Origin of the sequence: Streptomyces sp. SP18BB07 (assembly GCF_036322545.1) — a bacterium.
Lineage (GTDB): Bacteria > Actinomycetota > Actinomycetes > Streptomycetales > Streptomycetaceae > Streptomyces > Streptomyces deccanensis.
Window position 1 is genome coordinate 1 of the sequence record NZ_JAQYWT010000224.1, and the last position, 105,600, is coordinate 105,600.

Consider the following 105,600-nt stretch of genomic DNA (forward strand, 5'->3'; position numbering starts at 1 on the left):
ACGTCCGCATGCGGCCACCACCCGGTCCACCAACCCCGGCGGATACACCCAGGTCAGAAGACCAAGACCCGATAAGTCAGACGCACTCGCAGCCACACCAACCACCCCCGGGACCCACTGCCAACCAGCCTACGCCCACGGTAAAAGCAACGGCATTGCGACTAGGGGGTGTTTCGAAAGTCCGCCCGGCACCCGCCCCAGTGCCGATCACCGTCACTTCACGGTCACTCTTCTTTCACATCTCCCTTCCTAGGCTCCGGGTGCAGTGCTCGACCGGTGTGCTCGAACGGCCTTGGAGGCAACGACAGATGACCAGGTCCGACATCGCCACCACCGCGCCGGCCGCTCTCCGCATCGCCGTCCTCGGCGGCAACACCGCCGAGTTGCCCGGCGACGGACGGCCAGGCGTCGGGGCGTACCGACTGACCGCACGGGCGGGGGGCGCTTATCTGTTCGTGGGGCTGCGCGGAACCCGCGTCGCGCCCCCCACGCGCATCCCGGACCTCTCGCTCCAGCCGGGGGACATCTGCTTCTACGACGCACACCATCCGCCGTTACTGGACTTCCCCACGCACTGCCGCCTCAAGGTCTTCCTGGTCCCGGGCGAGGAACTGGGCCTGGAGGACGGCGGCGACGACCTACGGCGCGTCGTCGCGAACCCGGTCGCCAGGTCCTCCCGGCTGGGGACCCTGCTGTCGCCGTTCCTGTCCGAACTGGCCGACACCGCGGTCTCGGCGATCTCCGCGGAGCCCCCGGTCGGCGAGATGCTCGCCCGGAACGCCGTGAACCTGCTGGCCACGCTCGCCGCGGAGCAGTTGGGCCGGACCCGGACCGGTGCGCCGGGCGCCGACCCGACGGACACCCCGGTGGCCCGGTCGCCCCTGATGGCGCGTGTCCTGGAGTTCATCGACGAGCATCTGGCCGACGCGGACCTGTCGCCCGAGGTGATCGCGGGCGCCCACCACATCTCGGTGCGCTATCTGCACCGGCTCTTCCAGGACGAGGGGACGTCCGTGGGGCGCTGGGTCCAGCGCCGACGGCTGGAGGAGTGCCGACGCGACCTGGTGCTCGGTGTCCGCAACCGTCGGACCATCGCCTCGGTCGCCGGCCGCTGGGGCTTCCTCAGCGCGACCCACTTCAGCCGGGTGTTCCGGGCGGCGTACGGCATGTCACCGAGCGAGTGGCGGGACTCGGCGGGACAGGGCCCGGCGGCCGGCCCGTCCCTCAGCCCGCCGCGTGCTCGCCGATGACGGCCTGGGCGTAGACGATCCCGAGTCCGTAGGCGCCGCCGTGTTCCTTCACCACCTCGGTGGTGGGCCCGTACGTCTCCGTACGGGCCCAGTCGCGCTGGAACTCCAGGAGCACCTGCAGCCAGGTGACCGGTACGGCGCCCGCCTGGATCATCCGCTGCACGGCGTGCTCGTGGGCCTGCGGGCTGACCCCGCCGGACGCGTCGGTGACGACGTAGACCTCATAGCCCTGGGCGAGTGCGGACAGGGCGGGCAGGACGACGCACACCTCGGTCCACAGGCCGGCGATGACGAGTTTCGGACGACCGGTCGCCTTCACCGCCTCGACGAAGGCGACGTCCTCCCAGGCGTTCATCGTCGTGCGGTCGATGGTCTTCCGGTCGGGGAAGACGTCCGCGAGCTGCGGCAGGAGCGGGCCGGAGAAGGACTCGGCGGCCACCGTGCTGAGGACCACCGGCACGTCGAAGACTTTGGCGGCCTTGGCCAGCCCCACGGTCGCATCGATGATCGCGGTGCGGTCACCGCTGCCGGTGCCGAAGAACATCTGCGGCTGGTGGTCCACGAACAGGACCGCGCAGTTGTCGGGGGTGAGCAGATCGGGGCCGGGAGTGGCGGTGACGGCGTCGATGTCGAGGTCGCGGTGGAGGTCGGCCATGGGATTCCTTCCGAGGGGGGTGTCCGTCCGGCGAAACGGATCGCCGGCGATGCCGGAAAGCTAGGCGTGCCGGACGACTCCCCCTGGTCCGGCGGCGCACCGCGTTCGTCCCCACAGCGCACGGGTAACCCCCGCACCCCAAGTCGTGCGCTCCCGGACCGGCTTCGGTGCGCTGACGGGCAATACGGCGCCCGGCCGCAGGCCTAACGTGCTGGCCGTGGCGCCGCCCACGCGACCCACCGGACCGAACGCGACCGCCGCACCGCCGCGACCGGCCCGACCGGACTGACCCATCGGCCCGCCCGGACCGACCCATCGGGCCGAACGGGCGCGACCCACCGGACCGAGCGCGACCGGCTTAACCGGCATGACCGGCACGACCGGCGCAACCGGCGCGCCCCACCGATCCGTGGGCCGCTCGCACGAGGCTCGACCCGAGCGGCGGCGCCCGCACGACATCACAACCCATCGGGAGAACCACATGTCCGACACCTCCGAGCCGACCCGCCCGGTTCTGGAACCGGCGGCCGCCGCCTTCGCCGAGGCCACCGCCAACCCGCCCTTCCTCTTCGAACTGCCGCCCGCGGAAGGCCGTAAGGCGGTCGACGAGGTGCAGTCCGGCGAGATCGCGAAGCCGGAGATCGACGAGGAGTGGATCACCGTCTCCGGCGGTCCGACGGGCAGTGTCCGGGCGCGGATCGTCCGGCCCGCCGGGGCCGAGGGCGTCCTGCCCGTGATCCTCTACATCCACGGCGCGGGCTGGGTGTTCGGCAACGCCCACACCCATGACCGGCTGGTGCGCGAGCTGGCCGTCGGCGCGCGGGCCGCCGTGGTCTTCCCCGAGTACGACCTCTCCCCCGAGGCCCGCTACCCGGTCGCCATCGAGCAGAACTACGCGGTCGCGAAGTGGGTCGTCGAGCAGGGCGCGTCCAAGGACCTGGACGGTGCCCGGCTCGCGGTCGCCGGGGACTCGGTCGGCGGCAACATGACCGCCGCGCTGACCCTGATGGCCAAGCAGCGCGGTGACGTCCCGCTGGTCCAGCAGGTGCTGTTCTACCCGGTGACGGACGCGGGCTTCGACACCGGCTCCTACCACCAGTTCGCCACGGGCTACTTCCTGCGCCGCGACGGCATGCGGTGGTTCTGGGACCAGTACACGACCGACGAGGCCGAGCGCGCCCAGATCACCGCGTCCCCGCTGCGGGCGAGCGTCGACCAGCTCAAGGACCTGCCCCCGGCCCTGGTCATCACCGGTGAGGCCGACGTCCTGCGCGACGAGGGCGAGGCGTACGCGAACAAGCTGCGCGAGGCCGGCGTGGCGGTGACCGCCGTGCGCTTCCAGGGCGTCATCCACGACTTCGTCATGCTGAACGCCCTGCGCGAGACCCATGCCGCCGAGGCCGCGATCACCCTGGCCACGACCACCCTGCGCACGGCCCTGCACGGCAACTGACGCCGCACTGCCCCAGCCGCCGCACTCCCGCACTGCCGCACAACCACGGCCATTCGGCACCCAGCCGGTCGGCCCACAGAACGGAGAGAACCCGCCCATGTCCCCCACCACCCCCACCGTCCTCCTCGTGCACGGCGCCTTCGCCGACGCGTCCAGCTGGGCTGGCGTCGTCGAGGAGCTGCGCGGCCAGGGCATCCCCGTCCGCGCGCTGCCGAACCCTCTGCGCGGTCTGGCCTCCGACGCCGCGTACGTCGCGTCCGCGGCGGCCCAGGTCGACGGCCCCGTCGTCCTCGTCGGCCACTCCTACGGCGGCGCGATCATCACCGTGGCGGGCGCCGCCGACAACGTCGTCGGCCTGGTCTACGTCGCCGCGTACGTCCCCGAACAGGGCGAGAGCCTGGGCGAGTTGCAGGGCCGCTTCCCGCTGTCCGCGCTCGTGGCCAACCTCGACGAGTGGACGTACCCCGTCGAGGGAGCCGACCCCGCCGTGGAGGTCACCATCAAGCCGGACGCCTTCCCCGGCATCTTCGCCGCCGACGTCCCGGCCGAGGTCACCGAGATCCTCGCCGTGTCCCAACGTCCGCTGTCCGCCTCGGTGTTCGCGGAGGCGGCCGCCACCGCGGCCTGGCGGACCAAGCCCTCCTGGGCCGTGGTCGCCGACGCGGACCAGGCCATCAACCCCGACGTCCAGCGCTTCGGCGCCCAGCGCGCCGGCGCCACCGTGACCGAACTGGAGGGCGCCTCCCACGCGGTGGCGGTCTCCCGCCCCAAGGAGGTCGCGACCGTGATCCAGGAGGCGGTACGAGCCACCGCCTGACCCACAGCCGGACGAGGGCCCCGCGCCCTCCCCACCCGGCGGCACGTCAACTCCCCTTGTGCGAGGAGCCGTTGTGCTGATCTGCTAAACCCTCGGACAGCAGCACGGGCGAGCACAGGGGGATCCATGCCGCGTACCGCGGCCGTCGTCGGGGCGCGCAAGGCAGGCAAGCGAGCCCCGACGACGGCCACATACGCACCGCCGAGCGGGGCACCCGCGTCCGCCAGGACGGGGTCGACTCCGACCGCCCCGGCCCCGGAAGGGGCGCGCGGAACGGCGCGCCAAGCCCCCCCCGCACCCGCGGACAACAACGCACCCCTCACCGGCTTCCGCACCCGCGGACAACAACGCACCCCTCACCGGCTTTTCGCGCGCTCCGCGCGCACCTCGCGCACGGCCCCCACCACCACCCCCGCCCGCACCGCCCGCGACATCCGGATCAACGACGGCTGCCCGGTGTCCAGCCCCTGCCCCCCGGCCGCAGGCTCCGCGTACCCCCCGCCGAGCCCCACGAGCGCCTCCAGGGCGGCACTGTCCAGGCCCTCCTGACGCGCGCCCCCGGCCTGCCCCCGCCCCCGCGTGCCGGACACCACGGCGACGGCCACCATCGCCGCGTCCCCGATGGCCTCCGCCTCACCGGCACTGGAGCCGAGGGAGAGCGCCTGCCGGTAGGCACGCTCACGGACCGACTCGTCGAAGTGGACGGACACGTCCCGCAGCCCGTCCCGTATGGCCGTCGCCCGGTGCGTCAGCCGCAGCTCGACATCGCCGAGGGAACGCCAGGACAGCAGCACGTTCCGTCCGATGCGGCCGGTGCTCCGGGAGCCGACGAGCCGGAACAGCGGCCCGAGCCGCAGAAAGGCGACCAGACTGTCGATACGGGGCCCGAGCAGCGGCAGGACATAGCCGGCCGAGGTGAGGGCCGCGCCGACGGCGACCAGCATCGGGGCCAGCCGGGTGCTCAGCGGATCCCAGTGCTGCCCGGTCCAGCGGCCGGAGACGGCCACCATCTTCAGCACGCCGTACGCGCTGTTGCACAGCCACCCGACGGCGAGCACCGCCAGCGCCCGCCCCGTCCAGCCGCTGATCTGGAGGGTCCAGCGCGAGCACAGGACCGTGGTCGTGAGGGCCGCCGCCATGTAGGCGACCAGGTAGAGGACGATCATCTCGCGGATGAACGGCGTGGCCGCGTAGTAGGTGTCGAAGTCGCTGAGGCGCTCGACGGGCGCGTCACCGACGGCGAAGAGCACCGTCTGCGCCGCGATGATCACGGCGTACGCGAACAGCCATCGGCGGGAGACCCGACGCAGCCGCTCGGGGTCGTCGGCTCCGCGCCAGTGGACGATCAGCACGAGGGACGCGGCGGAGAAGGCGTTGACCGCCCCGTAGGTGAGGCACGCGGCGGCGTTGGGCACGCCGACGGCGCGGTTGACGAAGCCGACGGTGGGCGGGGCGCCGAGGGCGAAACAGAAACCGGCCAGGAAGATCACGGCGCAGAGCGCACGCTTCGACGGATCACGCGGGTCGCGCCACAGACCGGGCAGTTGGGCGGCGAAGCCGGTCCACAGGGCGGCGGCCGCCAGGAAGTAGACCAGTCCGTTCACGTCGGGCCCCCCGGCTCGGTCCGAGAGACCTCTCGCGTCAACACCCTTCACACAGTAGTCACGTAGTCAACCCCGACAACGGGTGGACGTGCGACGACAGGTGAAGGGATGTCGACGATCGACGGTCGACGCTCAGCCCTCGTCCGCGGTCAGCGTCAGCGAGATGCTGTTGATGCAGTACCGCTGGTCGGTCGGGGTGGGGTACCCCTCGCCCGCGAAGACGTGCCCGAGGTGCGAACCGCACCGGGCGCACCGCACCTCCGTGCGCACCATCCCGTGCGACCGGTCGTCGAGCAGTTCGACCGCGTCGCTGTCCTTCGGGTCGAAGAAGGACGGCCAGCCGCAGTGCGACTCGAACTTCGTGTCGGAGGTGAAGAGTTCGGCGCCGCAGGCACGGCAGGAGTAGACGCCCTTGGTCTTGGTGTCGGTGTACTCACCGACGAACGCGGGCTCCGTGCCGGCCTGCCGCAACACGGCGTACTCGGCCGGCGTCAGCTCCGCACGCCACTGCTCGTCCGGCTTCTCGACGTCGTACGACATGAGCCTCAGCCTCTCAACTCAACTCAACTCAACTGGAAAGACGGTCCAGGATCCGCGGGCCCAGGTCCGTCACATCACCCGCGCCCATGGTGAGAACGAGATCGCCGGGCCTCGCCATTCCCGCGATCACGGCGGGCACCTCGGCCTTGTCGTGCAGGGCGGTGACGTCCGCGCCGGCGGCCCGGGCCGCGTCGATGATCAGCTCGCTGGTGATCCCCGGGATCGGGTCCTCGCGGGCCGGGTAGATGTCGAGGACGACCGACGCGTCCGCCAGCGCCAGGGACTGTCCCATCTCGGTGCCCAGCTCCTGGGTGCGGGAGAACAGGTGCGGCTGGAAGACCACCAGGATCCGCGCGTCGCCCGCTGCGGCCCGCATGGCCTCCAGGTCGGCGGTCATCTCGGTCGGGTGGTGCGCGTAGGAGTCGATGACCTGCACCCCGGCGGCCTCGCCCTTGAGCTGCAGCCGCCGCTTCACGCCGGTGTACGCCGCCAGCGCGGGCGCCAGCTCCGCCGCCGGCACACCGAGCGCGACACCGGCCGCCAGCGCGGCGACGGCGTTGTGCGCGTAGTGCCGTCCGGGCACGGACACGGTGAACGTGATCTCCTGCCCGTCCAGGACCACCGTGACCTCGCTCTTCAGCCCCTGCGCCACGACCGACAGCACGCGGACGTCGGCGTCCTCGCGCTCGCCGTACGTCACCGTCCGCACCCCGGACAGCCGTGAGGTCAGCTCGCGCGCGCCCTCGTGGTCGGCGGAGATCACCAGCGTGCCACCGGGCACGATCTTCCCCGCGAACGTCTCGAAGGACTCGTAGATCTCGTCCATGGAGGCGTAGTTGGCGTGGTGGTCCAGTTCCACGTTGAGGACGATCGCCACCTCGGGCGCGTACTTGTGGAAGCTGCGGTCGCTCTCGTCCGCCTCGGCGACGAAGATGTCGCCGTCGCCGTGGGTGGCGTTCGAGCCGGGTACGTCGAGGTCGCCGCCGATGGCGTACGACGGCCGCAGCCCCAGCTCGCCCAGCGACACCGCCAGCATGGACGTCGTCGTGGTCTTGCCGTGCGTGCCGGCGACCGCGATCGGCCGCAGCCCGTCCATCAGCCGGGCGAGCGCGTCCGACCGGTGGACGACGGGGATCCCGAGCTCGGCGGCGCGGGCCAGCTCGGGGTTGTCGGCGCGGATGGCCGAGGAGACGACCACGGCCGTCGCGTCGTCCGCGAGGTGCTCGGCGGCGTGCCCGATGTGCACGGTCGCCCCGAGCGCCCGCAGGGCCTCGGCCGTCTCCGACTCCTTGGCGTCACTCCCGGCGACCTTCGCCCCGCGCTGCGCCAGGATCTTGGCGATCCCGGACATCCCGGCCCCACCGATCCCGATGAAGTGCGGCCGATCCATGGCGGAAGGCAGTCCGGGTGCCATGTCTGTTCTCCAGGTGACGTACGAAGCCGATGAACCCCCTCAGCCTATTGCCTGCTGTAGCGGCCCCATGCAACCGCCGCTCACAGCTCGCGTCCCTGGCTGGCGGCGCAGCCGCCGTCTAGGGGCGCGGGGAACTGCGCGACAAGCCACGACGCACCCGCAGCCGACGAAACACAGCAACCCCTACGGCGCCCCCGGCTTCCTACACCCGCGCGTGCGAGAACAACTTCAACACCGGCACCCCCACCTTGTGCCGAGCCCGCGAGGCCCAGTCCCGGTGGAAGAACTCCTCCACGTAGTGCGGATCGGTCAGCACCAGCACCTCATCGGCCGAAACCTCCTCCACCAGCGACTTCAGCGCATCCAGCGGATGATCCTCGATCAACCGCCCCTCCGCCGTGCTCCCGGCCCCACGCAACGCCTGCAGGGACACCTCCAGAGCCCGTTCCCCGGCGTCCATCGCCAGCTCCCCCTCCGGCGTCTCCCCCTCCCGCGCCGCCTCGTCCAGCTCACCGAGGGCGAGGTCGTCGATGGCCCGCAGCAACCGGTCGGCCTGATTTCCGCGCGGCTGGAGCAACACGTGGAAGGAGGCCCGCTCGTCGCCGTGCAGGGTCGTGACGAACTCGACGTCCGCTGACGTCAGAGCCTTCTCGATCATCAATACGCTCGTGAACGACACCACAGGCGCCCTTCTCCTAGGAGGGCCCTGCGGGCCCTCACTCCTCAGGGTTCTAGTGTGCCCGGCGAAAGCTAAACGGAACGGCAGATTCCGCCCGCTTTCACGTGCGACGGTAGCGACCGAACAGGAAGCCGGACTCCTCCAGCAGCGAGGCCAGCGCGAAGCGCTTGGGCACCGCCACCGAGGGCCCCCCGGCGATCCGCTGCGCGTCCCCCGCCGTGAGCATCGGCGACACGGTCAGGCAGAGCTCGTCGAGGACGTCGGCGGCGACCAGCTGGCCCAGGATGCGCGGGCCGCCCTCGGTGAGCAGCCGGGTCATCCCCAGGTCGGCGAGGGCCCGTACCGCACGGGCGGGGTCGACGCCCATACCGTCCCCGGCGACCACCACCCGGACCCCCGCCTTCTCGGCGGTGGCGACCCGGTCCGGGGCCGCGGCGGCCCCGGTGAGCAGCAGCGTGGGCGTCAGCGGCGAGGTGAACAACGGCAGCGAGAAGTCCAGGTCCAGGCTCGCGCTCACCACGGCGACGGCGGGCGCGGGGGTCTGTCCGGCCGCCCGGCGTGCCTCGGCGAACGCCTCCCGCGCGCGTGCCGGGCGGTACCCCTCCTGCCGTACCGTTTCCGCGCCGACGATCACCACGTCCGCGAGGCCCCGCAGCGTGCCGAAGATCCGCATGTCGGCGTCGCTGGAGATCGGCTGGGAGCGCCCGCCGTGCTGGGCCGCGCCGTCGAGGGTGGACACCATGTTGGCCCGCAGCCACGGCTCCCGCCCGCCCGGCGCCGGGTCGGGGTACGCGTACGCCGCCGCCAGTTCGTCGAGGCTCCACTCCCGTTCGACGAGATCGGACAGACCGGAGGCACCAGAGAGGCCGGACATACCGGAGAGATCGGACTTCCCGGCCGCCGCCGGGGAGTCACCGTCCCGCACGTCCGCCGTCGGGGCCCCCGCCGAGCCCTCACCCCCGTCCGCCGTCGCCACCTCGGCCGCACTCGCCCCACCGGTCGCTTCCGGTGTCCGGGCCGCTGTCTCTTCGGTCACAGGGAACAGGCGTCGCATGTCGTGCAGTGTGGCACGACCCTTAGACTCGGTAACCGTGTCGTCGTCCTCTGCCACCGTGTCCGGAATCGGTCCGATACCCGAAGCGGCCCCAGCGTCCCTGTGCGCCCTCGAGCCCCATGTCCCCGCGGACCGGCTCGTAGCCGAGATGGTGCCGCCGCCGCGCTTCGACTCGGTGCGCTTCGACACCTACCTCCCGGACCCGAACCAGCCCAGTCAGACCGAGGCCGTCCGCGTCCTGAGCGGTTTCGCGGCGGGCCTCGGCGGCGCGCACGCGACCGGCGCCGGCCGGCGTGGCTTCCTCGGCTTCGGCCGGGCGAAGGCACCCAAGATCCCGGCGGGCCCCCGCGGCGTCTACCTGGACGGCGGTTACGGCGTCGGCAAGACGCACCTCCTCGCCTCCCTCTGGCACGCCACCCCGGCCGAACCCTCCCTCAAGGCCTTCGGCACCTTCGTGGAGCTGACGAACCTGGTCGGCGCGCTCGGTTTCCAGAAGACGGTCCAAACCCTCTCCGGTCACCGCCTGTTGTGCATCGACGAGTTCGAGCTGGACGACCCGGGCGACACGGTCCTCGTGTCGACCCTGCTCGGCAAGCTCGTCGACGCGGGCGTGGCCCTGGCCGCCACCTCGAACACCCTGCCGGGCAAGCTCGGTGAGGGCCGGTTCGCGTCGGCCGACTTCCTGCGCGAGATCCAGGGCCTGTCGGCCCACTTCCGCTCCCTGCGGATCGACGGCGAGGACTACCGCCACCGCGGCCTGCCCGAGGCTCCGGCGCCGTACTCCGACGAGGCGGTCACCAAGGCGGCGTACGCCACCGAGGGGGCCTCGCTCGACGACTTCCCGCATCTGCTGGACCACCTCGCGCGCGTCCACCCCAGCCGGTACGGCGCCCTGACGGACGGCCTGAAGGCGGTGTGCCTGACGGACGTCCAGCCGGTGCCGGACCAGTCCACGGCGCTGCGGCTGGTGGTGCTCGCCGACCGGCTGTACGACCGCGAGGTGCCCGTGCTCGCCTCGGGGCTGCCCTTCGACCGGCTGTTCAGCGAGGAGATGCTGAACGGCGGCTACCGCAAGAAGTACTTCCGCGCCATCTCCCGCCTCACCGCTCTCGCGCGCGACGCGCAGCGACTGGTGTAACAGCACCCAACCCCCGCAGGTCAAGAGGCATTTCCAGCCAACCCGACCTCGCTTTTCAGGCTCTCTTCAGCTCGCAACGTTAAGTTAACCCTGCAAACAACTTTGCAGGGTTAACGTGTTTCTTGACCAGTGATTGACCATCGGTTGACCAAGTCGAGCAACTGTCGACGCGTGCGTGTCACCGGGAACTGCCAGTGGGGAGGCTCATATTGCGAGGTACGACGACCCGGACCGTTCTTTCGGCCCTAGCCGCCGTCCTGCTCACCCTGGCGTTCTTCACTCCCACGACACCCTTCGCAGCCGCGCACACGCTGGGTCACGTCAAGGCCAAAGCCGAGCCCGGAAACAGCCTCACCGCAAAGCCGGTGCGTGACACGGCAGTCACCCACCGCACGTGTGCGCCCACGCAGGACCCGACCGGTCCTCATCGCACACGCGACCGGCACCGCCTGGTCACCCACACCGTTCCCGGGACGCCCGCGCGTCCGCCGCTGGGGGAGAACCCGGCGGCCGCGAGCACGCCCGAACGGCCCTCGGCCCCGTACCACCGGGCGTCGAGACCTCTCACGGCCCACACCCCGGCCGTTCTCCAGGTCTTCCGCTGCTGAGCCGCGGAGCGCCTGTTCCCCCCACTCTGTCGTGCAAGCCCGACGCGCCACCGAGGCGCGCCAGGAGGAGTCACCACATCATGCAGCCCCTCATCGACAACGCCCGTACGTTCGGACAGCGCCCTGAGGAGTTCGCCAGGCTGGCCGAAGGCCAGTCCCCCGAGGTCCTGTTCATCACCTGCTCCGACTCGCGGGTCGTCCCGGCCCTGATCACGGGCGCCCGCCCCGGCGAGCTCTTCGAACTGCGCACCGCCGGCAACATCGTCCCGCCCTACGCCGCCGACCGCCCCACCGGTGAGACGGCCACCATCGAGTACGCCGTGGAGGTCCTCGGCGTCACCGACATCGTCGTCTGCGGACACTCGCACTGCGGCGCCGTGGGCGCCCTGGTGCGCGGCGACGACCTGGACGCCGTACCGGCCGTACGCGACTGGCTGACCAACGCCACGCCCCGCCCGGAAGGGGCGATCGAGGACCCGACGGTCGCCGACGGCGTGCAGAACCACGTCCTCAGCCAGCTGCTGCGCCTGCGCTCCTACCCGTGCGTGGAGAAGCGCCTCGCGGACGGACGGCTGCGGTTGCGCGGCTGGTACTACGAGGTCCACACGGGTGCCGTGCGGGAACACCGCGCTGAGACCGACAAGTTCGAGACCCTGTGACCGGCGGCCAGGTGTCCGACATGAACTCCAAGACCTCGCCCCCGTCCCCGTCCTCCCCCACCAAATTCCCCCATCTGCGACAGGACTTCGGCGCCTCGCTCGTCGTCTTCCTCGTCGCCCTCCCGCTGTGCGTCGGTGTCGCCGTCGCCTCCGGGGTACCGGCCGAACTCGGCCTGGTCACCGGCATCGTGGGCGGCCTCGTCGCCGGAATGATGCCCGGCAGCAGCCTCCAGGTCTCCGGCCCGGCGGCCGGTATGACCGTGCTGGTCTTCGAAGCGGTCCGCCAGTTCGGGCTGCCCGCCCTCGGCGTGATCGTGCTCGCCGCCGGTCTGCTCCAACTCGCCATGGGCGCGCTGAAGCTGGGCCGTTGGTTCCGCGCGATATCCGTCTCCGTGGTCGAGGGCATGCTCGCCGGCATCGGCCTGGTGATCATCGCCGGCCAGCTCTACGCGGCGGCAGGCCTGAAGGCCCCCGCCTCCGGCCTCGACAAGATCGCGGGCCTGCCCGGCGCCTTCGTCGACGCCGTGAGCAGCACCGCCGCACTCGCCTCGCTGGCGGTCGGCGCGGGCACCATCGCGGTGATGGTGCTGTGGAAGCGGCTGCCGAAGAAGGTCCAGCTGGTCCCCGGCGCGCTCGCCGCGGTCCTGCTGGCCACCCTCGCCGGCCTGGCGTTCAGCCTGCCGGTGGCGAACGTCGAGGTGAAGGGACTGCTGGACGTGATCCAGCCGCCCGGCCTGGACGCCTTCGGCCAGCTCGCCGACGTGGCACTGCTCGGCACGATCCTCGCGTTCACCCTCATCGCCTCCGCGGAGAGCCTGTTCAGCGCGGCGGCCGTGGACCGGATGCACGACGGTCCGCGCACCGAGTACGACAAGGAGCTGATGGCCCAGGGCGCCGGCAACACCGTGTGCGGGCTGCTGGGCGCGCTGCCGATGACGGCGGTGATCGTGCGCAGCTCCGCCAACCTCCAGGCCGGCGCGAAGACGAAGGCCTCCCGGGTGCTGCACGGCGTCTGGCTGCTGCTCTTCGTGGCCCTGCTGCCGGGCGCGCTCGCCCTGATCCCGCTGCCGGCCCTGGCCGGCATCCTCGTCCACGCGGGCTTCAAGCTGATCCCGTTCCGCGGGGTCGTCTCCCTGTGGCGCACGCACCGGGGCGAGGCGCTGATCCTGGTGGCCACGGCCGTGGCGATCGTCGCGGTCAACATGTTCGAGGGCGTCCTGATCGGTCTGGCCCTGTCCGTGGCCAAGACCGCGTGGGAGGCCTCGCACATCAAGCTGGAGGTCATCGACAAGGGCGCCGGACCGGTCCAGGCCTACCTCTCCGGCAACGCGACCTTCCTGCGCCTGCCGAAGATCCTGGACAGCCTGGAGGCCCTCCCCCAGGACCGCCCGGTGGAGCTCCACCTCACCGGCCTCCACCACCTGGACCACGCCTGCCGCACCGCCCTGGAGAACTGGGCAGCCCGCCACAGCACGACAGGCACGGAACCGGTCCGCATGACGGTCCCGGAACCGGAAAAGGCGACGTCAGGCACGTCCTGACCCAGCCACGGCCTGCGGTGCCCCGACCTCCACACCGGGGCACCGCAGGCTCGTGCTCGCCCTCTCTGCGGGCAATCGTGCCGCTGGGGCGGCACGGGTGGGCGCAGGCGGCACCCGGCAAGCGCCGGTGAGCGAAACCCAGCCCCCGGCCGACACTCGCCCCACCCCCCACCTCCGGCATATCGTGGTATACACACCCATCACGCACCGAGAGTGGACGGCTCAGGGGGTCGTCATGGTCGAGACGCTGCTCATCACCGCCGCGGCGATCGGCTCCGCCGCGGCCGTCTACGTCGCCGCCGCGGCCCGAGTCGTCAAACAGTACGAACGAGGCGTGGTCTTCCGCCTCGGCCGCCTGCGCGGCACCCCCAGAACGCCCGGCTTCACCATGGTCGTCCCCGGCATCGACCACATCCGCAAGGTCAACATGCAGATCGTGACGATGCCTGTCCCCGCCCAGGAGGGCATCACCCGCGACAACGTCACCGTCCGTGTCGACGCGGTCGTCTACTTCAAGGTCGTCGACGCGGCGAACGCGGTCGTGCAGGTCGAGGACTACCGCTTCGCCGTCTCCCAGATGGCCCAGACCTCCCTGCGCTCCATCATCGGCAAGAGCGACCTCGACGACCTCCTCTCCAACCGCGAGAAGCTCAACCAGGGCCTGGAGCTGATGATCGACAGCCCCGCCGTGGAGTGGGGCGTCACCATCGACCGCGTCGAGATCAAGGACGTCTCCCTGCCCGACACCATGAAGCGCTCCATGGCCCGCCAGGCCGAGGCCGACCGGGAACGCCGCGCCCGCATCATCAACGCGGACGCGGAGCTGCAGGCGTCGAGGAAGCTGGCCGAGGCGGCGAAGGAGATGGCCGACACCCCCTCCGCCCTCCAACTCCGCCTGCTGCAGACGGTGGTGGCGGTGGCCGCCGAGAAGAACTCCACCCTCGTCCTGCCCTTCCCGGTGGAACTCCTCCGCTTCCTGGAGCGATCCCAGGCGGGCCCCCCACCGGACGCCGTACCCGCGCCTCCTCGGACACCTCCCTCGCCTCCCCCCGCCCCACCCGTCCCGCCCCCTCCGACCGGGTGACACGGGCGACGACTCCTCCCCCGACCTCTACGCGCGTGGTTCACGCGGCCTTGACCGCGTGATACACACAGGCGGGTCACATCCTGTCCGCCAACAGGAAGGTTTTCCCGTGTCAGTGACCCGCCGTCAGGCCCTCGCCCGCTCGGGCGCGGGTGTCGCAGGTATCGCGTTCACCGGAGCCCTCTCCGAGCTCTTCGTGGGCACGGCCACCGCGCAGAGCCCCCTCGGCCACTCCGGCTACGGCCCCCTGATCCCCGACCCGAACGGCCTGCTCGACCTGCCGAAAGGTTTCCGCTATCGGGTCCTCTCCCGTGAGGGCGACCCCCTCCGCTCGGGCGAGGGCCTGGTCCCCAGCAACCACGACGGCATGTCCGCCTTCGCCGGCAGACACGGTCGCGTCCACCTCGTCCGCAACCACGAGAACCGCCACAACGGCCGTATCCCGGTCCCCACGATCGAGGGCCTCACCTACGACCCGATGGGCAAGGGCGGCTGTACGTCCCTGACGCTCGACGCCCGGGGCAAGGTCCTCTCGGAGCGCGTCGCGATCGCCGGCACGGCGGTCAACTGCGCGGGCGGCCCCACCCCTTGGGGCACCTGGCTGACCTGCGAGGAGAACGAGGACAAGGCCGGCACCAACGGCTACACCAAGGACCACGGCTTCATCTTCGAGGTCGACCCCGCCGACCCCCACCGCTCGGGAGCCGTGCCCCTGACCGCGATGGGCCGCTTCCAGCACGAGGCGATCGCGGTGGACCCGAAGCGGGGAGTCGTCTACGAGACGGAGGACGCCTTCGAGCGACCCTTCGGCCTCTTCTACCGCTTCCTCCCCGACAAGCCCAAGGGCGGCCTCGGTTCACTCCGCGCGGGCGGCCGCCTCCAGGCGATGCGCGTCCCCGGCGTTCCCGACCTCTCCCCCATCCAGGAGCCCGGAGCCCGCTTCGACGGCATCGAGTGGGTGGACGTCCCCGACCCCCTCGCCGCCCAAACCGCCATCCGCCACCAGGACTTCGGCCCCCGGGGCATCACCCACGCGCAGAAACTGGAAGGCTGCTACTGGGGCGGCCGCTGCGTCTACTTCGTCTCCTCCTTCGCCCGCAGCGCGGAAGGCTCGGCCGCCGACCACTACGGCCAGATCTGGCGCTACGACCCCGACCACCGCACCCTCACCCTGGTCATCGCCTTCGGCCCCGACACCGACCTCCAACTCCCCGGCGAATCCCCCGACAACATCTGCCTCGCCCCCTCCGGCGGCCTCATGGTCTGCGAGGACGGCAACGGCGCCCAACACGTCTACGGCGTCACCCGCCGCGGCGACGTCTACCCCATGGCCCGCAACGCCCAGGACATCGGCACGACCGACGACCCCGAATGGGGCGAGTTCGCGGGCGTCACCTTCTCCCCCGACGGCCACACGATGTACGTCAACTGCTACACCCCGGGCACGACCTTCGCGGTGACGGGCCCGTGGCGCCGGACATGACCAGCTGACCCCTGCGTTCGTGGGCGCGGCCGGACTGATGGGCCGAGGTCGCCGCGCCCACCCGCAGGACGACGACGTCCGGCACGGCGCGAGGGTCCCCAAAGGACAATAGGCAAGAACTTGTCGCAATGTCATGCTCGCGGCATGAAACGGACCGCCGCACTGGCATTCGCCGTACTCACCACCATCCCCCTCCTGTCCAGCTCTGCGCAGGCCATGCCCGCCCCGGTGGTGCCGAACCCCTGGGACAAGCGCGTCCATTGCACGGCAACAGACCCCGACGGTCGCAAGATAGTCACGCGTATGGGCAACGCGGCTTTCGGCTGGAAGCACTTCACCTACCGCCACAACATCCGCGTCTGTAAGATCCTCACGGCCGCCATCAAGGGCAAGGTCGACCACAACGACCACCACGGGCGACTGGAGTACGACGGCGTCGCCATCCGGACCGGCAGCCAGCCGCGACAGGTCCGCTTCAAGGTCATCGTCCAGTACTCGCGCTACACGAAGGACAAGAAGTATGACGCCGGCAAGGGTCAGAAGATCGGTGTCATCAACGCCTACTGTCGCAACCAGCCCAACAACAAGTGCCCCGCATGGATGAACCAGTGACGCACTCCGAGGACCGGGAGCAGCAGGCGGCCGTCAGCCGTCTGCTGCTGTACTACCTGAACAGGCCCCTCTCCGAAGGCTGCCGCCTGCTCGGCGTCCTGCCCGCCCCGAGGGCCGTACGGATCGCCGTCCGCGCCGGTGACCACGAGGAGGGCATCACCTTCCTCTACGAGATCCCCCACGACGTCGTCGCCCCCGCGTACATCCCCGGCATCCTGCGCACCACCCTGGCCGGAACCCAGCTCTACAGCAGCGACGACATCGGTGACGTCATGGGGATGACGCTGATCCGCCTCCACCCCGAGCAGATCACCCCCGCCCCCGAGTCCGAAGAGGACCGGGCCCTCGTCGTGCTGCGCGCCCTGTCGGACCCCGGCGACGACGAGGACCCCTTCCTGATCGGCTTCCTGATGCGGGGCGATGGCCTGCTGCGGCTGTATGTCCAACACCCCGACGGCACGCGGGTCATCGGCGCCGACATCCGTCCCGCCGACGCCGTCACCGCCCTCATCTCCTCACTCCCCTCCCTCGTGGAGGAGGACGAACGGCACCGGCCCAGCCCCGACGACCCGCACTGCGATCTCCTGGTGGACCTCACCGACTGGTAGCGGCGGCGCGCGGCGAGCATGTACGGCACCGCGCCGTACACGCGTGTTCGATGGACAGTACGCGTAACCGTTCGTGACGCTGGGTGAGTTGATCGTGGGGAGATCCGACTCATCTGGAGGTGGCCGAGCATGGGTGTCGTGGGTGTCGACTGGGAGCCGGACCCGTCCGACAGTCTGAAGACGTTCGGTGCGTTCGTGCAGGCGCTGCGCGAGCACCACGGCTACACGCGGGAGCAGTTCGCTCCGCTGGTGCGCTTCAGCGTGCACACGGTCGCCTCGATCGAGCTGGGCAGGCGGATGGCCGACGAGGTGTTCGTGGAGCGCGCGGACCGGGTACTGGGGGACACGGGCGCGCTGCGCAGGGCGGCGAAACACGTCTCCCGGCAACCGGGCCTGGCGTCGTGGTTCCGCCGATGGGCCCAGCTGGAACGCCACGCGGTGAGCCTGTGCACGTACGAGTGCCGGCTCGTGCCGGGCCTGTTGCAGCCGGAGTCGTACGTGCGGGCCCTGTGCGCCGAGGACGTCCCGCCGTTGCCCGACGACGAGTTGGAGGCCGTCGTCAGTGCTCGCATGCAGCGGCAGACACTGTTCCGCGACGAGCCCAGGACCACGTTCGACTTCGTCGTCGAGGAGGCCGTGCTCATGCGCCGCCTCGGCGGCACGGACGTCTGCGCCGATCTGCTCGACCACCTGCTGGCGGCAAGCACGTTGCGCAACGTCACGCTCCAGATCATGCCGGCGCGCACCGAGCACCACGCCTGTCTGGCCGGCCCCATCCGCCTCGTCGAAACCCCCGACGCACAGCGGTACGCGTACTCCGAGGGGCAGGAGAGCGGGCGCCTGATCACGGACAGGAAGGAGGTGGCCAAGCTCGCCCTGCGCTATGCCAGACTGCGTTCGCAGGCCCTCTCCCCGCAGGACTCCGTGGGTCTGTTGAAGAGAATGCGAGGAGAGCTATGAGGACCACCGCACCGCGCTGGACCAGGAGCAGCTACAGCAGCGCCCAGGGCGACGACTGCGTGGAAGTCGCCACCCTCCCCTCCGCCGTCCGCGTTCGTGATTCCAAGCGTCCCGCCGGCCCCGCGCTGACCCTCTCCCCCGCCGCTTGGGCCCCCTTCGTCGCCCAGGCGGGTGACTTCGGGGCGGACTCCCTGCCGTTCGGCAGTTAGACCGACTGTCCGCTGACCCGATCGCCGTACTTTCGTACGGTGATCAGTCCTGTACGCAGCATCACCGCGCTCTGCGCACTCGGCGCGCTCGGCGCCGCCCTCGCCGCCTGCGGCACCCCGCACGCCTCGACGCGCATCGTCAACGCCACCGCCAGCCCCTCGGCCGTGTCGGCGTCCCGGCCGCCCACGCTCGCGCCGGGACCGGCCGGGCTGACCCCGGTGTTCGAGCACGGACCGCGCAGCCGCACCGACAAGACCGTCGCCCTCACCTTCGACGCGGACATGACCGCGGATCAGGGGGAGCGGGCCGCCGCGGGCGAACGGTTCGACAATCCGGAGCTGATCGCCGCGCTGCGGCAGCTGAAGGTTCCGGCCACGCTGTTCATGACGGGGCGATGGGTCGAGGAGTACCCGATCCAGGCGCGGTCCATCGGACGGGACCCCCTGTTCGAGGTCGCGAACCACTCGTACAGCCATCACGCCTTCACCGAGAACTGCCACGGCCTGCCGACCATGGCCCCCGCGCGCATGCGGGCGGATCTGGAGCGGGCGTACCGCGTGTTCCGGGAGGCGGGCGTCCGGAACCCGATGCCGTACTTCCGGTTCCCCGGCGGCTGCTACGACAGCCGTGCGCTGCGCAGGCTCAGCGCGTCCGGGGTGACGGCGGTGCAGTGGGACGTGACGAGCGGCGACGCGTTCGCGACGGACGCGGACGACGTGGTGCGGGAGGTGCTGGACGGGGTGCGGCCGGGGTCCGTCGTGGTCATGCACTGCACACGGAGTGCCGCGCCGGTCACGGAGCGGGCCGTGCGGAAGATCGTGCCGGCGCTGCGGGAGCGCGGTTTCCGGTTCGTGAAGGTGTCGGAGCTGGTCGGCACGACGGCTGCGAAGGCCGTGGCGGCGCCCTGAGCAGGTCCGCGCGCGGCCGCTCTACGCTGGAGGTATGAGCGACGACGACTACTGCGGCGGCAGGGAGGGCACGACCGCGACACCTGATCCGGCTCAGGCCCTGTCGACGGAGACCGCCGGCGGTCCGCCCTTCGCCGAGTGCGTCCTGTGTCGGCAGCCCACCGAGTACCCGGAGTCCCACAAAGGGATCACCCTGTGCCCGGTGTGCGAGTGGCGGGAGGCCGAGCGGATCGCCTGTTCAGGCTGAGCGGCGCCTGGTCAGGGCGCAGGCGACGGCGGTCGCGGCCGCCGTGAGGAGCCCGGCCGCGAGCAGGGGCAGGACGGGGACCGGGATGGTCGCGTGCCGCGAGCCGTCGACGAGGGCCGTGACCGCCGCCCTCGCGGGGGAGCCCGCCACCACCAGGGCCAGCAGCGCGCCGAGCAGGAGCGCGGGGACGGCCCGGCCCGGCGACCGCAGCAGCGGCCAGTTGGTGAGCGCGCCGACGGCCGTGCCGAGCAGGGCGCAGACGAGGGCGGCCAGCAGACCCGCGCCGCCCGCCGGGAGCGCCTCGACACGTGTCTGGTGGTCGGTGCTCGTGGGGGCGCTGATGAACGTGACGAGGACCGTGGCCGCCGTCCCGAGGAGCGCGGCCGCCGCAAACGCGACCAGGACACAGGCCAGGTGCGCACGGCCGGGACCGGCCGCCGCGCCCGTACAACTGCAGGCAGCGGGCGGCTCGTTGGTGACACAGATCCGCATCAGCCACGCGGAGACGGGCAGCAGCGCGGCGGCCGTGTAGCCGAGCGAGTCGAGCACCGGCTGTCCGCTCTGCACTCCGACGGCGAGGAACGCCGCGTACAGAATGACGGGCGGCAGCCAGCGCTGGGAGCGGACGAGGAGAGCGGCCTGGTAGCGGAGGAGGGCGGTCATCGGGAGCTTTCCACTTCGAGTTCCGTCGTCGGTTCGTCATCCGGGTCTCCCGGGGCGGCGGCTGCCGGCACGTCGGCCTGTTCGGGCACCGGGGTCACGCGCACCACGTGCCAGGGCGGGCGGGCCCCCAGCAACGCCCTGAGCAGCGCGTCGGAGCGGGCCGCCGGGACCGTGAAGAGCTGGGAACCGGCCCCGGAATCCTCTACCGCCGACATCAAGTCACTTACAGCGGAAGGTACTTGGGCCCCCGGCACGCCCCGCCCCTCGATCACGACGGCGGCTCCCGCCGAGGCGTCCCCCTGCCCGGCGTGTCGGTTCCCCTCCCCCGACCGGAGGTCGAGCGCACCGCCGACCACCGCGTACGTCGCGTCGGGAGCCCCGTCGAGCCGGCGCGGGTCATGGTCGACGAAGACCACGGCGGCGCCCGCGGCGGTCCGCTCCCGCACGACCCGCTCCAACTCCTCGCGCGCGTCGGCGTCCAGGCCGGTCCACGCCTCGTCGAGGACGAGCAACTCCGGTTCGGCGAGCAGCGCCTGGGCCACGGCGACCTTCTGGGTGCTGCCCTTGGAGAGCTCCGCCATCGGCGTACGGGCGTACTCGGCGGCCCCGAAACGCTCCAGCCAGTCGGCGGCGGCGCGGGCGGCTGCCGGGCGGCGCAGGCCCTGCACGGCACCGAGGTGGGTGAGGTACTCGACGGCGGTGAACGGCAGCGCGGCGGGGAAGCGCTCGGGGACGTACGCCGTACGCGGGCGTCCCGTCACCCGGCCCTCCGTGGGCGCGTCGAGCCCGGCGAGGACGCGGAGCAGCGTCGACTTGCCGGTGCCGTTGGCGCCCTCCACCCGGATCAGCGTGCCGGTGGTGATCTCCAGGTCGACGTCGCGCAGCACCGGGTCGCCGCGGAGGCCGTACCGTCGGCCGACGCCCTCCAGTCTCAGCAGTAACTCACGCTCCATGCCCCCATCCTCGTACAGGCGAGCGAGCAGGGGGCCGGGAACGTCTCTCGCGCCTGGCAGACTGGGCGGGTGACCACCGGTGATCCCACTCAGGACAGCCCCTTCCGGGACGAGCGGACCTCCCGCGACGAGGCGCCGCAGTTTGTGCTGCCCCTGGTCGCGCACATCGAGAAGGCCTCACCCCCGGCGCGCACGGACGCGCTGGAGACGGCGGCGCGGGCGGTGCTGGTGATGCTGAGCGACGCGCGGTCGCTGGGCGACGGGGAGTGGGCCGAGGCCGTGCGGAGCTGGCAGGACGCCCGGATCCGGAAGGTGGTCCGGCGGGCGCGCGGCGCGGAGTGGCGGCGGGCGGAGGCGCTGCCGGGGATCACGGTGACGGGCAAGTCGGCCGAGGTGCGCGTCTTCCCGCCGGTCCCGCTCGACGGCTGGCCCAAGGACCTGGCCCGCCTCCAGGTCTCCGGCACGGACCTCGACGACCCGGAGCCGCCGGCCGACCCCGAGCCCGCGGCCCCCATCCTGTGGCTGAACCCCGAGGTGGAGATGTCGGCGGGCAAGGCGATGGCCCAGGCGGGCCACGGCGCCCAGCTCGCCTGGTGGGACCTGGACGACGAAGCCCGCACCGCCTGGCGCGACGCGGGCTTCCCCCTCGCCGTCCGCACCGCGCCCCCCGCCCGGTGGCAGACGCTCACCACCACCGCCCTCCCCGTCGTACGCGACGCCGGCTTCACCGAAGTCGCCCCGGGCTCCTGCACGGTGGTCGCGGACCATCGCGCGCTGCGTTCTTGAGCCATTCCGCATCGTGATCTTCGTAGCGGCACTGCTCTTGGCATTCCTGACGGGGTGCGGCGGCGACGGTTCGTCCGAGGAATCCGAAAGCGACGGTCAGCGGCCGACCATCAGCGAAACCGAAGATTTCCACCCCGGCCCGCCCGAGAGCGAGGACCCGGAGAATCCCGCGGAGAGCGAGGACCCGGCCGAGCCCGAAGAGACCCTCGCCGGACAGGTGCCCGACGAACTCATGGGCGCATGACCCTCCATGTTCCCGGCGGACCGATCACCTACGACAGTTGGTACATCGAGAAATCCGACATCGGCAACGAGTACGGATACGCATTCGAAATGCTCATGCTGGACGGCGTGAGTTACGTACGCCAGATCAGCTGACCCGTATTCCCGGACGAGAGGGGCGGCCATGGGCGATCGGTTGTACGCCGTGGATGAGGATGTCGTGCGCGAGGTGACCCGCATCGTGGTCTCCGAAGTCGCGCCCGAGGAAATGGTTCTGTTCGGAATGAACAGCCGGGCCTATTTCCGCGACCCCGCCAGAACACTGGAGGAGGCGGCCGGTGACGGCGGCGGGTCGAAGGAGAGCCTGATGGGGGCCGGCGGCACCGAGGTCGTCGTGATGCTGACCCCCTTCGCCCTCGCGAGGGTGCAAGGCGTGCTCTCCACGTTCGTCGGGGTCTTCGCCGCGAACCTCGCCGACGGCGGCGGCACCGCCGTTCGCCGGTGGCTCGACGGCCTGTGCGGGCGGTCCGACGGCGAGACCGAGGCCGCCGACCCGGACAGCGCGCTGACGCCCGACCAGGTGGAGTGGCTGCGCGAGGAGGCCTACCGCACGCTGCGGCGGGCCAAACTCGGGAGCCACAGGCCCGGTTGCTGGCCGACGCCCTCGCCGGCGCGGCCCGCGTCCGCCGGTGACGCGGAGACGCGGAGACGCGGAGACGCCTATGCCACCCTCCCCGCCCGCACCTGCCGACCCGTTCGCGCTGCCCAGCGGCGCCAAGTTCCGCTCTGCCCGGTCGAACATGTCCGTCTGCCCGGCCGCACTCAGCCGGTTCAAAGGTCGTTGAACAACACCGGCCCCCCACACGTACTTCCCGGTACTGGCCAAGCAACTGCTCCAACGACCAGTTGGCATCATCCGGGAGGATCACTTTGCCTCGTCTCAACGGCTCGGTCTACGCCAGCCTGGCTCTCGTCGTGACCGTCGGCGCGCTGTCGTTCCCGATGTGGTCCTACGAAGACCGTTCGGGCACCGCCCAGGCCAACATGGCCTCCAGTTCGGTGAACACTCAGTGGGGGCCGCTGACGGCCGCCGACCGGGACCTGATCATCCGTGTCCGGCTGGCGGGGCTGTGGGAACTGCCCGCCGCCGAGAAGGCCATGGCGCGGTCGAAGAGCCCCGAGGTCAGGGAGGCGGCGGACCACCTGATCGTGGGTCACAAGGACCTCGACGAGCGGGTGCGGGCCGTGGCCTCCCAGATGGGCGTCGAGCTGCCCAACGTACCGAACGAGCAGCAGCAGGGCTTCCTCGCGCAGATGGACAACGCGACCGACGAGCAGTTCGACCGGGTCTGGGCCAACCTGCTGCGCTCCGCGCACGGCAAGATCTTCCCGGCCATCGGTCAGGTGCGGAACATGACCGAGAACACCCTGGTGCGCCAGCTGGCCTCGGACACCAACCAGACCGTGCTCGACCACATCACGATGCTGGAGAAGACCGGCCAGGTCGACTTCGACGCCATCGCCAACGGCACGATCTGACGCCGCCCCGGCCCCGCCCCCGGGCGGCGGCCCGGTGTCGGACAGTCACAGCGGTACCCCCGCGGTCACCCTCCGCGCCCCAAGCAACAGTTCAGTCCCCAACGATCAGTTGGTTTCCTCCGGGAGGCTCATTTGCGACGCTCCAAGGGCTCTGTGCTCGTCGCCCTGGCGATCGCCGGCACACTCACCGCGGTCGCCTACCCCATCTTCTACTCGTACCCCAACCGCAACGCGACAGCCGCGGCCGCGCTCACCGGTGACACGGTGACCACACAGTGGGGGCCGCTCACCCCCGCCGACCGCGACCTGCTCGTCCGCGTGCGGCTGGCGGGTCTGTGGGAGCTGCCCGCCGGGCAGCAGGCACTGGAGCGCAGCGGCAGCCAGTCCGTCAGAGAGGCCGCCGACCACCTGATCGTGGGCCACACCGACCTCGACAAGCGGTCCCGGGTCATCGCCGCGAAGCTGGGCGTCGAGCTGCCGAACCAGCCGACGGCGGAACAGCAGGGCTGGCTGGACCAGATGACCGCCTCCAAGACCGAGGCCGAGTACAACAAGACGTGGGCGAACCTGCTGCGGGCCGCCCACGGCAAGATCTTCCCGGCGATCGCCACCGTGCGGAACTCCACCCGCAACACGCTGATCCGCCAGCTGGCCTCCGACGCCAACCAGACCGTGCTGGACCACATCACGATCCTGGAGAAGACCGGCGAGGTCGACTTCGCGACGATCGCCGACAACTCGGTCAGCGGTACGGCCAGCCCGACCGGCCCGCCGCCGCCCGTCCCGGGCCAGCTGCCGCCCGCCGCGCCCCCGGCGGTGCCGTCGACCAACCCGGACGTGCAGTCGAAGCCGTCGCCCTTCGACAACGGGCCGGTCCCGACCGGTCGTCCGGACCCGGAGGAGATCAACAAGGACCAGGGTCTGCCGCAGGTCCAGTAGAAAGCTCAAATGTTGCTCTGAAGGTCCCCTCCACGGGGTTCGGCCCCGGCTGTCGGGGCCATGACTCCCTCACGCCGGAACACAGGTCCGCCGTAAGGAGACACACAGGGTCCTGGTGAAGCCGTGGCCGACGTGACCGAGGAGGGGACGGGGACGATGGAGCAGATCGCACAGTTGGGGACGGGGATCGGCTGGCGGCCGGAGATCGCCGACGCCGTGGAGCGCATGGCCGGTACGGACGGCGGTGTCGACTGGGTCGAGGTCGTCGCCGAGAACGTCTGTCCCGGCCACATCGCGGAATCGTTGCTGCGCCTGCGCGAGCGGGGTGTCACGGTCGTGCCGCACGGCGTCTCCCTCGGTCTCGGTGGTGCCGACCGCCCCGACGAGCAGCGCCTGCGCTCCCTGGCGGAGCGCGCGGAGGCACTGGGCGCCCCCCTCGTCACCGAGCACATCGCCTTCGTCCGGGCGGGCGGCGCCCTCACGGCGTCGCCGCTGCTGGAGGCCGGCCATCTGCTGCCGGTGCCGCGCACCCGGGACGCCCTCGACGTGCTGTGCGAGAACGTCCGGATCGCCCAGGACGCCCTGCCGGTGCCGCTCGCGCTGGAGAACATCGCGGCGCTCATCAACTGGCCGGGCGAGGACATGACCGAGGGGCAGTTCCTGTACGACCTCGTCGACCGCACCGGCGTCCGGCTCCTCATCGACGTGGCGAACCTGCACACCAACCACGTCAACCGGGGCGAGGACCCCGCGAAGGCGCTCGACGAGCTGCCGGTCGAGGCCATCGCGTACGTCCATGTCGCGGGCGGCTTCGAGCGCGACGGGGTCTGGCACGACAGCCACGCCCACCCCGTCCCGCAGCAGGTCCTCGACGTCCTCGCCGACCTCGCCTCCCGGGTCGCCCCGCCGGGAGTGCTCCTGGAGCGCGACGACAACTTCCCCGAGCCGGGCGAGCTGGAGCGGGAGCTGGTGGCGATCCGGGGAGTGCTGGAGAAGGCCGAGGTGCGGGGCCCCGAGCGGAAGGCACCCGCGGGCGGGTCCGTGGCCGACGAGGAGGCCGAGCCCGTCGCCCGGCAGCGGCTCGGGCTCGCGCAGGCGGCGCTGCTGTCCGCGCTGGTCGCGGGGACCCCGGTGCCCGAGGGGTTCGACCGGGTGCGACTGGGCGTCCAGGCGCGGGCCCTCGCCGCCAAGCGCGCGGACGTGGTGGCGAAGGTGGCGCCGGAGCTCCCGGAGATCCTCGGATCGTCGTACCGGCCGACCTTCATCGCGTACGCGCAGGGTCACCCGATGACCGACGGCTACCGGCGGGACGCCCTCTCCTTCGCCGAGCACGTGATGCTCACGGGCCGCCCGGACGACACGGACGTCCTGCGCGAGGTGCGGCGCTGGTGGCTGGAGCGCTCGGGCCCCGCGCCGCTCTCCCAGCGGCCGGCGGCCCGGCTGGCCCGCGCGACCCGCAGGGTGCTGCTACGCCGGTGAGCCGGGGTGTTCACCCGGGGATGTGCTGCGATTAACAGACCCGTGCCCCCCGCAGGGGTCCACCGCCCCGTGCGCCCTGCTTTGGCGCGATTCGTCTACCCCCGCGCGTAGCCCATCCGACGCGCTTTGTCCCCTCCGCAACCGTTCCTCCTCATACGGCAGTTGGCGTAGACCGGGCAGTAACATGCCGGTGTGTAGGCCAATCAGCACCCGTTGCGCACTAGCGTGCGGTGCCGCAAGCAGGAGGCACCATGCGAACCACCAACGGCAGAGGGGGACTGTTCAGTGGCACAGGACTCATCGTCGCCGGACTGACTGCGACGCTCGTCGCGTTGCTCTTCCCGATCTGGTCCTACGCGGACCGCTCCGGCACCGGCGTGAGCGTACTCAACGCGTCCACCGTGACGACGCAGTACGGCCCGCTGTCCGCCCTGGACCGGGACTTCGTCACCAAGGTCAGGCTGGCGGGGCTGTGGGAACTGCCGGCCGGACAGCAGGCACAGACCAAGGGCACCACCCTGGCCGTACGCACCGCCGGGGAGCATCTCGTCGAGGGGCACACCTTCCTCGACGCGCGGGTCCGCGATGTCGCCGCGCGCCTCGCCCTGCCGCTGCCCAACCAGCCGAGCGACCAGCAGAAGGCGTGGCTGGACACGCTGACGGCGGCGCAGGGCGAGACCTACGACCGCGAGTTCGCCAACATCGCGCGCCTCGCGCACGGCAAGGTCTTCTCCGTCGTCGCCCAGGTCCGGGCCACCACCCGCAACTCGCTGGTCCGTGACCTCGCCGAGGACGCCAACACCACCGTCCTGGACCACATCAAGGTGCTGGAGGCCACCGGGCTCGTCGACTACGACGCGATCGCCCGCGACGCCGCCTCCGCGAGCGCCCCGCACCTCACCAACTCCCCCGCACCGCCGACCCCGTTGAACGACCCCGGGTCCCCCGTCCCGGTGACCCCCTCACCCGTCCCATCACGGCCGGACCCGTCACCGACCTACACCCTGCCGCCGGCCGCCAACGGCCCGGTGGACGACGGCTGAGCGGGCCGGACCCCGGCCGGCCCCTACGCCCGCGCCCGCCCGCGTCCGCCCGGCCCTCGCCCGCCCGCGCCCGCCGGGTCCTGGCAATTGCGGACCGCGACGGCGAACAAACGGAAGAGAGCGGCCACCTTCCCCGCGGAATACGGACATCGCACGGTGCGGCCCGGGGCCGGCGCATAGAAACGCGCCATGCTCTGGGTCCTCTTCCTCCTGCTGGCCTGGGCCGCCGCCGGCGTGTCCTGTGCCCGCCTCTGTCTCACCTCGCTGCGTGCGGCGGCGGCCGACTCCGACGTCCACGCCGACCACGCCCACCACTGCCACCGGCTCACGCTGTACGAGGCCGCGTTCCTGTCCGGCGGCCCGGCACGCGTCGCCGACCTCACCCTGGTCTCCATGGCCGGCCACCGCAGACTCCTGCTCGCGCACACCGGCTGGGTGACGGTGGTGGACCCGGACGGACGGGACGACATCGAGCGCTCCGTGATCGGCGCGATAGGCCCCGGCGGACAGTCCCGGATAGCGCCCGTACGACGGACCGCCGCGACCGCCGACTCCGTACGCCGCCTCTCCGACCGGCTCGTCGCGGCGGGGCTGGCCGTGCCCGACGCCGCGCGCACGGGCATGGCCGACGCGGTCACCCAGGTACGGGGCGCCGCGCTGGGCGTCTGCGGGCTCGGGGCGCTGGCGTTGATGCTGCCCTCGCAGGGGTTCGACGAGCACCGGGTGCTGGTCGCGCTGTGGTTCGCGTTGCCGCTGGTGCTGACGCTCAGCTGTCTGGTCATCGCACGGGTCGAGCGGCAGCCGGGTACGCGCTGGGCGACGCCGGAGGGGATGCGGGTGCTGCGGACCGTCGCGGGCCGGGGCGGCGGCGACCTGGCGGACCTCGTCTCCGTGGCCGTCTGGGGCGTCGGGGCGGTGGGGTCTCCGGAGCTGCGGGCGGCGTTCGAGCAGCGATAGCGACGGCGACACTCCCCGACAGTCCTTTACATTCGCCCTATTTAACGCCAAACATCCCTTTGTCGCTGTCGTGCTTCGGAGGGATTCGCCATGCGGGCTGCCGTTCTCTATGGGACCGTCGGGGCGGTGGTGCTGAGTGGCCTCGGTGCCGCGCCCGCCGAGGGGGACATGAGCCGGACGGCGGCGGAGTCGGTCGCCGTCGCGGCCGAGCGGGCCGCCGACGAGGGCATCCGGTTCGGGAAGTGCCCGGTGGCGGAGGGGCTGCCGGACGGGGTGCGGTGCGGAACGGTCAAGGTGCCGCTCGACTACGCACGGCCCTACGGCCTGCAGATCTCACTGACCGTCAGCCGCGTCGAGGCCAAGGGCAAGGACGCCAAGGGGAGGAAGGTCGCCCGGCAGGGCGCGCTCGTGTTCAACCCGGGCGGTCCCGGCGCCTCCGGGATGTACTTCCCGCTCGTCGGCTACCTCCCGGACTGGAAGCGCATCGGCGCCGCCTACGACCTCGTCGGCTACGCCCCGCGCGGGGTCGGCCGCTCGGCGCCGCTGTCCTGCCAGGACCCGAAGCGACTGCACCGGGGGCCCGCCCCGGCGCCGACGCACCCCTCGGAGTCGTACAAGAAGGAACGCGTCGCGCGCGCCAAGGCCTACGCGCGGGACTGCGCGCGGCGGGGCGGGAGCGCGCTGCGGCACTACCACTCCCTCAACAACGCCCGTGACCTGGACGTTCTGCGGGCCGCGCTCGGCGAACCACGGCTGACGTTCATGGGGGCGTCGTACGGGACGTACATCGGGGCGCTGTACGCCGCCCTGTTCCCCTCGCACGTACGCCGGATGGTCTTCGACTCGGTCGTGAACCCGGCGCCCGAGCAGATCTGGTACCGCAACAACCTCGACCAGTCCGCCGCGTTCGAGGGGCGCTGGGCGGACTTCCGGGCCTGGGCCGCCCGGCACCACCGGGTCTACGGGCTGGGCGACACCCCGGACAAGGTGCTGCGGAGCTACGAGCGGGCGGCGGCGCGGCTGGCCGCCCGACCCGCCGGCGGCACGGTGGGCCCGGGCCAGTTGCAGGGCGCGTTCCTCCAGGCCGCCTACTACGACGACCACTGGCCGCAGCGCGCCCTGGCGCTCTCCGCGTATCTGAAGGGCGACCCGAAGCCGCTGGTCCGGATCGCCGGCCCGTCCCCGGAGGCCGCCGTCGAGCAGGAGAACGCCAAAGCCGTCTACACGGCCGTCGAGTGCAACGACGCGCCCTGGCCGACGCGGTGGAAGGACTGGGACCGCGACAACACCCGGCTCGCGCGGACCGCGCCCTTCGAGACGTGGGACAACGTGTGGACGAACCTGCCCTGCGCCTACTGGAGCGGCCCACGGCAACGGCCGCTCGATGTGCGGACCGGGCCCGGTGAGCTGCCGCCGACGCTGATCCTGGCGGCCGAGCGGGACGCGGCGGCGCCCTACGACGGGGCGATCGAGCTGCACCGGCGGCTCTGGGGGGCGGTCCTGGTGACCGAGCGGGACGCGGGGAACCACGGGGTGGCGGGTGGGACGAACAGGTGCGTCAACGGGTACCTGGAGGCGTACCTGTTGGAGGGGCGGGTGCCGGAGCGGCGGGCCGCGTGCGCGCCGCGTCCGGAGCCGAGGCCCAGCACTGCGCGATCAGGTCCTGCCGGGTCCCGCAGTCAGGCGGCTGCGGCCCGTCTCGGTTGATCGCGCAGTTCCCCGCGCCCCTTCGGGGGCGCTTACGCCAGGCCTGCCACCAGCTCGGCCACCGACTTGCGGCGGCCCGTGTAGAACGGGACCTCCTCGCGGACGTGCATGCGGGCCTCCGAGGCACGCAGGTGCCGCATGAGGTCGACGATGCGGTACAGCTCGTCGGCCTCGAAGGCGAGGATCCACTCGTAGTCGCCGAGCGAGAAGGAGGCGACCGTGTTGGCCCGGACGTCCGGGTAGCCGCGGGCCATCTTGCCGTGGTCGGCGAGCATCCGGCGGCGGTCCTCGTCGGGCAGCAGGTACCAGTCGTAGGAGCGCACGAAGGGGTAGACGCTGACGTAGTCACGGGGCGTCTCGTCGGCGAGGAACGCCGGGATGTGCGAGCGGTTGAACTCGGCGGGGCGGTGCAGCGCCATGTTCGACCACACCGGGGTGAGCGCGCGGCCCAGCCGGGTGCGGCGGAAGAGGTTGTACGCCTCCTGGAGCTGGTCGCTGGTCTCGGCGTGCCACCAGATCATGACGTCGGCGTCGGCGCGCAGGCCCGACACGTCGTACGTACCGCGGATGGTCACGTCCTTGGCGGCGAGCTGGTCGAACAGCTCCTGGACCTCGTCGGCGTAACCGGCGCGGTCCTCCGGCAGTACGTCCTTCAGCCGGAAGACGGACCACAGCGTGTAACGGATGACCTCGTTGAGGTCCTTGGCCAGCTTGCCCTTGTTCGGGATCCGGCCGGACTCGGTGGTGGGGGCGTCGTCGCTCATGGCTCTCATTCTCCCGCTCCGCCGTGCAGGCTCTGCACCGGGTGGGCGGTGAGATGCCGCACCGCGCGCAGGTCACCGTGGATCTGGTCGACCGCGGCGGCGGCGCTCGCGACGCATGCCGGGATGCCGACGCCGTCGTAGGCCGCGCCGCAGACCGCGAGGCCCGGCAACTTGCCGAGGTGCTCGCGGAGGCGGGCCACGCGCGCGTGGTGGCCGACCGGGTACTGCGGCAGGCCGTCGTCCCAGCGGGTGACGCGGGTTTCCAGGGGGGCGGCGGACAGACCGACGGCCTCGCGCAGGTCGGTTCTCGACACCTCCACCAGGTGGGCGTCGTCGTGCTCCAGGATCGCCGTCTCGCCGTACCGGCCGACCGACGTGCGCAGGACCAGCAGGTCCGGGTTCTCGTCGGCGATCCAGCCCCACTTCTGGGAGGCGAAGGTGGACGCCTTGATGGTGCGGCCGTCGACCGGCGGCACCAGGAAGCCGCTGCCGTCGGGGAGGGTGACGTCGGCGCGGCGGTAGGCGAGGGTGACCAGGGCCATCGAGGCGTACTCGACGGCCGCCAGCTCGGTGGCGGCCTCGGGCGCCTCGGCCCGCAGCAGGCCGGCGGCGACCGGGGCGGGGACGGCCACGACGACGGCGTCGGCGTGCAGGACCCGGGTGTCGCCGTCCTCGGCGCTCCCCGCGTCGGCCGCGCCGCCGGTGACGACGCGCCAGCCGCCCGCCGCCTGACGGCGCAGTTCCGTGACGGGGGTGCGGGTGAGGATCTCGGCGCCGCGTGCCCGCACCGACTCGGCGACGGCGAGCGGCAGTCGCCCCACACCGCCCTCGATGCCCATAAAGACCGGCCCGGTCTGTCCGGCGGCGGCCGCCCGCTCCTGGATGCCCCGGACGGCCTCGGTGAGGGAGGTGTGGGTCCGCGCGACCTCGAAGAGCTGCGGGACGGCCGAGCGCATCGAGATGCGGTACGCGTCGCCGGCGTAGACCCCGCCGAGCAGCGGCTCCACCAGGCGGTCGACGACCTCGCGGCCGAGGCGGGCGGCCACGTACTCCCCCACCGCCACGTCGTCGCCGATCGCGGTGCGCGGCAGGTCGGCGTCGCGCTCGATACGGGCCAGCCCTTCGTCGGACAGGACCCCGGCGAGGGCGGACGCGGTGCCGGGGACACCCATGACGTGGCCCTTGGGCATGGGGCGCAGGGCGCCCCGGGTCCAGAGGGAGGCGGTGGCGGTGGCGGGCGGCTGGAGCCGGTCGGCGAGGCCGACCTGCCGGGCGAGGTCGACCGCCTCGGGCCGGCGGGCCAGGATCGACTCGGCGCCGAGGTCGACGCGGACACCCGCGATCTCGCCCGGCAACAGCTTGCCGCCGACCCGCTCCGAGGCCTCCAGGACGGTCACTCTCGCGCCCCGGTCCAGCAGCCCGTGCGCTGCGGCGAGTCCCGCGATACCGGCCCCGATGACGACGACATGCCCGGCGTCGCGCCCGACGTCCGTAGGTGATCCGCTCATGGTTCCAGCCTCTCAGACGTCACTCACAGTCATGGCGCCGGTCCCGCCCGCCGTGGCCCCGCCGCCGTGGCCCCGCCGAGTCCCGACCGTGACCGCTTCGCGACCGCCCCCGCCCAACGTTCCGGCCCGCTCCGGCGTCAAAGGACCGTCAACAAGGCAGACAGGCAGTTCTCGACCCTCGGGGGGACACCGCAATGGCCGAAACACGTGTACGACGTTCCCGGCGGCGCGCAGGGGCCCTGGCCGCCCTGTTCCTCGCCGCCGCCCTGGCCGTCACGGGCTGCGGCGCCGGCGACGCGTCAACCGACTCGGCCAAGAGCGCCGCGGACGGGGACCGAGCCGGCGACAGCAAGGCCCAGCAGGAGGGCGCCCTCGCCGACGAGAGCGGCAACAGCGGCTACACCGGCAAGGGCAAGGGCTCCGACGCGCCGCCGAGCATCAGCCCGAGCCACATCATCCGCACGGCCACCCTGACCGTGCGGGTCAAGGATGTGCCGAAGGCCCTGGACGAGGCCCGCACCGCCGTCGCGGGCGCGGGCGGGTTCGTCGGCAGCGAGTCCACGACCCGGGACGGCCAGGACCGCGAGCGCACCCGGGTCGTCCTGCGGGTGCCCGCCGAGAAGTACGAGGAGGTCCTCACCGAGCTGGAGGGCACCGGCAAGCTGATCGAGCGGAAGACGAAGGCCGAGGACGTCACGGACCAGGTCGTCGACGTGGAGAGCCGTATCAAGACGCAGCAGGCGAGTGTGGCCCGCATCCGCGAGCTGATGGACCGGGCGACCAAGCTCGGCGACGTGGTCACCCTGGAGGGCGAGCTGAGCACGCGTCAGGCCGACCTGGAGTCCCTGCTCGCCCAGCAGAAGTCCCTGAAGGACCGCACCAGCCTGGCCACCATCACGCTGTCCCTCTCCGAGACCGCGGTGAAGAAGGCCGCCGAGGACGACGACCCCGGCTTCATGGACGCGCTGGCGGGCGGCTGGGGCGCGTTCGTCGCCGTCTTCCGCTGGCTGGGCCTGGCGCTCGCCGCGGTCCTCCCCTTCGCCGTGGCGACGGCGCTCGTGCTGCTCGTCTGGTACCGCCTCACCCGCACCCGCCGGCCCGCGCCGGCGACGGCGGGAGCCGCCGCTTCGCTCCCGGCCTCCGCGCCGGACGAGAAGGAGCAGGAGGAGCAGGGGCGGGAGTGACGGCAGGAGCGGGAGTGACGCGGACCCGGGTGACGGGCCCCCGTAGCGTGTTCCCATGAACACGAGCCGCGCTGAAGAACGTTCGAGGGAACGCCTGGTGATCGTCGGGGGCGACGCGGCGGGCATGTCCGCCGCGTCGCAGGCCCGTCGGCTGAAGGGCCCCGACGCCCTGGAGATCGTGGCGTTCGAACGGGGCCACTTCACCTCCTTCTCGGCGTGCGGCATCCCCTACTGGGTGGGCGGCGACGTCCCCGAGCGGGACCACCTCATCGCCCGCTCGCCGGAGGAGCACCGGGCCCGGGACATCGACCTCCGGATGCGTACGGAGGTCGTGGAGATCGACGTCGAGGGCTCCCGCGTCCGTGCGCGGGACCTCGACGCGGGCACCGAGTCCTGGACCGCGTACGACAAGCTGGTCATCGCGACCGGCGCCCGCCCGATCCGCCCCGACCTGCCCGGCGTCGACGCGGCCGGGGTGCACGGTGTGCAGACCCTGGACGACGGCCAGGCCCTGCTGGACACGCTGACCGCGACGCGAGGCCGCCGCGCGGTGGTCGTCGGCGCGGGATACATCGGCGTGGAGATGGCCGAGGCGCTCATCAACCGGGGGTACGAGGTCACGGTCGTCAACCGCGGCAAGGAGCCGATGTCCACGCTGGACCCGGACATGGGCCGGCTGGTGCACAAGGCCATGGAGGGCATGGGCATCACCATGGTCGACGACGCCGAGGTCACCGCCCTGCGCACCGGCGACGACGGCCGCGTCCGCGCGGTCGCCACCGACAACGCCGAGTACCCGGCGGACGTGGTGGTGCTGGGCATCGGCGTCCGCCCGGAGACGGAGCTGGCGCGCGCGGCGGGGCTGCCCGTGGGCGACCACGGCGGCCTGCTCACCGATCTCGCGATGCGCGTCCGGGGTCACGCGAACATCTGGGCCGGCGGCGACTGCGTCGAGGTCCTCGACCTGGTCACGGGCCGCGAGCGGCACATCCCGCTCGGCACCCACGCCAACAAGCACGGCCAGATCATCGGCGCCAACGTCGGCGGCGGCTACGCCACGTTCCCCGGTGTCGTCGGCACCGCCGTCAGCAAGGTCTGCAACCTGGAGATCGCCCGCACCGGCCTGCGCGAGAAGGACGCCGACCGGGCCGGCCTGCAGTACGTCACCGTCACCGTCGAGTCCACGAGCCGCGCGGGCTACTACCCCGGCGCCGCCCCCATGACCGTGAAGATGCTCGCCGAACGCCGCACCGGCCGCCTCCTCGGTGTCCAGATCGTCGGCCGGGAGGGCGCGGGCAAGCGCGTCGACATCGCGGCGGTGGCCCTCACCGCGGGCATGACGGTGGAACAGATGACGGCCCTGGACCTCGGCTACGCCCCACCCTTCTCCCCGGTCTGGGACCCGATCCTGGTCGCGGCGAGAAAGGCGACGGCGGCGGTGAGGTCGGGCGCCGCATGAATCGGGCGCCTGTGAACCCAGGGGCGCGGCCTCCAGGGGCGCGGGGAACTGCGCGACCAGCCACGACGCACCCGCACCCGGCAACGCACAGCACCCCCACGGCGACCCCCGCTAAACGGCTGACGTACCGGTGATCCGATCGATGGCCTGCCGAGCCTGCTCCGTCGGCGGCCGCGACGGCAGCGAGGACACCGACGCGGCCGACGGCATCGCGGACGTCACCGCGGGCGGCGTCGTAGGCGCGGCGGTCGGCTTCGCGTGGGCCGCCGCCGGCCGCGCCGACCGCAACCGATGGCTCACGGCCTCGTCCAGGGTCACCGGCCGCTGCATCCGCGCGGCCAGCCGCCCCGCCTCCTGGCCGAGCGCGGCCACGTCCTCCCAGGGCAGCCGCACCACCAACGAGATCTCGGCCTCACCATCCGGGGTGGCGTGCATCGCCGGGGCAACTCGGTCGTTCATCGCCTGTTCCTCACGTAGATACGTAGATCCGCGGTTGAGAAGTCATACGCACCACCCGCCCCGTACGTTCACCGGCCACCGACCTGCCTGATTCCGGCCCCGTATCGCGGGCACAAGTCCGGTGTGGTCATCCCCGTCCATGACGTGAACCCCGTGCGCCGCACGCCCTACGTGACCTACGCACTCATCGCCGCGAACGTCTTCGTCTTCGTCTTCATGCCGGGACTCGCCGGCTCCGTGCCGGGCGACAGCGCGGCGGTCCGGCTGTGCCACACACAGGCGTTCCTGGAGCAGTACGCGGCGATACCCCAGGAGTTGATCCGCCATCAGCTGCCGCGGCTGGTGCCCACCGGCGAACTCGCCCCGTCGGGCGGCTGCGCGCTGGGCCCGCCGGGCTACGACAAGTCGCCCGCGCTGTCCGTCCTCACCGCGCTGTTCCTGCACGGCGGCTGGCTGCACCTGCTGGGGAACATGCTGTTCCTGCTGATCTTCGGCAACAACATCGAGGACCGGCTGGGGCACGTACGGTTCGCGCTGTTCTACGGGGCGTGCGGGTACGCGGCGTCGTACGGCTACGCGTTCCTCAACGCCGACTCCGGGGAGCCCCTGATCGGCGCGTCCGGGGCGATCGCCGGCGTCCTCGGCGCGTATCTCGTCCTCTACCCGAAGGCCAGGGTCTGGATCCTCGTACCGCTCCTGCTCTTCCTGCCGCTGAGACTGCCCGCCTGGCTGGTGCTGGGCTCCTGGTTCGTGCTGCAGGCCGTGTACTCGTCCGGCGACGGTGTCTCCGAGGTCGGCACGGTGGCGTACGCGGCCCACCTCGTCGGCTTCGTCGCCGGCATGCTCCTCGCCTGGCCCCTGCGGCCCGGCACTCCACCGCCTCCTGAGCCTCGGGGGCTGCTGTTCGGGAGGCGGGCACGGCCGGGATGGTGAGAACGGCGGCGCCGACTCGACGTAAGGCGATGTGAGTTTCATGTGAGTCAGAGGGCTCCCCGGTGCAGCATGCCGAGTCTTCCCAGGTCACAGGCTTGGCATTCCCATGAGACGTTCATGTTCGTCCAGATCCGGTTCACGGCGGCGGCGGACAGTGAGTGGTGCACGCGAGGTCGTGTGCACCACCGCCGGTCTGGAGTCCTGATGATCGAAGTACGTGGCCTGTCGAAACGCTATGGCGAGGTCCTGGCCGTGGACGATCTGACGTTCGCTGTCCGGCCCGGGGAAGTGACGGGGTTCCTGGGGCCCAATGGTGCCGGCAAGTCGACCACCCTGCGGATGATCGTGGGCCTGGACGCCGCCAGTTCCGGGACTGCGACTGTGGCTGGGCGGCCGTACGTCGCGCAGCCCACGCCGCTGAAGGAGGTCGGGGCGCTCCTGGATCCAGGCGCGGTGCTGCCCAGCCGCACCGCCTATCACCATCTGCTGGCGCTGGCGGCCGGCAATGGGATTCCGAGCAGCCGGGTCAAGGCGGTGCTGGCGGAAGTCGGCTTGGAGAACGTGAGCCGCCGGCGTGCGGGGACGTTCTCCCTCGGCATGCGTCAGCGGCTGGGGATCGCGGCGGCCCTGCTGGGTGATCCACCGGTGCTGGTCTTCGACGAGCCGCTCAATGGGCTGGACCCGGAGGGCATCGTGTGGATCCGCTCGCTGATGCGGAGGATGGCGGCCGAAGGACGCGCGGTTTTGATGTCCAGTCATCTGATGAGCGAGATGGAACTGACCGCTGACCACCTCATCGTCATCGGCAGGGGACGGCTGATCGCCGACACCACGATGAAGGACTTCATCGAGGCTCACTCCGAGCGCGAGGTCTTTGTCCGCAGCCCCCGGGCCGAGGAACTGCGCAGCATGCTCAGCGCAGCCGTTCAGGTGCGGACCGAGAGCAGCGACGCTCTGGTGGTGACCGGCCTGGAGGCCGCCGAGATCGGCGCGCTGGCGTCGGCCAACGGAGTGGAGCTGCACGAGCTTGCTCCGCGCCAGGTGTCGCTGGAAAAGGCGTTCATGGACCTGACCCGGGATGCGGTGGAATACCAGTCGGAGATGGAGACGAACCGATGACACGCCCCCCTGCGCAAGTCGTTGCCAGGGCGACGAAAGCCCGCCGAAGCCCGCTCGTGCTCCGACTTCAGCCCCAACCGCGTCGTGCGCGGGGTGGGAAGGCGACTTTCCGGCACTGCCTGCACGCCGAGTGGATCAAGATTCGTACGATGCGGTCGACGTTGTACGTGATCCTGGGCACCCTGGCGTTCTGCCTCGGACTCGCCGCGCTGAACAGCTCGTCCGCAGGCAATGAGTTCGCGGACCTGAGCGCCGCGGACCAGGCTTCGTTCGACCCGCTGGCCACCAGCCTGCGCGGTTACCTGCTGGCGCAGATCGCGCTCGGTCTGCTGGGCGGTCTGGTCATCACTTCCGAGTACGGCGCGCGAACGATCGTCCCCACCTTGATCGGGGTTCCGCACCGGGCGCGGGTGCTGGCTTCCAAGGCTGTGGTGCTGGTGGGCGTGGCGCTCCCGGTCGGGATCGCGGTGTCGCTGGCCGGGTTCCTGGTCGGGCAGGCGTCGCTGTCCGGGGCGGGCGCTCCGCACCTGGCGCTCTCCGACGGCGTGGCACTGCGCGGCATCTTTGGTGGTGGCCTGTACCTGGCACTGGCCGGGCTCTTCGGACTGGCTCTGGGCACGGTGATCCGCTCCACGACGGCAACGGTGACCACACTGTTCGGGGTGATGCTGATTGTTCAGGCGTTCGCCCCGGCCCTGCCCGGAGGACTGGGCGACTGGGTGTCGAAGTACTGGCCGCCGATCGCAGGCGGGCAGATCATCACCAGCTATCAGGACCCCGACTTGCTGAGTCCCTGGGCAGGGGTCGGTGTCATGGTGGGGTCCGTGGCGGTTCTGATGGCGGCGGCATTCATTGTCTTCCGTAAGCGTGACGCGTAGCGGGGCGGGACAGTGAAGACAGAAGATCATCGGGCGGGGACAGGTGCCATGGCGACGACACAACGACTGCTGCTGGTCGAGGACGAGCCCACGCTGTGTGAGCTGCTGTCCGCCAGCCTGCGGCTGGCCGGCTTCGAGGTGACTCCTGCCCGGACGGGAGGCCAGGCCCTGGAAGCGGTCCGCGACAACCGACCCGACCTGATCGTCCTGGATGTGATGCTGCCCGACCTAGACGGCTTCGAGGTGGCACGTCGTCTGCGTGCGAACCCCTCCGGTCCGGGAATCGGGCAGCCGCCGATCCTCTTTCTGACCGCCCGGGACGCGGCGGAGGACCGCATCAGCGGTCTGCGGGCAGGCGGGGACGACTACGTCACCAAGCCCTTCAACCTCGAGGAACTCATCCTGCGCATCCAGGCCGTGCTGCGCCGAACCAGCGGCCGTCGGCCCGATGGGCTCCTGGTGGTGGACGACCTGGAGCTCGATCCCGACAGCCACCAGGTGACCCTCGGCGGCCGGCCGGTGCAACTGTCTCCGACCGAGTTCAGTCTGCTGCGCGTACTGATGGAAAACGCCGGCCAGGTGCTGTCCAGGCATCAGCTTCTGGACCAGGTCTGGCACTACGACTTCGACGGTGACGACTCCATCGTCGCGTCCTACATCAGCTACCTGCGCCGCAAGATCGACATCGCAGAACCGAAGCTGATCCACACGGTGCGCGGGACCGGCTACGTTCTGCGCAGGTCCCGCGCATGAGTGCCGCTTCACCGCGCGGGCTGATCAGCCGGATGTCGCTGCGCGGGCGGGTCGTGGCCATCACGCTGCTGCTGGTCGTCACCGCCCTGCTGGCCGGCAACGCCGTACTCGTCACCCTGCTGGAGCGGCAACTGGTGCACCAGCTGGAAGACCGGCTGCGCGCCGCTGCCGCGACGGCGGCGCGGCTGTCGAACCTGGAAGACGTGCCCGGTGCGACGGCACCGGAGCTGCGCGAGGCGGTGGAGCGCGACCTGACGGGTGACGTCTACGTCGTCTACCTCGATTCCCAGGGCCGACTGCGCCGTACGCTGCGTCCGGCTGTGCACAGCTCCCCACGTCTTCCCGCCCTGGACGCAGCGGCGGTCGCGGCCCGCGAACAGCGCCCGTTCCAGGTGGCGGCCAAGGGCGACGGCGACGAGTGGCGCGTCATCGCAACTCCTTTGATCCCGGGTCAGGACGTCGAGGCGGGCAAGGGCGGCAGTGTCGTCGTGGCCGGTTCTCTGGCTCCGGTCCATACGACGATCCGGCACCTGGGCGTGTGGATGCTGGTGATCGATGCAGTGGTGCTCATCGGGTTGGGCGTCGTCGCCTGGTTCGCGGTGCGGGCCGGCTTGCGGCCGCTGCGGCGCATCGAGAGAACGGCAGCCGCCATCGCGGGCGGGGACCTGTCCAGCCGGGTGCCACAGCCGGCCACCATGCGCACAGAACTGGGCCGGTTGTCCGCTGCCCTCAACGGCATGCTGGACCGCATCGAAGCCGGCGACGCCGCCCGCGCTGCCACCAACGCGCGCATGCGTACCTTCCTCGCGGACGCCAGCCACGAACTGCGCACCCCGCTGTTCGGGATCAAGGGCTTCACCGAGCTGTACCGGATGGGCGGCATGCCCCAGCGTGCGGACGTCGATGCTGCCATGAGCCGTATCGAGCGTGAAGCAGCCCGCCTGGTCCGCATCGTCGAGGACCTGCTGCTGCTCGCCCGGCTCGACGAAGACGCCACCGCTGACGCGCGTCTGACCCTTCGCCTGACTCCCATGGACCTGCGCACCCTGGCCGCCGACGCCCTGCACGACCTGCGGGCCATGGCACCCGACCGTCCCGTCACCCTGACCGGCCCGGGCGGCGGCCCGCCCGGTGGCGCCCCGGTTCTGGGCAACGAGTCACGCCTGCGACAGGTCACCTCCAACCTCGTCGGCAACGCCATCGCCCACACCCCGCCCGGCACGCCGGTACGCATCGGCGTCGGCACTCTGCGGGACCATGCCGTCCTCGAACTCAGCGATGAGGGACCAGGGATGACAGCCGAACAGGTCACTCACGTCTTCGACCGCTTCTACCGTGCCGACACCGCCCGCGGCCGCACACAGACCGGCGGTGCCGGACTCGGCCTGTCCATCGTCCGCTCCTTGGTGACCGCTCACCAAGGCCGTGTCGAGGTGTGCTCTCAGCCTGGGCAGGGCGCCACGTTCCGCGTCCTGCTGCCGCTGCATTCCGACAGCTCCGTCGGCAATTCCTGAGGATCGCCCGAGCCCGTCGGCACCCCCGCCGAGCCCTACTTGTTTTTGAGTACGGGGGATCGTCGCTACGGCGGACGACCCGAATGCGGCCGCCCGGCAGGGTGAATGACGTTCCCGATATCCAGATACGGAGATGTCTTTCATGGCGACTTTCTTGCATCGGGTGGGCCGCTGGGCCTTCCGAAGGCGCCGCACCGTGGTGCTGGCCTGGGTGGCCGTACTGGCTGCTTCATTCCTCGGGGCGTCCAGCGCGTCCGAGGCATCGGAGGACTCGTCCTCCCTGCCCGGCATCGAGTCCCAGCAGGCATTCGACCTGATCAATGAGCGGTTCCCGGGCGCCGAAGCGGACGGTGCGCAGGCCCGCATCGTGTTCGTCGCGGAACACGGCCGGCAGGTCACCTCCGCCGCCGGCCGGTCGGCCATCGGTGAACTCGTCACGGCGGTGGCCGACGGGCCGCAGGTCGCCGACGCGGCCGGCCCCTTCGACACGAACGCGGTCAGCAAGGACAGGTCGACCGCGTACGCCACCGTCACCTACAAGGTCGCCGGCGACGATCTCACCGACGCCAGCAGGACGGACCTGACCAAGGCGGTCGAGCGGGCCCGGGACGCGGGCCTGACCGTCGAGGTCGGCGGCTCCGCGCTGGAGACCGAAGCCGCGCAGGGCCTGGGTGAAGTACTCGGCGTACTCGTCGCGGCGGTGGTTCTGCTGATCACCTTCGGCTCACTCGCCGCCGCCGGCCTCCCCCTGCTCACCGCCATCCTCGGCGTCGGCATCAGCCTGGCCGGAATCACCGCTTTGAGCAGTGCCTTCGGATTCTCCTCGACGGTCGGTGAACTGGCGATGATGCTCGGCCTCGCCGTCGGCATCGACTACTCCCTGTTCGTGGTCTCGCGCTACCGGGAGGAGCGGGCCAAGGGACACCAGCCGCAGGAGGCGGTGGCCCTGGCCGTGGGCACGGCCGGAAGCGCGGTCGTCTTCGCCGGCCTCACCGTCGTCATCGCTTTGCTGGGTCTCTCCGTCATCGGCGTCCCGATGCTCAGCAAGATGGGTATCGGCTCGGCAGGCGCCGTCATGGTCGGAGTCCTGATCGCCCTGACCGCAGTGCCGGCACTCCTGGGCTTCTGGCCGAATGCGGTGCTCTCGCGCCGAGACCGCAAGGGCGGACGTCGCTCCGGCACCAAGATCCTCAGCCTCGTCGGCAGGACCAGGACGGCCGGCACCACCACGAAGGCCCCCCGGGGTGTTCGCTGGGCGCAGTTCGTGGTGCGCCGCCCGCTGCCCGTCCTGCTCCTGTCGGTGATCGGCCTCGGGGCGCTCGCGGTGCCGTCGCTCGACCTGCGGATGGGCATGCCCGGCGATGAGGCCAAGTCGACCGCGACCACCGAGCGCCGCGCCTACGACGCGCTCGCCGAGGGCTTCGGCCCGGGCTTCAACGGCCCGCTGACCGTGGTTGTCGACGTCAAGGAGGCCAAGGACCCGCAGGCGGCCGTGACGGCGGTCTCCGAAAAGCTCGCCGGCACCGAGGGAGTCGTCTCCGTCTCCCCGGCACGGTTCAACGAGGCCGAAGACACGGCGGTGATCGCCGCTGTCCCCTCGACCGCACCCACCAGCCGGCAGACGCAGGACCTGGTGCACACCATCCGCAGCGAGCGCGGTGCGGTGGAGTCCACCACCGGCGCCGACTTCAAGGTCACCGGCACCACCGCCCTGAACATCGACGTGGGCCAGAAGATGCAGGACGCCCTCATTCCCTACCTCGCGGTCGTCGTCGGTCTCGCCTTCCTCCTCCTGGCCCTGGTCTTCCGCTCGATCCTGGTGCCGCTCAAGGCCGCGCTCGGCTTCCTGCTGTCGGTCGGCGCGGCCCTCGGCGCGATCGTCACGGTCTTCCAACAGGGCCACGGAGCCGGCCTCTTCGGCGTCGACGAAACCGGCCCGATCATGAGCACCATGCCCATCTTCCTGGTGGGTATCGTCTTCGGCCTCGCCATGGACTATCAGGTCTTCCTCGTCTCCCGGATCCGGGAGGCGCACATCCACGGAGAAGGGCCCGGCCAGGCCATCGTCACCGGATTCCGGCACAGCGCCCAGGTTGTGGGGGCCGCGGCGCTGATCATGATGGCGGTGTTCGGCGGGTTCATGACGGGCGGCGAATCCCTGGTCAAGATGGTCGGCTTCGGACTGGCCAGTGCCGTCTTCTTCGACGCCTTCGTCGTCCGTATGGCCTTCGTGCCCGCGGTCCTGGCGCTCCTCGGCAAGCGGGCATGGTGGCTGCCGCGCCGGCTGGACCGGCTGATGCCCCGCGTCGACGTCGAGGGCGAAGCACTCACCCAGCAGGTCTCCGCGCCGAATGATCTGCCCGCCGACGATCCACGGGCCTCCGTGACGGTCTGACGCACGTGCCGACCGGGCCGCTCCACCCCAGTCCCAGAGCGGCCCGGACCGGCCCCCACTCTGTCCACTTCTTCAGCCCACGGTCACGGTACTGCTCGGAGAAACCATGGTCACCCGCCTGCGACTTCGCGTCGATCGCCATCCCCGCCTGGTCGAGGCGGCCTTCCTCCTGTTGATCTATGCGGCCACCAGCAACCAGTACCGCCGGGCCGGCGACCACACCCTGTGGTGGCCGGGCTTCGCCCTCGCGGCAGTCACCTGTACGAGCCTGTCGGCGCGCCGCCGACGCCCCGGCACCGTTGTCGTCCTCACCACCCTCGGCACCGCCGTCGCAGGCGCCCAGGGCAGCACCTTCGGGCCCCTCCTGCTGCTCCCGGTCATCGTCGCCCTGTACGAACTGACTCTCCAGGTCTCCCAGCAAGCCATCCGAATCCACGGTCTCCTGGTCGCTGTCATCCTCGTGCCCACCGCCCTGCGCTGGGATGCCGAGGACGAGCCCTGGGCGAACGAAGCGGTGAGCCTGGCCTTCTGGATCCTGCTGCCCATCCTGCACGGATTGGCGGTGCGAGCGCGCCGCGCGTACATGGACACCGTCCGCACCCGTGCCGAGGACGCCGAACGCACCCGCTACGAAGAAGCACAACGCCGTGTCACCGAAGAACGCGTCCGCATCGCCCGGGAGCTGCACGACGTCGTGGCCCACCACATGGCCCTGGCCAACGCCCAAGCCGGCACAGCCGCCCACCTGTTCTCCACTCATCCCGCGCAGACCGGCCGCATCCTCACCGAACTCACCGGCACGACCACGGCAGCGCTGCGTGAACTCGAGGCAACCGTGGGCCTGTTGCGCCAGCCGGAGACCGCCGAGGAATCGCTGAACCCCGCACCTGGACTTGACCGGCTTCCTGACCTGGTCGCCGCCTTCGGCGCCGCCGCACTGCACATCACGATCGCTGTCGAAGGCCCCGTGAAGCCCCTGTCGGCCGGGGTGGACCTGACCGCCTTCCGCATCGTGCAGGAAGCGCTGACCAACGTTGCCAAACACGCCGCGGTGAACACGGCACAGGTCCACCTCGCCTACGCCCAGGAACAGTTGACGATCACCGTGAGCAACGACAGCAGTCCGATCGCGCCCCCGCGCACACCCGGCGGAGGCTTCGGGCTCATCGGTATGCGAGAGCGCGCTCAGGCCGCCGGGGGCCGCCTCCGTGCGGGGCGCCGCCCGGAAGGCGGCTTCGCCGTCACGGCCGAACTTCCCATCAGTGTCTGACCAGAGAGCAACCTCCATGACGATCCGCGTACTGATCGCCGACGACCAGGCCCTGCTGCGAGCGACCTTCCAGGTGCTGATCGACTCCTGTGACGACATGGAGGTCGTCGCCGAGGCCGGCGACGGGCGGCAGGCCATCACGCTCGCCGGCATCCACCGCCCGGACGTCGTTCTGATGGACATCCGCATGCCCGGCACCGACGGACTGGCTGCGACCGCCGCCATCTGCGACCAGCCCGAGCTGCAGGACACCCGCGTGCTCATCCTCACCACGTTCCAGACCGACGAGCACGTCGCCGAGGCCCTGCGCCTGGGTGCGAGCGGCTTCCTAGGCAAGAGCACCACTGCCGATGCCTTCCTCGACGGCATCCGCACGGTCGCTTCCGGTGACGCCTTGCTGTCACCCGTAGCCACCCGCTCACTGATCACCCGCTTTCTCGCCCTTCCCGTGCCCAGCTCCGGCGCCCGCGACCCCGAGCGATTCAGCAGCCTCACTCCGCGAGAGCGCGAGGTGCTGGCCGTGGTCGCGGAGGGCAAATCCAACGACGAGATCGCCGCCGCACTGTTCCTCAGCCCCCTGACCGTCCGCACCCACGTCCAGCGGGCCAAAGCCAAGACGGGCGCCCGCGATCGTGCACAGCTCGTCGCCTTCGCCTACCAGTCCGGCCTGGTGCAACCGCCGCGGTGACAGGCAGTGGGGCCGGTGCTCTTCACTGCCCAGGGACGCTGCCAAGTCCCCGTGGCAGCCCTGACCGCCGCCGTTATGTCGCTCTCGGCGACGGTCGAGAACCGTGCTCGATCACAGCCCGGTGGCCAGCCAGATGGTCACGGCCGCGGTGGCGATGAGCCCGACGTTGAGTGTGATGCGGCGGTCATCGCCGGTCAGGTGGACGGCGACTGCGCCGATCTGCAGGAGCAGGAAGCCGATGGCCGCGGCCGGCGCCAGCGAGGGAGCGATGCCGGTCAGCGGCGGAAGGATCAGCCCGATCGCGCCGAGTGCTTCGACCGTCCCCAGCGCCCTTACGGCGGGCAACGGTACGCGGTCGACCCAGGCCATCATCGGTCGGAGTTGATCGCGGCTGCGGATCACCTTCACCGCGCCCGCGTAGAAGTAGAAGAGGGCGAGAGGTCCCGCGACGGTCCAATAGGCGATGTTCATAGTTCCCGTTCATGGGCCACAGGTTTTCGGGGAGCGGTCGATGCGTCGATTGCCGGAAGAGCTTCAGGTGCGGCCGGTGGCGGGCTCGGTCGCGTAGCGGCTCATCGCGCCGATGTTGGCCTGTGGCGTCAGCGGCCGGCCGTCGGCGAGCACGTCCTGGAGGTCTCGGAAGTACTGCACGTACAGGTCCGGGGTGAATGTGCTGAGCATGACGGCGGGTTGGTCGGTCACGTTGGCGAAGGTGTGCGGGGTACCGGGCGGAACCATCACGAGCGTGCCCGCGGTGGCGTCGTAGTCGTCGTCCCTGACGGTGAACCGCACGGTGCCGGAGAGGATGTAGAAGCCCTCGTCGTGTCGGGCGTGACGGTGTTGCGGCGGTCCCTGGGTGTGCGGGGCGAGGACGGACTCGGCGATCGCGAGGCGGTGCCCGGTATGGCTGCCGTCTTCCAGGACGCGCATGCGCGTGGTGCCCAGAATGATGGTCTCGCCGTCGCCGGGACCCACCACGGATACGGCGGGGTCGGCCTGCGGCTCGCTGGTCTTGGCTTCTTCGGTCATGCTCACGAGTGCACCTTCGGGGCCCTGCCGGTGTCCAAGACCCATCCCGCAGCGCCGATACCTCGCGGGTATCGTTGCAGCGTGGAGCTAAGGGCCTTGCGTTATTTCGTGGCAGTCGCCGAGGAACTCCACTTCGGCCGGGCCGCCGTGCGACTGCATATGAGTCAGCCGCCGCTGAGCCGGGCGATCAAGCAGTTGGAGGCCGATGTCGGGGCCCTGCTGTTCGCCCGCTCGCCTGCCGGCGTCACGCTCACTCCGGTGGGCACGGTGCTGCTCGACGAGGCGCGAGCCCTGCTCGACCATGCCGATCGCGTCCGTGTACGCGTGAGCGCGGCGGTCGGCGTCGCGACCATCACCGTCGGCATCCTGGGTGACGGCACCGACCCGGGAGTGACCAGGCTGGCCGCCGCCTACCGTCGACGCCACCCCGGCATCGACATCCGCATCCGTGACACCGACCTGGCCGACCCGACGTGTGGGCTGCGCGCCGGGCTCGTCGACGTCGCCTTGACTCGAGCGCCGTTCGACGAGACGGCCCTGACGGTGCGTGTGTTGCGGTCCGATCCGGTCGGCGTGGTCCTGCGCACCGATGACCCGCTGGCCCTCCGTGACCGGTTGCGGCTGGTCGACCTGAGCGACCGCCGCTGGTTCCAGTTCCCGCAGGGAACCGACCCCATCTGGCAGTCGTACTGGAACGGCGGCAGGCCGCGCGAGGGTCCAGTGGTGCGTGCCGTCCAGGAATGCCAGCAGGCCGTGCTGTGGAACGGCACGGTCGGCCTGGCCCCGCTCGGACACGACCTGCCTGCGGAGTTGGCTGTGGTACCGCTGATCGACATGGCGCCGAGCCGAGTGGTGGCGGTGTGGAACGAAGGTGACACCAACCCGTTGATCCGATCCTTCATCGAGATCGCGACAGCCGCGTACCGCCACTGAGCACCGGCGCCCGTGCTGCGAGTGCTTGGAGGATCTGTCGTACTTCGTGGCGCCACTGGTCGGTGTCGGCGCTGTCCACCCAGCCGGTTGCCATCTCTGATCCGTCCCGGAGAACCCGGTCCAGTGCGAGTCTCGCCGACGCGCGAAGCGGGGCCGGCAGTTCGGGCAGCGGTTCCCGGGGGCAGTCATCGGGGTCGATCACGATGGGGCTGCCAGGGAGGGTGCCGGCGACGAGAGCGCCGGCGGCAACGGCTTCGGCCCCGTCTCCGCCATCGACACGTTCTCCCGAGTCGGTGACTCGCCGGAACGCCCGCTCCAGCACGTCGATGACCTGCTGGTGGGCGAGTCCCCCAAGTTCATCGACGAAGTCTGCGGCGAGGTCGCTGTCGAACGGACCGGTTCCCCACGTTCCCATGCATGGCTCCTGATACGGCCGTCTCGGACGAAGGCATGGTTCCAGGAGCCACTGACGTCGGTTCACGGGGCGAGGAGGACCCGCTCGCGGAGCAGTGCGAAGCCGGCGCGTCCGAACCTCTGGCGCTCGGGTGCTGTTCCGCAGACGGGCGCGGCCCGGCTGGTCACCCGGGAGCGCTACCGGGCGGTCTGGGTGTGGACGTACTCCACGAGGCGGGTCAGGGAGTCCGGGTCGGTGCTGGGCATGACGCCGTGGCCGAGGTTGAAGACGTGGCCCTCGAGACCGGCGGCGGCGTCGAGGACCTCGCGGGTCTTGGTCTCGACGGCGTCCGTGCCGGCGAACAGGACGGTCGGGTCGAGGTTGCCCTGGAGCGCCTTGCCGGGGCCGACGCGGCGCGCGGCCTCGTCGAGCGGGACGCGCCAGTCGACGCCGACGACGTCCGCGCCGGCCTCGCCCATGAGGCCCAGCAGCTCACCGGTGCCGACGCCGAAGTGGATGCGGGGGACGCCGTACCCGGCGACGGCGTCGAAGACCTTCGCGGAGGCGGGCAGCACCGAGCGACGGTAGTCCGCCGGGGCCAGCGCGCCGGCCCAGGAGTCGAAGAGCTGCACGGCGGAGGCGCCCGCCTCGATCTGGACCTTCAGGAACGCGGAGGTGATCCCGGCGAGGCGGTCGAGCAGGTCGGCCCAGAGCTCGGGGTCGCCGTACATCATCGCCTTGGCGTTCTCGTACGTGCGGGACGGGCCGCCCTCGACGAGGTAGCTGGCGAGGGTGAAGGGGGCGCCGGCGAAGCCGATGAGGGGGGTCTCGCCGAGTTCGGCGGTGAGCAGCCCGATGGCCTCGGTGACGTAGGAGACGTCGTCGGGGGTCAGGTCGCGCAGCTGGGCGAGGTCGGCGCGGCTGCGGATCGGCTTCTCGACGACGGGTCCGACGCCGGGCTTGATGTCGAGGTCGATGCCGATGGCCTTGAGCGGGACGACGATGTCGCTGAAGTAGATCGCCGCGTCCACCCGGTGCCGGCGGACCGGTTGGAGGGTGATCTCCGTGACCAGCTCGGGCCGCATGCACGACTCCAGCATCCCGATGCCCTCGCGCACCTTCAGGTACTCGGGGAGCGAGCGCCCGGCCTGCCGCATGAACCACACCGGTGTGTGCGGCACGGACTCGCGCCTGCACGCCTTCAGGAAGGCTGAGTTGTACGTGGCGGTCGGCTGGTGGCCCGAGGGGCTGGCGTTGGCACTCACGAGGCAAAGTCTCGCACGCCTGCTTGACAGTGATGGCCCGGGCCGTCGGCGAGCGGGGCCCGCGCTCCGGCGGTCGGCGCCTGCGCGCGCCGACGGGGCCCGCGTTCGCTCAGCGCGATGCGACCGTGACCCAGCGCACGGGTGTCTTGCCCTGCGCCGGGGCCCCGTTCCCCTTAATGTTCCGGCATGGCTGCGGCTCAGGGACGACTGTCGGACGGCGCTGGCGGGATGGACGACGCGAAGGAGGGGGAGGGCGATGCGAGGGAGACGGCACCGCTGCCGTTCCGCTCCGCCGTCGAAGCGCTGAAAGCCACACGGCTGCGGCCGGAGATCGAGATCGAGGCGACCAAGCCACCCCAGCGGCTCGCCCCGTACGCGTACGCCCTGGAGGCCGCGGTCGTCGAGGGCGACGAGGATCTGGCCGACGGCCGGCTGGTCCTGCTGCACGACCCTGCGGGACACGACGCCTGGCAGGGCACGTTCCGGCTGGTGACCCTGGTCCGGGCGGAGCTGGAGCCCGAGATGGCGGCGGATCCGCTGCTGCCGGAGGTGTGCTGGTCGTGGCTGACCGGCGCGCTGCAGACCCGGGGGCTGTCGTACGGGGAGCCGAGCGGGACGGTGACACGGGCCGGCTCCCACTACTTCGGCGGGCTGGCGTCGCGGCCGGCCGCGTCCCAGATCGAGATCCGGGCGTCGTGGACCCCGCGCGAGGTCCTGGGCGGGGTTCCCGACACCGCCGCGCACCTCGCCTCATGGTGCGACCTGCTCGCCCAGATCGCGGGTCTGCCGCCGGCGGTCGACCCCGGGGACGCGGCGGTGGTGTCGCTGCCGCAGCGGCGGGGGCCGCAGTCCCGCTGACCCCTCCCTCTGAAGGACTGTGTTCGCGAAGGACCGTGCTCGCCGAGCACGGTCCTTTTCACGTGCGAGCCACCACGCCGACCACAACCATCTCTTTGTCGATACGGCCACTTTCGGCCGCGTATCGACATGAAGCGACACCGTTCGATCTTCGAATGATCGAAGATTTGTCCGAATTGAACGTATTGTTACTCACCAAATCGTGATCATTCTCTAAAGGAGCAGAGGTTTGGTGCCGAAGACCTCTGTGACCTTGAAAGCACGGTTCGTCCCGGCTTCGACCCCACGAGCCCAGCGAGCCGGCCCCCGTCCCGCACCCCAGGAGGCCTGGTGTCCGTTCTCCTCGAGCAGCCCGCAAGCCTGGTCGCCTACCGTCCGAACAAGCCGACCGCGATGGTGGTGGTGGCGGATCCCCGGGTCCGGTCCACCGTGACCCGCCACCTGTGGGCCCTCGGGGTCCGCGACGTGATCGAGGCCTCGTCCATCGCCGAGGCCCGTCCGCGCGTCGGCAACCCCCGTGACATCTGCGTCGCAGACGTCCACCTGCCGGACGGTTCCGGCCTCACCCTCCTCTCCGAGACCCGCGCGGCGGGGTGGCCCAACGGCCTCGCCCTCTCCGCCGCCGACGACATCGGCGCCGTACGCAACGCCCTCGCGGGCGGTGTGAAGGGATACGTCGTCACCGGCACCCGTACCAACATCGGACTGCCCACCCGCCCCGGCGCCGCCCCCATCGGCTCCGCCGCCCGTATGCACCGCCGTCCCCCGGGCGCCCCGAGCCACCCGGGCGGCTACCGGGAGCTGTCGGGCCGCGAGGTCGAGGTACTGCGCCTGGTCGCGGAGGGTCAGTCGAACAAAGCGATCGGCGTCTCCATGGGCCTGTCCGCGCTCACGGTCAAGAGCCACTTGGCCCGAATCGCACGCAAGCTCGGCACCGGCGACCGCGCCGGAATGGTTGCGGTGGCCCTGCGCACCGGGATCATCCACTGACCCCCGGGAGGCCGGGACGGCGAAGAGGCCGGGATCGTCCCCGCACGTCCGGCCTCTCCCGGTTCGCCGGGAACATTCACTGACACGTGTGACACGTGACTGGTTTACGACCCCACAAGGCCCGTCGGCGGAACGTTCCGTCGGCGGGCCATGTCCATACACGGATACCCTTGACAGGTGACCGACGCCCAAGAGACCGCAGCAGACAGGACCCTGCGAACCACCGGAGGCGCCCCTCCGGACGACGGCGGATCCTCTGAAGCGGGGGCGCCGATCCCTTTGCTGGAGCCGAGGGAAGGCATTCCGGCCGTGATCGCCGACGAGTCCTCGCTCGCCGCGGTGATCGCCGCCTTCGCCGCCGGCTCCGGCCCCGTGGCCGTGGACGCCGAACGCGCGTCCGGTTACCGCTACGGTCAGCGGGCCTATCTGGTGCAGCTGCGCCGTGAGGGCGCGGGCACCGCGCTCATCGACCCCGTCGCCTGCCCCGACCTCTCCGGCCTCGGTGAGGCGCTCTCGGGCGTGGAGTGGGTGCTGCACGCGGCCACCCAGGACCTGCCCTGTCTGCGTGAGATAGACATGGTGCCGACGCGGATCTTCGACACCGAGCTGGCCGGGCGCCTCGCCGGGTTCCCCCGGGTCGGCCTCGGCGCGATGGTCGAGGGCGTCCTCGGCTATGTCCTGGAGAAGGGCCACTCCGCGGTCGACTGGTCCACCCGCCCGCTGCCCGAGCCGTGGCTGCGCTACGCCGCGCTCGACGTGGAGCTCCTCGTGGACCTGCGGGACGCCCTGGAGAAGGAGCTGGACCGGCAGGGGAAGCTGGAGTGGGCGCGGCAGGAGTTCGACGCGATCGCGTCCGCGCCGCCCGCCGAACCGCGCAAGGACCCCTGGCGGCGTACGTCCGGGATGCACAAGGTGCGGCGACGCCGGCAGATGGCGGTCGTGCGGGAGATGTGGGAGGCACGGGACCGGATCGCCCAGCGCCGCGACGTCTCGCCGGGGAAGGTGCTGAGCGACGCGGCGATCGTGGAGGCGGCGCTGGCCCTGCCGGTCAACGCGCACGCGCTGGCCGCGCTGACCGGGTTCGGCCACCGGATGGGACGGCGGCAGCTGGAGCAGTGGCAGGCCGCGGTGGACCGGGCCAGGGCCCTGCCGGACTCCGCGCTGCCGGCGCACGGGCAGCCGGTCACGGGGCCGCCGCCGCCGAAGGCGTGGGCCGACAAGGATCCGGCGGCGGCGGCGCGGCTGTCCGCGGCGCGAGCCGGGGTGTCCGCGCTGGCGGAGCAGCTCGCCCTGCCTCAGGAGAACCTGATCACGCCGGATACGGTACGGCGGCTGTGCTGGGAGCCTCCGGGGTCGCTGGACGCGGAGGGCGTGAGTGCGGCGCTCGCGGGGTACGGGGCTCGGCCCTGGCAGGTGGAGTTGGTGACTCCGGTGTTGGTGGGGGCGATGGGGGCAGTGGCGAAGGCCAAGGGCGCGTAGTCGCCGTAGGGGTGCTGTCGGTGGGCGACTGCGGGTGCTTCGTGGCTGGTCGCGCAGTTCCCCGCACCCCTGAACGACCTCGGCAGCTGTCGAGGCTCCCTCACTTCGTCGCTCCCCTCGTGAAGCCGTTGTAGATGAATCTCTGGAGCAGCAGGAAGGCGATCAGGGTCGGCAGGATCACCAGGATCGCTCCTGCCGAGATCGTTTCCCAGTGGGCTCCGAAGGGCCCCTTGAAGCGGAAGAGCGATGTGGAGATGACGCCGCGGTCGTCGGAGGGCAGGTAGAGGAAGGGGATGTAGAAGTCGTTGTAGACGGTGATCCCCTTGACGATGACGACCGTGGCGACCGCCGGTTTGAGCAGCGGGAAGATGATCTTCCGGTAGATCGTGAAGGCGTTGGCGCCATCCAGCCGGGCCGCCTCGTCGAGCGAGACCGGGATCGACCGCACGAACTGCAGGAAGATGTAGATCGAGACGATGTCGGTGCCCATGTAGAGCGCGATCGGCGCCCAGAGGGTGTCGAACATGCCGAAGCTGTCGACGATCTGGAAGGTCGCGACCTGGGTGGTGACGCCGGGGACGAGCGTGGCGACGAGGAAGAGGGCGACCACCAGCTTCCGGAAGCGGAAGGTGAAGCGGTCGATCGCGTAGGCCGCCATCGAGCCGATGAGGACCGTTCCGGTGATGGCGAAGAAGAGGATGAAGGCCGTGTTGCCGAAGGCGGTGAGCATCTCGCCGTCGCGGAAGGCCGTGGCGTAGTTCTCGAAGTTCAGGAGGCTGTCCGGCAGCGTGAGGGCGCCGCTGTCGTCCGCCATCTCCCGTTCGGTCTTGAGCGAGGTCAGCAGGACCACGAGCAGCGGCAGCAGCACCACGACCGACGCGCCGACCAGGGACAGATAGGTGAGCGTGCGGGCGACTCGCCCACGGGTCACCGGGGTTGGGGTCGTCAGCGTCGTCATACGAGGTCCACCCTGTCGTCGGGGACCAGCCGGCGTTGCAGCCACGTCACCGCCAGGATGATCAGCAGCAGGACGACCGCGGCGGCGGACGCGAGGCCCGTCTTGTTGAACTGGAAGGCGAGCTTGACGGTCTGGATCACGAAGGTCTCGGTGCCGGTGGCGCCGCCCGTCATGATGTACGGGATCTCGAAGACCGAGAGCGAGCCGGAGATCGAGAGGATCACGCTCAGGCTCAGGACGGGTCGGATGCCGGGCGCGATGATGTAGCGGAACCGGTGCCAGCGGTTCGCGCCGTCGAGTTCGGCCGCCTCGTACAACTCCCCCGGGATCGACTGGATCGCGCCGAGGAAGAGCACGAAGTTCAGGCCCATGTAGCGCCAGACCGAGACGCCGGCCAGTGAGACGTTCGCGGAGGTCTCCGTGCCCAGCCAGGCGCGGTCCGACTCGTGGCCGAACAGGGCGAGGACCGAGTCGAGGGTGCCGCCGTCCTGGAAGAAGTAGAGGAAGACGAAGCCGATGGCGACGCCGTTGATCAGGTACGGGAAGAAGAGGATGCCCTTGAAGAGGCTCCGGAAGCGGAGGTTGAAGCTGAGGATGGTCGCGAAGTAGAGGGCGAGCGCGATCTGCACGGCCGACGCGGCCAGGTAGTACCCGCTGACGAAGAAGACCCGGAACAGTTCGGGGCGGGTGAAGATCTCGACGTAGTTGTCGGTGCCGGTGTAGCTCAGCTCGGGGCTGACGCCGTCCCAGTCGGTGAAGCTGTACGCCAGCATGTTGGCGACCGGCGCGTAGGTGAAGGTGATCAGCAGGGCCAGCGGGACGGCCAGGAAGAGCCAGGGGGTGAGCCCGCGCCACAGGCGCACCCCGCGAGGGGCGCGCCCGGGTGTGGGGGGCCGGGGCGCGGCCCCCTGGGGCCGCGCCGCCTTCTCCGTCGCGTGCGAGCGGGATGTCGTACGCGCCTGGGGCATCAGGACCCCACGGTCTTCGCTGCCTCGGTCCAGCGCTTGCCGAGGTCGTCGAGGAAGTCGTCGATGTCGCCGTCCTTGGCGCCCCGGGCTATGTCGACCAGTTCCTGGCGGTAGGCGGGCGCGTTGATGCCGACCTCCGAGGCGTTGTCGATCTCCTTGACCTTCGCGCCCTCGGCGTCGTCGAGTTCGATGAGTTCGACGCCCTGGTCCTCGTACGGCTTCAGGACCTCGGGCAGAGGGGCGTCCTTGAGTGTGGAGATCGAGAGGTTGTCCTGCGCGTAGCCGGACTTGTCGGTGAACCAGTCGATCCAGGCGCGGGCCGCCTCCTTGTGCTTCGAATGGATGCTGACGGCCTGGTTGTAGTCGGGGTTGACGGTCGCGCAGGCCTTGCCGTCGACGCGGGCGGGGAACGGCATGAAGCCGATGTCGTCGGGGTCGGCGCCGGCCTTCTCGGCGGCCTGCCGGAACTGGATGACCGCCCAGCTGCCGAGCCAGGCCGTCGCGATCTCGCCCTTCGCCAACTGCGGCTTGGAGTTCTCCCAGTTGGTGGTCGACGGGTCCTTCTCGATCAGCTTCTGGTGCACGATGTCGTACAACAGCTGGTCGGCGACGCGTAGTTCGCCGTCCTCGCCCCACGGGTTGCCCTCGGCGAGCCGGGTGGTGGCCTCGGTGTCGCAGCTCACCGAGCCGTTGACGGCGGTCCACTGGGTCAGCGGCCACTGGGCGGCGAAGTTGGTGTAGTACGGCACGGCGTCGGTCTTGGACTTGATGGCCTTCAGCGCGGTGAGGAACTCCGCCGGGGTGGTGGGCCAGTCGGTGACGCCGGCCTCGGCCCAGATCCGCTTGTTGTAGAGGAAGCCGGGGGCCGCGCCCATCGGGCTCTGGCCGTAGACCTTGCCGTCGACGGCGGTGAAGTCGGTGAAACGGTATTTCTCGCTCAGCTCCCTCTGGGTGCCGAGCGAGGCGAAGAACTTGGGGTAGTCGTTCTTCTTGATGACGGCCGGGATCATGAGCACGTCGCCGTAGTTGTCCGTGTTCATCCGGATCTTGACTTCGGCCTCGTAGTCGGTGATCGCGTCGAACTTCACCTTCACCTTCGGATAGGTCTTGTTGAAGGCGTCGGCGTATTTCTGCATCGTGCCGTCCTGCACGATGTCCGTCCGGTGAGTGAGAACCGTGATGGATCCGGACACCTGAGCCGGGTCGTCGGCCGCCTCGGCGTCGGCGCCCTTGGAGCTTCCTCCGCCGCCGGTGCAGCCCGACGCGAGAAGCGCGGCCGCCAGCAGTGTTCCGGTGAGCGTCTTCCGGTGGTTCATGTGCACCAGCTCCGTTCGGGACGGACGAGCACGGGTGGGATGGATGGGTGGATGGGTGGATGGCTGGTTCGGCACTCTGGCAGCCGTTCACTGAACCGGTAAAGTCCCTATTTCGCCAAGGCTGCCGAAAGATTTCGCGATCGTGCCGGACCACTGACTGGATCGGTTTAGGAGTGCGCATGCTGGACGCCACACCGCTCACCGAGGGCTGGATCCTCCGGCACGAGCGGGGACCGCTCGCCGCCGTGGTGCCCGGGTGCGTGCACACCGATCTGCTGGCGGCCGGGCTGATCCCGGACCCCTTCCTCGGGCGGAACGAGGACGAGGTGGCGTGGGTGGGACGCCGGGAGTGGACGTACGAGGTCGAGCTGCCCGGAGGCGGCGCGGCCGGCGGGCACGACCAGACCGACCTGGTCTTCGACGGGCTCGACACCGCCGCCGAGATCCGGCTCGACGGCCGGCTCCTCGGCTCGGTACGGAACATGCACCGCTCGTACCGCTTCGACATCACCGGGATGAGCGGTCTGCTCTCGGTGCGCTTCGCCTCCGCGTACGCCGAGGCCGAGGCGGTGCGCGAACGGCTCGGCGACCGGCCGAACGCCTATCCGGAACCGTTCCAGTTCATCAGGAAGATGGCCTGCTCCTTCGGCTGGGACTGGGGGCCGACCCTCGTGACCGCCGGGATCTGGCGGCCCGTTCGGCTGGAGAGGTGGTCCACGGCCCGGATCGCCCGCGTACGGCCGCTGGTGACCGTCGAGGGGCCGACGGGGCGGGTGGAGCTGCTCGTCGACGTGGAGCGGGCGGCCGTCGAGGCGGGGCTGCGGCTGGAGGCCCGGGTGGGGGGTGTCGCCGCGGCCGTGGAGGTCGAGGGGACGAGCGGTGCCATCCGGCTGGAGGTGCCGGGCGTGGAGCTGTGGTGGCCGCGCGGCTACGGCGAACAGCCCATGTACGAGGTGGAGTTGACCCTGTACGGCGAGGGTGACGCGCTCGATGTGTGGCGGCGGCGGGTCGGGTTCCGGACCGTGGAACTGGACCGGGGCGCCGATGAGCACGGGACCGGGTTCACCCTCGTCGTCAACGGGGAGCGGCTGTTCGCGCGCGGGGTGAACTGGATCCCGGACGACGTGTTCCCCTCCCGCGTCACGCGCGAGCGGTACCGGGAGCGGCTGCGGCAGGCGGCCGGGGCCGGCGTCGATCTCGTCCGGATCTGGGGCGGCGGGATCTACGAGAGCGAGGACTTCTACGACGTCTGCGACGAGTCGGGGCTGCTGGTCTGGCAGGACTTCCCGTTCGCGTGCGCCGCCTACCCGGAGGAGCAGCCGCTGCGGAGCGAGGTCGAGGCCGAGGCGCGGGAGAACGTCGTCCGGCTGATGCCGCATCCGTCGCTGGTGCTGTGGAACGGCAACAACGAGAACCTGTGGGGGTTCCGGGACTGGGGCTGGGAGGAGCGGCTCGCCGGGCAGTCGTGGGGCGAGGGGTACTACCTGGGGCTGTTGCCGCGGGTGGTCGCGGAGCTGGACCCGACCCGGCCGTACACGGCGGGCAGTCCGTGGTCGGGGTCGTGGGACCGGCATCCGAACGACCCGGCGCACGGCACGCACCACTCCTGGGAGGTGTGGAACCGGGAGGACTACGCGGAGTACCGGGCGAACGTGCCGCGATTCGTCGCCGAGTTCGGGTGGCAGGCGCCGCCCGCGTACGCGACCCTGCGGCGGGCGCTGCCCGGTGAGGAACTCGCGCCCGACTCCCCCGGGATGCTGCACCACCAGAAGGCCGAGGACGGCAACGGGAAGCTGGAGCGGGGGCTCGCGCGTCATTTCGTCGTGCCGGACGGGGACTTCGACCGCTGGCACTATCTGACGCAGGTCAACCAGGCGCGGGCGATCGCCGCCGGGATCGAGCACTGGCGCTCGCACTGGCCGGTGTGCGCGGGCACGGTCGTGTGGCAGCTCAACGACTGCTGGCCGGTGACCTCGTGGGCGGCGGTCGACGGGGACGGCAGGGAGAAGCCGCTCTACCACGAGCTGCGCCGGCTGTACGCGGACCGGCTGCTGACGCTGCAAGTGCGGGGGGCGGGGCTGGTGTTGGCCGTCGTGAACCAGGCGGGTGAGCCCTGGGTCCCGGGTGGGCTGCGGCTGCGGCGGATGTCCGTGGAGGGGGTCGTCGTCGCCGAGGTGGCGGTGGAGGTGTCCGCCTCCGCGCGTACGGTGGCCGAGGTGCGGGTGCCGCGTGAGGTGGAGCCCGTGGGCGCGAAGGAGTTCCTGGTGGCCGACGGGCGGGGCGGGGAGGGGCCGCTGCGGGCGGTGTACTTCCCGGTGGCGGATCGTGAAGTGCCGTATCCGGCGCCGGGGTTCGAGGTCGAGGTCGGGCCGGGTTCGGTGACCGTGACGGCGCGGACGCTGGTGCGGGACCTGCTGCTGCAGGCGGACCGGCTGGGGCCGGCGGCGCGGGCCGACACCGGGCTGGTCACCCTGCTGCCGGGTGAGCGGGTGACCATCGGGGTGCGCGGGCTGGAGGGCGTGCCGGACGTGGAGGACGTGCGGCGGGCCCTGTACTGCGTGGAGCCCGCCCGGTGAGCGCCTCACCGACTCCGCCACCGCCTTCGCCGTCGGGTCTGCCTTCGCCGTCGGGTCCACCTCCGTCGTCGGGTCTGCCTCCGCCCCCGCGCGTGACCATCAAGGACGTCGCCGCGCTGGCCGGGGTCTCCAAGGGCGCGGTGTCGCTCGCGTTCAACCGGAAGCCGGGGCTGGCCGACGCCACGCGGGACCGGATCTTCGCGGCGGCACGGCAGCTCGGGTGGGCGCCGAACCTGGCGGCGCGGTCGTTGTCGAGCCAGCGGGTCGACGTGGTGGGGCTGGCGATCTGCCGGCCCGCCAAGCAACTCGGGCTCGAACCGTTCTACATGGAGTTCATCTCCGGCGTGGAGAGCGTGCTGACCGAGCGGTCCTGTTCGCTGCTGCTGCGGCTGGTGCGGAATCTGGAGGAGGAGGTGGGGCTCCAGGACGCGTGGTGGCGGGGGCGGCAGGTCAGTGGGTCGATCCTCGTCGACTTCCGCGCGGATGATCCGAGAGTGGCCGCGGTGGGGCGGCTGGGGGTGCCGGTGGTGGCCGTCGGGCATCCGTCGTTGACCGGCGGGCTCACGTCCGTGTGGACGGACGACGCGACCGCCGTGACGGAGGCGGTGCGGTATCTCGCGGCGCTGGGGCATCGGCGGATCGCCCGGGTGGGGGGCGCTGCCGCGCTGGGGCACACGGCCATTCGTACGGCGGCGTTCGACCAGGTGGCGCGGGAGTTGCGGCTGGCCGGGGCGTGGCAGGTGGCGACCGATTTCTCGGGCGAGGCGGGGGCGCGGGCGACACGGTCGCTGCTGACCGGGGCGCGGGGTGATCGTCCTACGGCGATCGTCTACGACAACGACATCATGGCGGTGGCGGGGTTGGCGGTGGCGGCGGAGATGGGGGTGCGGGTGCCGGAGGAGGTGTCGTTGCTGGCGTGGGACGACTCGCAGTTGTGCCGGCTGACGCGGCCGACGTTGTCCGCGATGAGTCATGACGTGTACGGGTTCGGGGCGGAGGTGGGGCGTACGTTGTTCGGGGTGATCGCGGGGGACGGAGAGGTCGGGGTGTCGCATCCGGTTGCTACGCCTGTGCTGGTTCCGAGAGGGTCCACTGCGACTGCCCCCTGAGCGCCGTACGGGAGTGCGGGTTCGTTTCGGCTGGTCGCGCAGTTCCCCGCGCCCCTTGCGGTGACTGCAGGTAACCGGCGGTAACATGGCGACGCGATGTGACCTTCACCGCTCCCTCGCTCAGGGGTGGGCAGCACTGTTACTCGCAAGTAGCATGGGCCTGAGCGCGCGCTCAGCGGTTGCGCGTCGCAGCAGTGCCGTCCCGCACCTCTGGAGGAGAGCCATCGTGCCTCGTACCGTCAAGGATGTCGTCTTCGTCGACGGCGTCCGCACCCCGTTCGGCAAGGCGGGCCCGAAGGGCATCTACCACGAGACCCGCGCCGACGACCTCGTCGTGAAGGCGATCCGGGAGCTGCTGCGCCGCAACCCCGGCCTGGAGCCCGCGAAGATCGACGAGGTCGCCATCGCCGCGACCACGCAGATCGGTGACCAGGGCCTCACCATCGGCCGGACGGCGGGCATCCTCGCCGGTCTGCCCCAGTCGGTGCCCGGTTACTCCATCGACCGGATGTGCGCCGGCGCCCTGACCGCCGTCACCTCGGTCGCCGGTTCCGTCGCCTTCGGCGCCTACGACGTCGCCATCGCCGGCGGTGTCGAGCACATGGGCCGCCACCCGATGGGTGAGGGCGTCGACCCGAACCCGCGCTTCGTCAGCGAGAAGCTGGTCGACGAGTCCGCCCTGTTCATGGGCATGACCGCCGAGAACCTGCACGACCGGTACCCGACGATCACCAAGCAGCGCGCCGACGAGTACGCCGTGCGCTCCCAGGAGAAGGCCGCCAAGGCGTACGCCAACGGCAAGATCCAGGCCGACCTGGTACCGATCTCGGTGCGCCGCACCAACGCCGAGGCCGGCGAGACCGGCTGGGGTCTGGTCACCGCCGACGAGCCGATGCGGCCGGGGACGACCCTGGAGAACCTGTCGGGCCTCAAGACCCCCTTCCGTGTGCACGGGCGGGTCACCGCCGGTAACGCGGCCGGTCTGAACGACGGCGCCACCGCCTCGCTCATCGCGTCCGAGGACTTCGCCCGCGAGAACGACCTCCCGGTGAAGATGCGCCTCGTCTCGTACTCCTTCGCGGGTGTCGAGCCGGAGGTCATGGGCTACGGCCCGATCCCGGCGACGGAGAAGGCGCTCGCCCAGGCGGGCCTGTCGATCTCCGACATCGGTCTCTTCGAGATCAACGAGGCCTTCGCCGTCCAGGTGCTCGCCTTCCTGGAGCACTACGGCATCGCCGACGACGACGCGCGCGTCAACCAGTACGGCGGCGCCATCGCCTTCGGTCACCCGCTGGCCTCCTCGGGTGTGCGTCTGATGACGCAGCTCGCCCGCCAGTTCGAGGAGCAGCCGGAGGTCCGCTACGGCCTCACCACCATGTGCGTCGGCTTCGGCATGGGCGCCACCGTCATCTGGGAGAACCCGCACCACAAGGACGCCGGAGGCGACAAGTGAGCACCACCGCTGAGCTTCTCAAGGGCGCGGCCGAGCTGTTCCCCGACGAGGTCGTGACGTCCGCGCACGTACGCCACCTCGACCTGCCGTTCGGCGCCGGGCGCTTCGCGCTCATCACGCTGGACAACGGCTTCGACCACACCAAGCCGACCACCTTCGGCCCGGCATCGCTGGCGAACCTGAACACCGCCATCGACCAGGTCGAGAAGGAGGCCGCGGCCGGCGAGATCGTCGGTGTCGGTGTCACGGGCAAGCCGTTCATCTTCGCCGTCGGCGCCGACCTCAAGGGCGTCGAGCTGCTGAAGGAGCACGAGCACGCGCTCGCCATCGGCAAGGGCGGTCACGAGGTCTTCAAGCGGCTGTCCGCGCTCGCCGTCCCGACCTTCGCGTACTACAACGGTGCCGCGATGGGCGGTGGCGTCGAGGTCGGTCTGCACTGCTCCTACCGGACCGTCTCCGCGGCCCTCCCGGCGTTCTCGCTCCCCGAGGTCTTCCTGGGCCTGGTTCCGGGCTGGGGCGGCTGCACGATCCTGCCGAACCTGATCGGTGCCGACAAGGCCGTCTCGGTGATCATCGAGAACAGCCTCAACCAGAACAAGCAGCTCAAGGGCAAGCAGGTCTACGAGCTCGGGATCGCCGACGCCCTCTTCGAGGGCGCCGACTTCCTGGAGCAGTCGCTGCTCTGGACGGCCTCCGTCCTCAAGGGCGAGATCGTCATCGACCGCCCGGTGATCGACCGCGGTGACGCCTGGGACCAGGCCGTCGCCAAGGGCCGCTTCATCGCCGACAGCAAGGTGCACGGCGCGGCCCCGGCCGCCTACCGCGCGCTGGACATCATCGCCGCCGCCAAGAACGGCGACCTCCAGCAGGGCTTCGACGCCGAGGACGTCGCCCTCGCCGACCTGATCATGGGTGGCGAGCTGCGCGCTGGCATCTACGCCTTCAACCTGGTGCAGAAGCGCGGCAAGCGCCCCGCCGGTGCCCCGGACAAGAACCTGGCCCGCCCGGTCACCAAGGTCGGCGTCGTCGGCGCCGGTCTGATGGCCTCCCAGCTCGCGCTGCTGTTCCTGCGCCGCCTGGAGGTGCCGGTCGTGCTGACCGACATCGACCAGGAGCGCGTCGACAAGGGTGTGGGCTACGTCCACGCCGAGATCGACAAGCTGCTGCTCAAGGGCCGGATCAACCAGGACAAGGCCAACCGTCTCAAGGCGCTGGTCACCGGTGTGCTGGACAAGGCCGAGGGCTTCTCCGACGCGGACTTCATCATCGAGGCCGTGTTCGAGGAGATCGGCGTCAAGCAGCAGGTGTTCGCGGAGGTCGAGGCGGTCGCCCCGGCGCACGCGATCCTCGCCACCAACACCTCCTCGCTGTCGGTGACCGAGATGGCGTCGAAGCTCAAGAACCCCGAGCGGGTCGTGGGCTTCCACTTCTTCAACCCGGTCGCGATCCTGCCGCTCCTGGAGATCGTCCGGGGCGAGGCCACGGACGACGCCTCGCTGGCCACGGCCTTCGCCGTCGCCAAGAAGCTCAAGAAGACCGCGGTGCTCGTGAAGGACGCCCCGGCGTTCGTGGTGAACCGCATCCTCACCCGCTTCATGGGCGAGATCCAGAACGTCATCGACGAGGGCACGCCGGTCGACGTGGCCGAGAAGGCGGTCGAGCCGCTGGGCCTGCCGATGTCGCCGCTGGTGCTGCTCGAACTGGTCGGCCCCGCCATCGGTCTGCACGTCTCCGAGACCCTCAACCGGGCCTTCCCGGACCGCTTCACGGTCTCCGAGAACCTCGCCGCGGTCGTCAAGGCCGGCAAGCGCGGCTTCTACGTCTACGACTCCGGCAAGCCGGAGCTGGACCCCGAGGTCGCCGCGCTCCTCAAGCAGGGCGATGTCGTCCTGTCCGAGGAGCAGGTCCGTGACCGTGTCCTCGACGCCGTCGCCCAGGAGATCGGGCTCATGCTCGACGAGGGTGTAGTCGCCGAGGCGCAGGACATCGACCTCTGCCTGATCACGGGCGCCGGCTGGCCCTTCCACCTGGGCGGCATCACGCCGTACCTGGACCGCGAGGGCATCAGCGAGCGCGTCAACGGCAAGAAGTTCCTGGAGGCCGGGGTGGCTTCGGTCCCCGCGTGACCGTATGAACCTCTAGAGGGCCTCCGCCTGCGGGCGGGGGCCCTCTTGACGTGCTCGGAGGCCCTCCTGACGGTCGGGGGTGGGCAGCCGCGCCCGTTGGGGGCGCGGGGAACTGCGCGAGCAACCCGACACAACCCGCACGCGCCGCATCACCTGCCCCGGCAGCCGCGTAGGCGCACACACCGTCAGACAGCGACCGCCGGCGCCAACGCCAGTCTGGCCAGCACCCACCTGGCCGGACCGTCCGGCGTGCGACCCTGTCCCCCATGGACGCTCCCCTGCTCGTGATCGTCGACGCCGCCAACGTCATCGGCTCCGTCCCCGACGGCTGGTGGCGCGACCGGCGCGGCGCGGCGGAGCGGCTGCGCGACCGCCTGGCCCGCGACGGGGTACCCGGCCACGACGGGCCCGTCGAGCTGGTGATGGTGGTCGAGGGCGCGGCCCGGGGCGTGGAGCCGGTCCCCGGCGTACGGGTCGAGGCGGCCCCCCGCAGCGGCGACGACCGCATCGTGGAACTCGTCGCCGAGGAGGCCCCCGACCGCCCCTGCCTCGTGGTCACCGCCGACCGTGAACTGCGCCGCAGAGTGGCCGAGTTGGGCGCCGAGGTGACCGGCCCGCGAACGGTGCGCGGCGGTTCGTGAGCCGCTGACGGTGACACGGCCCCATGGTCCCGTCGGAAACGGGAGCGCAGGGCCGGTCGGGGACCGGGGCCGCGGAGGGCCGGCTACGGGGTGCCGCGGCCCGGACCCCCGGTCTCGCCCGCCGGCGTCTCCTCGTGACGTGCGAGCCGGCTGTGCGTGCGGCCGTAGACGAAGTAGACGACGATGCCGAGGACCATCCAGGCGGCGAAGCGGAGCCAGGTCTCGGTGGGCAGGTTGAGCATCAGCCACAGCGAGGCGCACACCGAGAGGATCGGGACGAGCGGCACCCAGGGGGTGCGGAACGACCGGTGCAGGTCGGGGCGGGTCCGGCGGAGGATGACGACACCGATCGCGACGACCACGAACGCGAACAGCGTGCCGATGTTCACCAACTCGGCCAGCTCGCTCAGCGGGGTGAAGCCCGCGACGATCGCGATGACCACACCGAGCAGGATGGTCGGCCGGTGCGGGGTCTTGAACCGGGGGTGGACGTGGGAGAAGAAGCGCGGCAGCAGTCCGTCGCGGCTCATCGCGAAGAACACCCGGGTCTGGCCGAGCAGCAGGATCATGCACACGGTCGTCAGACCGACGGCGGCGCCGAAGCTGATGAAGCCCGCGAACCACGGATGCCCGGTGGCCTTGAAGGCGTCGGCGAGCGGAGCGGTCACCGACAGGTCGGTGTAGTGCTGCATGCCGGTGACGACGATCGAGACCGCCACGTACAGCGTGGTGCAGATCAGGAGGGAGCCGAGGATGCCGCGAGGCATGTCACGCTGCGGGTTCCGCGTCTCCTCGGCGGCCGTGGCGACGACGTCGAAGCCGATGAACGCGAAGAAGACGACGGAGGCGGCCGTGAAGATGCCCATCACCCCGAAGTTGGCGGGCGCCCAGCCGAACATCAGCTGGATCAGCGGGGACTGGAGGCTGTCACCCGCCGGCACCTCCTGCGCCTTCGGGATGAACGGGTCGTAGTTGTCGCCGCTGACGAAGAAGGCGCCCGCGATGATCACGGTGAGGACGACCGTCACCTTGATGGCGACGACGACCGAGGTGACCCGCGCGGAGAGCTTGGTGCCGGCCACGAGGATGGCGGTGAGGACCAGGACGAGCGCGGCGGCGAGGATGTCGAAGCCAAAGCCGTCGGCCCCGTCCCGCGTGCCGAGCGCGGCGGGCAGGTCCCAGCCCGCGTTGTCCATCAGCGAGTGGATGTAGCCGGACCAGCCGACGGCCACCACCGCCGTCCCCAGCGCGAACTCCAGCACCAGGTCCCAGCCGATGATCCAGGCGGGCAGCTCCCCGAGGGAGGCGTAGCTGAAGGTGTACGCGGATCCGGCGACCGGGACCGTGGACGCGAACTCCGCGTAGCAGAGGGCGGCGAGCGCGCAGACGACGCCGGCCACGACGAAGGCGAGGGCGACGGCGGGACCGGCGTTGTTCTTGGCCACCGTGCCGGTGAGGACGAAGATGCCGGTGCCGATGATGACACCGACGCCGAAGACCGTCAGATCCAGCGCGGACAAGGATTTCTTGAGCGCGTGCTCGGGCTCCTCGGTATCGAGGATGGACTGCTCGACCTTCTTCGTCCGGAAGAGTGTGCTGCTCACGGGCGTACCTCCCACGCTGGGCGTCCTCGACATGATGGGGAGGGGGCGATGGGGTCCCCTCGGTCGAGCGAAGCCGAGACTGGGAGAGCGTTTGCCCGGGCGCGAGCGGTTTCACGCGAATGGGCCGGTATCACCACCGTAAAGAATGGCGACACCGGCCCGAACAGCCCAACGGGGTACGTCAGTCGCGCGCGGGTTCCGCCTCGGCGGGCGCGTCGCCGAACCGGCCGTCGAGCTTGGAGACCAGCCCGGTGACCTGGCGGGCGATGTCGGGCGCGGTGAGGCCGATCTCGGCCAGGACCTCGGCGCGGGTGGCGTGGTCGAGGAAGCGCGGCGGGATGCCGAAGTCGCGCAGCGGGATGTCGACGCCGGCGTCGCGCAGCGCCTGGGCGACGGCCGAGCCGACACCGCCGACGCGGGAGTTGTCCTCGACGGTGACGACCACGCGGTGCTTGTCCGCGAGCGGCGCCATGTGCTCGTCGACGGGCTTGACCCAGCGGGGGTCGACGACGGTCGTGGTGATGCCCTGCTTGTCGAGCAGGTCGGCGATCTCCAGGCACATCGGCGCGAGGGCGCCGACGGAGACGAGGAGCACGTCCGGGGTGTCGGTGCCGGGCTCGCGCAGCACGTCCATGCCGCCGACTCGGCGCAGGGCGGGCACGGCGGGGCCGACGGCGCCCTTGGAGAAGCGCACCACGGTCGGCGCGTCGGTGACCTCGACGGCCTCGCGCAGCTGGGCGCGGACCTGGTCGGCGTCGCGCGGCGCGGCCAGCCGGAGCCCCGGGACGACCTGGAGGATCGACATGTCCCACATGCCGTTGTGCGAGGCGCCGTCGGTGCCGGTGACCCCGGCCCGGTCCAGGACGAACGTCACACCGCACTTGTGCAGGGCGACGTCCATCAGGACCTGGTCGAAGGCCCGGTTGAGGAAGGTGGCGTACACCGCGAAGACGGGGTGCAGACCCCCGGTGGCGAGGCCCGCCGCCGAGACCGCGCCGTGCTGCTCGGCGATGCCGACGTCGTAGACCCGCTCGGGGAAGGCCTTGGCGAACCGGTCGAGCCCGACCGGCTGGAGCATGGCCGCCGTGATGGCGACGATGTCCTCGCGCTCCTTGCCGAGCTTGACCATCTCCTCGCCGAAGACGGAGGTCCAGTCGGCGCCGGAGGAGGAGATCGGCAGGCCCGTGTCCGGGTGGATCTTGCCGACGGCGTGGAAGCGGTCGGCCTCGTCCTGGAGGGCGGGCTGGTAGCCGCGGCCCTTCTCGGTGAGGCAGTGCACGATGACCGGGCCGCCGAACCGCTTGGCGCGGGACAGCGCGGACTCCAGGGCCTCGATGTCGTGGCCGTCGATCGGGCCGACGTACTTCAGGCCGAGGTCCTCGAACATGCCCTGCGGGGCGATGAAGTCCTTCAGCCCCTTCTTGGCGCCGTGCAGCGTCTCGTAGAGCGGCCGGCCGACGACGGGGGTGCGCTCCAACAGGTCCTTGCCGCGGGCGAGGAAGCGCTCGTAGCCGTCGGTGGTCCGCAGCGTGGCCAGGTGGTTGGCGAGGCCGCCGATGGTCGGCGCGTACGAGCGCTCGTTGTCGTTGACGACGATGACCAGCGGGCGGTCCTTGGCGTCGGCGATGTTGTTGAGCGCCTCCCAGGCCATACCGCCGGTGAGCGCGCCGTCGCCGATGACGGCGACCACGTGGTCGTCGCGTTTCAGCACCTGGTTGGCCTTGGCGAGGCCGTCGGCCCAGCCGAGCACCGTGGAGGCGTGGCTGTTCTCGATGACGTCGTGCTCGGACTCACCTTGCGAGGGGTAGCCGGAGAGGCCGCCCTTCATCTTCAGCCTGGAGAAGTCCTGGCGGCCGGTCAGCAGCTTGTGGACGTAGGACTGGTGGCCCGTGTCCCACAGCACCTTGTCCTTGGGCGAGTCGAAGACCCGGTGCAGGGCGATGGTGAGCTCGACCACGCCGAGGTTGGGGCCGAGGTGACCGCCGGTCTTCGACACCGCCTCCACGAGGAAGGTCCGGATCTCCTCCGCCAGCTGGTCCAACTCCTCCAGGCTGAGCCGGTCCAGATCGCGCGGTCCCCTGATGCGGGTCAGCAGCGGCACCCGTGCCTCCTTGCGATAGTGCTGTTCGAGCGTTACCGGGCTCGACGAAGTCTAATCTTCCGCGCACCGGGCCGACGGCCGGGCGGTCGAGTCCCGTGTCACGCGAATGGCCGTAAACCATCCTGCGCAGACGTACCCGTACGAAACGTCCGACAACAAGCGGAAGTGCCCGGCGCCTTATGGCACCGGGCACATGAGCGCCCTGAAGGGGCGCGAGGAACTGCGCGACCAGCCACGAACAACCCGCAGCCGGCGACGGACAGGCACCCCGACGGCGCCCCCCGTCAGATCGCTACGCGCGACCCGCAGCCTTCTGGCTCCGACGGCTGACCGAGTCGATGACGACCGCGCCCAACAGCACCGCACCCGTGATCATGTACTGGATCGAGGTGTTCATGTTCAGCAGGTCGAGACCGGTCTGGATCGACTGGATCACCAGCATGCCCAGCAGCGCCGACCACACCGACCCGCGCCCACCGAAGAGGCTGGTGCCACCGATGACGGCCGCGGCGATCGCGAGCATCAGCGTGTTGCCGCCACCGGCGGACAGCGTCGCGCTCGCGGTCTGGCCGGCGAAGAACATACCGCCGACCGCCGCGAAGCCACCGGAGATGGCGAACACGGTGATCCGGATCATCGGCACATTGATACCGGCACGGCGGGCGGCCTCGATGCCGCCGCCGACCGCGAACACCTGACGGCCGTACGTCGTACGACGCAGCACGAAGTCCACGACCACCAGCGCCGCCAGGAAGATCACCAGCGCGTTGGAGACACCGGACGCGTTGTTGAGCACGGCGGCGGCGGCGAAGGAGACGAGGGCGAGCGCGCCGACGCGCAGCAGGATCTCGCTGGTCGGACGGAACGGCACACCCGCGGCCCGACGACGGCGCTGCTCGTTGAGGTTGCCGACGAGGGAGAGCACCACGGCGAGCCCGGCGAGGATGTACGCGCCGATGATGGCCTGGTCCATGAAGAAGGAACTCTGGCCGAGCAGGCGGACCGGGCCCTCGTCGGAGGGGATGTTGATGGTGCCGCTCTCACCCAGCAGCCACAGCATCAGGCCGTTCCAGCCGAGGAAGCCGGCCAGGGTGACGACGAACGCGGGTACGCCGATCTTGGCGAAGAACCAGCCGTGCAGCGCGCCGATGGCCAGACCGGTGATGACCGCGAGGACCAGCGCCAACCAGGAGTTCATGCCCTCGTTCACCGCGAACACGGCGAACAGGGTCGAGGCCAGGCCGCTGACCGAGCCCACGGACAGGTCGATCTCACCCAGCAGCAGCACGAACACCAGGCCGATGGCGAGCATGCCGGTGGCCGAGAGGAAGTAGCTGATGTTCGAGAGGTTGTCGGCGCTGAGGAAACGATCGTTCTGGAGCTGGAAGATCGTCCAGATGACGATCAGGCCGATGACCACCGGCAGCGAGCCCAGCTCGCCGCCCTTCACCTTGCGCTTGAACTCGGTGACGTAGCCCTTGAGGCCCTCCTCGCGGACCAGCAGACGCGGGTCGACGACGGTGACCGGCGCGGCCGTGGGGTCGTCGGCGGGCGCGACCGTGGTCTGGCCGCCCGCCCCCGTGTCCGTCGCGGAATCGCTCTTCACGGTCTTGGACGTGTCGCTCACTTTGCCGCCTCCGTGGTGCGCCGCCCCGCGCGACGGGTCACGGCGTTGTCCGTGGCACCCGTGATCGCGGCGATGATCTCTTCGTGACTGGTGTCCTTCACGGAGAAGGAGCCGTTGTTCTTGCCCAGCCGCAGGACGGCCACGGTGTCCGCGACCGCCTTCACGTCGGCCATGTTGTGGCTGATGAGGATGACGGCGAGGTTGCGCTCACGCAGCCGTTCGACCAGGTCGAGGACCTGGGCGGTCTGCTCGACACCGAGGGCGGCGGTGGGCTCGTCCAGGATGACGAGCTTGGGGTCACCGATGAGGGCGCGGGCGATGGCGACGACCTGGCGCTGACCGCCGGAGAGGCTCGCGATCGGGATCCGTACGCTCGGGATCCGGATGGAGAGCGTGGACAGCAGCTCCCGGGAGTTCTTCTCCATCGTCACCTCGTCGATGACGCCCCGGTGCAGCAGTTCGCGACCGAGGTAGAGGTTGCCGACGACGTCGAGGTTGTCGCAGAGCGCGAGGTCCTGGTAGACCGTCGCGACACCGAGGCCCTGGGCGTCGTGCGGCTTGTTGATCTTGACCGGGTCGCCCTGCCACTCGATGACGCCCTCATCGATGGGGTGGACACCCGCGATGGTCTTGACCAGGGTGGACTTTCCGGCGCCGTTGTCGCCCACCAGGGCGACCACTTCACCGGCGTGGACCTCCAGCTCGACGTCGGTGAGTGCCTGCACCGCACCGAATCGCTTGGAGACTCCGCGCAACGCCAGCACGGGCGTAGCGGACACGTGAACCATCTCCTTCGCCGCCTGACCGGCGGGGATGCCGCGCCGGAAACCGGGCGCGGAGGATGTGCCGGCCCCGGGGGTGAGGGGCCGTCGCACAAGGCTTACAAGGTGAACATGCGTGTGGCCGCTGCCCTCTCGGCAGCGGTTCCGTCCGGCGCCCGACCCGGAAGCGGGGTCTGAGGTCGGGGCGGGCGCCGGACAGGTTCTGGGTGGGCCTTGAGCGGTCGTGACGCGGTGACCGCTCGCGGCCCGGGCCCGAGTGACTACTCGAGGCCGGCCTCCTTGCAGGCCTTGGCGAACTCGGCGGTGCAGATGTCGGTGACCTTGTAGAGGCCGTCCTTCACCACCGTGTCGTTGATGTTGTCCTTGGTCACGGAGACCGGGGTCAGCAGCTTCGCCGGGACCTTGTCGCCGGACCCGCTGGTCACCTCGGTGTCGGCCAGGGACTTGATGTCCTTGTCCTCCAGCAGGTTGACCGCGAGCTCGGCGGCCGTGTCGGCCTCCGGCTTGTAGGCCTTGTAGACCGTGGAGGACTGCGTGCCGGCGACGATCCGCTGGATGGCGGCGAGTTCGGCGTCCTGGCCCGTCAGCGGAATGCCGCTGATCTTCGCACCCTTGAGGGTGTTGGCGATGCCACCGGCCATGCCGTCGTTGGCGGCGTAGACGCCCGCGATGTTCTTGGCGCCCAGCTGGGTGATGGCCGCGGACATCTTCTGGGCGGCGACCGTGTCCTTCCAGAGGCCGGACTGCTCGTAGGCGATGTCGACCTTGCCGTCGAGGGCCTTGTGCGCGCCCTCCTTGAACTGACCGGCGTTCGGGTCCGCGTCGTCGCCGTTGATCATGACGACCTTGGCCTTCGGGGTCGCCTTGTCGCCGAGGGCGTCGAGGAGGGCCTGGCCCTGCAGCTCGCCGACCTTGACGTTGTCGAAGGAGACGTAGGCCGAGACCGGGCCCTGGGCCAGACGGTCGTAGGCGACGACCTTGACGCCCTTGTCCACCGCGGACTGGATGGAGGACTTGATGGCGGCGGAGTCCTGGGCGGAGACGACGATGACCTTGACGCCCTTGGTCACCATGGTGCTCATCTGCTGAGCCTGCTTGGTGGGGTCGGCGGCGGCGTTCGCGTACTCGACCTTGCAGTCGGCGCAGAGCTCCTCGACCTTGTCCTCGAAGTACGGACGGTCGAACTTCTCGTAGCGCGCGGTGACGTTGTCGGGCAGGAGCAGACCGATCGTCTTGCTGTCGCCACCGCTGCCGCCGCTGTCCGAGTCGTTGTCGTCGCCGGCCTTGCCACAGGCGGCCACGGAGAGCGCCAGCGAAACCGCGGTGGCGCCGATCACGACTCTACGCATCGTTGCGTTCATTTTGGGTTGTGCCTCCCTGACACGGGCCGCAGCACTGCGACCGAGGTGGCTGGAAGTCAACTCGGCCACACGTGCGACGTCAAGAAGTAAATCCTTAACGGGTTGGCAACGGCGTGTTTCGTTCTCTAAGTGAAGACAGGGGTTGCCGCGGTGAGGGTCCCGTCCAAAAGGGTGGAATCACCCATCTCACTGAGGGCCAGCGCCAGGGCCCCGAGGACCTCGGCACGGCCGCCAAGTGCCCCTGGCAGCACTGAGAGTTGACGTGCGGCACTCGGGATCGCGTACCGGCCGACCGACTCCCTTATGGGCCCGAGAACCAGCTCTCCGGCCTCGGCGAGATCGCCACCGAGGACCACGCGGCTCGGGTTCAACAGATTACAGAGATTGGCGACTCCACTTCCGATGTGTCGGCCGACGTCGGCGATCACCCGACGGCAGCCCGGGTCCCCGTCCCTCGCCAACCGTACGACCCCTTCCATGGTCAGGTCGGTGCCGTGGCTGGACTGGAGGAGCGGCAGCACATAGCGCGCGGCAGCGAAGGTCTCCAGGCAGCCGCGGTTGCCGCAGCGGCAGACCGGGCCGGATTCATCAAGAGTAATATGCCCGATTTCTCCCGCTGTGCCACCCGGGCCCCTGTAGATCTTGCCATCGATCACCAGTCCGGCACCAACGCCGCTGGAGACCTTGATGTAGGCCAGGTCCCGCACCCCCCGACCGCTGCCCCAGACCAGCTCACCGAGGGCGCCGAGGTTGGCGTCGTTGTCCACGTGCACGGCGACGCCGAGACGGTCACGCATCTCGGCGGCCGGCTTGGTGCCGGTCCAGCCCGGCAGGATCGCGGTGGAGCCGAGCGACCCGGACTCCACGTCGATCGGGCCGGGCACACCGAGGCCCACCCCCGCGATCTTCGTACGGTCCACCCCGGTGGCCTCGACCAAGCGGGTGACCAGCTGCTCCGCCCGGTCGAAACCCTGCGTCGAGGAGGCGTCCACATCCAGCGGCTCGGCCTCCTCGGCCAGCACCTGATGAGCCAGATTCCCGATCGCGACGCGCAAATGCGTGTGCCCGAAGTCCACGCCGATCACGATTCCGGCGTCCCCGCTCAGCGAGACCGCACGCGCCCGGCGGCCACCCGCCGACGTGGGTGTGACCTCGACGGTTCCCCCGTCCTTGAGCTCGCGCACGATGTTGGAGACCGTGGCCGCGGACAGGCCGGTGGTCCTGGCGATCTCCGCCTGAGTGAGCGACCCGGCGAGACGCACCGCCCGTACGACGCGCTCGAGATTTGCTCGGTGCAGCGACGACTGCGACCCCGGAGTCTCCATCGACTCATCCACTCCCGTCCCAGACCGGGCGGCCCGCACGCCGCCCGGGTGACCCGGGTCACAGCCACGAGACCCGGCCCACTTACAAGTTGTGAACTCCAAGCTCCGCTGAACGGGTTACCGCAGTCAAGTCCTTGACGGAAACTGGGGTCGCCGAATGACCACTAAATGTCACTCTGCGGCTACTTGGGGTCCCGGGACGGGCTACTTGAGGGTGGCCGAGGTGAGGCCCGCCTGCACCTGGCGCTGGAAGGAGAGATAGACCACCAGCATGGGGATCATGGCGATGGTGACGCCGGCGAAGAGGACGGGCAGGTCGGAGGCGTAGCCCTGCTGCTGCTGGAGCTGGATGAGGCCCTGGGTGAGGACGTAGCGCTCGGGATCGTCGCCGCTCTGCGGCTGCATGAGGACCGTGGGCAGGATGAACTGGTTCCACTGCCCCAAGGTGTTGAAGATCCCGACACTGATCAGTCCGGGCTTCGCCATCGGCAGCATGACCTGGAAGAACGTCCGGGTGTGCGAGGCCCCGTCGAGGATGGCCGCCTCGAACACCGCGGTGGGCAGTGTCCGGAAGAACGCGTGCATGAAGAACACGGTGAACGGCAGCGAGTAGGCGACGTACACCAGGATCAGCCCCTGGTAGGTGTTCAGCATGTCCAGCCGTTTGACCATGAAGAACAACGGCACCAGGGCCAGGAACACGGGGAACATCGCGCCGGCGACGAAGAAGTAGTACAGCAGCCGGTTGCCCCGGAACGGGTAGCGGGCCAGGACGTACGCGGCCATCGAGCCGAACAGCATGGTCAGCGGCACGGAGAAGACCAGCACGATGACCGTGTTGACGAAGTAGTCGCCGATGCCCTTGTCCCAGGCCCGGGAGAAGACGTCCAGGGACCAGTTCTCGGGCCAGCCGAAGGCCGAGCCGCCGATCTGGGCGTCGGTCTTGAAGGAGCTGAGCACCAGCCACAGCAGCGGCAGCACGATCAGCAGGGCCCACAGGGCGAGGAAGCCGTGCGAGAAGACGTTCAGGACGACGCCTTCGCCGCGCTCGTCGCCGGGTCCGGTCCGGCCCGTGTCCACCGTCGGGCCGGTGGGGACCGAGTCTCCGCGCGAGGCGGTCTTGAGGGGTGCACTCATCTTCTGTCGTCTCTCCCGCTCAGAACTCGACGCGCTCGCGACGGGTGGCCCGCAGCATGACCACCGACACGATCAGGGTGAGGAGCAGCATCACGACGCCCATCGCGCAGGCGTAGCCGCTCCTGCCGTACAGCAGGAAGTTCCGCATCATCACGGTCGCCATGACCTCGCTGTGGTGGTCGGGGCCGCCGCCGTACTCGCCCGCGGTCATGGTCGAGACCAGGATGAACATGTCCATCGCCGCGATGCCGAGGTAGACCCAGGCGGTCTGCACGGAGTCCCACAGCAGCGGCAGGGTGATGCGGAAGAAGGTGTGGGCGCGGCCGGCGCCGTCGATCAGCGCGGCCTCGTAGATGTCGCGCGGGATGGCCTGCATGGCGGCGGAGAACAGCACCAGGTAGAAGCCGACGCCGTGCCACACGACGACCAGGATGAGGGCCCAGAGCACCATGTTCGGCTCGTTCAGCCATTCGACGGGAGCGCTCTCGTCGACCAGCCCCAGCTTCATCAGCAGGCCGTTGAGCATGCCGCCGCTGTCGCTGCGGTACACGGCGCCGAACAGCACCGCGAGGATCGCCAGCGACAGCACCTGCGGGAAGAAGTACACGATCTTGTAGAAGCCCGAGCCGGCGACCCCCGACACCCCGCCGGCCCGGCCGCGCCCGCCCGCGTTCAGCATGAACGCGAAGAACAGCGCGAGCAGGATGGTGATGACCGGGATGAACACCAGGAACAGGATGTTGTGCCAGATCGCCTGCAGGAAGATGTCGTCCTCGAACAACGCGGTGTAGTTGTCCAGGCCGATGAAGGAGAAGGTCTGCGACTGCCCCTTCCAGTCGGTCAGCGAATAGCCGAACGTCTGGATGTACGGCCAGATCACGAAGATCAGATAAAGCGCCACGGGGGCCAGGAGAAACCCCGCGACGAACCGGTTCTGCCCTTTACGCATTGGCGTTTCCTGCCTCGGGTTCCATGAGACGAAAGGCGCGCCCCGTCCTTTCGGGGCGCGGGGAACTGCGCGGCGAGCCACGACGGACCCGCAGCTCACCACAGCGCGCAGCTCCCTCGGCGCTCCGACGCCCCGCTAGTCCCGACGGTTCTTCTTGGATTCGGGGTCCTTCGCCTGCTTGTCCACCGCGGCCTGTGCCCGCTTGAGCCACTCGGCCGGCTGGATGCGCTTCGCCATCAGTTCGTTCGAGGCGTTCTGGATCGCCGTGTCCATCTCGCTGTACCACTCGGTGTAGAGGTAACGGAACGTGTCGTCGCCGGCGGCCTTGGAGGCCTCGACCGTCGACTGGGTGCCCGGGCGCAGTTGTACGCCGGCGTCGACGCCGTCCTTGAGGATGGTCAGCGAGTTGGCCTCCTTGGCGAACAGCGTCGACCATTCCTTGGAGAGCATCATCCGCATGAACTCCTTGGCGGCCGGCAGGTTCTTGGCCTTGGCCGGGATGATGAACGGCTCGCCGGAGCCCGCCCGGATCGCCTCGAACGGCATCACGCTGTCCGGCAGCAGCGGCATCGGCATGAACTTCATGTCGAAGTCGTCCGGTGTCTGCTTCAGCTGCTCGTTCTCCAGCCAGGAGCCGGAGGTGATGAACACGGCCTTGTACTGGTTCCAGCGGGTCTGGGACTCGGTGTGGGTGAGGCCGTTGGTGCCGGGCATCAGATAGCCCTTCTCGACGACCTCGTAGATCGCCTCGACCCCGGCCTTCGCGGCGTCGGAGCCGACGAACGCCTTCGGGTCGAGGTTGTCGATCGCCTTCATGGCGTCCAGCCCGCCCGTCTTGGCGATCAGGTCCATGATGGCGACGTTGATGTAGTACGGGTACTTGCCCTGGTGGGCGAGGCCTCCGATGTCCTTGGCCTTGGCCTCCTTGCAGATGGTCAGGAAGTCGGCCCAGGTCTTGGGCTCCTCCCAGCCGTTCTCCTTGAAGAGCTTGCCGGAGTACCACAGGCCCCACACCGTGTAGATGTAGTTGAGCGCGACGATCTTGTCCTCCTGCATGCCCGCGTCGAGCGTGCCGGGGATGAGGGTGTCGCGGACCTTCTTGGCCGGGTCGTCGACCGAGGGGGCGTCCAGCACCGCGGCGAGGTCGAGGAGCTGGTCGTTCTTGTAGAGGACGTCGATCGGGATCTGCTGGGCGCCGGAGTCGTCGACGATGTCCGGCGGGTTGCCCGCGTTGAACCGCGGCTGGAGCTTGCCGGTGATCTCCTGGGTGCCGGTGTGGGTGGAGGTGACCCCCCACTTCTTCTGGAAGGCGGCCTCCCAGGCCTTGGCGTAGGCGTCGCCGTAGCCGCCCTTGAAGATCACGACGTCGAGCTTGCTGCCCTTCTTCACGCCGAAGGGGTTGGACTCGGAGGTCTTGCCCTGACTGTCCTCGGATGTGTCGTCCCCGCCTCCCCCGCTGGCGCACGCGGACAGGAAGCTCATCGTGGGGACGGTGATCAGGCCCAGCGCGGCGGAACGCTTGATCAGATCGCGGCGGCCGACGCCCTCGGGGTGGGTGGTGTCGACGCCTTCGGGGCCGTGGTCGTGCTCGGCGGTAGTGGATCCCATGCTCAAGTCCTCGCCTTCTCCAGGACTCAGGCGGTGAACCGGATCCTCCCGGCACCGCGGTCGGTTCAAGCTGGGGTCGTGCGTGAGGATTCAACAGGGGCAAGACGGCGGTCGGCGCGCGGACACGTCCGCGACCACCGGTAATTCCCCCCAGGTAGTGCCCGTCCGCGGCTGTGCGACCACTATGCGGACGCCGACAGGTATAGTCCACTTCCCGCCAGGGGGGCAAGATCGAATGCAAGGTTCGCCTTCGGTCTTTTCCGAGTTGAGACCTCTCGGAAATATGAGCGACCTTGCGCCACCTGACCGGAAAATCCTCGCCATTCGGCCGGGATGGCGCAGCCAACACCCTTGACATCACTCATCACTTCAACCCCTACTGGTCCCCGCGTTGCAGATCCGACAACGTTGTCCTCTTTCGATCACTTCTTGATCGGAAACAGTCTGCAGGACGTAGGGAGGGTGCTCGCTGATGCGGCACAGACGGAGTTCCACGGCGGTGCTCGGCGCCGTCGCGTTCGCTCTGGTGGTGGCCTCGCAGGGCGCGGCCGTCGCGTTACCGGACCGACCGGCGGCCGGTGCCCGGGAGTTCAACTCCTCGTTCGAGCCGGACGACCCGGCCCCGGACTGGATCAGCACGGTCGACACCGCACCGGACGGCTCTCCCCGGGCCTCGGGTGTCGACGGCGGCTACACCACCGGCATCCCGGGCGACATCACCGACCGGGTCACCGGGGTCCGGGCCAGCGGTGAGAACACCGACGGCGGCGAGGTGAAGGAGAACCTCGTCGACGGCGAGTCCGGTACCAAGTGGCTCACCTTCCAGCCCACCGGCTGGGCCGAGTTCGACCTCGCCGCGCCGGCCGAGGTGGTGACCTATGCGTTGACGTCGGCAAACGACTTCGAGACCCGCGACCCGAAGGACTGGACCCTCAAGGGCTCCACCGACGGCAAGGAGTGGAAGACCCTCGACACCCGCTCCGGCGAGCGCTTCGCCGAACGGTTCCAGACGAAGTCCTACGACATCCCCGGCGACGCGGTGGCCGGGTACCGGCACTTCCGGCTCGACATCACCCGGAACAACGGCGCCTCGATGATCACCCAGCTCGCCGATGTGCAGTTCTCCACGGGCGGCGGGCAGGCGCCCCCGCCGAAGGAGATGCTGTCGCTGGTCGACCGGGGCCCGAGCGGATCCGCGACCGCGAAGGCCGGCGCGGGCTTCACCGGCAAGCGGGCCCTGCGGTACGCGGGCCGTCACACGGCGGACGGACCGGCCCACTCGTACAACAAGGTCTTCGACGTGAACGTGGCCGTCGAGCGCGACACCGAGCTTGCCTACCGGATCTTCCCGTCGATGGCGGACGGCGATCTGGACTACGCCGCCACCCACGTCTCGGTCGACCTGGTCTTCACCGACGGCACCTCCCTCAGTGAGCTGGGGGCGGTGGACGGCAACGGCTTCCCGCTGTCGCCGCGCGGGCAGGGCGCGGCGAAGGTGCTGTACGTCAACCAGTGGAACGACGTGGTCGCACGGATCGGGTCGGTCGCCGCCGGCCGGACCGTGGACCGGATCCTGGTGGCCTACGACTCCCCCGAGGGCCCGGCGCGGTTCCGCGGCTGGCTCGACGACGTGACCTTGCGGGTCCGGGCGCCCGAACGGCCGAAGGCACACCTGTCCGACTACGCGGTGACCACCAGGGGAACGAACTCCAGCGGCGGTTTCTCCCGCGGCAACAACTTCCCGGCGACCGCGGTGCCCCATGGCTTCAACTTCTGGACGCCGGTCACCAACGCGGGTTCGCTGAGTTGGCTGTACGACTACGCACGCGCCAACAGCGGGGACAACCTGCCGACCATTCAGGCGTTCAGCGCCAGCCATGAGCCGAGCCCCTGGATGGGTGACCGGCAGACCTTCCAGGTGATGCCCTCGGCAGCCACCGGGACACCCGAACTCAGCCGCACCTCACGGGCGTTGGCCTTCCGGCACGAGAACGAGACGGCCCGGCCGTACTACTACGGGGTGCGCTTCGAGAACGGCGTCAGGGCCGAGATGGCGCCCACCGACCACGCGGCGGCGCTGCGCTTCACCTACCCCGGCGACGACGCGAGCGTGATCTTCGACAACGTGACCGACCAGGCGGGCCTGACCCTGGACAAGGACAACGGGGTCGTCACGGGATTCTCGGATGTGAAGTCCGGTCTGTCGGCGGGCGCGACCCGGCTCTTCGTGTACGGGGTCTTCGACGCGCCGGTCACGGACGGCGGCTCGACCGGGGTGAAGGGCCACCTCCGCTTCGACGCGGGCGCGGACCGTACGGTGAACCTCCGCCTCGCCACCTCCCTCATCAGCCTGGACCATGCGAAGGACAACCTGCGTCAGGAGATCCCGGAGGGCACGTCCTTCGGGACCGTGAAGAACCGGGCACGGGCCCAGTGGGACCGCGTGCTGGGGAAGGTGGAGGTCGAGGGCGCCACCCCCGACCAGCTGACCACGCTGTACTCCAACCTCTACCGGCTCTACCTGTACCCCAACTCCGGCTTCGAGAAGGTGGGTTCGACGTACCGGTACGCCTCGCCCTTCTCCCCGATGACCGGTCCGGACACCCCGACCCACACCGGCGCGAAGATCGTCGACGGCAAGGTCTACGTCAACAACGGCTTCTGGGACACCTACCGGACCACGTGGCCCGCGTACGCGCTGCTGACGCCCGGCAAGGCGGGTGAGCTGGTCGACGGCTTCGTGCAGCAGTACAAGGACGGCGGCTGGACCTCCCGGTGGTCCTCCCCCGGCTACGCGGACCTGATGACCGGCACCTCGTCGGACGTGGCGTTCGCGGACGCGTACGTGAAGGGTGTCGACTTCGACGCGAAGTCGGCGTACGAGGCGGCCCTGAAGAACGCCACCGTCGTACCGCCCTCGGCGGGCGTCGGCCGCAAGGGCATAGCCACCTCCCCCTTCCTCGGCTACACCTCCACCGACACCCACGAGGGCCTGTCATGGGCGCTGGAGGGCTATCTCAACGACTACGGCATCGCGCGCATGGGGCAGGCGCTGTACCGGGAGACCGGCGAGAAGCGCTACCGGGAGGAGGCGGCGTACTTCCTCAACAGGGCCCGTAACTATGTCAAGTTGTTCGACACGAAGGCCGGCTTCTTCCAGGGCCGGGACGGCACCGGTGCCTGGCGGGTCGACTCCGCGGCCTACGACCCACGGGTCTGGGGCCACGACTACACGGAGACCAACGGCTGGGGATACGCCTTCACCGCGCCGCAGGACAGCAAGGGCCTGGCCAACCTGTACGGCGGTCGCGGTGGGCTGGCGAAGAAGCTGGACACCTACTTCTCCACCCCGGAGACGGCCTCCCCCGACCTCATCGGCTCCTACCCCGGAGTCATCCACGAGATGACCGAGGCCCGGGACGTCCGGATGGGCATGTACGGCCACTCCAACCAGGTCGCCCACCACGCGATCTACATGTACGACGCCGCCGGGCAGCCGTGGAAGGCCCAGGAGAAGGTCCGCGAGGTGCTCTCCCGCCTCTACGTCGGCAGCGGCATCGGCCAGGGCTACCACGGCGACGAGGACAACGGAGAGCAGTCCGCCTGGTACCTCTTCTCCGCGCTCGGCTTCTACCCGCTGGTGATGGGCAGCGGCGAATACGCCGTCGGCTCCCCGCTGTTCACCAAGGCGACCGTCCACCTGGACAACGGCAGGGACCTGGTGGTCGAGGCCCCGAGGAACAGCGCCCGGAACGTGTACGTGCAGGGCCTGAAGGTCAACGGCAAGGCGTGGACGTCGACTTCGCTGCCACACTCGCTCATCTCCCGTGGTGGCGTGCTGAAGTTCGACATGGGGCCGCGGCCCTCCCGCTGGGGCACGGGCGAGAGCGCCGCTCCGGTGTCGATCACGAAGGACGACAAGGTGCCCGACCCTCGTGCGGACGCCATCGAGGGTGACGGGGCGCTGTTCGACGACACGTCGTCGACGAAGGCCTCCGTGGGGACGGTGTCGCTGCCGACTCCCGCCCGGACCAAGGCGGTTCAGTACACGCTGACCTCGGCCGACCGCGCCGAGGCCCCGGACGGCTGGACCCTGCAGGCCTCCACGGACGGCACGACCTGGAAGACCCTCGACAGACGCTCCGGCGAGTCCTTCGCCTGGGACCGCCAGACCCGGGCCTTCTCCGTCCCGACCCCGAGGGCGTACGACCACTACCGGCTCGTCCTCGACGGGACGCCGACGCTCGCGGAGGTGGAGCTGCTCTCCTGACCGTGGCCGGGGCCCCGGACCAACCGGCTTGACCTGGTTGCCCGTTGGAACGATAGAGTCTTGTCCAGACCACTCGACAACGTTGTCCTGCCGAGGGGTCCCACAGCCGCACTCCCACCGCGCCCGGTCTCCCCCGTACCGGGTCGCGGCTCGCGGACCGGGTGGGCACGCACCGCCCGCCCACCCGGTCCGCCCCGAGCGCGGCGCCCGCCCCCGCACAGGGCCGGTGCCGCCGATCGGGCCGATCGCGCCGGGCTCAGCCAACCCGGCAGGGCAGCGTGGTCGCGGGATCACCTCCCGACCCTTGCACCACATAGCCGAAGTTCGCGGTTTCCCCGGGATCCAGCGACCCGTTCCAGTTCGCGTTGTGCACCATCACGTTCTGTCCGGTGTAGGTCGCGCTGCCGCTCCACAGGCTGTCGACCTTCTGCCCGGCGGGCAGCGTCCAGTTGACCATCCAGCCGAGCATCGGCACGTCGCCGGTGTTGGTGACGACGACCTCGGACTGGTAGCCACCGTTCCAACTGCCCGTCGTACGGCGGGTCGCGGAGCACTCGCCCGGCACCGGCTCGGTGGGGTTGCCGGGCTCCTTGATGCCGGTCACCTCGCCGTTGCCTCCGTCGAAGACGACGTCGGAGCAGGAGTAGAAGGTCTCCTGACTGTCGGAGCGCTGCCACACCATGTAGATGAGGTGGCGGCCCGACTTGTTCGCGGGCAGCTGGCCCCGCCAGGAGTAGTTGGCCTCGACCGTGCCCGGGCTGCCGTTCAGCGGCGGGTGGTCGACACTCAGGAACGGCTGTGCCTCCATGTCGTTCCAGGTGAGCGTCTTCGTCGGGTCGAAGCCGTCCTTGGTGATGTAGACGTAGAACCAACCCGGGTGCGCCGCCCACGCGTTGTACGAGAAGTCGACGGTCGCGCCGGAGGTGAGGTGGGTCAACGGCCAGTCGGCGCTGGGGGTGTTGAACCCGGTGAAGTTGGTGTTGCCGCCGCTGCACAGCTGACCGTCCGGGACGAAGCCGCGGGTGCGGCCGGCGCCGTCCGAACGGAGCACCGAGAACCAGTTGTAGAACGGGGTCGTCCCGCTGACCTGCTGCGCGGAACGGCAGGCCGGGTTGATCGGTTTGATCTCCCCGGTGTCGGTCAGCCCGTCCTGCCAGCACAGGAACGTGCGACTGCCGGGCTTCATCGGGGTGCCGTGCGCCTCCGCCTTGCCGCTGCCGGCGGTGACGACGAGACCGAGCGCCGGGATCGTGGTGACGAGGGCGAGCAGGACGAGGAGGAGTGCGCGGTGATGCCTGGGCAGCCTTAATCGTAGATTTGTTGCGTGCATGACAAGAGCTCCTTGCGTGTACGGCTTGGAGGTGGGGGGAACGTGCGCGTACCGATGTGCCGGTGCCGATGTGCCGGTGCCGGTGCCGATGTGAAGGTGGCGGTGCGGAGGTGCCGGTGCGGATGGGTGGTGTGGGTGGGAGCGGATCCGGGGGTGACGGGTTCCGGTCCGCCACGCCACAGGTGGGAGCGCTCCCACCCCACCTGCTTCGGAAGCTAGCGCGCGCCGCCGCGCTTGTAAACGGCTGTCACGTACCCACGCGCGAGGCCTGAACGAGTCGACGGGGTGCTGGTGGTGCTGGTGGCTCACCCGGCCCTTCTCCAGGGGCGTTCGGCCTGGAGCCGGGCGGTCGTGAGCAGTCGGCGGGTGAGCTTCGCGTGCGTGCCGGTGCCCAGGGCGAGCAGGCGGTACAGGCCGCCGGCCGGGCCGGGAAAGGCGGCACGGGTCTCGGCGCGGAGCCTGGTGTGGTCCGGTCCCGCCGCGTCGAGGTGGAAGGTCAGGGTGTAGGAGGAGAAGCGGTGGCGGCCCAGGAGGGTCAGTCGCTCGGCCGGGATCGCGGTCAGCGTGCGGAAGCCGGGGAACGTCGTCTCGCCCTCGACGGGCGGGCGCGGCCCGGACGCCGTGCGGTCGGCGCAGCCCACGAGCTTGGCGTAACGGACCGCGGCGGGGCGGGAGAAGGCCCAGTCGAGCGCCTCGGCCAGGGCCCACCAGACCTCGTCGGCGTCCGCCTCGACGAGGATCGTGTGCTCGTCGACGTACGGGAGCGGGGTGCGGCGGCGCATCGGTGCATGCATGGGTGCCAGTCTTGGCCCTCCAGGGCCCCGATCGCCAGGGGTGCCGTGCGGCGAACGTGCGCGCCTTGTTCGCGGGTCGCGTGTATGTGGATGTGGCTGTGGCTGTGGCTGTGGCTGTGCGTGGATGCGGCTGTGCGTGTACGCGGCTTCGCGTGTACGGCGTGTACGGCGTGTGCGAGGTGTCACCGGGTCAGTCGTCCGGGAGCTGTTCCCGGAGGGTCTTCGCGGTGTCGGTGACCTGTTGGAGTTGGCTCGCGGTGAGGCGGCGCAGTTCCCAGATGAGTTCGGCGATCACGGCCGCGTCGAACTTCGGTGTTCTGGGGGTGGTGGGCAGGGGGATGCCGGTCAGCGCGGAGAGGTCGTCGGCGGGGATGTCGAGCAGGGCCGCGTAGTCCGCCAACAGGTCCGGGGTGAGGGGCTTGCGGCCACGGCCCACCTGGCCGAAGGTGGCGGCCGCCCAGTACCGGTCGGTGACCGCGCCGAAGGTCTGGGCCGTGGCGGGCCAGTCGAGATTCCGGTTCTGCAGCAGCCGCATGAGCAGGGCGCCGGGCCCCGGAGGGTAGCGGCGGGCCGGAGGGGTTTCCGGGACGGGCCGGGTGCGTTCCGCCTGGGGCTGGGACACGACGAATCGGCGCAGCGTGTCCCACTGCTCCGGCGGGAGACCGGTGGCTTCGCGGAGGGCACGGGGGACTTGACGTCCGGCCGTCGCGTCCAGCGGAGCGAGGTCTTCGGGGGCGTCGGCACCAGCGATCGCGAAGACGTCCGCGGTGTGGAGGCCGAGGGCGGGTGCGAGGCGCCGTAGCAGGGGTGGCATCGGTGCTTCGCCGCCGTGGAGGACGGCGGTCAGCTCTGCCCCCGGGACATCGGCGAGCCGGGACAAGGTGGCCGGTCGCAGCCCCCGGCGATCGAGCAGCCGCCGTAGCCGCGCATCGAAGTCGTGTTCCCCCACCATCGCGCCAGAGTAGGCCGACGATCACACGGAAACGGACGGAAACGAGGAAGCCGACGGGTCGGAGGGGCCGGGAGACCGAAGCCGGTAGAAGGACCGAGGAGTCGGACGAGCCGGGGGGACAGAAGGCGCGGGCACGGCGGAAGGAGCGGAGCGATCTGGCGCGGCGGGAGTGGCCCGACGTTCGCCCCGCCGAGACCGCGTTCGGCGGCGTCGGTGACCCGCTCGTCGAGGGCGCCGAGCAGGGAGGCGCGCTGTGCGACGACCGTGGCCACCGTCATCGCGGCGCACACGGCCACCAGCGTGACGGAGATGAACAGCGGCAGACGCGCCCGCAGGGACCGTCCCCTGAGCGGACCACCCGCCCGCTGGACTCCCCTACCTGCGCCCTCCGTCGGCTCCCCCACCCGCGCCCTCGGTCGTCGCCGCTCCCCCACCCGCGCCCTCGGGTCGTCGCCGCTCCCCCGCCCGCGCCGTTCATCTTCCGTCCTCCCCCGCCCGGGTCGCGTATCCGAGTCCGCGCATCGTGTGGATCATCGGCGCCCTGCCCTTGTCGATCTCGCGGCGTAGCGCGTCCGCCGCAGCACCCGGAGGCCGTCGAGGTCGGGCAGCATCCTGTCGGGGGCGACGGCGTGCGGGGCGCTGTGCCCGTCGGGCACCGGACAGGCACGCCAGCCCACCTCCTGTGACGCCCACGGACAGCTGTGGGGTCGCGGAGATGCCTGCCATGTCCTGATCCTGTCCCCGTCGCCTGGGGGAAACCCCGTGGTCCGACTGAGCCGGAGCCGTGCGACCCGGTCGACGGACGTGGACGGCACCCCGCACGGAGACGCACGGAGCCGCACGGAGACGTACGGAAGCCGCCAACCGCCTTGACCGAAAGGGGCGTTGGCACGGACCGGCCACAGGAACCCCTTGAGTCGCTCTCGGCGCGCCACCCACTCTGATCCCTGGCTTCCGCCCAGCAGGCCGGAAGCTTTCGTCAGCGTTTCAGGGGAGGACGCACCACCCATGCGAAGACTCCACACCCTCGGTGCCGTCGCAGGAGCGGCCGGTCTGCTCGCGGCGGCGATCACGCCCGCGACGGCCGACCCCGGCACCGCCCCCGGTACGAGCACAGGCACGAGCACCGACGCCTCAAGTGCCCCCACCACCCGAACCGTCACCCTCATCACCGGCGACACCGTCTCGCTCACCGCAGGACCGGACGGCAAGCACGCGGTCGACGTACGGCGGGGCGCGGGCCGGGAGGCCGCCACGTTCCTGTCGAGCGAACGGGACGGCGAGGTCAGCGTTCTGCCGACGGACGCCGTCCCGCTGGTACGGGCGGGCCGCCTCGACCCGGCACTCTTCAACGTCACCCGGCTGGTGAAGCAGGGGTACGACGACGCCAGGACCGGCGCCACTCCGCTGATCGCGACGTACGCGAAGGGCCGTACGACGCCCGAGGGCGCCCGCCGCACGCTGGCGTTGCCCGGGATCGACGGTGCGGCGCTGAGCGCGGAGAAGTCGACCGCGTTCTGGGCGGACATCGCCCCCGCCCTCGGCACCGAGCCCACCACGAAGGCCGCGCGGCGGCTCGGTGGCGGCATCGACAAGCTCTGGCTGGACGCCCAGGTGAAGGTGTCCCTGGAGACGAGCGTCCCGCAGATCGGCGCGCCCGAGGTGTGGCGGTCGGGTCACGACGGCAAGGGCGTGAAGGTCGCGGTCCTGGACACGGGCGTGGACACCGCGCACCCGGATCTCGCGGGCAGGGTCGGCGAGTCCCGGACGTTCGTGCCGGAGCAGTCGGTGCAGGACGGTCACGGCCACGGCACCCATGTGGCGGCCACGGTCGCCGGCTCCGGCGCGGCCTCGGACGGCCTGCGCAAGGGCGTGGCGCCGGGCGCCGAGCTGCTGGTCGGCAAGGTGCTGGGCAACGACGGCCGGGGGCAGTCCTCCTGGATCATCGCGGGCATGGAGTGGGCCGCGAACTCCGGGGCGAAGATCGTCTCCATGTCGCTGGGCGGCACCGCGACCGGCGCCTCCGACGTGCTCAGCGAGACCGTCGACGAGTTGTCCGCGTCCACCGGCGCCCTCTTCGTGATCGCGTCGGGCAACGCGGGCCCCGGCGAGCAGACCGTGGGCACCCCGGGCATCGCCGACTCGGCGCTCACCGTGGGCGCGGTCGACAAGTCGGACCGGCTGGCCTCGTTCTCCGGACGCGGCCCGCGCCCCGGTGACTTCGCGGTCAAGCCGGAGATCACCGCGCCGGGCGTGGGCATCACCGCGGCCCGTGCCGCCGGCACCGCCATGGGAACGCCGGTCGACGACCACTACACGGCGGCGAACGGTACGTCGATGGCGACCCCGCATGTCGCGGGCGCGGCGGCGCTGGTCGCGCAGGCGCATCCGGACTGGACCGGCCGGCAGATCAAGGAAGCCCTGGCCACCACGGCGAAGACGAACGCCGACAACTCCGTGTTCGAGCAGGGCAACGGGCGGGTCGACGCCGTACGGGCCGTCGGCCAGAACGTGTTCGCGACCCCGACGCTGAGCTTCGGCAAGTTCGAGGACGGCGACACGGAGGTAGCCACCAAGGACATCACCTACACCAACACCACCGACAAGGCTGTGGAGTTGAAGATCTCGTCGTCGCTCGCCGAGGTCACCCCGGTCGACGGCACCCTGACCGTGCCCGCGCGGGGCACCGCCACGCTCCCGGTCGGCGTCGACCCCGCGGAGAAGCCCCAGGGCCGGTACGCGGGCCACATCACGGCGACCGCCGACGACGGCGTACGGATCACCACGGGCGTCGGCTTCGAGAAGGCACCGAAGATGTACGACCTCGCCGTCTCCCTGCTGGGCCGGGACGGCAAAGCGCCCACCGGTGGGTCGCTCTACACGCTCATGGAGCTGAACGGCGCCGTTCCCGACCAGTACGGCTTCCTCGGCACCGGCTGGACCTGGCAGGTTCCGGCCGGTACCTACTCCATCTCGACCTGGATCCCGGACCGCGACGCGGGCGGCGTGGCGGTCGGCACCTCGGTGGTCGTCAGCCCCGAGATCAAGGTGGGCCAGGACACCGAGGTCGTCCTGGACGCCCGCAAGGCGGTGGAGGTCAAGCCGAGGACGAAGCAGGACTCCGAGTTCCAGGGCTTCAGCACCAATGTGCACCGCGAAGGGCCCGGCGGCGGCTGGGGACTCACCTACAGCCAGGGCTTCTGGACCGACCACCTCTATGTGACGCCGACCGCGCAGGTCACCGAGGGGAGCCTGGAGTTCACCGCCAAGTTCCGGCTGTACGCCAAGGAGTTGACGGCGAGCGTCACCAGCCCGGCGAAGACCGAACTGTCCTCGCTCTACTACGCGCAGACCTACGAGGACTTCCCACTGAGGATCAGTGGTGAGCACAAGGTCCGGGCGGTGGACGCGGGCGGCGGTACCGAGGCCGACTTCGCGGGGCTCGACGTCAAGGGCAAGGTGGCGGTGGTGGCGCTCGGCGCCACGGAGCGGGCGCAGGACGCCCTGGACAACGCCACCAAGGCCGGGGCGGGTTACCTCATCGCCTATCGCAAGACGCCCGGCTTCTGGATCGAGTCCGTGGATCGCGCCACCACCGTCCCGCTGATGATCGCCACCGGTGAGGAGGGTGCCGGGCTCACCGCGCTGTTGAAGACCGGCAAGAAGGTCACGCTGAAGCTGGGCGGCACACCGGACAGCCCGTACGTCTACAACCTGCTCGCCGCCCAGAGCGGCGCCATCTCCGCGGATCAGACCTACGACCTCGACCGCTCCAACACGGTGAAGCGGAAGGCCCGTTACCACGGGGCCACGGCCGGCGAGATCGGCGCGGACGCCCTGTACACCTACCGCCCCTGGCAGCTCTACGGCATCGAGAACAGCAAGTACATGCGGCTGGGCACGGAACGCGACGAGTACTACTACGTCGACCCCGACACCCGTACCTGGCACGTCGTCTACCCGAACTGGAACACGTTCAGGGGCCAGTGGAGCCCGCTGCGGACCTTCACCGAGCCGGCCACGGAACCCACCGAGAACTGGCTGCGCCAGGTCGTCCGCCCGGGAACCAGCGAGGAGTACGGCCTCTCCACCCGCACCGGCGACAGACTCACCTTCTCCGTCGCGGAGCTGACCGACTCCACACCGGGCCACTACGGCTACATCGACGGCGTCGACAGCACCGGCAAGGGCAGGCTCTACGCGGACGGGAAGCTGGTCGGCGACTCGACGCTCGGCGGCTACGGCACCTTCGATGTGGCGGCGGACAAGGCCTCGTACCGCTTCGAGCTGGATGTGCAACGCCGGGCGGCCTGGGCCAAGTACTCCACGAGCACGCACACGGAGTGGACCTTCGCCTCGGCGCACACCGCCGCCGAGACGGCCCTGCCGCTGCTCACGGTCGGCATCGCCCCGCGGGGCCTGGACCTCCTCAACCGGGCCGGGCGCGGGCAGGAGGTGCGGGTCGACCTGCCGCTCGCGAACCAGCTGGGGAGCGTGAAGGCGAGCGCTCTGGAGGCCTGGGTCTCCTACGACGACGGCACGTCCTGGAAGAAGGTGAAGGTCAAGAGCGGCCAGGCGCGGTTCGTGCCGGCGAAGGGCGTCGAGTCGGTGTCGCTGCGGGTGCGGGCCACCGACCGTGACGGCAACGGCATCGACCAGACCGTGCTGCGCGCGTTCGGTCTGAAGTAGCCGCCGGGCACCTTTGGTTCCTCAGCCTTAACAGAGATCGTCTACCGTGCCGGGACATGGTGAACACGGCACACGAAACGGCATACGAAGCGGCGTACGACACGGCAAGACAGACCCCTGCCGCGAGCCCATGGTCCGCGGTGGGGGTCTCCGCCTTCGACGAGCTGGTGTACCAGGCGATCCTGCACCAGCCCGACGCGGGCGCGGCCGGCTGGGCGCTGCTGACCGGCGCCACCCCGGCCCTGGTCCGCGACTCCTGCAACCGGCTGCTCTCGCTCGGTCTGCTGCAACCGCCGGACTCCATGGGCGGGTTACGCGCGATCGACCCCCGGGTGGCGATCCGCGCGCTGATCCGGCGCCGCGAGACCGAGTCGGAACTGCTCGCCGCCACCGCCGAGGAGATGGCGACCGCACATGAAGCCGGTCTTCTGCGCGAGAAGCCGTCCCGGCTGGTCGAGGTCGTCTCCGGCGAGGGTGCCAACGCGGCCCGGCTGGAAGAGCTGTACGCGCACGCCGAGCACGAGGTGTGTGTGTTCGACACTCCCCCGTATCTCGCCCCGCGCACCCCGCAGTTGGACCTCCAGTCGGATCTGCTCAGCCGCGGGATCACCTACCGCACGGTGTACGCGGCGACCGCCCTGGAGGACCCTGATGTCCTCCACCACGCCTGGAAGATGGTCGAACTCGGCGAGCAGGCACGGGTGTTGCCCTCGGTGCCGGTCAAGTTGCTGGTGGTCGACGGCCGTCGGGCGATGCTGCCGCTGACCTCGTCCGAGGCGGGCGGCTACTGCGCGGCGGTCGTACGGCACTCGGCGGTGACCGAGGCGCTGCAGAAGCTGTTCGACCTGGCCTGGCAGCAGGCGACGCCACTCGGTCAGCCGGTCGGTGAGGGTGAACTCTCCGAGGGGGAGCGGACATTGACCCGGCTGCTGGCGGCCGGGATGAAGGACGAGGCGGTGGCCCGCCATCTCGGGGTGAGCCTGCGGACCCTGCGGCGCCGGGTGAGTGAGCTGCAGGACCGGCTCGGCGCGGCCAGCCGCTTCCAACTGGGGGCGCGGGCGGCACAGCGCGGCTGGTTGTAGCACCGCACGAAGGGCCCATGCGAAGGGCCGCACCCCCGTCACCGGGGATGCGGCCCTCAACCGCCGTACCGAGCCGCTTACTTGCGGATCAGGCTGCGCAGCACGTACTGCATGATGCCGCCGTTGCGGTAGTAGTCGGCCTCACCGGGGGTGTCGATGCGGACGACCGCGTCGAACTCGACGCCCGTGTCGGTGGTGACCTTGACCGTGCGCGGGGTGGTGCCGTTGTTCAGCTCCTCGACGCCGGTGAAGGAGAAGGTCTCCTCGCCGGTGAGGCCGAGGGAGGAGGCCGAGGCACCCTCCGGGAACTGCAGCGGGAGGACGCCCATGCCGATGAGGTTCGAGCGGTGGATGCGCTCGTAGGACTCGGCGATGACGGCCTTGACGCCGAGGAGGGCCGTGCCCTTGGCCGCCCAGTCACGGGACGAGCCGGAGCCGTACTCCTTGCCGGCCAGGATGACCAGCGGGATGCCCTGCTCGATGTAGTTGCGCGAGGCGTCGTAGATGAACGACACCGGACCGCCGTCCTGGGTGAAGTCGCGGGTGTAGCCGCCCTCGGTGCCCGGCGCGATCTGGTTGCGCAGGCGGATGTTGGCGAACGTGCCGCGGATCATGACCTCGTGGTTGCCTCGGCGCGAGCCGTAGCTGTTGAAGTCACGACGCTCGACACCGTGCTCCGTGAGGTACTTGCCTCCGGGGGTGTCGGCCTTGATCGCACCGGCCGGGGAGATGTGGTCGGTGGTGACCGAGTCGCCCAGCTTGGCGAGGACGCGGGCGCCGGCGATGTCCGAGACCGGGGTGGTCTCCATCGTCATGCCCTCGAAGTAAGGGGGCTTGCGGACGTACGTCGACTGCGGGTCCCACTCGAAGGTGTCGCCCTCGGGGATCGACAGGGCCTGCCACTGGGCGTCGCCCGCGAAGACGTCGGAGTAGGACTTGGAGAACATGTCCTCGCCGATGGCGTTCGCCACGACGTCGTTGACCTCGGCCTCGGAGGGCCAGATGTCCTCCAGGTAGACCGGCTTGCCCTCCTGGTCCACACCGAGGGCGTCGCGCGTGATGTCCACCTTCATGGAGCCCGCGAGGGCGTACGCGACGACCAGCGGCGGGGACGCCAGGTAGTTCATCTTGACGTCGGGGTTGATCCGGCCCTCGAAGTTGCGGTTGCCGGAGAGCACCGAGGTGACGGCGAGGTCGTGGTCGTTGACGGCCTTGGAGACCTCCTCCGGCAGCGGGCCGGAGTTGCCGATGCAGGTGGTGCAGCCGTAGCCGACGAGGTTGAAGCCGACCTTGTCGAGGTAGGGGGTGAGCCCCGCCTTGTCGAAGTAGTCGGTGACGACCTTGGAGCCCGGGGCGAGGGTGGTCTTGACCCACGGCTTGCGGGTCAGGCCCTTCTCCACGGCCTTCTTCGCGACCAGCGCGGCGGCGACCATGACGTACGGGTTCGAGGTGTTGGTGCAGGAGGTGATGGCCGCGACCGTCACCGCGCCGTGGTCGATCTCGTACGTCGAGCCGTCGGGGGCGGTCACGGTGACCGGGTTGGACGGGGCGCCGTTCGGGGCGACGGCCGGGGAGTCGGAGGCCGGGAAGGACTCCTTGCCGGACTCGTCCACGGAGTCGACGTAGTTGAGGACGTCCTGCTTGAACTGCTCGGCGGCGTTCGCGAGGACGATGCGGTCCTGCGGGCGCTTCGGGCCGGCGATCGACGGGACGACCGTCGACAGGTCGAGCTCCAGCTTCTCGGAGAAGTCGGGCTCGGCCTGCGGGTCCAGCCAGAGACCCTGCTCCTTGGCGTACGCCTCGACGAGCGCGAGCTGCTGCTCGGAGCGGCCGGTGAGCTTCAGGTACTTGATGGTCTCGCCGTCGATCGGGAAGATCGCGGCGGTGGAGCCGAACTCCGGCGACATGTTGCCGATGGTGGCGCGGTTGGCGAGGGAGGTGGCGGCCACGCCCTCACCGTAGAACTCGACGAACTTGCCGACGACACCGTGCTTGCGGAGCATCTCGGTGATCGTGAGCACGAGGTCGGTGGCGGTGGTGCCGGGGGTCAGCTCACCGGTCAGCTTGAAGCCGACGACGCGCGGGATGAGCATGGAGACCGGCTGGCCGAGCATCGCGGCCTCGGCCTCGATACCGCCGACGCCCCAGCCGAGGACGCCGAGGCCGTTGACCATGGTGGTGTGCGAGTCGGTGCCGACGAGGGTGTCGGGGTACGCCTGGCCGTTGCGGACCATGACCGTGCGGGCCAGGTGCTCGATGTTCACCTGGTGGACGATGCCGGTGCCGGGGGGTACGACCTTGAAGTCGTCGAACGCGGTCTGGCCCCAGCGCAGGAACTGGTAGCGCTCCTTGTTGCGGCCGTACTCCAGCTCGACGTTCTGCGCGAAGGCCTGGCTGGTGCCGAACTTGTCGGCGATGACGGAGTGGTCGATGACCATCTCGGCCGGGGAGAGCGGGTTGACCTTCGCCGGGTCGCCGCCCAGCTCCTTCACGGCCTCACGCATGGTGGCGAGGTCCACGACACAGGGGACACCGGTGAAGTCCTGCATGATCACGCGGGCCGGGGTGAACTGGATCTCCTGGCTGGGCTGGGCCTGCGAGTCCCAGCCGCCGAGGGCACGGATGTGGTCGGCGGTGATGTTCGCGCCGTCCTCCGTGCGGAGCAGGTTCTCCAGCAGGACCTTGAGGCTGTAGGGCAGGCGAGCCGAGCCCTCCACCTTGTCCAGCCGGAAGATCTCGTACGACTCGTCGCCCACCTGCAGCGTGCTGCGGGCGTCGAAGCTGTTCGCCGACACGACAGTCTCCTTCATTCCATGTGCGCGTACCACCGCATCCTGCCGCCGCGCCTCCTTGGCCGATCCGCTAAGGTAAGGCTAAGTTAGGTAGCCCTTACCGTCAGATCGAGTGTGACGTGCGGCCGAGGTGCGCCTCGGCAGATATCTCGATGTCGAGATAACAGTAGTACATGGGCGCGGGCTGGTCATGCCCGGCCCGATGTGGCGTGCGCCAATCTCCGGGCCTTCGCCCTGCTCGCCGGCGACCGGGACCCGGAAATCTCGGTTGATCCGAACTCCGGCGGATGAATACTGGCTGTCGTCCCCGTCGATGCGGTCCGGTCCGCGTTCGACGTCATCGCACGGGACCGGGGAGGGCCCGCACGCATGACCATGCACGTCGACCAAGTGGACGTGACCACCGAGATCGTCGAGTCCCTGGTCCGGGAGCAGTTCCCTCGGTGGCGGGGGAAGACGATCCGGCGCGTGGCGTCGACCGGGACGGTCAACGCCATCTTCCGCATCGGTGACGGCCTCTCCGCGCGTTTCCCCCTGCGTCCGGCGGATCCCGCCGAGGCGCTGGCGGTTCTGGAGCGGGAAGCCCGGGCGAGCGCGGAGCTGGCAGGGGTGTCGCGGTTCCCCGTCCCGGAGCCCGTCGCCCTGGGAGAGCCCGGGGCGGGTTACCCCATGCCGTGGTCGGTCCAGACATGGCTGCCGGGCACGGTGGCCTACGATGCCGACCCGAGCGGCTCGGACGCTTTCGCCGAGGACCTCGCCACCTTCATCGCGGCCCTGCGGGCGGCCGAGACACGGGGTCGGGTCTTCAGCGGCGACAATCGTGGCGGCGTTCTCACCGATCACGACGCGTGGATGGAGAGGTGCTTCGCGGAGAGCGAGGGGCTGCTCGACGTGCCCCGGCTGCGCCGGCTGTGGAGCCACCTTCGGGAGCTGCCCCGCACGGGCGCCGACGTGATGAGCCACGGTGACCTGATTCCCGGCAACGTACTGGTCACGGGAGGCCGGCTCAGCGGCGTACTCGACACCGGCGGGTTCGGCCCGGCCGACCCCGCGCTGGATCTGGTCGGCGCGTGGCATCTGCTGCGGACGGGCCCGCGAGAAGCGCTCCGCCGGGCACTGGCCTGTGACGATCTGGAGTGGGAGCGCGGCAAGGCATGGGCGTTCGAACAGGCGATGGGTCTCGTCTGGTACTACGTCGAGAGCAATCCGGCGATGAGCGGCCTGGGCCGCCGGACACTCGACCGGATTCTGGGGTCGTCGGACCGCACAAAAAGGCAGAACGGGTGACCCACCGGGTCGTACAGGACCCGCACATCGTCCTGAGGCTGGAAGTCCGCCACGGTCGCCCCCAGGGCGCGGGCGTGGTCGACGGCTGATGACAGATCGTTCACCTCGATGTCCAGATGCATCATCATCTGCTGTTCGGCCCGCGTCGAAGGCCACCGCGGTCGGGTGAAGAGCGGCTCCGTCTGGAACGACAACCCGGCACCGCCGTCGGGCGGTGCGATCTCGACCCACCCCGGGTCGTCCTTCCGCACCGGCCACCCGAGCAGGCCCTGATAGAACCGCGCCAGCTCGCGAGCGTCCGGCGCGTCGAGAGTGGTCGCGGCCAACGTGAAGCGCGGTGGGGACTTCATGCGGTACTGCTGCCCTGATTCGCCACACAGCATCGAGTGAGGCGACGTCTTATTGCGTTGCGGGGCGTTTCCCGGGCTTTTTAGCATGGTTGTTCCCCATGGTCGTTGCCCATGGGCGGGGGTCGAGCCCTGTCCGCGGCCGTGTCGACGGATCGGAGATCCCACGCGATGACGTCCCACCTCCACGCGCTCAGCTTCGACGCGAACGACCCCGTCGGTCTCGCGCACTTCTGGGCCGGTGTCCTGGACCGGGAGACCACCGAGGACCCCTACGGAGGCATCTCGCTCGCCCCGGACGACGACACCTCGCTCCGGCTGCGCTTCCTGCCCAGCCAGGAGAAGAAGACCGTTCCCAACCAGATGCACTTCGACCTGACCAGCACCTCCCTCGACGACCAGCGGCGGATCGTGGAGCGGGCGCTGGAACTCGGCGGCCGCCATATCGACATCGGCCAGCTCCCGGAAGAGACACACGTGGTCCTCGCCGACCCCGAGGGCAACGAGTTCTGCGTGATCGAGCCGGGCAACAACTTCCTGGCCGGCTGCGGACTCATCGGCGCGCTCGCGAGCGACGGTTCGCAGGAGGTCGGGTACTTCTGGAGCCGGGCTCTGGGCTGGCCCCTGGTCTGGGACCAGGACGAGGAGACCGCGATCCAGTCACCGCACGGCGGCACGAAGATCACCTGGGGTGGTCCGCCGCTGGCCCCGAAGGTCGGGAAGTACCGCCTCCACTTCGATCTCGTCCCGTCCGCCGACAGCGACCAGCAGAGCGAGATCGACCGGCTCGTCTCGCTCGGCGCGGCCCCCGCCGACATCGGCCAGGGCCCGGTCGACTGGGCGGTCCTGGTCGACCCCGACGGCCACGAGTTCTGCGTTCTGCCGCCGCGCTGATTCCGCGCACCGCCGCCGCGCCGAGGCAATTACCCCCGGGGGCAGCCCAGTTGTCGCAGACGGAGAGGGATGCGGACCGAAGAGCGGGGTACCCGTCGGGCATCGGGAAATCGGGAAGGAGGCAGACATGCCGCTCACGTTCCGCAAGAGCTTTCAGATCCTGCCGGGTGTGCGACTGAACATCAACAAGCGCTCCTGGTCCATCACCACCGGCGGCCGCAACGGCCCCCGCCACACCCACAGCAGCACGGGGCGCCGTACGACCTCGATGGACCTGCCCGGTCCCTTCGGCTGGCGCCGCACCCGTAACGCGCGGCGGCACTGAGCCGGGCTGACGCTCTATCAGCCGACATCGGGTGACATCACGCGACATCACCTGAACGGGCCCGCGCCACACCCCTAACAGGCCCCCCATGAGGCGTCATCTCATATCTGAGATAACCTCTCCCTCATGGCAGACGACTACCTCGAACGCATCGGCAAGCTCATCCGTGACGCACGACAGCACCGTGGCTGGACACAGTCACAGTTGGCGGAGGCGCTCGGTACGAGCCAGAGCGCGGTGAATCGTATCGAGCGCGGCAATCAAAACATCAGCCTTGAGATGATCGCCCGAATCGGTGAAGCCCTCGACAGTGAGATCGTCTCACTGGGCTACGCGGGTCCGATGCATCTGCGGGTGGTCGGCGGGCGTCGGCTGTCGGGCGCCATCGACGTGAAGACCAGCAAGAACGCGTGTGTCGCGCTGCTGTGCGCCTCCTTGTTGAACAAGGGGCGCACAGTGCTGCGCAGGGTGGCCCGTATCGAGGAGGTGTACCGCCTTCTGGAGGTGCTCGGCTCCATCGGCGTCCGCACCCGGTGGATCAACGGCGGTGTCGACCTGGAGATCGTGCCGCCGGCCGAGGTGGACCTCGACGCGATCGACGCGGAGGCGGCGCGCCGCACCCGCTCGATCATCATGTTCCTCGGCCCGCTGCTGCACCGCATGGACCACTTCAAGCTGCCGTACGCGGGCGGTTGCGACCTCGGGACGCGGACGATCGAGCCGCACATGATCGCGCTGCGCCGGTTCGGCCTCGACATCACGGCCACCGAGGGGCTGTACCACGCCGAGGTGGACCGCTCCGTCACCCCCGGCCGTCCGATCGTGCTGACCGAGCGCGGCGACACGGTGACCGAGAACGCGCTGCTGGCCGCCGCCCGCCACGACGGCGTCACCGTCATCCGCAACGCCTCGTCCAACTACATGGTCCAGGACCTCTGCTTCTTCCTGGAGGCCCTCGGCGTACGGGTGGAGGGCATCGGCACCACCACGCTCACCGTGCACGGCGTGCCGCACATCGACGTGGACGTCGACTACTCGCCCTCCGAGGACCCGGTCGAGGCGATGAGCCTGCTCGCCGCGGCGGTCGTCACCGAGTCCGAACTGACCGTGCGCCGGGTACCGATCGAGTTCCTGGAGATCGAGCTGGCGGTCCTGGAGGAGATGGGGCTCGACCACGACCGCTCGGCGGAGTACTTCGCCGACAACGGCCGCACCCGCCTGGTGGACCTCACCGTCCGCCCCTCGAAACTCCAGGCCCCCATCGACAAGATCCACCCCATGCCGTTCCCCGGCCTGAACATCGACAACGTCCCGTTCTTCGCGGCCATCGCCGCCGCCGCACAGGGCAAGACCCTCATCCACGACTGGGTCTACGACAACCGGGCGATCTACCTCACCGACCTCAACCGCCTCGGCGGCCGCCTCCAACTCCTCGACCCGCACCGGGTGCTGGTCGAGGGCCCCACCCGCTGGCGCGCGGCCGAGATGATGTGCCCACCCGCCCTGCGCCCCGCCGTGGTCGTCCTTTTGGCGATGATGGCCGCCGAGGGCACGTCCGTGCTCCGCAACGTCTACGTCATCAACCGCGGCTACGAGGACCTCGCGGAACGCCTCAACACCGTGGGGGCGCAGATCGAGATCTTCCGGGACATCTGAGCGGCGCGGTGCCGTGCCCCTTGGAGGCAAGGGGCACGGCACCTCAAAATGCCTGCTGACCTGCGAATACTCTTTTTCACGGCCCTCCGCTGATCACTGTTGTCTTTCAACACCTTGCGCAACGCACGTGCAAGATGATCTTGAATGGTTGACGAGACGTCAGAGATACCTGAGTGCCCGTGAGCCCTTACGGAGGGTTGTCCCCGAGGCGGCCTCGCAACGTCCGATGTCGGTCGTGTCACGCCGACCGCGTCTGGTCAACCATCGGCACCCACGTCGAAGACGCCGCAGGCCACCCCGGTAACCATCACAGTGCTGAGGCGGCGACACTTGCCGATTCGGTCATGCCCTTCGGCCGTCGGCCTGGAGCCACCAGCTGAGGTGGGGGTTGCTCGCACTGGCTCCCGCACCGCCGCGAGTACCGTGAATCGACTCACGCAGCAGCCCTCCGACGCCCCCCGGTCTGAGTGGTTGTTGTCTTTCCGGGCTTGATAGCTCTGTTTCCGCTGGTCAGGAATAGGGTCGGCGGGCCTGTGGCAGTGGTGACGTGTTGTGTCGTCGCTCGGGTGGAGGTCCTGGATGCCGTCCGGTCGTGGGGATGCTGTCCTCGGGCAGGTCAGCGTCCAGCCATGCCTCGAGGTCCGCCACCTCGGCGGCGGTCAGAGCCGCATCGAGGGCAAAGCCGTGCGCCCTTGGGTGATGCCGGCGCGCTGCTGGACGAAGCCGAGCAGGAGACGGAGCGCGTCGCGGTAGGCGGCGATGGTGCGCGGACTGGCCTGACGTTGGCGGACCACCCGGTCGGTGAAGAACGACTGCAGGGTAGGAGCGATCGAGGTCATGATCGTGCCGCCTTTCCGATGCCCTCTCGGCGGGCCGCCGCCGGAGCCAGCAGTTCCGGTGCCGCAGACAGGTACCAGTAGCTGGAGGACGGTTCCCGGGTGCCCGAGATAGGTGGATGGACAGCGACGGGATCTACGCCTGGATATCACCGCCGGTGCGATACCAGGTGAGCAGGGCACGGACGGCGAAGGTGTGCCGAAGATCGTGCAGCCGGGGCGGGGTGGGGGCGTCGGCGCCAACGCCGGCGGTGGTCACCAGGCGACGGAACGTGGGTGCGCCCGTTTTCAAGGCCCTGACCGCGATTTGGTGAAGCAGTTCGTAGCGGAAAAGCGGCATCTCGGAGGATGCTTCATCAGTGCCGCCCTGAGCAGGAGTGACGCTGCGGGTGACGCTGATGGAGAGGGGATTTCGGTTGGGTGTCAGTGAGCTGGTACGCGCTGAACTGGGACGGCACGACTGGGCTTCGTTGCGGTGCGGCTGCGGTGAGTCAGCGGAGCATGTGCCCTTGCTGTTCGAGGCGATTATCACTGCCGAGACACCCCAGGACATGATCGGATACACGCTCGCCAACCATGTTGAGCTCAACACGATCATCTTCGAGTGCACTGTGCCGGCCGTCAGCGTGATCCTGGCCGCGCTGGCAGGTGAGCTCTCGTCTCTGGCCCGACGCGAGCTTCTGCAGACTCTGTCGTTCGTGGCCGCTGGATCAGGTGACGACAGTGAGCCGGCTCTGGGACGAACGAATCTGGGTGACGAATGCCGCGCCAGGGCTCGGGAGGGCTTCTGGCTGATCGTCCAGATCGGGCTCACGGGCAGGGCCGAGGACGCCGATATGGTAGCCGACATATGTGAGTACTTCGGCCTCGGTGATGAAAAGTCCTCCTTCTATCAAGCCCTGATTCGCAAGCGTGTCAGCGCCAAGGCCAGGCGTCAGCGACGATGCTGACGTCAAGGCAGTTCAGGCCCGCGTGAGGATCCGGAGGCGGGCGGGGCGACTTGCGGTCTCCCATTGGATGCCGGTGTGCAGCACGAACAGGATCCCGGACAGGGCCTGCCGGACCGGCAGCCGCGGCCGGCCCGCCTCCGCGCAGCAACTATCTAGATCGGCAGCCTCCTACCATTCTGTTGATCACGACGGGCCTGGCCGCAGAATGGATATGTAATGACTGGCTCTTCCCCCTCATCAGGTTTCCTGCGCGTCGTCCTGCGTGCCGACTCCTTCGCCACCTCCTCGGCCGGAACGATCACGTTGATCGCGGTCCTGCTCGCGCTCGTCTTCACCGACACCGTCGCTGGCATCATCGCTGCGATCGTCCTCTTCGCCTCTTGGGCCGCCGTCGGCTGGACCGGCCGCAGGCATCAGCGGCTCGGTGGGAGGAACCGGACCGCTGAAGACCGATGATGTTCACGATCTGCCACCCGTTGATCGCGACTGAAGACAGGAGCATGCGGGTCAAGGAGCTGCCGAGAGTGGAGCTTTGGCGGAGGTGCTGAGGGCTATCACTTCACGCACTTCTGGCGACTGTTCAGGCAGTGGTGGAATGGCCGTGCATGCGGTTGAACCAGTGCCACGAAGTTGGCGCGGCAGCTGCCAAGCCAAGGGCGGCCATAGGTGGGCGAAGGGATCCCACGGGCCTGTACAAGATGGGTCACCGCACTACGACCCCCAGATCGGGCGGTTCAACCAGCCCGACCCGTCGGGCCAGGAGACCAACCCCTACCTCTACGCCAAAGGCGATCCCGTCAACAACAGCGATTCCAGTGGGTTGTGGAGTTGGTGGGTCGGCCTTGACGCATGTTTCTGGGTGTGCCTGGGCGGCGGATACTCCAAGAACGCTTCCGGTAACAGCGGTGGCTACCTGATGATTGGTGTGGGACTTCCGGGCATTGGTGGAGGCTTCGAAGGATCCAAGGGAGGCGCAGACGCCGGGCCGTCCGCTTACGGGGGATGCGCTGCTGGTTTGGGCACCGTCGGTGGCGCCGAATCGGGGGTCAAGACGGGTCTCCGGCAGCCGGCGCCAGTGGAGGGCTCGGAACCTACGCCCCAACCCCCACGTGCAGTAGGAGACTACAACTCAATTCTGGCCGAAACAACCACTCGTAGTCGTGGAACCGAAGCCTGAGCCCGCCCCAGTCCCTTGGGCGGGCTCAGGCCCCCACTTCAGACATAAGGAGTTCGGGTGCGTATCTTCCTCTCGGCTTTCGGCATCCTCGCAGGCCTTGGACTCATCATCTACAGCAAGAAATTCACGCGCGCCGCCATAAGCCAGCGCAACGTTTTCGGCAGAGCGAACGCATCCGCTGGGGAGTCCACCGTGCGGACTGGTCCGCTGATCGTAGGAGTGTTCCTGATCACCATTGGAGCCCTCGCAGCCACCGGAGTGGTTGGGGTCGAATAACCCGCCGTACAGCACTGTCACGTTGTTGGGTGGCTCTCTGACGGTGTGTGCTGGTGTGGTGGAGCCCGGGCCCAGTTACAACCGCTACGGCGGCGTGATGCACATGCTCGCCGCTCTCGACCTGGCCACTGGGAAGATCTACTACCGGATCCGCACACGCAAGCGGTGGCGCGAGTTCCTCGGCCTACTCAAGGCTCTGCGCACCCGCTGGCCCCGGGAGAAGCTGTACGTGGTGCTGGACAACTTCTCCCCGCACAAGCACACCGAGGTCCGCACCTGGGCCGCCGACAACGACGTTGAGTGGTCTTCCTGCCGACCTACGGCTCCTGGCTGAACTGGATCGAATCGGAGTTCGCCGCTCTGCGCTACTTCGCCCTCAACGGCACCGACCACCGCACACACGACGAGCAGAACGCCGCCATCGCCGCCTATGTCCGCTGGCGCAACGCACGCGCCGAACCGAAGACCGACTTCGCCCCCGATTCACCTGTCCGTACGTGGACTCAGTACCCGGCCAAGGCTGCATGAAGAGTCCACCGGGATTATGCCGCTGAGCACGCAGCGGCATCCTCGTTGTCGGCACCGATCCGGTCTGCGCCGTCATTCCGAGACGGGCATGACCAGCGTCTTCACGAAGTCGACGGCGCCTTCCCGCTGGTAGAAGCGCAGGGCATCATCGTTGCCCACGATGACGGAGATCTTCATGACCTGGACACCCGATTCGGCGAGACGCTCGCGTACGGCCCTGACAAGGGCCTGCCCGACTCCGGCACCGCGGGCCTCGTCATCAACCACGAGGGTTTCCAGCACGCCGACTTGGTCCCCCCACTGCCATGACCCCGGGGCGTCCAGGATGCGCACAACCGCATAGCCAAGCAGTTGATTCCCGTCCCGAGCGACCAGTACTGCCGTGAGCGGCTCCTGCAGCCATTCGAGGTACTGTCCCCGCCGCAGACGCCACGAGTCCCTGGGCGAGCGAACCGCGCCAAGAGCCGCCAGGTGTGCCGCCTCCCGACTGTGGTGCACCAGGAGCTGCCCCCACAGGCGCTCCAGGCAGTCCACCTCGGAAGGAGCCAGGACGTCGATCACGGGATTCACGCCAGGAAGCGTAGCCAGCGAAGGCTCCTCGGCTCCAACTGATTACCGGGTCAACCATCCGTGCAGAGCCACGAGCAGCCCTCGCTGGGCACATCCGCTCCTTCGCGCGCATGCTCACCCAGCGCGAAGGCGAGCAGATCGCGGAGTGGATCGCGGAGTGGATCGCGGCCGTCCGTGCCGACGATCTCCCCAGCCTGCACACCTTCACCAGCGGTCTGGAACGCGACCTCGACGCGGTCACCGCTGGGCTCTCCACCCCCTGGAACTCCGGTGTCGTCGAAGGCCATGTCAACCGCATCAAGATGCTCAAGCGCCAGATGTTCGGCCGCGCCGGATTCGAACTCCTCCGAAAGCGCGTCCTCATGGGCTGACACCCAGTGACCGCACCCTGGTCTGACTCGTGATGTCGTCGTGTGCGTATCGCGAACCCGCTGGCAGAGTCGTACCGACGATGTGCAATCCCGCAGATCGCCGCGGTCAGGAGGGGAGTGAGTCTTGGTTGAGCTTGGAATCGTGGTCTCCATCGTGGGAAGCGTACTGGTCACGCTTTCTGGCGTTGTTGCTGGTGCCGTGCTCGCTAACCGTTCTCAGAAACAGCACAAGACGCGAGATCGGCAGATCGATGCGTGTGCTGCCGTAGTTGCCGAGTCCACGCGGGCCCAAGTCGCGATTCGGCGTGCCTGGAAGGAGGGCGGAGCAGTCGACTGGACTGCTTGGAACATCGCATTGGGCACCATCTCGCTGGTTGGTGAACCACCAATGGTGACTGCAGCAGCACGCATGGATGAGGTCTTCTGGAGGCACAGTAATCAGTTCATCCGAGGCGTTACCCATGATGAAAGGGCTTGGGACAGAGCCCGAGACCTTATGGAGGCCGCACGCCTCGAATTCATCAACGTTGCAAGGGGGATACTTGATGCTGGCCAGCCCATGACCGAGGCGCCGGTGCGTCGTCCTCCACTGCCCGATCCCTCAGAACCGTCCAGTGGTGGCGGCTGACATGACTCGTCCAGGATGCATCGAACCCCAGATGTTCGGCCGCGCCGGATCCTCGCGGCGGCGACAGAGGAAGCGTTCCTCGCGCACCCGGACGCCGACATCATCACCAGCTTCCCGGGTCTGTCCGTGCTCTCCGGGGCCCGACTGTTGGCTGAGATCGGCGACGACCGATCCCGGTTCGCGGACGCGAGGGCGGTCAAGGCATACGCCGGGGCGCACCAGTGACACTGGCGTCAGGCCGCAGCCACGTCGTCGTGGCTCGGACCGTCAAGAACCAACGACTCGCCAGCGTTGGTCACCTGTGGGCCTTTGCCGCACTCCGCACAGTCGCTCCGCGCGCCCATTACGACAGGCGACGAGCAGGCGGAGAACGCCACACCGCCGCACTGCGCAACCTGTTCAACAAACTGCTCGGCTGCCTCTACCACTGCCTACAGCACCGCATGCTGTTCGACTCCGATCGCGCCTTCACACCACCTATAGACCTTGCCGCCGAGCATCAACTTGACCTACCAGCGACATGAGATGTCTTCGACTGCTAGGCGACCTGGTGGTCGCGGGTGGGGACCAGGGTGCCGTCCACGATGAGCACGGTGTCCCTCGCGAACCGTTTGCGGGGCTGGAGGGCGAGCATCGGCCCGAGATGGTCGATGATCCGGTCCGCCGCCGACTCGGACACCCCCAACAGCGGAGCGAGCTGGCGCATCGTGAGGTTCGTGCGCCAGTACGCCGCGACCAGCAGTGCCCGGTCCTCCAGTGGAAGGCTCCAAGGCCGGCCCTTGCGGACCGCGTCCGCGCCCTCGCGCCGCAGAACCGTCACCAGCTTCCCGGAGGCGCGGGGGCTCAGCCCTGAAAACGGGCTATCAAGGACGGCTCCGACGCCGTGATCACGATGATCCCTGCCCGCTCGTTCTCGCCGAGGTGGTCGACCACCTCGGCGAGCGTGCGGAGCCGAAGGCCGGGAGCGACGGTGCGGCCCCGCTGGGCCAGCAGCGGCCGTACTTCACCGATCGCACGCGTGACGGTGGCGCGATCTACATCGAACCAGCAGGCCAGTACGTCGTGGGTGGCGCCGTGGCGGAGGTGAATCAGCGTGGCCAGGAGCCGGTCGACGAAGACAAGCTTGTGCTTGGCACCGGCGCCGACAGCTCGTCGGCGGGGACGCGAGACGCGTGTCGCCTGGTGCCGCTCGTGCCACAACGGGCCGATCTCCGCTACAAGTTCGGCGATCACCTCTGAACTCAGTCCGGTGATCTGCTGACTGCGAAGGACCGCTGCACGCGTCCGGTTCCCCACCACGCAGACCATGATCAACGATCAAGGTCTCGACGTGCCGGCTCCAACCATGCACGAGCTCGTCAGATGATCAATCCCAATGGATGCATGCCTGCGGAGGGTGTGGGGTGGGCGGCGACCGAAGCCACCGCGAGACGGTCAGGCGGCGGGCTGCCGGCCTTGGTTGTCGAGGTGGCAGCAGGCGGTCAGGCGTCAGGGTCGACTTCGGGTTGCGTACCGCACGGGCTTGCCCAGCGACCGGGCGTAGGCGATTTCGGCTCGGGTGCTGTCTCCGATGTAGGCGCCGCCCAAAGCGCCTGAGTTCGCAATTTCTGAGCGCTCGGTGACCCGAACTCGGGCGGGACTTGCGTGAAGGCCAGCCCTCGTCGGCGTCCCTTCATCCAGCAAGCGGGGCGTATGTCGTGGCCGTCGCAGGCCCGATGCCATCCCTGGGTTCCCAGCTGCGGCCGTGCGTCGGCCTCGGTGCGCGGGTTCCCGAGCGTCTGCCCTCGGTACAACAGCATTCGTCGTGAACATCGCAGGCGTCACCGACGAGAGACACGTAGGGGTGTTTCCGAGAGGTCCTGACCTGCCCTGTTTCTCTGTAGATGGTGATCGTTGCCCGGTGCGGCGGTGATCGTTGCCCGATGGGGCAAGCTGGGTACACGGCGGCGATGCGGGGCAGTCGGGCGGCGATGCGTTCGTGGTCGTCGAAGTCGAAGTTCCACAGCCAGGCTGTCCGGGGCGTTGATGACCTGTTCGAAGGTGGTGCGGCCCTGGGCGATGTCTCCGGCGGCGCCGAAAGCGGCGCCGACCGGCCGGCCACGACCCTCGGCTGACCGCTAGCGCAGTTCCTGTCCCGCCGCCCAGCCCGGAGCGTCGAGGTTGATGGGCGAGTCGCCGACGAATTGGGCGAGCTGCGTTTCCAGCTCGGCGAGTTCGGCGGCGCCCAGACGCACTTCCCAGCGGGCCCGCACCTCGTCGAAGATCGCGGTGCTCTCGGTGATCAGCCCGATCCCGTGATCGGTGATCCGGATGTTCTTGCGGCGGATGTCGGCGGGGTCGGTCTCGGTGGTGACGTACCCGCGTTCGACGAGCGCGGCGATCGTCTTCGCCGCGGCCTGCTTGGTGATGGCGAGTCTGCGGGCCAAGTCCGAGGCGCTGTCGGCGCCGGCTCGGATGGCCCGGATCGCGTACTCGTGCGACGGCCGGGCGTCGGGGTATCCCCGGGTCGCCAGCTCCCGGACCACTTCGTCCACCAGATTGCGATAGCTGCCCAGGAGCAGCAGGGCGAGATCGGCGCCGGATCGTGAGGACATGACCACAGTCTAGATCTTCCCTTGACTTGGACAACCAGGTTGACCAACACTAGAGTCAACCTGGTTGTCTATCTTGGGAGTCATCGCATGACCAGCTCTTTCGTGACCGCCTCGCCCGCCGTGGCGGGCGTCACGCACCACACCGCCGAGGTCAACGGCACCACGTTGCACTACGTCTCGGCGGGCGACACCGGCTCCCCGATCCTGCTGGTGCACGGGTGGCCGGAGTCCTGGTGGGCCTTCCGCGACGTCATCCCGCTGCTCGCCGCCACCCACCGGGTGTTCGCCGTCGACCTGCGCGGCTTCGGCGACTCCGGCATCGCCGACGGCGACCACGACTTGGCCACCGTGGCGGAGGACCTGCACCGGCTGGTCGCCCACCTCGGCGTCGGGCCCGTGCACGTGACCTGCCAGGACATCAGCGGCGGGCCGGTCTTCGCGTTCGCGGCCACGCACCCCGGCGACGTCCTCAGCTTCACCGGCGTCGAGACCACCCTTCCGGGGTACGGCTGGGAGATGCTGGCCGACGTGAGGAACGGCGGCTCCTGGCACGTGGGATTCCTGGCCGCCCCGGGAATCCCGGAGCTGTTCCTGGCCGGCCGCGAGCGAGTGATGCTCGACTGGGCCGTCTCGGTGATGACGATGGTGCCGGGCGGGGTCACCGAGACCGACCTCGACGAGTTCGCCCGCACCTACGCGCGGCCGGGCGGCTGGCGCGGCACCGAGGGGCTCTACCGTTCCTCCCTGACCGGCGGCGACCGGATGCGGGCACTGGCCGAGTCGCGGCCGCTGACCGTTCCCGTGCTCGCCGTCGACGGCATCAACGCCCCCTTCACCGAGCGGACGATGCGCCAGGTCGCCGGCGACGTCACCGCGGTCACGATCCCGGACGTCGGGCATTTCGTCGCGCAGGAGGCGCCCGCCGCCTTCGCCACCGCGGTCGGCGACTTCGTCGACCGCGTCGATCGGAGCCGCTGAACGGCCGAGTCCCTGCACCGCCACCCTCCGTGCCCTCTCCGGCCTGCCGCTGACGCGGCCTCGAGCCGGGGCAGCGCCGTTGCCTCCCGGATTCGTGCTGCCGAGGTGGGCAACTCCCGCGCCGACACCGCGTGTTTCAACCACGGATACGCCGTCTGCTCGATCGACGCCACGAAACCACCCCCCGACCATCAACCGGACAAAGGCCCCCGCGCGGCAACGACTCCAACGAACATCAATGCGACAGGAAAATTCCCAGCTCAGCGCGATGCATCACTGCCCTACGGCAGGTTTCACCAGCGCACGAGAAGCTGCTCGGGATCGTGGTCCAGGGACTGTAAGACGTTCGGTTATGCCGCCCGCCAGGACTGGGACAAGATCGCCAAGCTTCTCAAGCCCGTCCGTACGGCACCGACCGAGGAAGCCGCCCTGGACAGGTTCGCCGAATTCGCCGACGCCTGGGGCAGGAAATACCCGGCGATCGTGAAGCTGTGGGAGAACGCCTGGGAGGAGTTCACCCCGTTCCTACGGTTCGACACCGAGATCCGTCGCATCATCTGCACGACGAACGCCATCGAGTCGGTCGCCCGTATCCGCCGGGCGGTCAAGGCCCGCGGACACTTCCCCAACGAGCAGGCCGCGTTGAAGTGCGTCTACCTGGCGATCACATCGCTCGACCCCACGGGCAAAGGCCAGGCCCGCTGGACCATGCGCTGGAAGACCGCGCTGAAAGCCTTCGACATCACCTTCGACGGCCGCCTCTCCGCAGCCCACCAGCAACCGTCAACCCCGGTTACACCGCTCGTTTGGCCCTGTCTCACATTCGGTGGTGACAGAGAGTTGTGAGGGTCGTTGACCTTCATGTGATGGGTGTCAACGAGCTTGTGCGGACGGTGTTTTCGGGTCTGTCCCCACTGGTCATGGTGGATGTGGTCGACGAGGGTGAGCG

Annotated in this window: 95 protein-coding genes and 5 pseudogenes; 62 read left to right on the forward strand and 38 right to left on the reverse strand. The window is 70.0% G+C overall.

All coding sequences use genetic code 11. The annotated features are described in order from the left end of the window. Nucleotides 1-308 precede the first annotated feature (308 nt). Nucleotides 309-1,250: a helix-turn-helix domain-containing protein gene (locus tag PUR53_RS05715; RefSeq protein ID WP_329896114.1), complete on the forward strand. Its 942-nt coding sequence runs from the start codon at nt 309-311 to the stop codon at nt 1,248-1,250. Here PUR53_RS05715 and PUR53_RS05720 read toward each other — a convergent pair. Beyond that, nucleotides 1,225-1,905, reverse strand: coding sequence for a hydrolase (locus tag PUR53_RS05720; protein ID WP_329896113.1), 681 nt, complete (start codon nt 1,903-1,905; stop codon nt 1,225-1,227). The two genes, PUR53_RS05715 and PUR53_RS05720, sit on opposite strands and share 26 nt — an antisense overlap. Nucleotides 1,906-2,386: 481 nt before the next feature. Between PUR53_RS05720 and PUR53_RS05725 the strand changes: the two genes are divergently transcribed. Then, nucleotides 2,387-3,358, forward strand: coding sequence for an alpha/beta hydrolase (locus PUR53_RS05725; RefSeq protein WP_329896112.1), 972 nt, complete (start codon nt 2,387-2,389; stop codon nt 3,356-3,358). Nucleotides 3,359-3,455: 97 nt separating this feature from the next. Continuing rightward, nucleotides 3,456-4,175 (forward strand): alpha/beta fold hydrolase, encoded by a 720-nt coding sequence (locus PUR53_RS05730; protein ID WP_329907591.1) that lies wholly within the window; start codon nt 3,456-3,458, stop codon nt 4,173-4,175. A gap of 356 nt (nt 4,176-4,531) precedes the next feature. Here the strand turns inward: PUR53_RS05730 and PUR53_RS05735 are convergent, their stop codons facing one another. The 5 genes from PUR53_RS05735 to PUR53_RS05755 form a co-directional block, all read right to left on the reverse strand. Continuing rightward, nucleotides 4,532-5,779: an MAB_1171c family putative transporter gene (locus tag PUR53_RS05735; RefSeq protein ID WP_329907593.1), complete on the reverse strand. Its 1,248-nt coding sequence runs from the start codon at nt 5,777-5,779 to the stop codon at nt 4,532-4,534. 132 nt (nt 5,780-5,911) lie between these two features. Further along, nucleotides 5,912-6,319 carry a peptide-methionine (R)-S-oxide reductase MsrB gene (msrB, locus tag PUR53_RS05740; protein WP_329896109.1) on the reverse strand — a complete coding sequence of 136 codons (408 nt, stop codon included), beginning with the start codon at nt 6,317-6,319 and terminating at the stop codon, nt 5,912-5,914. 28 nt (nt 6,320-6,347) lie between these two features. Continuing rightward, nucleotides 6,348-7,733, reverse strand: a complete 1,386-nt coding sequence (murC, locus tag PUR53_RS05745) for a UDP-N-acetylmuramate--L-alanine ligase (RefSeq protein ID WP_329896108.1) — start codon at nt 7,731-7,733, stop codon at nt 6,348-6,350. A gap of 202 nt (nt 7,734-7,935) precedes the next feature. Continuing rightward, entirely contained in the window at nt 7,936-8,391 is a 456-nt protein-coding gene (locus PUR53_RS05750; protein ID WP_329896107.1) for an indole-3-glycerol phosphate synthase, read from the reverse strand. Between the two features lie 121 nt (nt 8,392-8,512). Further along, nucleotides 8,513-9,466 carry a pyrimidine reductase family protein gene (locus tag PUR53_RS05755; RefSeq protein WP_443080265.1) on the reverse strand — a complete coding sequence of 318 codons (954 nt, stop codon included), beginning with the start codon at nt 9,464-9,466 and terminating at the stop codon, nt 8,513-8,515. On the opposite strand from PUR53_RS05755, the gene zapE reads away from it, so the two are divergent. The 11 genes from zapE (at nt 9,465) to PUR53_RS05810 (ending at nt 19,524) form a co-directional block, all read left to right on the forward strand. Next, a complete protein-coding gene (gene zapE / locus PUR53_RS05760; RefSeq protein ID WP_329896106.1) occupies nt 9,465-10,604 on the forward strand; it encodes a cell division protein ZapE in 1,140 nt (379 codons plus the stop codon). The genes PUR53_RS05755 and zapE overlap by 2 nt on opposite strands. A gap of 688 nt (nt 10,605-11,292) precedes the next feature. Continuing rightward, a complete protein-coding gene (locus tag PUR53_RS05765; protein ID WP_329896105.1) occupies nt 11,293-11,871 on the forward strand; it encodes a carbonic anhydrase in 579 nt (192 codons plus the stop codon). Nucleotides 11,872-11,891: 20 nt separating this feature from the next. Next, a complete protein-coding gene (locus PUR53_RS05770; protein ID WP_329896104.1) occupies nt 11,892-13,412 on the forward strand; it encodes a SulP family inorganic anion transporter in 1,521 nt (506 codons plus the stop codon). Between the two features lie 235 nt (nt 13,413-13,647). After that, nucleotides 13,648-14,496 (forward strand): slipin family protein, encoded by an 849-nt coding sequence (locus tag PUR53_RS05775; protein ID WP_329907595.1) that lies wholly within the window; start codon nt 13,648-13,650, stop codon nt 14,494-14,496. A gap of 115 nt (nt 14,497-14,611) precedes the next feature. After that, nucleotides 14,612-15,979: a PhoX family protein gene (locus tag PUR53_RS05780; RefSeq protein ID WP_329907641.1), complete on the forward strand. Its 1,368-nt coding sequence runs from the start codon at nt 14,612-14,614 to the stop codon at nt 15,977-15,979. A 144-nt stretch (nt 15,980-16,123) separates the two neighbouring features. Next, entirely contained in the window at nt 16,124-16,591 is a 468-nt protein-coding gene (locus tag PUR53_RS05785; RefSeq protein WP_329896102.1) for a hypothetical protein, read from the forward strand. After that, a complete protein-coding gene (locus PUR53_RS05790) occupies nt 16,576-17,199 on the forward strand; it encodes a hypothetical protein (RefSeq protein WP_329896101.1) in 624 nt (207 codons plus the stop codon). The genes PUR53_RS05785 and PUR53_RS05790 overlap by 16 nt, the downstream gene beginning before the upstream one ends. Nucleotides 17,200-17,328: 129 nt before the next feature. Beyond that, on the forward strand, nt 17,329-18,159 hold the full coding sequence (locus PUR53_RS05795; RefSeq protein ID WP_329907596.1) for a helix-turn-helix domain-containing protein: 831 nt from the start codon (nt 17,329-17,331) through the stop codon (nt 18,157-18,159). Continuing rightward, on the forward strand, nt 18,156-18,368 hold the full coding sequence (locus PUR53_RS05800; RefSeq protein ID WP_329907597.1) for a DUF397 domain-containing protein: 213 nt from the start codon (nt 18,156-18,158) through the stop codon (nt 18,366-18,368). Before PUR53_RS05795 ends, PUR53_RS05800 begins: the two co-directional genes overlap by 4 nt. A gap of 39 nt (nt 18,369-18,407) precedes the next feature. After that, nucleotides 18,408-19,277: a polysaccharide deacetylase family protein gene (locus tag PUR53_RS05805; RefSeq protein WP_329896098.1), complete on the forward strand. Its 870-nt coding sequence runs from the start codon at nt 18,408-18,410 to the stop codon at nt 19,275-19,277. Nucleotides 19,278-19,311: 34 nt separating this feature from the next. Further along, a complete protein-coding gene (locus PUR53_RS05810) occupies nt 19,312-19,524 on the forward strand; it encodes a hypothetical protein (protein WP_329907598.1) in 213 nt (70 codons plus the stop codon). Here the strand turns inward: PUR53_RS05810 and PUR53_RS05815 are convergent. Further along, nucleotides 19,516-20,187: an ABC transporter gene (locus tag PUR53_RS05815; protein ID WP_329907599.1), complete on the reverse strand. Its 672-nt coding sequence runs from the start codon at nt 20,185-20,187 to the stop codon at nt 19,516-19,518. The two genes, PUR53_RS05810 and PUR53_RS05815, sit on opposite strands and share 9 nt — an antisense overlap. After that, on the reverse strand, nt 20,184-21,140 hold the full coding sequence (locus tag PUR53_RS05820) for an ABC transporter ATP-binding protein (RefSeq protein ID WP_329907600.1): 957 nt from the start codon (nt 21,138-21,140) through the stop codon (nt 20,184-20,186). Before PUR53_RS05820 ends, PUR53_RS05815 begins: the two co-directional genes overlap by 4 nt. A 69-nt stretch (nt 21,141-21,209) precedes the next feature. On the opposite strand from PUR53_RS05820, the gene PUR53_RS05825 reads away from it, so the two are divergent. The 10 genes from PUR53_RS05825 (at nt 21,210) to PUR53_RS05870 (ending at nt 29,812) form a co-directional block, all read left to right on the forward strand. After that, nucleotides 21,210-21,926 (forward strand): peptidyl-tRNA hydrolase, encoded by a 717-nt coding sequence (locus tag PUR53_RS05825; RefSeq protein WP_329907601.1) that lies wholly within the window; start codon nt 21,210-21,212, stop codon nt 21,924-21,926. 13 nt (nt 21,927-21,939) lie between these two features. Further along, nucleotides 21,940-22,170, forward strand: a complete 231-nt coding sequence (locus tag PUR53_RS05830) for a hypothetical protein (protein ID WP_329896093.1) — start codon at nt 21,940-21,942, stop codon at nt 22,168-22,170. After that, complete coding sequence (locus PUR53_RS05835; protein WP_329896092.1) at nt 22,167-22,304, forward strand: hypothetical protein; 138 nt, start codon at nt 22,167-22,169, stop codon at nt 22,302-22,304. The genes PUR53_RS05830 and PUR53_RS05835 overlap by 4 nt, the downstream gene beginning before the upstream one ends. A gap of 28 nt (nt 22,305-22,332) precedes the next feature. Continuing rightward, nucleotides 22,333-23,127, forward strand: coding sequence for a hypothetical protein (locus PUR53_RS05840; protein WP_329907602.1), 795 nt, complete (start codon nt 22,333-22,335; stop codon nt 23,125-23,127). Further along, nucleotides 23,079-23,687 (forward strand): DUF4142 domain-containing protein, encoded by a 609-nt coding sequence (locus PUR53_RS05845; RefSeq protein WP_239757974.1) that lies wholly within the window; start codon nt 23,079-23,081, stop codon nt 23,685-23,687. Before PUR53_RS05840 ends, PUR53_RS05845 begins: the two co-directional genes overlap by 49 nt. Nucleotides 23,688-23,819: 132 nt before the next feature. Next, the gene (locus PUR53_RS05850; RefSeq protein WP_329896090.1) at nt 23,820-24,626 is read left to right on the forward strand and encodes a DUF4142 domain-containing protein; all 807 of its coding nucleotides are present in this window, start codon (nt 23,820-23,822) and stop codon (nt 24,624-24,626) included. A gap of 156 nt (nt 24,627-24,782) precedes the next feature. Continuing rightward, nucleotides 24,783-26,105 (forward strand): DUF692 domain-containing protein, encoded by a 1,323-nt coding sequence (locus PUR53_RS05855; RefSeq protein WP_329907643.1) that lies wholly within the window; start codon nt 24,783-24,785, stop codon nt 26,103-26,105. Between the two features lie 251 nt (nt 26,106-26,356). Beyond that, nucleotides 26,357-27,148, forward strand: a complete 792-nt coding sequence (locus PUR53_RS05860) for a DUF4142 domain-containing protein (RefSeq protein ID WP_329907603.1) — start codon at nt 26,357-26,359, stop codon at nt 27,146-27,148. 189 nt (nt 27,149-27,337) lie between these two features. Then, the gene (locus tag PUR53_RS05865; protein WP_329896088.1) at nt 27,338-28,105 is read left to right on the forward strand and encodes a TIGR04222 domain-containing membrane protein; all 768 of its coding nucleotides are present in this window, start codon (nt 27,338-27,340) and stop codon (nt 28,103-28,105) included. Nucleotides 28,106-28,195: 90 nt separating this feature from the next. Continuing rightward, nucleotides 28,196-29,812, forward strand: coding sequence for an alpha/beta hydrolase (locus tag PUR53_RS05870; RefSeq protein WP_329907604.1), 1,617 nt, complete (start codon nt 28,196-28,198; stop codon nt 29,810-29,812). Nucleotides 29,813-29,844: 32 nt separating this feature from the next. Here the strand turns inward: PUR53_RS05870 and hemQ are convergent, their stop codons facing one another. Together hemQ and hemG are read right to left on the reverse strand one after the other, a co-directional pair. Continuing rightward, nucleotides 29,845-30,576 (reverse strand): hydrogen peroxide-dependent heme synthase, encoded by a 732-nt coding sequence (hemQ, locus tag PUR53_RS05875; RefSeq protein WP_033529407.1) that lies wholly within the window; start codon nt 30,574-30,576, stop codon nt 29,845-29,847. A gap of 5 nt (nt 30,577-30,581) precedes the next feature. Beyond that, nucleotides 30,582-32,084 carry a protoporphyrinogen oxidase gene (gene hemG / locus PUR53_RS05880; protein WP_329896086.1) on the reverse strand — a complete coding sequence of 501 codons (1,503 nt, stop codon included), beginning with the start codon at nt 32,082-32,084 and terminating at the stop codon, nt 30,582-30,584. A gap of 194 nt (nt 32,085-32,278) precedes the next feature. Here hemG and PUR53_RS05885 point away from each other — a divergent pair, with 194 nt between their 5' ends. Together PUR53_RS05885 and PUR53_RS05890 are read left to right on the forward strand one after the other, a co-directional pair. Then, nucleotides 32,279-33,268, forward strand: coding sequence for a DUF4349 domain-containing protein (locus PUR53_RS05885; protein WP_329907606.1), 990 nt, complete (start codon nt 32,279-32,281; stop codon nt 33,266-33,268). Between the two features lie 55 nt (nt 33,269-33,323). Then, nucleotides 33,324-34,727 carry an FAD-dependent oxidoreductase gene (locus PUR53_RS05890; protein ID WP_329907607.1) on the forward strand — a complete coding sequence of 468 codons (1,404 nt, stop codon included), beginning with the start codon at nt 33,324-33,326 and terminating at the stop codon, nt 34,725-34,727. A gap of 111 nt (nt 34,728-34,838) precedes the next feature. Here the strand turns inward: PUR53_RS05890 and PUR53_RS05895 are convergent, their stop codons facing one another. Beyond that, complete coding sequence (locus PUR53_RS05895) at nt 34,839-35,186, reverse strand: hypothetical protein (RefSeq protein ID WP_239757965.1); 348 nt, start codon at nt 35,184-35,186, stop codon at nt 34,839-34,841. Nucleotides 35,187-35,309: 123 nt separating this feature from the next. Between PUR53_RS05895 and PUR53_RS05900 the strand changes: the two genes are divergently transcribed. The 8 genes from PUR53_RS05900 to PUR53_RS05935 all read left to right on the forward strand — a co-directional run bounded on the left by PUR53_RS05900 (nt 35,310) and on the right by PUR53_RS05935 (nt 44,736). Then, nucleotides 35,310-36,119 carry a rhomboid family intramembrane serine protease gene (locus PUR53_RS05900; protein ID WP_329907609.1) on the forward strand — a complete coding sequence of 270 codons (810 nt, stop codon included), beginning with the start codon at nt 35,310-35,312 and terminating at the stop codon, nt 36,117-36,119. A 204-nt stretch (nt 36,120-36,323) separates the two neighbouring features. Beyond that, complete coding sequence (locus tag PUR53_RS05905; RefSeq protein ID WP_329907610.1) at nt 36,324-37,238, forward strand: ABC transporter ATP-binding protein; 915 nt, start codon at nt 36,324-36,326, stop codon at nt 37,236-37,238. A 149-nt stretch (nt 37,239-37,387) separates the two neighbouring features. After that, nucleotides 37,388-38,116, forward strand: a complete 729-nt coding sequence (locus tag PUR53_RS05910) for an ABC transporter permease (protein WP_329896081.1) — start codon at nt 37,388-37,390, stop codon at nt 38,114-38,116. 48 nt (nt 38,117-38,164) lie between these two features. Next, the gene (locus PUR53_RS05915; protein ID WP_329896080.1) at nt 38,165-38,869 is read left to right on the forward strand and encodes a response regulator transcription factor; all 705 of its coding nucleotides are present in this window, start codon (nt 38,165-38,167) and stop codon (nt 38,867-38,869) included. Next, entirely contained in the window at nt 38,866-40,383 is a 1,518-nt protein-coding gene (locus PUR53_RS05920; protein WP_329907611.1) for a sensor histidine kinase, read from the forward strand. The genes PUR53_RS05915 and PUR53_RS05920 overlap by 4 nt, the downstream gene beginning before the upstream one ends. 142 nt (nt 40,384-40,525) lie before the next feature. Further along, on the forward strand, nt 40,526-42,778 hold the full coding sequence (locus tag PUR53_RS05925; RefSeq protein WP_329907613.1) for an MMPL family transporter: 2,253 nt from the start codon (nt 40,526-40,528) through the stop codon (nt 42,776-42,778). A 106-nt stretch (nt 42,779-42,884) separates the two neighbouring features. Further along, nucleotides 42,885-44,048 carry a sensor histidine kinase gene (locus PUR53_RS05930; RefSeq protein ID WP_329907615.1) on the forward strand — a complete coding sequence of 388 codons (1,164 nt, stop codon included), beginning with the start codon at nt 42,885-42,887 and terminating at the stop codon, nt 44,046-44,048. A 16-nt stretch (nt 44,049-44,064) separates the two neighbouring features. Further along, a complete protein-coding gene (locus PUR53_RS05935; protein ID WP_329896076.1) occupies nt 44,065-44,736 on the forward strand; it encodes a response regulator transcription factor in 672 nt (223 codons plus the stop codon). 111 nt (nt 44,737-44,847) lie between these two features. On the opposite strand, the gene PUR53_RS05940 is transcribed toward PUR53_RS05935, so the two are convergent. Both PUR53_RS05940 and PUR53_RS05945 read right to left on the reverse strand, forming a co-directional pair. Continuing rightward, nucleotides 44,848-45,207, reverse strand: a complete 360-nt coding sequence (locus tag PUR53_RS05940; RefSeq protein WP_329896075.1) for a DoxX family protein — start codon at nt 45,205-45,207, stop codon at nt 44,848-44,850. Between the two features lie 63 nt (nt 45,208-45,270). Further along, complete coding sequence (locus PUR53_RS05945; protein ID WP_329896074.1) at nt 45,271-45,765, reverse strand: cupin domain-containing protein; 495 nt, start codon at nt 45,763-45,765, stop codon at nt 45,271-45,273. A gap of 96 nt (nt 45,766-45,861) precedes the next feature. Between PUR53_RS05945 and PUR53_RS05950 the strand changes: the two genes are divergently transcribed. Then, entirely contained in the window at nt 45,862-46,698 is an 837-nt protein-coding gene (locus PUR53_RS05950) for a LysR family transcriptional regulator (RefSeq protein ID WP_329907617.1), read from the forward strand. On the opposite strand, the gene PUR53_RS05955 is transcribed toward PUR53_RS05950, so the two are convergent. After that, the gene (locus PUR53_RS05955) at nt 46,664-47,113 is read right to left on the reverse strand and encodes a DUF4259 domain-containing protein (protein ID WP_329907618.1); all 450 of its coding nucleotides are present in this window, start codon (nt 47,111-47,113) and stop codon (nt 46,664-46,666) included. The genes PUR53_RS05950 and PUR53_RS05955 overlap by 35 nt on opposite strands. A 176-nt stretch (nt 47,114-47,289) precedes the next feature. Beyond that, complete coding sequence (gene hemE, locus PUR53_RS05960) at nt 47,290-48,357, reverse strand: uroporphyrinogen decarboxylase (RefSeq protein ID WP_329896072.1); 1,068 nt, start codon at nt 48,355-48,357, stop codon at nt 47,290-47,292. 186 nt (nt 48,358-48,543) lie between these two features. On the opposite strand from hemE, the gene PUR53_RS05965 reads away from it, so the two are divergent. From PUR53_RS05965 to PUR53_RS05975, 3 genes are all read left to right on the forward strand, one after another. Then, nucleotides 48,544-49,215: a DUF3000 domain-containing protein gene (locus PUR53_RS05965; RefSeq protein ID WP_329896071.1), complete on the forward strand. Its 672-nt coding sequence runs from the start codon at nt 48,544-48,546 to the stop codon at nt 49,213-49,215. A 330-nt stretch (nt 49,216-49,545) separates the two neighbouring features. Further along, nucleotides 49,546-50,205 (forward strand): helix-turn-helix transcriptional regulator, encoded by a 660-nt coding sequence (locus PUR53_RS05970; RefSeq protein WP_033529424.1) that lies wholly within the window; start codon nt 49,546-49,548, stop codon nt 50,203-50,205. 177 nt (nt 50,206-50,382) lie between these two features. After that, complete coding sequence (locus PUR53_RS05975; RefSeq protein WP_329896070.1) at nt 50,383-51,684, forward strand: ribonuclease D; 1,302 nt, start codon at nt 50,383-50,385, stop codon at nt 51,682-51,684. 100 nt (nt 51,685-51,784) lie between these two features. Here PUR53_RS05975 and PUR53_RS05980 read toward each other — a convergent pair whose 3' ends face one another. The 3 genes from PUR53_RS05980 to PUR53_RS05990 are packed head-to-tail and all read right to left on the reverse strand — an operon-like array spanning nt 51,785 to nt 54,926. After that, the gene (locus PUR53_RS05980) at nt 51,785-52,642 is read right to left on the reverse strand and encodes a carbohydrate ABC transporter permease (RefSeq protein WP_329896069.1); all 858 of its coding nucleotides are present in this window, start codon (nt 52,640-52,642) and stop codon (nt 51,785-51,787) included. After that, the gene (locus PUR53_RS05985) at nt 52,639-53,610 is read right to left on the reverse strand and encodes a carbohydrate ABC transporter permease (RefSeq protein WP_329896068.1); all 972 of its coding nucleotides are present in this window, start codon (nt 53,608-53,610) and stop codon (nt 52,639-52,641) included. Before PUR53_RS05985 ends, PUR53_RS05980 begins: the two co-directional genes overlap by 4 nt. Then, nucleotides 53,610-54,926 (reverse strand): ABC transporter substrate-binding protein, encoded by a 1,317-nt coding sequence (locus PUR53_RS05990; protein ID WP_329907619.1) that lies wholly within the window; start codon nt 54,924-54,926, stop codon nt 53,610-53,612. The genes PUR53_RS05985 and PUR53_RS05990 overlap by 1 nt, the downstream gene beginning before the upstream one ends. Before the next feature lie 179 nt (nt 54,927-55,105). Between PUR53_RS05990 and PUR53_RS05995 the strand changes: the two genes are divergently transcribed. The 5 genes from PUR53_RS05995 to PUR53_RS06015 all read left to right on the forward strand — a co-directional run bounded on the left by PUR53_RS05995 (nt 55,106) and on the right by PUR53_RS06015 (nt 62,831). Next, the gene (locus PUR53_RS05995) at nt 55,106-57,502 is read left to right on the forward strand and encodes a glycoside hydrolase family 2 protein (RefSeq protein WP_329907620.1); all 2,397 of its coding nucleotides are present in this window, start codon (nt 55,106-55,108) and stop codon (nt 57,500-57,502) included. A gap of 92 nt (nt 57,503-57,594) precedes the next feature. Further along, complete coding sequence (locus PUR53_RS06000; protein ID WP_329907622.1) at nt 57,595-58,611, forward strand: LacI family DNA-binding transcriptional regulator; 1,017 nt, start codon at nt 57,595-57,597, stop codon at nt 58,609-58,611. A gap of 226 nt (nt 58,612-58,837) precedes the next feature. Then, nucleotides 58,838-60,064: a thiolase family protein gene (locus tag PUR53_RS06005; RefSeq protein WP_329907623.1), complete on the forward strand. Its 1,227-nt coding sequence runs from the start codon at nt 58,838-58,840 to the stop codon at nt 60,062-60,064. Next, entirely contained in the window at nt 60,061-62,190 is a 2,130-nt protein-coding gene (locus tag PUR53_RS06010; RefSeq protein WP_329907624.1) for a 3-hydroxyacyl-CoA dehydrogenase NAD-binding domain-containing protein, read from the forward strand. The genes PUR53_RS06005 and PUR53_RS06010 overlap by 4 nt, the downstream gene beginning before the upstream one ends. A 266-nt stretch (nt 62,191-62,456) precedes the next feature. Beyond that, nucleotides 62,457-62,831, forward strand: coding sequence for an NTP pyrophosphohydrolase (locus PUR53_RS06015; RefSeq protein WP_329896063.1), 375 nt, complete (start codon nt 62,457-62,459; stop codon nt 62,829-62,831). Between the two features lie 83 nt (nt 62,832-62,914). Here PUR53_RS06015 and PUR53_RS06020 read toward each other — a convergent pair whose 3' ends face one another. The 9 genes from PUR53_RS06020 to ngcE all read right to left on the reverse strand — a co-directional run bounded on the left by PUR53_RS06020 (nt 62,915) and on the right by ngcE (nt 75,325). Beyond that, entirely contained in the window at nt 62,915-64,435 is a 1,521-nt protein-coding gene (locus PUR53_RS06020; protein ID WP_329896062.1) for an amino acid permease, read from the reverse strand. 181 nt (nt 64,436-64,616) lie between these two features. Beyond that, complete coding sequence (gene dxs, locus PUR53_RS06025) at nt 64,617-66,536, reverse strand: 1-deoxy-D-xylulose-5-phosphate synthase (RefSeq protein ID WP_329896061.1); 1,920 nt, start codon at nt 66,534-66,536, stop codon at nt 64,617-64,619. 292 nt (nt 66,537-66,828) lie between these two features. Beyond that, the gene (locus PUR53_RS06030) at nt 66,829-68,163 is read right to left on the reverse strand and encodes a sugar ABC transporter permease (RefSeq protein WP_329896060.1); all 1,335 of its coding nucleotides are present in this window, start codon (nt 68,161-68,163) and stop codon (nt 66,829-66,831) included. Next, nucleotides 68,160-68,951, reverse strand: coding sequence for an ATP-binding cassette domain-containing protein (locus tag PUR53_RS06035; RefSeq protein ID WP_078853670.1), 792 nt, complete (start codon nt 68,949-68,951; stop codon nt 68,160-68,162). The genes PUR53_RS06030 and PUR53_RS06035 overlap by 4 nt, the downstream gene beginning before the upstream one ends. A 254-nt stretch (nt 68,952-69,205) precedes the next feature. Beyond that, nucleotides 69,206-70,294, reverse strand: a complete 1,089-nt coding sequence (locus tag PUR53_RS06040; protein ID WP_329896059.1) for a sugar ABC transporter substrate-binding protein — start codon at nt 70,292-70,294, stop codon at nt 69,206-69,208. A gap of 137 nt (nt 70,295-70,431) precedes the next feature. After that, nucleotides 70,432-71,631: an ROK family transcriptional regulator gene (locus PUR53_RS06045; protein WP_329896058.1), complete on the reverse strand. Its 1,200-nt coding sequence runs from the start codon at nt 71,629-71,631 to the stop codon at nt 70,432-70,434. A 204-nt stretch (nt 71,632-71,835) separates the two neighbouring features. Further along, the gene (locus PUR53_RS06050) at nt 71,836-72,768 is read right to left on the reverse strand and encodes a carbohydrate ABC transporter permease (RefSeq protein WP_329896057.1); all 933 of its coding nucleotides are present in this window, start codon (nt 72,766-72,768) and stop codon (nt 71,836-71,838) included. A 19-nt stretch (nt 72,769-72,787) separates the two neighbouring features. Then, the gene (locus PUR53_RS06055; protein WP_329896056.1) at nt 72,788-73,717 is read right to left on the reverse strand and encodes a carbohydrate ABC transporter permease; all 930 of its coding nucleotides are present in this window, start codon (nt 73,715-73,717) and stop codon (nt 72,788-72,790) included. Between the two features lie 135 nt (nt 73,718-73,852). Next, on the reverse strand, nt 73,853-75,325 hold the full coding sequence (gene ngcE / locus PUR53_RS06060) for an N-acetylglucosamine/diacetylchitobiose ABC transporter substrate-binding protein (RefSeq protein WP_329896055.1): 1,473 nt from the start codon (nt 75,323-75,325) through the stop codon (nt 73,853-73,855). Between the two features lie 472 nt (nt 75,326-75,797). Here ngcE and PUR53_RS06065 point away from each other — a divergent pair, with 472 nt between their 5' ends. Continuing rightward, nucleotides 75,798-79,595, forward strand: coding sequence for a GH92 family glycosyl hydrolase (locus tag PUR53_RS06065; RefSeq protein WP_329907626.1), 3,798 nt, complete (start codon nt 75,798-75,800; stop codon nt 79,593-79,595). A 256-nt stretch (nt 79,596-79,851) separates the two neighbouring features. Here PUR53_RS06065 and PUR53_RS06070 read toward each other — a convergent pair whose 3' ends face one another. The 3 genes from PUR53_RS06070 to PUR53_RS06080 form a co-directional block, all read right to left on the reverse strand. After that, the gene (locus tag PUR53_RS06070; protein ID WP_329896053.1) at nt 79,852-80,925 is read right to left on the reverse strand and encodes a lytic polysaccharide monooxygenase auxiliary activity family 9 protein; all 1,074 of its coding nucleotides are present in this window, start codon (nt 80,923-80,925) and stop codon (nt 79,852-79,854) included. A gap of 305 nt (nt 80,926-81,230) precedes the next feature. Continuing rightward, nucleotides 81,231-81,719 (reverse strand): hypothetical protein, encoded by a 489-nt coding sequence (locus tag PUR53_RS06075; RefSeq protein WP_329896052.1) that lies wholly within the window; start codon nt 81,717-81,719, stop codon nt 81,231-81,233. 190 nt (nt 81,720-81,909) lie between these two features. Further along, entirely contained in the window at nt 81,910-82,671 is a 762-nt protein-coding gene (locus PUR53_RS06080) for a hypothetical protein (RefSeq protein ID WP_329907628.1), read from the reverse strand. A gap of 1,008 nt (nt 82,672-83,679) precedes the next feature. On the opposite strand from PUR53_RS06080, the gene PUR53_RS06085 reads away from it, so the two are divergent. Together PUR53_RS06085 and PUR53_RS06090 are read left to right on the forward strand one after the other, a co-directional pair. Next, on the forward strand, nt 83,680-87,360 hold the full coding sequence (locus PUR53_RS06085; protein WP_329907630.1) for a S8 family serine peptidase: 3,681 nt from the start codon (nt 83,680-83,682) through the stop codon (nt 87,358-87,360). Between the two features lie 56 nt (nt 87,361-87,416). Next, a complete protein-coding gene (locus tag PUR53_RS06090) occupies nt 87,417-88,442 on the forward strand; it encodes a helix-turn-helix transcriptional regulator (protein WP_329896049.1) in 1,026 nt (341 codons plus the stop codon). A gap of 77 nt (nt 88,443-88,519) precedes the next feature. Here the strand turns inward: PUR53_RS06090 and acnA are convergent, their stop codons facing one another. After that, nucleotides 88,520-91,237: an aconitate hydratase AcnA gene (gene acnA / locus PUR53_RS06095; protein WP_329896048.1), complete on the reverse strand. Its 2,718-nt coding sequence runs from the start codon at nt 91,235-91,237 to the stop codon at nt 88,520-88,522. A 366-nt stretch (nt 91,238-91,603) separates the two neighbouring features. On the opposite strand from acnA, the gene PUR53_RS06100 reads away from it, so the two are divergent. Further along, the gene (locus PUR53_RS06100; RefSeq protein WP_329896047.1) at nt 91,604-92,521 is read left to right on the forward strand and encodes an aminoglycoside phosphotransferase family protein; all 918 of its coding nucleotides are present in this window, start codon (nt 91,604-91,606) and stop codon (nt 92,519-92,521) included. Here the strand turns inward: PUR53_RS06100 and PUR53_RS06105 are convergent. After that, a complete protein-coding gene (locus PUR53_RS06105; protein ID WP_329907644.1) occupies nt 92,425-92,958 on the reverse strand; it encodes a VOC family protein in 534 nt (177 codons plus the stop codon). The two genes, PUR53_RS06100 and PUR53_RS06105, sit on opposite strands and share 97 nt — an antisense overlap. An 81-nt stretch (nt 92,959-93,039) precedes the next feature. Here PUR53_RS06105 and PUR53_RS06110 point away from each other — a divergent pair, with 81 nt between their 5' ends. The 3 genes from PUR53_RS06110 to PUR53_RS06120 all read left to right on the forward strand — a co-directional run bounded on the left by PUR53_RS06110 (nt 93,040) and on the right by PUR53_RS06120 (nt 95,743). Continuing rightward, nucleotides 93,040-93,762, forward strand: coding sequence for a VOC family protein (locus PUR53_RS06110; protein ID WP_329896046.1), 723 nt, complete (start codon nt 93,040-93,042; stop codon nt 93,760-93,762). Nucleotides 93,763-93,889: 127 nt separating this feature from the next. Further along, nucleotides 93,890-94,087, forward strand: a complete 198-nt coding sequence (locus PUR53_RS06115; protein ID WP_239757932.1) for a DUF4236 domain-containing protein — start codon at nt 93,890-93,892, stop codon at nt 94,085-94,087. A gap of 126 nt (nt 94,088-94,213) precedes the next feature. Next, the gene (locus PUR53_RS06120; protein ID WP_329896045.1) at nt 94,214-95,743 is read left to right on the forward strand and encodes a helix-turn-helix domain-containing protein; all 1,530 of its coding nucleotides are present in this window, start codon (nt 94,214-94,216) and stop codon (nt 95,741-95,743) included. A gap of 659 nt (nt 95,744-96,402) precedes the next feature. Here the strand turns inward: PUR53_RS06120 and PUR53_RS06125 are convergent. Then, nucleotides 96,403-96,582, reverse strand: a complete 180-nt coding sequence (locus PUR53_RS06125) for a hypothetical protein (RefSeq protein WP_329907632.1) — start codon at nt 96,580-96,582, stop codon at nt 96,403-96,405. 133 nt (nt 96,583-96,715) lie between these two features. After that, nucleotides 96,716-96,919: a hypothetical protein gene (locus PUR53_RS06130; protein ID WP_329896022.1), complete on the reverse strand. Its 204-nt coding sequence runs from the start codon at nt 96,917-96,919 to the stop codon at nt 96,716-96,718. Nucleotides 96,920-96,968: 49 nt separating this feature from the next. Here PUR53_RS06130 and PUR53_RS06135 point away from each other — a divergent pair, with 49 nt between their 5' ends. From PUR53_RS06135 to PUR53_RS06160, 6 genes are all read left to right on the forward strand, one after another. Next, complete coding sequence (locus PUR53_RS06135) at nt 96,969-97,529, forward strand: hypothetical protein (RefSeq protein ID WP_329896021.1); 561 nt, start codon at nt 96,969-96,971, stop codon at nt 97,527-97,529. A 216-nt stretch (nt 97,530-97,745) separates the two neighbouring features. Next, nucleotides 97,746-97,985, forward strand: a complete 240-nt coding sequence (locus PUR53_RS06140; protein ID WP_329896020.1) for a hypothetical protein — start codon at nt 97,746-97,748, stop codon at nt 97,983-97,985. Nucleotides 97,986-98,124: 139 nt separating this feature from the next. Continuing rightward, nucleotides 98,125-98,706, forward strand: a complete 582-nt coding sequence (locus PUR53_RS48080; protein WP_443080266.1) for an RHS repeat-associated core domain-containing protein — start codon at nt 98,125-98,127, stop codon at nt 98,704-98,706. A 57-nt stretch (nt 98,707-98,763) separates the two neighbouring features. Then, entirely contained in the window at nt 98,764-98,982 is a 219-nt protein-coding gene (locus PUR53_RS06150) for a hypothetical protein (RefSeq protein ID WP_329896019.1), read from the forward strand. A 55-nt stretch (nt 98,983-99,037) separates the two neighbouring features. Further along, nucleotides 99,038-99,316: a hypothetical protein gene (locus PUR53_RS06155; RefSeq protein ID WP_329907634.1), complete on the forward strand. Its 279-nt coding sequence runs from the start codon at nt 99,038-99,040 to the stop codon at nt 99,314-99,316. Continuing rightward, entirely contained in the window at nt 99,283-99,510 is a 228-nt protein-coding gene (locus tag PUR53_RS06160; RefSeq protein WP_329907636.1) for a hypothetical protein, read from the forward strand. The genes PUR53_RS06155 and PUR53_RS06160 overlap by 34 nt, the downstream gene beginning before the upstream one ends. Before the next feature lie 72 nt (nt 99,511-99,582). Here PUR53_RS06160 and PUR53_RS06165 read toward each other — a convergent pair whose 3' ends face one another. Beyond that, entirely contained in the window at nt 99,583-100,080 is a 498-nt protein-coding gene (locus PUR53_RS06165) for a GNAT family N-acetyltransferase (RefSeq protein ID WP_329907637.1), read from the reverse strand. 77 nt (nt 100,081-100,157) lie between these two features. Between PUR53_RS06165 and PUR53_RS06170 the strand changes: the two are divergent. From PUR53_RS06170 to PUR53_RS06180, 3 genes and pseudogenes are all read left to right on the forward strand, one after another. Next, nucleotides 100,158-100,451, forward strand: a pseudogene (locus PUR53_RS06170) (transposase); the annotation flags it as partial. A gap of 142 nt (nt 100,452-100,593) precedes the next feature. After that, nucleotides 100,594-101,079 (forward strand): hypothetical protein, encoded by a 486-nt coding sequence (locus PUR53_RS06175; protein WP_329907638.1) that lies wholly within the window; start codon nt 100,594-100,596, stop codon nt 101,077-101,079. A gap of 51 nt (nt 101,080-101,130) precedes the next feature. Further along, nucleotides 101,131-101,603, forward strand: a pseudogene (locus PUR53_RS06180) (transposase); the annotation flags it as partial. 17 nt (nt 101,604-101,620) lie between these two features. Here PUR53_RS06180 and PUR53_RS06185 read toward each other — a convergent pair. Beyond that, a pseudogene (locus PUR53_RS06185) lies at nt 101,621-101,976 on the reverse strand (transposase family protein); the annotation flags it as partial. Nucleotides 101,977-102,111: 135 nt separating this feature from the next. Further along, nucleotides 102,112-102,387 (reverse strand): annotated as a pseudogene (locus PUR53_RS06190) (transposase family protein); the annotation flags it as partial. A gap of 614 nt (nt 102,388-103,001) precedes the next feature. Here PUR53_RS06190 and PUR53_RS06195 point away from each other — a divergent pair. Next, complete coding sequence (locus tag PUR53_RS06195; protein ID WP_329896013.1) at nt 103,002-103,193, forward strand: hypothetical protein; 192 nt, start codon at nt 103,002-103,004, stop codon at nt 103,191-103,193. Nucleotides 103,194-103,196: 3 nt separating this feature from the next. Here PUR53_RS06195 and PUR53_RS06200 read toward each other — a convergent pair whose 3' ends face one another. Beyond that, nucleotides 103,197-103,673 carry a MarR family winged helix-turn-helix transcriptional regulator gene (locus PUR53_RS06200; protein ID WP_033532175.1) on the reverse strand — a complete coding sequence of 159 codons (477 nt, stop codon included), beginning with the start codon at nt 103,671-103,673 and terminating at the stop codon, nt 103,197-103,199. An 87-nt stretch (nt 103,674-103,760) separates the two neighbouring features. On the opposite strand from PUR53_RS06200, the gene PUR53_RS06205 reads away from it, so the two are divergent. Then, a complete protein-coding gene (locus tag PUR53_RS06205; protein WP_329907640.1) occupies nt 103,761-104,651 on the forward strand; it encodes an alpha/beta fold hydrolase in 891 nt (296 codons plus the stop codon). 342 nt (nt 104,652-104,993) lie between these two features. After that, a pseudogene (locus tag PUR53_RS06210) lies at nt 104,994-105,422 on the forward strand (transposase); the annotation flags it as partial. Nucleotides 105,423-105,600 lie beyond the last annotated feature (178 nt).

Bases quoted from the DNA above. Each gene is read 5' to 3' on its own strand.
- PUR53_RS05985 (WP_329896068.1), bottom strand. From the start codon at position 53,610: ATGCCCCAGGCGCGTACGACATCCCGCTCGCACGCGACGGAGAAGGCG.
- PUR53_RS06110 (WP_329896046.1), top strand. From the start codon at position 93,040: ATGACGTCCCACCTCCACGCGCTCAGCTTCGACGCGAACGACCCCGTC.
- PUR53_RS06195 (WP_329896013.1), top strand. From the start codon at position 103,002: ATGGGGCAAGCTGGGTACACGGCGGCGATGCGGGGCAGTCGGGCGGCG.
- PUR53_RS06120 (WP_329896045.1), top strand. From the start codon at position 94,214: ATGGCAGACGACTACCTCGAACGCATCGGCAAGCTCATCCGTGACGCA.
- PUR53_RS05895 (WP_239757965.1), bottom strand. From the start codon at position 35,186: ATGAACGACCGAGTTGCCCCGGCGATGCACGCCACCCCGGATGGTGAG.
- PUR53_RS06125 (WP_329907632.1), bottom strand. From the start codon at position 96,582: ATGACCTCGATCGCTCCTACCCTGCAGTCGTTCTTCACCGACCGGGTG.
- PUR53_RS05915 (WP_329896080.1), top strand. From the start codon at position 38,165: ATGGCGACGACACAACGACTGCTGCTGGTCGAGGACGAGCCCACGCTG.
- PUR53_RS05930 (WP_329907615.1), top strand. From the start codon at position 42,885: ATGGTCACCCGCCTGCGACTTCGCGTCGATCGCCATCCCCGCCTGGTC.
- PUR53_RS05920 (WP_329907611.1), top strand. From the start codon at position 38,866: ATGAGTGCCGCTTCACCGCGCGGGCTGATCAGCCGGATGTCGCTGCGC.
- PUR53_RS06140 (WP_329896020.1), top strand. From the start codon at position 97,746: ATGACTGGCTCTTCCCCCTCATCAGGTTTCCTGCGCGTCGTCCTGCGT.
- PUR53_RS05840 (WP_329907602.1), top strand. From the start codon at position 22,333: ATGGGCGATCGGTTGTACGCCGTGGATGAGGATGTCGTGCGCGAGGTG.
- PUR53_RS05910 (WP_329896081.1), top strand. From the start codon at position 37,388: ATGCGGTCGACGTTGTACGTGATCCTGGGCACCCTGGCGTTCTGCCTC.
- PUR53_RS05935 (WP_329896076.1), top strand. From the start codon at position 44,065: ATGACGATCCGCGTACTGATCGCCGACGACCAGGCCCTGCTGCGAGCG.
- PUR53_RS05765 (WP_329896105.1), top strand. From the start codon at position 11,293: ATGCAGCCCCTCATCGACAACGCCCGTACGTTCGGACAGCGCCCTGAG.
- PUR53_RS06090 (WP_329896049.1), top strand. From the start codon at position 87,417: ATGGTGAACACGGCACACGAAACGGCATACGAAGCGGCGTACGACACG.
- PUR53_RS05810 (WP_329907598.1), top strand. From the start codon at position 19,312: ATGAGCGACGACGACTACTGCGGCGGCAGGGAGGGCACGACCGCGACA.
- PUR53_RS05955 (WP_329907618.1), bottom strand. From the start codon at position 47,113: ATGGGAACGTGGGGAACCGGTCCGTTCGACAGCGACCTCGCCGCAGAC.
- PUR53_RS05855 (WP_329907643.1), top strand. From the start codon at position 24,783: ATGGAGCAGATCGCACAGTTGGGGACGGGGATCGGCTGGCGGCCGGAG.
- PUR53_RS05995 (WP_329907620.1), top strand. From the start codon at position 55,106: ATGCTGGACGCCACACCGCTCACCGAGGGCTGGATCCTCCGGCACGAG.
- PUR53_RS06055 (WP_329896056.1), bottom strand. From the start codon at position 73,717: ATGCGTAAAGGGCAGAACCGGTTCGTCGCGGGGTTTCTCCTGGCCCCC.
- PUR53_RS05835 (WP_329896092.1), top strand. From the start codon at position 22,167: ATGACCCTCCATGTTCCCGGCGGACCGATCACCTACGACAGTTGGTAC.
- PUR53_RS06200 (WP_033532175.1), bottom strand. From the start codon at position 103,673: ATGTCCTCACGATCCGGCGCCGATCTCGCCCTGCTGCTCCTGGGCAGC.
- PUR53_RS05785 (WP_329896102.1), top strand. From the start codon at position 16,124: ATGAAACGGACCGCCGCACTGGCATTCGCCGTACTCACCACCATCCCC.
- PUR53_RS06100 (WP_329896047.1), top strand. From the start codon at position 91,604: ATGACCATGCACGTCGACCAAGTGGACGTGACCACCGAGATCGTCGAG.
- PUR53_RS05990 (WP_329907619.1), bottom strand. From the start codon at position 54,926: ATGAACCACCGGAAGACGCTCACCGGAACACTGCTGGCGGCCGCGCTT.
- PUR53_RS05925 (WP_329907613.1), top strand. From the start codon at position 40,526: ATGGCGACTTTCTTGCATCGGGTGGGCCGCTGGGCCTTCCGAAGGCGC.
- PUR53_RS48080 (WP_443080266.1), top strand. From the start codon at position 98,125: ATGGCCGTGCATGCGGTTGAACCAGTGCCACGAAGTTGGCGCGGCAGC.
- PUR53_RS05870 (WP_329907604.1), top strand. From the start codon at position 28,196: ATGCGGGCTGCCGTTCTCTATGGGACCGTCGGGGCGGTGGTGCTGAGT.
- PUR53_RS05730 (WP_329907591.1), top strand. From the start codon at position 3,456: ATGTCCCCCACCACCCCCACCGTCCTCCTCGTGCACGGCGCCTTCGCC.
- PUR53_RS06070 (WP_329896053.1), bottom strand. From the start codon at position 80,925: ATGCACGCAACAAATCTACGATTAAGGCTGCCCAGGCATCACCGCGCA.
- msrB (WP_329896109.1), bottom strand. From the start codon at position 6,319: ATGTCGTACGACGTCGAGAAGCCGGACGAGCAGTGGCGTGCGGAGCTG.
- PUR53_RS06115 (WP_239757932.1), top strand. From the start codon at position 93,890: ATGCCGCTCACGTTCCGCAAGAGCTTTCAGATCCTGCCGGGTGTGCGA.
- PUR53_RS06065 (WP_329907626.1), top strand. From the start codon at position 75,798: ATGCGGCACAGACGGAGTTCCACGGCGGTGCTCGGCGCCGTCGCGTTC.
- PUR53_RS05800 (WP_329907597.1), top strand. From the start codon at position 18,156: ATGAGGACCACCGCACCGCGCTGGACCAGGAGCAGCTACAGCAGCGCC.
- PUR53_RS06080 (WP_329907628.1), bottom strand. From the start codon at position 82,671: ATGGTGGGGGAACACGACTTCGATGCGCGGCTACGGCGGCTGCTCGAT.
- PUR53_RS05980 (WP_329896069.1), bottom strand. From the start codon at position 52,642: ATGACGACGCTGACGACCCCAACCCCGGTGACCCGTGGGCGAGTCGCC.
- PUR53_RS05890 (WP_329907607.1), top strand. From the start codon at position 33,324: ATGAACACGAGCCGCGCTGAAGAACGTTCGAGGGAACGCCTGGTGATC.
- PUR53_RS05940 (WP_329896075.1), bottom strand. From the start codon at position 45,207: ATGAACATCGCCTATTGGACCGTCGCGGGACCTCTCGCCCTCTTCTAC.
- PUR53_RS06105 (WP_329907644.1), bottom strand. From the start codon at position 92,958: ATGCTAAAAAGCCCGGGAAACGCCCCGCAACGCAATAAGACGTCGCCT.
- zapE (WP_329896106.1), top strand. From the start codon at position 9,465: ATGTCGTGCAGTGTGGCACGACCCTTAGACTCGGTAACCGTGTCGTCG.
- PUR53_RS05715 (WP_329896114.1), top strand. From the start codon at position 309: ATGACCAGGTCCGACATCGCCACCACCGCGCCGGCCGCTCTCCGCATC.
- PUR53_RS05770 (WP_329896104.1), top strand. From the start codon at position 11,892: ATGAACTCCAAGACCTCGCCCCCGTCCCCGTCCTCCCCCACCAAATTC.
- PUR53_RS05820 (WP_329907600.1), bottom strand. From the start codon at position 21,140: ATGGAGCGTGAGTTACTGCTGAGACTGGAGGGCGTCGGCCGACGGTAC.
- PUR53_RS05790 (WP_329896101.1), top strand. From the start codon at position 16,576: ATGGATGAACCAGTGACGCACTCCGAGGACCGGGAGCAGCAGGCGGCC.
- PUR53_RS06035 (WP_078853670.1), bottom strand. From the start codon at position 68,951: ATGGTTCACGTGTCCGCTACGCCCGTGCTGGCGTTGCGCGGAGTCTCC.
- PUR53_RS05885 (WP_329907606.1), top strand. From the start codon at position 32,279: ATGGCCGAAACACGTGTACGACGTTCCCGGCGGCGCGCAGGGGCCCTG.
- PUR53_RS06045 (WP_329896058.1), bottom strand. From the start codon at position 71,631: ATGGAGACTCCGGGGTCGCAGTCGTCGCTGCACCGAGCAAATCTCGAG.
- PUR53_RS05725 (WP_329896112.1), top strand. From the start codon at position 2,387: ATGTCCGACACCTCCGAGCCGACCCGCCCGGTTCTGGAACCGGCGGCC.
- PUR53_RS05965 (WP_329896071.1), top strand. From the start codon at position 48,544: ATGGCTGCGGCTCAGGGACGACTGTCGGACGGCGCTGGCGGGATGGAC.
- PUR53_RS05860 (WP_329907603.1), top strand. From the start codon at position 26,357: ATGCGAACCACCAACGGCAGAGGGGGACTGTTCAGTGGCACAGGACTC.
- hemQ (WP_033529407.1), bottom strand. From the start codon at position 30,576: ATGAGCGACGACGCCCCCACCACCGAGTCCGGCCGGATCCCGAACAAG.
- PUR53_RS06015 (WP_329896063.1), top strand. From the start codon at position 62,457: ATGGACGCTCCCCTGCTCGTGATCGTCGACGCCGCCAACGTCATCGGC.
- PUR53_RS05775 (WP_329907595.1), top strand. From the start codon at position 13,648: ATGGTCGAGACGCTGCTCATCACCGCCGCGGCGATCGGCTCCGCCGCG.
- PUR53_RS06075 (WP_329896052.1), bottom strand. From the start codon at position 81,719: ATGCATGCACCGATGCGCCGCCGCACCCCGCTCCCGTACGTCGACGAG.
- PUR53_RS06050 (WP_329896057.1), bottom strand. From the start codon at position 72,768: ATGAGTGCACCCCTCAAGACCGCCTCGCGCGGAGACTCGGTCCCCACC.
- ngcE (WP_329896055.1), bottom strand. From the start codon at position 75,325: ATGGGATCCACTACCGCCGAGCACGACCACGGCCCCGAAGGCGTCGAC.
- PUR53_RS06130 (WP_329896022.1), bottom strand. From the start codon at position 96,919: ATGCCGCTTTTCCGCTACGAACTGCTTCACCAAATCGCGGTCAGGGCC.
- PUR53_RS06205 (WP_329907640.1), top strand. From the start codon at position 103,761: ATGACCAGCTCTTTCGTGACCGCCTCGCCCGCCGTGGCGGGCGTCACG.
- PUR53_RS05795 (WP_329907596.1), top strand. From the start codon at position 17,329: ATGGGTGTCGTGGGTGTCGACTGGGAGCCGGACCCGTCCGACAGTCTG.
- PUR53_RS05755 (WP_443080265.1), bottom strand. From the start codon at position 9,466: ATGCGACGCCTGTTCCCTGTGACCGAAGAGACAGCGGCCCGGACACCG.
- PUR53_RS05945 (WP_329896074.1), bottom strand. From the start codon at position 45,765: ATGACCGAAGAAGCCAAGACCAGCGAGCCGCAGGCCGACCCCGCCGTA.
- PUR53_RS05815 (WP_329907599.1), bottom strand. From the start codon at position 20,187: ATGACCGCCCTCCTCCGCTACCAGGCCGCTCTCCTCGTCCGCTCCCAG.
- PUR53_RS06085 (WP_329907630.1), top strand. From the start codon at position 83,680: ATGCGAAGACTCCACACCCTCGGTGCCGTCGCAGGAGCGGCCGGTCTG.
- hemG (WP_329896086.1), bottom strand. From the start codon at position 32,084: ATGAGCGGATCACCTACGGACGTCGGGCGCGACGCCGGGCATGTCGTC.
- PUR53_RS05865 (WP_329896088.1), top strand. From the start codon at position 27,338: ATGCTCTGGGTCCTCTTCCTCCTGCTGGCCTGGGCCGCCGCCGGCGTG.
- PUR53_RS05720 (WP_329896113.1), bottom strand. From the start codon at position 1,905: ATGGCCGACCTCCACCGCGACCTCGACATCGACGCCGTCACCGCCACT.
- PUR53_RS05750 (WP_329896107.1), bottom strand. From the start codon at position 8,391: ATGATCGAGAAGGCTCTGACGTCAGCGGACGTCGAGTTCGTCACGACC.
- murC (WP_329896108.1), bottom strand. From the start codon at position 7,733: ATGGCACCCGGACTGCCTTCCGCCATGGATCGGCCGCACTTCATCGGG.
- PUR53_RS05905 (WP_329907610.1), top strand. From the start codon at position 36,324: ATGATCGAAGTACGTGGCCTGTCGAAACGCTATGGCGAGGTCCTGGCC.
- PUR53_RS06040 (WP_329896059.1), bottom strand. From the start codon at position 70,294: ATGCGTAGAGTCGTGATCGGCGCCACCGCGGTTTCGCTGGCGCTCTCC.